Origin of the sequence: Paenibacillus sp. Dod16 (assembly GCF_049893405.1) — a bacterium.
Lineage (GTDB): Bacteria > Bacillota > Bacilli > Paenibacillales > Paenibacillaceae > Paenibacillus_AQ.
On sequence record NZ_JBNDYG010000014.1, the window covers coordinates 1 to 92,532 of the forward strand.

General features: G+C 51.5%; 81 protein-coding genes, 1 pseudogene and 1 riboswitch. Of the genes and pseudogenes, 49 read left to right on the forward strand and 33 right to left on the reverse strand.

Annotation, left to right across the window (positions count from 1 at the left end; genetic code table 11):
- A partial coding sequence (locus tag ACPV3A_RS12490; RefSeq protein ID WP_426199821.1) for an AraC family ligand binding domain-containing protein occupies positions 1-542 on the reverse strand: 542 nt, incomplete at its 3' end.
- Positions 543-695: 153 nt separating this feature from the next.
- Between ACPV3A_RS12490 and ACPV3A_RS12495 the strand changes: the two genes are divergently transcribed.
- Complete coding sequence (locus ACPV3A_RS12495) at positions 696-2,015, forward strand: sulfatase-like hydrolase/transferase (protein ID WP_426199822.1); 1,320 nt, start codon at positions 696-698, stop codon at positions 2,013-2,015.
- Between the two features lie 113 nt (positions 2,016-2,128).
- On the opposite strand, the gene ACPV3A_RS12500 is transcribed toward ACPV3A_RS12495, so the two are convergent.
- Complete coding sequence (locus tag ACPV3A_RS12500; protein WP_426199823.1) at positions 2,129-4,045, reverse strand: beta-N-acetylhexosaminidase; 1,917 nt, start codon at positions 4,043-4,045, stop codon at positions 2,129-2,131.
- 389 nt (positions 4,046-4,434) lie between these two features.
- Here ACPV3A_RS12500 and ACPV3A_RS12505 point away from each other — a divergent pair, with 389 nt between their 5' ends.
- The 4 genes from ACPV3A_RS12505 (at position 4,435) to ACPV3A_RS12520 (ending at position 13,661) form a co-directional block, all read left to right on the forward strand.
- Positions 4,435-9,384: a pullulanase gene (locus tag ACPV3A_RS12505; RefSeq protein WP_426199824.1), complete on the forward strand. Its 4,950-nt coding sequence runs from the start codon at positions 4,435-4,437 to the stop codon at positions 9,382-9,384.
- A gap of 637 nt (positions 9,385-10,021) precedes the next feature.
- Positions 10,022-10,765 carry a hypothetical protein gene (locus ACPV3A_RS12510; RefSeq protein ID WP_194540534.1) on the forward strand — a complete coding sequence of 248 codons (744 nt, stop codon included), beginning with the start codon at positions 10,022-10,024 and terminating at the stop codon, positions 10,763-10,765.
- Between the two features lie 15 nt (positions 10,766-10,780).
- Complete coding sequence (locus tag ACPV3A_RS12515; protein ID WP_426199825.1) at positions 10,781-12,469, forward strand: VWA domain-containing protein; 1,689 nt, start codon at positions 10,781-10,783, stop codon at positions 12,467-12,469.
- A 52-nt stretch (positions 12,470-12,521) separates the two neighbouring features.
- Complete coding sequence (locus tag ACPV3A_RS12520; RefSeq protein WP_194540536.1) at positions 12,522-13,661, forward strand: toxic anion resistance protein; 1,140 nt, start codon at positions 12,522-12,524, stop codon at positions 13,659-13,661.
- Positions 13,662-13,792: 131 nt separating this feature from the next.
- On the opposite strand, the gene ACPV3A_RS12525 is transcribed toward ACPV3A_RS12520, so the two are convergent.
- Together ACPV3A_RS12525 and ACPV3A_RS12530 are read right to left on the reverse strand one after the other, a co-directional pair.
- Positions 13,793-14,194, reverse strand: coding sequence for a type II toxin-antitoxin system death-on-curing family toxin (locus ACPV3A_RS12525; protein WP_426199826.1), 402 nt, complete (start codon positions 14,192-14,194; stop codon positions 13,793-13,795).
- The gene (locus ACPV3A_RS12530) at positions 14,191-14,454 is read right to left on the reverse strand and encodes an AbrB/MazE/SpoVT family DNA-binding domain-containing protein (protein ID WP_426199827.1); all 264 of its coding nucleotides are present in this window, start codon (positions 14,452-14,454) and stop codon (positions 14,191-14,193) included. Before ACPV3A_RS12530 ends, ACPV3A_RS12525 begins: the two co-directional genes overlap by 4 nt.
- A 175-nt stretch (positions 14,455-14,629) precedes the next feature.
- Here ACPV3A_RS12530 and ACPV3A_RS12535 point away from each other — a divergent pair, with 175 nt between their 5' ends.
- From ACPV3A_RS12535 to ACPV3A_RS12565, 7 genes are all read left to right on the forward strand, one after another.
- Positions 14,630-15,577 carry a phosphotransferase enzyme family protein gene (locus ACPV3A_RS12535; RefSeq protein ID WP_426199828.1) on the forward strand — a complete coding sequence of 316 codons (948 nt, stop codon included), beginning with the start codon at positions 14,630-14,632 and terminating at the stop codon, positions 15,575-15,577.
- Between the two features lie 313 nt (positions 15,578-15,890).
- A complete protein-coding gene (locus ACPV3A_RS12540) occupies positions 15,891-17,489 on the forward strand; it encodes an ABC transporter substrate-binding protein (protein ID WP_426199829.1) in 1,599 nt (532 codons plus the stop codon).
- Between the two features lie 99 nt (positions 17,490-17,588).
- A complete protein-coding gene (locus tag ACPV3A_RS12545) occupies positions 17,589-18,539 on the forward strand; it encodes an ABC transporter permease (protein ID WP_426199830.1) in 951 nt (316 codons plus the stop codon).
- 15 nt (positions 18,540-18,554) lie between these two features.
- Complete coding sequence (locus ACPV3A_RS12550; RefSeq protein ID WP_426199831.1) at positions 18,555-19,460, forward strand: ABC transporter permease; 906 nt, start codon at positions 18,555-18,557, stop codon at positions 19,458-19,460.
- A 22-nt stretch (positions 19,461-19,482) separates the two neighbouring features.
- A complete protein-coding gene (locus ACPV3A_RS12555; protein ID WP_426199832.1) occupies positions 19,483-20,505 on the forward strand; it encodes an ABC transporter ATP-binding protein in 1,023 nt (340 codons plus the stop codon).
- Positions 20,489-21,490 (forward strand): ABC transporter ATP-binding protein, encoded by a 1,002-nt coding sequence (locus ACPV3A_RS12560; RefSeq protein ID WP_426199833.1) that lies wholly within the window; start codon positions 20,489-20,491, stop codon positions 21,488-21,490. The genes ACPV3A_RS12555 and ACPV3A_RS12560 overlap by 17 nt, the downstream gene beginning before the upstream one ends.
- A gap of 31 nt (positions 21,491-21,521) precedes the next feature.
- Positions 21,522-21,941 carry an OsmC family protein gene (locus tag ACPV3A_RS12565; protein ID WP_426199834.1) on the forward strand — a complete coding sequence of 140 codons (420 nt, stop codon included), beginning with the start codon at positions 21,522-21,524 and terminating at the stop codon, positions 21,939-21,941.
- A 112-nt stretch (positions 21,942-22,053) separates the two neighbouring features.
- Here the strand turns inward: ACPV3A_RS12565 and ACPV3A_RS12570 are convergent, their stop codons facing one another.
- Together ACPV3A_RS12570 and ACPV3A_RS12575 are read right to left on the reverse strand one after the other, a co-directional pair.
- The gene (locus ACPV3A_RS12570; protein ID WP_426199835.1) at positions 22,054-22,632 is read right to left on the reverse strand and encodes an NAD(P)H oxidoreductase; all 579 of its coding nucleotides are present in this window, start codon (positions 22,630-22,632) and stop codon (positions 22,054-22,056) included.
- A complete protein-coding gene (locus ACPV3A_RS12575; protein WP_426199836.1) occupies positions 22,629-23,633 on the reverse strand; it encodes a hypothetical protein in 1,005 nt (334 codons plus the stop codon). Before ACPV3A_RS12575 ends, ACPV3A_RS12570 begins: the two co-directional genes overlap by 4 nt.
- A gap of 179 nt (positions 23,634-23,812) precedes the next feature.
- Between ACPV3A_RS12575 and ACPV3A_RS12580 the strand changes: the two genes are divergently transcribed.
- On the forward strand, positions 23,813-24,151 hold the full coding sequence (locus ACPV3A_RS12580; protein ID WP_216532872.1) for a winged helix-turn-helix transcriptional regulator: 339 nt from the start codon (positions 23,813-23,815) through the stop codon (positions 24,149-24,151).
- 578 nt (positions 24,152-24,729) lie between these two features.
- Positions 24,730-25,230, forward strand: a complete 501-nt coding sequence (locus ACPV3A_RS12585) for an MHYT domain-containing protein (RefSeq protein ID WP_426199873.1) — start codon at positions 24,730-24,732, stop codon at positions 25,228-25,230.
- Here ACPV3A_RS12585 and ACPV3A_RS12590 read toward each other — a convergent pair.
- A pseudogene (locus tag ACPV3A_RS12590) lies at positions 25,211-25,324 on the reverse strand (spore photoproduct lyase family protein); the annotation flags it as partial. The gene ACPV3A_RS12585 and the pseudogene ACPV3A_RS12590 sit on opposite strands and share 20 nt — an antisense overlap.
- 217 nt (positions 25,325-25,541) lie before the next feature.
- Here ACPV3A_RS12590 and ACPV3A_RS12595 point away from each other — a divergent pair.
- The 6 genes from ACPV3A_RS12595 to ACPV3A_RS12620 all read left to right on the forward strand — a co-directional run bounded on the left by ACPV3A_RS12595 (position 25,542) and on the right by ACPV3A_RS12620 (position 33,098).
- On the forward strand, positions 25,542-26,294 hold the full coding sequence (locus tag ACPV3A_RS12595; RefSeq protein WP_194540549.1) for a response regulator transcription factor: 753 nt from the start codon (positions 25,542-25,544) through the stop codon (positions 26,292-26,294).
- Entirely contained in the window at positions 26,263-27,912 is a 1,650-nt protein-coding gene (locus tag ACPV3A_RS12600) for a sensor histidine kinase (RefSeq protein WP_426199837.1), read from the forward strand. The genes ACPV3A_RS12595 and ACPV3A_RS12600 overlap by 32 nt, the downstream gene beginning before the upstream one ends.
- 205 nt (positions 27,913-28,117) lie before the next feature.
- On the forward strand, positions 28,118-29,755 hold the full coding sequence (locus ACPV3A_RS12605) for an extracellular solute-binding protein (RefSeq protein WP_426199838.1): 1,638 nt from the start codon (positions 28,118-28,120) through the stop codon (positions 29,753-29,755).
- Positions 29,756-29,860: 105 nt separating this feature from the next.
- Positions 29,861-30,811: an ABC transporter permease gene (locus tag ACPV3A_RS12610; protein ID WP_426199839.1), complete on the forward strand. Its 951-nt coding sequence runs from the start codon at positions 29,861-29,863 to the stop codon at positions 30,809-30,811.
- 10 nt (positions 30,812-30,821) lie between these two features.
- Entirely contained in the window at positions 30,822-31,709 is an 888-nt protein-coding gene (locus tag ACPV3A_RS12615; protein WP_098741533.1) for a carbohydrate ABC transporter permease, read from the forward strand.
- A 225-nt stretch (positions 31,710-31,934) separates the two neighbouring features.
- The gene (locus ACPV3A_RS12620) at positions 31,935-33,098 is read left to right on the forward strand and encodes a GntR family transcriptional regulator (protein WP_194540552.1); all 1,164 of its coding nucleotides are present in this window, start codon (positions 31,935-31,937) and stop codon (positions 33,096-33,098) included.
- A 205-nt stretch (positions 33,099-33,303) separates the two neighbouring features.
- Here ACPV3A_RS12620 and ACPV3A_RS12625 read toward each other — a convergent pair whose 3' ends face one another.
- Together ACPV3A_RS12625 and ACPV3A_RS12630 are read right to left on the reverse strand one after the other, a co-directional pair.
- A complete protein-coding gene (locus tag ACPV3A_RS12625; protein ID WP_426199840.1) occupies positions 33,304-34,551 on the reverse strand; it encodes a glycosyltransferase family 2 protein in 1,248 nt (415 codons plus the stop codon).
- Positions 34,552-34,704: 153 nt separating this feature from the next.
- On the reverse strand, positions 34,705-36,060 hold the full coding sequence (locus tag ACPV3A_RS12630; RefSeq protein WP_426199841.1) for a sodium-dependent transporter: 1,356 nt from the start codon (positions 36,058-36,060) through the stop codon (positions 34,705-34,707).
- A 330-nt stretch (positions 36,061-36,390) separates the two neighbouring features.
- Between ACPV3A_RS12630 and ACPV3A_RS12635 the strand changes: the two genes are divergently transcribed.
- The 3 genes from ACPV3A_RS12635 (at position 36,391) to ACPV3A_RS12645 (ending at position 38,504) form a co-directional block, all read left to right on the forward strand.
- Positions 36,391-36,618 (forward strand): DUF896 domain-containing protein, encoded by a 228-nt coding sequence (locus ACPV3A_RS12635; protein WP_194540555.1) that lies wholly within the window; start codon positions 36,391-36,393, stop codon positions 36,616-36,618.
- Positions 36,619-36,894: 276 nt separating this feature from the next.
- A complete protein-coding gene (locus ACPV3A_RS12640) occupies positions 36,895-37,428 on the forward strand; it encodes a sigma-70 family RNA polymerase sigma factor (protein ID WP_220687533.1) in 534 nt (177 codons plus the stop codon).
- The gene (locus ACPV3A_RS12645; RefSeq protein WP_426199842.1) at positions 37,425-38,504 is read left to right on the forward strand and encodes a DUF4179 domain-containing protein; all 1,080 of its coding nucleotides are present in this window, start codon (positions 37,425-37,427) and stop codon (positions 38,502-38,504) included. Before ACPV3A_RS12640 ends, ACPV3A_RS12645 begins: the two co-directional genes overlap by 4 nt.
- A 117-nt stretch (positions 38,505-38,621) precedes the next feature.
- Here the strand turns inward: ACPV3A_RS12645 and ACPV3A_RS12650 are convergent, their stop codons facing one another.
- From ACPV3A_RS12650 to ACPV3A_RS12660, 3 genes are read right to left on the reverse strand one after another with little or no spacing between them, the layout of a single operon-like run.
- Positions 38,622-39,917, reverse strand: coding sequence for a glycosyltransferase family 2 protein (locus ACPV3A_RS12650; RefSeq protein WP_426199843.1), 1,296 nt, complete (start codon positions 39,915-39,917; stop codon positions 38,622-38,624).
- Positions 39,910-40,053 carry a hypothetical protein gene (locus tag ACPV3A_RS12655; protein ID WP_339295391.1) on the reverse strand — a complete coding sequence of 48 codons (144 nt, stop codon included), beginning with the start codon at positions 40,051-40,053 and terminating at the stop codon, positions 39,910-39,912. Before ACPV3A_RS12655 ends, ACPV3A_RS12650 begins: the two co-directional genes overlap by 8 nt.
- Positions 40,054-40,097: 44 nt before the next feature.
- Complete coding sequence (locus ACPV3A_RS12660) at positions 40,098-40,973, reverse strand: GGDEF domain-containing protein (protein ID WP_426199844.1); 876 nt, start codon at positions 40,971-40,973, stop codon at positions 40,098-40,100.
- Between the two features lie 303 nt (positions 40,974-41,276).
- Between ACPV3A_RS12660 and ACPV3A_RS12665 the strand changes: the two genes are divergently transcribed.
- Positions 41,277-42,176, forward strand: a complete 900-nt coding sequence (locus tag ACPV3A_RS12665; protein WP_220686825.1) for a sigma-70 family RNA polymerase sigma factor — start codon at positions 41,277-41,279, stop codon at positions 42,174-42,176.
- Here the strand turns inward: ACPV3A_RS12665 and ACPV3A_RS12670 are convergent.
- From ACPV3A_RS12670 to ACPV3A_RS12685, 4 genes are all read right to left on the reverse strand, one after another.
- Positions 42,145-42,591, reverse strand: a complete 447-nt coding sequence (locus tag ACPV3A_RS12670; RefSeq protein WP_426199845.1) for a carboxymuconolactone decarboxylase family protein — start codon at positions 42,589-42,591, stop codon at positions 42,145-42,147. The genes ACPV3A_RS12665 and ACPV3A_RS12670 overlap by 32 nt on opposite strands.
- Before the next feature lie 214 nt (positions 42,592-42,805).
- Positions 42,806-44,455, reverse strand: coding sequence for a DUF4179 domain-containing protein (locus ACPV3A_RS12675; RefSeq protein ID WP_426199846.1), 1,650 nt, complete (start codon positions 44,453-44,455; stop codon positions 42,806-42,808).
- Positions 44,442-44,975, reverse strand: coding sequence for an RNA polymerase sigma factor (locus ACPV3A_RS12680; protein ID WP_426199847.1), 534 nt, complete (start codon positions 44,973-44,975; stop codon positions 44,442-44,444). Before ACPV3A_RS12680 ends, ACPV3A_RS12675 begins: the two co-directional genes overlap by 14 nt.
- A gap of 276 nt (positions 44,976-45,251) precedes the next feature.
- On the reverse strand, positions 45,252-48,056 hold the full coding sequence (locus tag ACPV3A_RS12685; protein ID WP_426199848.1) for a glycoside hydrolase family 3 C-terminal domain-containing protein: 2,805 nt from the start codon (positions 48,054-48,056) through the stop codon (positions 45,252-45,254).
- Between the two features lie 389 nt (positions 48,057-48,445).
- Here ACPV3A_RS12685 and ACPV3A_RS12690 point away from each other — a divergent pair, with 389 nt between their 5' ends.
- The gene (locus ACPV3A_RS12690) at positions 48,446-48,907 is read left to right on the forward strand and encodes a hypothetical protein (RefSeq protein ID WP_426199849.1); all 462 of its coding nucleotides are present in this window, start codon (positions 48,446-48,448) and stop codon (positions 48,905-48,907) included.
- 113 nt (positions 48,908-49,020) lie between these two features.
- Here the strand turns inward: ACPV3A_RS12690 and ACPV3A_RS12695 are convergent, their stop codons facing one another.
- Positions 49,021-49,770, reverse strand: coding sequence for a Crp/Fnr family transcriptional regulator (locus ACPV3A_RS12695; protein WP_426199850.1), 750 nt, complete (start codon positions 49,768-49,770; stop codon positions 49,021-49,023).
- Positions 49,771-49,792: 22 nt separating this feature from the next.
- Positions 49,793-50,857 (reverse strand): FAD:protein FMN transferase, encoded by a 1,065-nt coding sequence (locus ACPV3A_RS12700; protein ID WP_426199851.1) that lies wholly within the window; start codon positions 50,855-50,857, stop codon positions 49,793-49,795.
- 159 nt (positions 50,858-51,016) lie between these two features.
- On the opposite strand from ACPV3A_RS12700, the gene ACPV3A_RS12705 reads away from it, so the two are divergent.
- From ACPV3A_RS12705 to ACPV3A_RS12725, 5 genes are read left to right on the forward strand one after another with little or no spacing between them, the layout of a single operon-like run.
- Positions 51,017-51,397, forward strand: a complete 381-nt coding sequence (locus tag ACPV3A_RS12705) for a NusG domain II-containing protein (RefSeq protein ID WP_260066733.1) — start codon at positions 51,017-51,019, stop codon at positions 51,395-51,397.
- Positions 51,381-51,926, forward strand: a complete 546-nt coding sequence (locus ACPV3A_RS12710) for a Gx transporter family protein (protein WP_100539806.1) — start codon at positions 51,381-51,383, stop codon at positions 51,924-51,926. The genes ACPV3A_RS12705 and ACPV3A_RS12710 overlap by 17 nt, the downstream gene beginning before the upstream one ends.
- A 16-nt stretch (positions 51,927-51,942) precedes the next feature.
- Positions 51,943-52,815, forward strand: coding sequence for an energy-coupling factor transporter ATPase (locus ACPV3A_RS12715; RefSeq protein ID WP_426199852.1), 873 nt, complete (start codon positions 51,943-51,945; stop codon positions 52,813-52,815).
- Complete coding sequence (locus tag ACPV3A_RS12720; protein WP_426199853.1) at positions 52,764-53,621, forward strand: ATP-binding cassette domain-containing protein; 858 nt, start codon at positions 52,764-52,766, stop codon at positions 53,619-53,621. Before ACPV3A_RS12715 ends, ACPV3A_RS12720 begins: the two co-directional genes overlap by 52 nt.
- Positions 53,622-53,657: 36 nt before the next feature.
- Positions 53,658-54,449 (forward strand): energy-coupling factor transporter transmembrane component T family protein, encoded by a 792-nt coding sequence (locus ACPV3A_RS12725; RefSeq protein ID WP_426199854.1) that lies wholly within the window; start codon positions 53,658-53,660, stop codon positions 54,447-54,449.
- Positions 54,450-54,566: 117 nt separating this feature from the next.
- Here the strand turns inward: ACPV3A_RS12725 and ACPV3A_RS12730 are convergent, their stop codons facing one another.
- The 8 genes from ACPV3A_RS12730 to ACPV3A_RS12765 all read right to left on the reverse strand — a co-directional run bounded on the left by ACPV3A_RS12730 (position 54,567) and on the right by ACPV3A_RS12765 (position 63,219).
- Positions 54,567-55,502: a hypothetical protein gene (locus tag ACPV3A_RS12730; RefSeq protein WP_426199855.1), complete on the reverse strand. Its 936-nt coding sequence runs from the start codon at positions 55,500-55,502 to the stop codon at positions 54,567-54,569.
- A 239-nt stretch (positions 55,503-55,741) separates the two neighbouring features.
- Positions 55,742-56,923, reverse strand: a complete 1,182-nt coding sequence (locus ACPV3A_RS12735) for a PCYCGC motif-containing (lipo)protein (RefSeq protein WP_426199856.1) — start codon at positions 56,921-56,923, stop codon at positions 55,742-55,744.
- Positions 56,924-57,013: 90 nt separating this feature from the next.
- A complete protein-coding gene (locus ACPV3A_RS12740; protein WP_426199857.1) occupies positions 57,014-58,018 on the reverse strand; it encodes a polyprenyl synthetase family protein in 1,005 nt (334 codons plus the stop codon).
- Between the two features lie 32 nt (positions 58,019-58,050).
- Complete coding sequence (locus ACPV3A_RS12745) at positions 58,051-58,488, reverse strand: hypothetical protein (RefSeq protein WP_426199858.1); 438 nt, start codon at positions 58,486-58,488, stop codon at positions 58,051-58,053.
- Positions 58,489-58,613: 125 nt separating this feature from the next.
- Positions 58,614-60,488 carry an FAD-dependent oxidoreductase gene (locus ACPV3A_RS12750; RefSeq protein ID WP_426199859.1) on the reverse strand — a complete coding sequence of 625 codons (1,875 nt, stop codon included), beginning with the start codon at positions 60,486-60,488 and terminating at the stop codon, positions 58,614-58,616.
- 49 nt (positions 60,489-60,537) lie between these two features.
- Positions 60,538-61,446 (reverse strand): FMN-binding protein, encoded by a 909-nt coding sequence (locus ACPV3A_RS12755; protein WP_194540578.1) that lies wholly within the window; start codon positions 61,444-61,446, stop codon positions 60,538-60,540.
- 158 nt (positions 61,447-61,604) lie between these two features.
- Positions 61,605-62,537 carry a dihydroorotate dehydrogenase gene (locus tag ACPV3A_RS12760; protein WP_426199860.1) on the reverse strand — a complete coding sequence of 311 codons (933 nt, stop codon included), beginning with the start codon at positions 62,535-62,537 and terminating at the stop codon, positions 61,605-61,607.
- Positions 62,518-63,219 carry a dihydroorotate dehydrogenase electron transfer subunit gene (locus ACPV3A_RS12765; RefSeq protein WP_194540580.1) on the reverse strand — a complete coding sequence of 234 codons (702 nt, stop codon included), beginning with the start codon at positions 63,217-63,219 and terminating at the stop codon, positions 62,518-62,520. The genes ACPV3A_RS12760 and ACPV3A_RS12765 overlap by 20 nt, the downstream gene beginning before the upstream one ends.
- Before the next feature lie 162 nt (positions 63,220-63,381).
- Between ACPV3A_RS12765 and ACPV3A_RS12770 the strand changes: the two genes are divergently transcribed.
- Entirely contained in the window at positions 63,382-63,918 is a 537-nt protein-coding gene (locus ACPV3A_RS12770) for an NAD(P)H-dependent oxidoreductase (protein ID WP_426199861.1), read from the forward strand.
- Positions 63,919-64,353: 435 nt separating this feature from the next.
- On the opposite strand, the gene ACPV3A_RS12775 is transcribed toward ACPV3A_RS12770, so the two are convergent.
- The 4 genes from ACPV3A_RS12775 to nikC form a co-directional block, all read right to left on the reverse strand.
- Complete coding sequence (locus ACPV3A_RS12775) at positions 64,354-65,358, reverse strand: ABC transporter ATP-binding protein (protein WP_426199862.1); 1,005 nt, start codon at positions 65,356-65,358, stop codon at positions 64,354-64,356.
- Positions 65,355-66,368, reverse strand: a complete 1,014-nt coding sequence (locus ACPV3A_RS12780) for an ABC transporter ATP-binding protein (protein WP_426199863.1) — start codon at positions 66,366-66,368, stop codon at positions 65,355-65,357. Before ACPV3A_RS12780 ends, ACPV3A_RS12775 begins: the two co-directional genes overlap by 4 nt.
- A gap of 1,387 nt (positions 66,369-67,755) precedes the next feature.
- On the reverse strand, positions 67,756-68,679 hold the full coding sequence (locus tag ACPV3A_RS12785) for an ABC transporter permease (RefSeq protein ID WP_012818632.1): 924 nt from the start codon (positions 68,677-68,679) through the stop codon (positions 67,756-67,758).
- A 19-nt stretch (positions 68,680-68,698) separates the two neighbouring features.
- Entirely contained in the window at positions 68,699-69,595 is an 897-nt protein-coding gene (nikC, locus tag ACPV3A_RS12790; protein ID WP_426199864.1) for a nickel transporter permease, read from the reverse strand.
- Between the two features lie 160 nt (positions 69,596-69,755).
- Between nikC and ACPV3A_RS12795 the strand changes: the two genes are divergently transcribed.
- The 11 genes from ACPV3A_RS12795 to ACPV3A_RS12845 all read left to right on the forward strand — a co-directional run bounded on the left by ACPV3A_RS12795 (position 69,756) and on the right by ACPV3A_RS12845 (position 80,447).
- Complete coding sequence (locus tag ACPV3A_RS12795; RefSeq protein WP_194540586.1) at positions 69,756-71,405, forward strand: glutathione ABC transporter substrate-binding protein; 1,650 nt, start codon at positions 69,756-69,758, stop codon at positions 71,403-71,405.
- Positions 71,406-71,684: 279 nt separating this feature from the next.
- Complete coding sequence (locus ACPV3A_RS12800; protein ID WP_233354722.1) at positions 71,685-72,017, forward strand: ArsR/SmtB family transcription factor; 333 nt, start codon at positions 71,685-71,687, stop codon at positions 72,015-72,017.
- 74 nt (positions 72,018-72,091) lie between these two features.
- On the forward strand, positions 72,092-72,601 hold the full coding sequence (locus ACPV3A_RS12805; protein WP_194540587.1) for an SRPBCC family protein: 510 nt from the start codon (positions 72,092-72,094) through the stop codon (positions 72,599-72,601).
- Between the two features lie 14 nt (positions 72,602-72,615).
- The gene (locus ACPV3A_RS12810) at positions 72,616-73,440 is read left to right on the forward strand and encodes an alpha/beta fold hydrolase (protein WP_426199865.1); all 825 of its coding nucleotides are present in this window, start codon (positions 72,616-72,618) and stop codon (positions 73,438-73,440) included.
- Positions 73,441-73,525: 85 nt separating this feature from the next.
- Positions 73,526-73,738: a hypothetical protein gene (locus tag ACPV3A_RS12815; RefSeq protein WP_426199866.1), complete on the forward strand. Its 213-nt coding sequence runs from the start codon at positions 73,526-73,528 to the stop codon at positions 73,736-73,738.
- Positions 73,739-73,940: 202 nt separating this feature from the next.
- The gene (locus tag ACPV3A_RS12820) at positions 73,941-74,900 is read left to right on the forward strand and encodes a LacI family DNA-binding transcriptional regulator (protein ID WP_071219137.1); all 960 of its coding nucleotides are present in this window, start codon (positions 73,941-73,943) and stop codon (positions 74,898-74,900) included.
- Positions 74,901-75,064: 164 nt separating this feature from the next.
- Positions 75,065-76,327 carry an ABC transporter substrate-binding protein gene (locus ACPV3A_RS12825; RefSeq protein ID WP_113059164.1) on the forward strand — a complete coding sequence of 421 codons (1,263 nt, stop codon included), beginning with the start codon at positions 75,065-75,067 and terminating at the stop codon, positions 76,325-76,327.
- 163 nt (positions 76,328-76,490) lie between these two features.
- Positions 76,491-77,366 (forward strand): carbohydrate ABC transporter permease, encoded by an 876-nt coding sequence (locus ACPV3A_RS12830; protein WP_071219135.1) that lies wholly within the window; start codon positions 76,491-76,493, stop codon positions 77,364-77,366.
- Complete coding sequence (locus tag ACPV3A_RS12835; protein ID WP_194540592.1) at positions 77,366-78,202, forward strand: carbohydrate ABC transporter permease; 837 nt, start codon at positions 77,366-77,368, stop codon at positions 78,200-78,202. The genes ACPV3A_RS12830 and ACPV3A_RS12835 overlap by 1 nt, the downstream gene beginning before the upstream one ends.
- Positions 78,199-78,960 (forward strand): polysaccharide deacetylase family protein, encoded by a 762-nt coding sequence (locus ACPV3A_RS12840; RefSeq protein ID WP_220686802.1) that lies wholly within the window; start codon positions 78,199-78,201, stop codon positions 78,958-78,960. The genes ACPV3A_RS12835 and ACPV3A_RS12840 overlap by 4 nt, the downstream gene beginning before the upstream one ends.
- Before the next feature lie 59 nt (positions 78,961-79,019).
- Positions 79,020-80,447: a serine hydrolase domain-containing protein gene (locus tag ACPV3A_RS12845; protein ID WP_259445500.1), complete on the forward strand. Its 1,428-nt coding sequence runs from the start codon at positions 79,020-79,022 to the stop codon at positions 80,445-80,447.
- Between the two features lie 43 nt (positions 80,448-80,490).
- Here ACPV3A_RS12845 and pruA read toward each other — a convergent pair whose 3' ends face one another.
- The gene (gene pruA, locus ACPV3A_RS12850; protein ID WP_426199867.1) at positions 80,491-81,993 is read right to left on the reverse strand and encodes an L-glutamate gamma-semialdehyde dehydrogenase; all 1,503 of its coding nucleotides are present in this window, start codon (positions 81,991-81,993) and stop codon (positions 80,491-80,493) included.
- A 201-nt stretch (positions 81,994-82,194) separates the two neighbouring features.
- Here pruA and ACPV3A_RS12855 point away from each other — a divergent pair, with 201 nt between their 5' ends.
- Positions 82,195-83,115 carry a proline dehydrogenase family protein gene (locus tag ACPV3A_RS12855; RefSeq protein ID WP_426199868.1) on the forward strand — a complete coding sequence of 307 codons (921 nt, stop codon included), beginning with the start codon at positions 82,195-82,197 and terminating at the stop codon, positions 83,113-83,115.
- Positions 83,116-83,175: 60 nt separating this feature from the next.
- On the opposite strand, the gene ACPV3A_RS12860 is transcribed toward ACPV3A_RS12855, so the two are convergent.
- Positions 83,176-83,640, reverse strand: a complete 465-nt coding sequence (locus ACPV3A_RS12860) for a hypothetical protein (protein ID WP_339295412.1) — start codon at positions 83,638-83,640, stop codon at positions 83,176-83,178.
- 683 nt (positions 83,641-84,323) lie between these two features.
- A riboswitch (cyclic di-AMP (ydaO/yuaA leader) is annotated at positions 84,324-84,492 on the forward strand.
- Positions 84,493-84,626: 134 nt separating this feature from the next.
- Between ACPV3A_RS12860 and ACPV3A_RS12865 the strand changes: the two genes are divergently transcribed.
- The 6 genes from ACPV3A_RS12865 (at position 84,627) to ACPV3A_RS12890 (ending at position 92,061) form a co-directional block, all read left to right on the forward strand.
- Complete coding sequence (locus ACPV3A_RS12865) at positions 84,627-85,037, forward strand: hypothetical protein (protein ID WP_426199869.1); 411 nt, start codon at positions 84,627-84,629, stop codon at positions 85,035-85,037.
- Between the two features lie 154 nt (positions 85,038-85,191).
- On the forward strand, positions 85,192-85,266 hold the full coding sequence (locus ACPV3A_RS12870) for a potassium-transporting ATPase subunit F (RefSeq protein ID WP_074961812.1): 75 nt from the start codon (positions 85,192-85,194) through the stop codon (positions 85,264-85,266).
- 30 nt (positions 85,267-85,296) lie between these two features.
- Positions 85,297-86,976, forward strand: a complete 1,680-nt coding sequence (gene kdpA, locus ACPV3A_RS12875; RefSeq protein WP_426199870.1) for a potassium-transporting ATPase subunit KdpA — start codon at positions 85,297-85,299, stop codon at positions 86,974-86,976.
- Positions 86,977-86,997: 21 nt separating this feature from the next.
- Positions 86,998-89,031, forward strand: coding sequence for a potassium-transporting ATPase subunit KdpB (kdpB, locus tag ACPV3A_RS12880; protein WP_426199871.1), 2,034 nt, complete (start codon positions 86,998-87,000; stop codon positions 89,029-89,031).
- Positions 89,032-89,110: 79 nt separating this feature from the next.
- Positions 89,111-89,737, forward strand: a complete 627-nt coding sequence (gene kdpC, locus ACPV3A_RS12885) for a potassium-transporting ATPase subunit KdpC (RefSeq protein WP_426199872.1) — start codon at positions 89,111-89,113, stop codon at positions 89,735-89,737.
- A gap of 2 nt (positions 89,738-89,739) precedes the next feature.
- Positions 89,740-92,061 carry a histidine kinase gene (locus ACPV3A_RS12890; RefSeq protein ID WP_426199874.1) on the forward strand — a complete coding sequence of 774 codons (2,322 nt, stop codon included), beginning with the start codon at positions 89,740-89,742 and terminating at the stop codon, positions 92,059-92,061.
- A gap of 360 nt (positions 92,062-92,421) precedes the next feature.
- Here the strand turns inward: ACPV3A_RS12890 and ACPV3A_RS12895 are convergent.
- Positions 92,422-92,532: IS3 family transposase (locus ACPV3A_RS12895; protein WP_426199875.1), on the reverse strand; the 111-nt coding region annotated here is incomplete at its 5' end.

Genomic DNA, 92,532 nt, shown 5'->3' on the forward strand with positions numbered 1-92,532 from the left:
TCCGAAGCAGCCGTAGCAGCGGGAAGGCGCTGGTCCCGGTTGGGATCGATGCTGTGAATCAACTGGAATCCCAGCGACATCAGCTGAAGGCTATGGTCCTGCTGGGGCTGCCGGAGCAATCGCTGAATGTCCGTGATGACAGCCAAGGCATCGTCCCTGAAGGCATTTTGACGATAGGGCCGTTCCGGACATAAATCGACATGCTTCAATATGGACGGCATCAACTCGCCCATAAAGGCCGTCCAGGTGATCATGGTAGACGGCTCGTCGCAGTCCTCGACATATGTATAGACCGAGCCGGGGAAGAGGCAGAAGAGATCGCCTTCCGACAGGGAGATGCTGCTGCCGTCCCATCCGAACCGCACCTTGCCGCTGGCAACGAAATGTATACTATAAAATTCGACCGACCGGGGATCGACTTTTTCCGTGAAAAAGGGGTGGGATCCGGATTTGAATATCCATAATCCCAGTTGAGTCTCAAAGTGAGCCGGGTTGTTAAAGTATTCTTCTCGGGATGGCCGCTGATTCACTGTTAAACTCATGTGTCCTCCTTCCACCTATAGTGATCAATTCTTTTGTTACTGCTATGATGCAACATATTGTATAACGATTGCAAGGATGGAGCATTCCGTATTCGTCCGCCAAAAGGTACGATGATGAGGAACAAGTCGAGCATAGTAGAGGTGAATGGAGATATGAAACAACCGAATTTTATCGTGATTTATTGCGATGACTTAGGCTATGGGGATCTTGGATGCTACGGTTCGGACACCGTGAAAACCCCGCATCTGGACGGGTTGGCTGACGAAGGCATTCGTTTTACGAATTGGTATTCGAATTCCCCGGTCTGCTCTCCGTCACGAGCCTCTTTATTAACGGGCAAGTACCCGGCCCGAGCGGGAGTCGACGAGATTCTGGGGGCGAAGCGCGGTTCGCATGGACTGTCTGCCGACGAGGTGACGTTGGCCAAGGCGCTCAAGCCTGCCGGGTACAGGTCGGCGCTGTATGGAAAATGGCATTTGGGCTTGTCCGAGGAAACCAGCCCGAATGCGCATGGATTTGATGAGTTTTTCGGATTCAAGGCAGGCTGCGTCGATTTTTACTCGCACATTTTTTACTGGGGCCAAGCCCATGGCGTCAACCCCCTGCATGACCTATGGGAGAACGAAACGGAGGTTTGGGAGAACGGCCGATACATGACCGAGCTGATCACGGAACGATCGGTAGATTTCATTCAGCGGTCGCGGGAGCAGGAAGCTCCGTTCTTCTTGTTTGCGTCGTACAATGCGCCGCACTACCCGATGCATGCGCCGCAGGAATATATGGACCGGTTCGCGCATTTGCCTTGGGATCGGCAGGTCATGGCCGCCATGATTGCCGCGGTGGACGACGGCGTCGGGGAGATCGTGAAGGCCCTGAAGGAAGCTGGCTGTTACGAGGATACGGTCATTTTCTTCTCCAGCGATAACGGACCGTCCTCCGAGAGCCGGAACTGGCTGGACGGAACGGAAGACGTATATTACGGGGGAAGCGCGGGGATCTTCCGGGGGCATAAAGCAAGCCTGTTCGAAGGCGGAATCCGCGAACCTGCCATATTGAGCTGGCCGAGCGGTTGGGAAGGCGGGCAAGTGCGCGATGAGGTGGCGGCCATGATGGACATCGCACCGACTTTTTTGGATCTGGCCGGCGTCGATCCGGCGGCAGGACCGCTTCAAGGCGTTGCGCTGGACGGAAGCAGCCTGAAGGAGATGCTGCTGATGCGCGAGCCGTCGCCGCATAAGCAATTGTTCTGGGAGTATCAAGGCCAACTGGCTGTCCGGGAAGGGGATTGGAAGCTGGTGCTGAACGGGAAGCTCGATTTCGACCGCGTGGTTTCCGATCAGGTTCATCTGTCCGATCTGTCCAGGGATCCCGGGGAGCGCACCAACCTGGCGGACCGTTACCCCGAGATCGTGGAACGGCTTAGCCGGGATGTGCGAGACTGGTATGAGGAAGTGCAGCGTCACGAATCCTGAGCGTGAATAGAGCATATCATCTATGCCTCAGCGATAAATGTAAAAAGAGTCCCGGCAACCGGGGCTCTTTTTGTTTGGGATGAATGGTATGAGCTGAAAAGCAGCTTTGATCCTTAAAAAGGATTCAGCACATGGTAGAACACGTTTGGCGAAGCCATGCGGTAATAATGGCTGCACCAGCCGACTCCCTTGTGATTGTCGCGGTTGGTCGTGCTGAACACCAGCCGTTCCTGCTCAAGCTCCTCGATCCGTGCCGTCCGTCCTTCCACGTATTCCAGAATGCGGAACGATGCTGTGTCCAGGCGAGTGATGACGCCGCCATAACGGATGTCGATGACCTCCCAGCCAAAGGGCTTGAACATCCGGTGCCACTGCGTGCGGTGGGCAATGCGCAGCTCTTGAACGGCTTTGGAGATGGCAGGGAGCACGTTCTTGGCCATATGCCTTAAGGTATCGGCGTCCTTGGCATCATAGGCTAGCTTCAGCAGAATGCCGATTTCGCTCTTGCGTTTGAGGACGGCGCTCAGCTTCTCCGGCATCTCAAACAGATAGTCCAGCTCGGCCGTGCTATCGCGCTTCGCGCGCAGGTTTTGCTCCAGCTCGGCATAGTGGTTCGAGAGGTCCAGGCCTTCGATCTGTTTGTCGAACATCCCGAGGAGCACATCCTGATACAGCAAAAATTTGGACGGGTTGCTCTGCTTGGCGTTGTTTGGCTCCTGGCCGGGAATCTCGTCCAGATCCTTCAGCAGGAGGAACGCCTCCATGTCGATGCCCGTACAGAATTTCACCCGTTCCGCCAAGCGAGCCGGGGAAGGCTTCTGTTCCGAATAGGCATGCTCAGCATAAAGCTGCAGACCGAGCAGCGCCGCGAACGGATTTCCTTCGTTGCCGTCGTCGCCCCACATCGTGGCGTATACCTCACGGATTCCTTCCTGCTTGCACACTTGAAGCGCAACATTCGAAGCGTTCAGGGACAACCCGTAGTTGACGCCGAATGTGTTGAAGATCCAGACGGCTCCCGCAAACACGAGGTTGCAGCCCAGCGGGCGGTGATTGGCGATCAGCTTCTCATAGTCCTCCGGCTCCATGTGGGTATAGTCCCAGTAAACCATGTCGACATCCTTCGGGATGCGGCGGGCCATATCCTCCGGAATCGAGGTGTCCTTGTCGTAATACGCCGCATCGCCGCCTCCACCGGCAGCGAGCTTCAGGAACATGTCGCTCCACATCATCGGCTTCAGGCCGCGCTTGCGGACGGCAGCCAGGACTTTGTCCAGATGGGCGATCATGATGTCGAAACGGCTCACATAACCGTTGTGATCCAAATATTTACCCCGTCCGAGCTCCTCCGCTTCGTCCATCCCGATATGAATCTTGTTGCTGCGGAACGGAGCGCTGGCGGCCTCGATCATCCGTTCAATCAGGGAATCGGTCTGCTCGCTGCCGACGAGCAGGGCCCCCTTCGTATCTCGGTAATGCTTGATGGGCTCCCACTTCAGAAACTCCTCCAGGTGCGCCAAGGTTTGGATGCTTGGAAAAGCCTCGATGCCGAATTGATCGGCATAATCGTCCATCTTTTTCAGCTCCGCCTGCGTGTAGCGACCGCGCATATAACCGAAATACGGCTCGTCTTTGATCTCATAAGTATCCTCCATGTACAGCATCACGCTGTTCATCCCCATCAGGGCCATCTTGTTCAGCATGAGCTTGAAGCTGTCCACGGTCAGCACAGCGTTGCGGGACAGGTCGAACATCGGGCCGATCTGGTCAAATTGCTGACGTTCGTGAAGGTGGAACGAATCGCTTTGGCGGCTGTGTTGAACCAGCAGGCCGAGTCCCCGGAAAAATTGATGTTTTCTTCCGAAACGAATATAGGCGTGGTCTCGGTCCCTGCCGACCTCCAGATCGCCATCGGACAAGGCTACCTCAACGGGGATGCCGTTATCCCCAAACTCGACGCCAAGCTCATCCAGCAGCAGCTGAATGCCTGGCATAACATCCGTAACAGCGCCCTCGAAACGAAATTCCATATGAATTCCCCCTGCATCCATGATTTTGCGAACATTAAACATTATATCATTATAATGTTTAATGTTATGGGAATCCTCGCGGGAAATCAATCCTAAGTTTGCGATCCCCGCTTGAGCCGCAAAATTCATGATAAAAAACAGGTCAAAATGTGGTTGACGAGAAGGAACCTCGATACTACAATAAATGATGCAAACGTTTCCATTTTAATCGCTTTCATCTATATTTGTTTCATTCTATATTTCGAACATATTCTCTAACTCTTGTCAGTAATTGTCGTACTTTACTTGATGGGAGCTCAAAGCTGTTTATGCAAGCGTTTGCGCATTTATTGGCATCAACATCGTATCAGCTGTACCTAATCCAAGAACAGAAGGAGGCTATTTGTTTCATGAGAATGACGGTTTCAAGCAAACGGACGTGGTCCATCATGATGATTGTTTCGCTGATTTTCTCCATGCTCGGCATTCCGCCATCAACGGCCGATGCCAATAGCGCGCCAAGCCAGGTTACGCTGGTGGGGACTTTGCAATCTGAATTAGGCCATAGCGCGGATTGGGATCCGGCTGCCGCCGCGACAACCATGCACGATATGGGGAACGGAGAATACAGGTTCACCGGCAGCTTGCCCGCGGGATCGTACGAATACAAGATCGCGATCGACGGCAAGTGGGACGAGAATTACGGCTCCGCCCATTATTCCAATCCCAGCGGAGCGGACAAGGACGGCAACATCCTCATAACGCTCGCTCAAGATTCCCAGGTTACCTTTTATTACAATCATGGGACTCACCGGATCGCGGATTCTACATACTACGCTCCGATCGAGGCGGATCAGCTTCCCCGAGTGATCGGCAGCTTCCAATCGGGCATCGGCGAAGCGGCCGACTGGTCGCCTGCGGATGCGAGATTGATCATGCAGGATTCCGATTATGACCATGTATACACGGTGACGGCCGACGTGTACGAGGGGGATCATGAGTACCAAATCGCTTTGGGCAGCGATGCGGCAAGTCCGGTTCACCCCGCTAATCGGGAGGCGCTTCAGCTGCCGCAGGACGTTAAGGTTACGTTCAGCTACGATGCGGCCAATCACGGCGTTGCCGCTCATTTCACGGTACCCGCCGATCCGGGAACGCCGGTGCCGGCTAACCATCTGCGTGTCCATTACAACCGGGCTGACGCGAATTACGGGAGCGTCGGACTGTGGATATTCGATGACGTCGCATCCCCGTCCGCCAATTGGCCGGCAGGCGCAACGCCATTCCCTGGCGGGCAGCAGGACGCCTACGGGGCCTTCGTCGACATTCCGCTCAAGGACGGCGCCCAAAAAGTCGGCATCGTCGTTGTCGATCGTTTCAGCGGCAATAAAGACGGCGGCGATAAGAAATTCACCCTAGCCTCTCCGGACATGAACGAAGTATGGCTCAAGGAGGGCTCCGATACGGTATACAGCTTTGAGCCAGTTGACCTGCCTGCGGATACCGTGCGCATCCACTATCAACGGCAGGATCAGAACTATGGTCCGTACGGTTTGTGGATATGGGGTGAGGATGTCGCTGCGCCTTCGAAAGACTGGCCGACGGGGGCTACCATGTTCCCTTCAGGCCAAACCGACCGATATGGCGCTTATGTGGACATTCCGATGAAGCCGGGAGCCCAGAAGATTAACTTCCTCGTGCTGGATCCGGCCAAAGGAGACGCCGGCAAAGACGGAGGTGACAAGGGCTTCTCCCTGGTGGATCGATACCAGCATCTGTTCATTCAAGAAGGCGACAACACCGTCTACACATCCCCGTATCGGGAAGTGCCTACCGGGTTGGTCTCGGCCGAAGTATTAGCTCCGGGAAGGCTCCAGCTCGGATTTACCATGACCGATGGTTTGGAAGCAGATACGCTGAAGAATGAGCTGCTGATTAAGAATAAGGACGGCCATACGGTTGCCATTCAAAACGTGAAGGTTACCGGAAACACGACCATCGAAGCATCGGCATCATTTCAGCTGGATCAGATACCGCTAAGCGTAACCTACGCCGGAAAAACCGTATCCGCCTCCACCGGCTGGAGAATGCTGGATGAGATGTACGCTTACGACGGCGATGACCTCGGGGCGACTTATCAGGCTGGAGGAGCCGAGCTTAAGCTGTGGGCACCGACGGCGACCGAAGTCACCGCAAATGTGTACGGCAAGGATGATGCCACGCAGTTTATCGGCAATGTCGCTCTCCAAAAGGGTGATAAAGGGGTATGGTCGGTTCGGTTGAAGCCGGGAGACCTCGGCATCCAAGATTTTAGAGGATACTTTTATCAATACGAAGTGACCAACAACGGCGTGACGAAAACCGTGCTGGATCCATATGCCAAATCCATGGCGCAATTCAGAGTGAACACCAAGGGCGAAGTTGGACCGGACGGCGATACCGTCGGAAAAGCTGCGATTGTCGATTTGAGTCAAACGGATCCCGCCGGCTTCGATTTTGCGGACATTCCTGGCTACGAGCAGCGGGAAGACGCCATCATCTGGGAGATTCACGTCCGGGATTTCACGTCCGATCCGACGATTGAGAACGACCTGCATAACGCGACTTGGGGATCCTACGATGCGTTCAAAGAGAAGCTCGAATACATCAAGTCCCTGGGCGTCACCCATGTTCAGCTGCTGCCCGTGATGGCTTGGTATTACGGTGACGAAGCGGCCATGAAGAACAGGGAGCTGGATTATTCGGCCAAAGACAATGAGTACAACTGGGGGTATGACCCGCACAGCTATTTCTCCCCTGACGGTGCTTACTCTGAAGATCCAACGGATCCCGAGCTTCGCATCAAAGAACTGAAGGCGATGATTAATGCCATTCACGAGGCGGACATGGGCGTCGTATTGGACGTGGTCTACACCCATATGGCCAAGGCCGATTTCTTGAATGATATCGTGCCGAACTATTATGCGTTCCAGGACGCCAACGGCAATTTCATCGGCGGCTTCGGCAACAATCTGGCGACCAACCACAAGATGGCCGAGAAGCTGATGGTGGACTCCGTAAAATACTGGTTCAACGAATACAAAATCGACGGCATGCGCTGGGACATGATGGGTGACGCCACCTACGAAGCCGTGCAGAACGCTTATGATGCGGCTGCAGCCATCAACCCGAAAGCGCTGTTTATCGGCGAGGGCTGGGTCACTTTCGGCGGTCATCTGTCGGATCCTTCCTTGGCAGGCAAGGGCGCAGACCAGAATTGGATGGATAAAACGGATAACGTCGGCGTTTTCTCCGATGAGTTCCGCAACGAGCTGAAATCCGGCTTCGGCAACGAAGGCGAGCCACGATTCATTACGGGCGGCGCACGCGATATCCAGACTATCTTCAACAATATCAAGGCGCAGCCGAGCAACACGAAGGAAGATGATCCGGGTGACATCGTTCAATATATTGAAGCCCATGACAATTTGCCGCTGTACGACATTATTGCGCAGTCCATCAAAAAGGACCCGTCGATTGCAGCGAATGACCTGGAGATCCATAAGCGCATTCGCCTGGGCAACCTGCTCACCTTGACTTCGCAAGGAACGGCGTTTCTCCATGCAGGACAGGAGTACGGGCGGACCAAGCAATGGCTGGGCTCGGGGGTACCCGAGCAGAAATATCACGAATTAGAGGATGAGGCAGGAAACCGTTTCGGTTATTTCATCCATGATTCCTACGACTCCTCCGATGCCATCAACATGTTCGATTGGGAGAAAGCGACGGATGAAGCCAAATATCCGGAGAACAACAAAACGCGGGAATATACGACCGGACTGATACAGTTGAGAAAGTCGTCCGATGCATTCCGCCTTGGCGATCAGTCGAGGGTGAACTCGAACGTGACGCTGCTGCAGATTCCCGAAGTAAAAGCGCAGGATCTGGTCATCGCCTATAAGAATAAAGCGACGGACGGAACCGGCGATTATTATGTGTTCGTTAATGCCGACAACCAGTCGAGAACGTTGACACTTAATGAAGATCTGACTTCCGGCACGGTGGTGGTCGATAACGATGAAGCCGGCACGACCGGCGTCAAAGCGAAGTCCGGCTTCACGTTAACCGCCGGCTCGATGACGCTTGAGCCTCTGACGGCCATTGTGATTAAAATGAATGCGAAGATCGATGACGGCGGCAGCGGCAGCAACCCTGGCAGTGGAAACGGAGGCGGGGGAGCGGGCGGCAATCCGCCAACCGATCCGGGAACGAAGCCAAATCAGGGTCAGCGGATCGTTAACGAAGAGTCGCTGCGCGGCGGGCAAGAGAAGGTGACGATTCAACTCGGTGCCGAGGATATCGAAGTTCTCCTGCCGCTGACGGCAGGGGACATCCTGGGGACGAAGCCGCTGGAACTGAAGCAGGACGGCGTGATGGTACAGCTTCCGTCCGCACTGCTCAAAGCGCTGCGACAGCTCGTACCGGCCGAGCAGGCGAAGGATGCGGTTATCTCGTTTAAGCTGGAGCAGGTTGGATCGCAGACAGCTGCCTCACTCATAGCCAAAGCAGCAATTGCCGAGAAGGCTAAATTGAAGCAAGGCAGCAAGATGTATGACTTGAGTCTTTCCGTCCGTACGAAAGACGGCAAGGCATATAAGCTGGAGCATTTCATAACACCTGTAACGATTGGCTTTGCTGTCGACAGCGCCATTCACGGCAAGCTGGCCGGCATCTACCACATCTCGGATATGGGTCAATTGAAGTATGCCGGCGGAAAGCCGGTAAACGGGCAGCTGACGGCTGAAGTCAGTCAATTCAGCTACTACGCCGTGCTGGAATACGACAAATCGTTTGCCGACCTTGCCGTTCATTGGGCGGAGCAAGCGGTAAATGAGCTGGCAGCCAAGCATATTGTGAATGGCACCGGCGATACAATATTCAGTCCGCATCAGCAGCTGACTCGTGCACAATTTGCCGCGATGCTCGTTCGTGCCCTGGGCCTTGAAAGCACGCAAGACACGGCCTTCACGGATGTGGACGGCGATGCATGGTATGCTTCGGCGGTTGCGGCGGCTTACCAGCACGGGCTGGTGAACGGCAGAGGCAAGGGCACGTTCGCACCGAACGCGGCGATCACACGCGAGGAGCTGGCTGTCATGCTCTACCGTGCATATGGAACCAAGGGGAACGCCTCTCCTTCGCCAGAAGCACCGGATCTGAAGGATAGGAAGCAAATTTCTTCATGGGCACTTCAAGAGGTGAATGAAGCCCTTGCCCTTGGCTTAATGAAGGGGCATGCCAATGGCACGTTTACGCCTCAAGCCAAGACCACCCGTGCGGAAAGCGCTCAGGCTGTGCTCAATTTGTTGGAACAACTCTGAATCAACACAGATTTTTTTAAGCAAGAAGATTTAATAAGGAACAGAGCCCTGGATGATTCCAGCGGCTCTTTTACCGTCATACGAGAAGCATTTTCTTTTTTTCCTTACTCAATCCGCCTTACAGATAGCAAGTATGCATTCCTTGCCCACCGCGGATTCCCGTACGCAGGATTACATCAGGGGGCGATTTGGATGATCAATAGTTCGGCTGGGTCCTGAACTCAGCCGGCGAGCCCTTCTCTTAATAAATAGAAGTCTTTCAGGCAATCCCTGAAGGACTTTTTTTGCGTCTTTTGTAGCAGAACCATTGGATTATTTATGTGATTTTGTTATAGTTACCCTGATCTAGCTTGCCTCAGCTCGGCCTCCTGTTCTTCCAGCAACTCTCTGCGTCTGCACCTGGCGTTCAAGGCACACGACGAAAGTGTGAACGTCTTGACCAGGTGAGGTTCTGGATACAAAAGTTGGAGTGGATTGTAAAATCGGCAGGCCTATCGCGCGAGGAAAATGCATCTAACTTCGATTTGAGACGTAGTATGTGTTATATCCTTATGTATCTATGTTTTACGGATGTTTCAAAGGGCGGTTATAGGTCGAATCAGTCATCGCTCTATAGGAGTAGGGGAGGTGTTAATTCTTGAATGGCTCGAAATCCGTGAAGCTGCTCCTGCTTATGGCGGTTATCGCGATCGTGAATATTGTCCTGGTCTCGCCCGGGCTGCTTGGATTCCAAATCGGCGGCGACAGCGCCTTCCAGTCGGCATTGGTCATCACCGTATGGGTTGTCAGTGTTCTTGCACTCTTTTATGGCAGTTATGTCTTGTTATTCAAGCCTCCGGCTGCGAAGGCGATCCAAACGATTCAGACCCGTGAGGATTACATAGACGCGCTTCACCATTATCGTAACGTGAAAGTGCTGAAGAATGATATCGCCCTTGCCCTGGACCAATTGGAACGAATCGAGAAAAAGAGAAATGCGCTGCTGAATGTCCTGGGTCAGCGTTTTGAACAAACGGAGCTCAGTTACAAGAAATTCATGGCGGTCATCGATGAGGTGGAGAAGCTATTCTATCTCAATATCCGGGGGATTCTGAACAAGCTGGGCGTCTTCGCCGCATCTGATTTCACCCGCATGGCCGATCAGCCCAAAGCCTCCCAGCTATCCGGCAAGGTGGCGCAGAAAAAAACAGCTCTGTACCAAGAGTATCTGGCTTACGTAACCGGTTATTTGGAGGCGAATGAGGAGATCATGCTCAAGCTCGATAAACTGCTGCTGGAGATTTCCTTGCTTGGCAGCACCGATTACCGGGATGTGGAGGAGATGCCCTGCATGAAGGAAATCGATATGTTAATCAAACAAACCAAACTATATAAGCAATAAGAGAGGGAGATGATTATGCGAAGCAAGGGTAGTGCCTTTGTTGTATTAGTGGCCATTGCAGTGGTCGTGTTTGTTCTGGTGTACGCGGGGATCGCGTTAACCTCGAACCTGGGCAAGAGCGAAGCCGAGGTCGATTCGGAAGGCGCGGCTAAGAAAATCAACAAAATCTACAAGGACATTATGGTTACGACGGCGGACCCGATAAAAGGTCAAGTCGATCTGGACCCGGTGGCCGTAGCAGACTCCCTGCCCGATATATCCAAATTCCCGATCTCGGTTGAGAATACAACGGACTTATACGTCGAAATATTTTCTTCTCCCGAGAAAGCAGGGCCGGGCATTGACGGATGGCTGAATGAAGTGGCAACGGAGTTCAACAACTCCAAGCCGGTGGTGAACGGACAGCCGGTATCCGTGAAGATCCGCAATATTGCTTCGGGAACCGCAACCGATTACATAACATCCGGGAAGTACGTGCCGGACGCTTTTACCCCTTCCAATGAGCTGTGGGGGGAGATGGTTAAGGAATATGGCGTTAAAGCCGAGCTAGTATCCAAGCGTCTCACGGGGAACGTGACCGGCGTTGTAACCCGAAAGGCCAAATACGACGAGCTGGTGGAGAAGTACGGCTCCTTGAACGTCAAGACGCTGACGGATGCGATATCGAATAATGAGTTGGCGATGGGGTATACGGATCCTTTTGCCAGCTCGACGGGTCTTAACTTTCTGACCACGGCCCTTAAAACGTTTGACAGCTCGGATCTGCTTAGTGAAAAAGCGGTACAGGGTTTCGAAAAATTCCAGGCGAACGTCCCTTTCACGGCTTCGACCACGATCCAGATGCGCGATGCGGCGAAGTCCGGTATGCTGGATGCCTTTGTTCTGGAGTATCAGACCTATGTCAACGCGGCGGATATGAAGAGCGGTTATGTCTTTACCCCGTTTGGCGTAAGGCATGACAGTCCTTTGTATGCGCTCGGGAAATTGCCGCAGGAGAAGCTGGAGATCATTAAGAAATTCGCGGCGTTTGTCGAGCAGGACAAATACCAGAAGATGGCCGACAAAAAAGGGTTCAATGGTCTGAATGATTACCAATCCGAGCTTGAAGTTGTTGACAGCAGCCTGCTGCCGTCCGCCCAGAAGCTGTGGAAGGAGAAGAAGGACGGCAACAAGCCGGTTGCGGCCGTGTTTGTGGCGGATGTGTCGGGGAGCATGGACGGTGAGCCGTTAAACCGCCTCAAGGAATCGCTGTTGACGGGACAGAAATATTTGGGCCGGGACAACAGCATCGGCTTTGTATCGTACTCCACGGATGTCACGATTAATCTGCCGATCGGCAAATATGACTTGAATCAGCAATCGATGTTTGTCGGGGCAATCAACAGTCTTGAAGCCAGCGGGAATACCGCCACCTTTGACGGCATTGCGGTGGCGATGAAGATGCTTCAGGACGAGATGGCGGCGAATCCGGACGTGAAACCTCTGATTTTTGTGCTGAGTGACGGAGAGACGAACGTTGGCCACTCCCTTGACGATATTCGGGAACTGATCCAAGCCTACAAAATCCCGGTGTACACGATTGGCTATAATGCGAACATCCAGGCGCTTCAAAGTATTTCCAGCATCAATGAAGCCGCCAGCATCAACGCCGATACCGATGATGTCGTATACAAAATCAGCCAGCTGCTGAATGTGCAGATGTAGCATCAATACAAGCGATATAAGAGTTAACAAGAAACTTGGAGGAGGGGTTATATTGTCATTTACGATGGAAGTCATAAGTCCCGAGGAGATCAAGACGGCGATTGAGGAGCAGGTGAAGCCTGAGCCGGAAGAAGTCACGCAGTTGAAGGAGCTGGCGGCTAACAATGTGCAGGCCATCATGGAACTGGATATTGAATCGCTCGAGAAGCGAAGACAGGTGCTGCAATCCATTGAAAGCTTTGGCATCAGCACGATGAGATCCTCCTCGGAGAAGAATGCGCTCCTGCAGGTTCAGGTGGGGAGATTATCGAAAACCGGGGATGAAGGCGGTCAAGTGGCTAAAGGGTTAACGGAGCTGCAGCTGCAGCTGAAGGATCTGGATCCGAGCGTTGTGGATTTTGCGAAAAGCGGGCTCCTGGGCATGGTATTTAACCCGCTGCGCCGATATTTTGCCAAGTTTCAAAAGGCGGATGCCGTCATTTCGGACATCATCATTTCTCTTGATAAAGGAAAAACCGTATTAAAGAATGACAACACCACGCTGGAGATTGAACAGCAAACCCTCCGCGAGCTCACCAAAAAGCTGCAAAAGGAAATTCAGCTGGGCATGCTCATGGACGCAGAGATCGAATCCCAGGTCGAGGCGGCTAAAATACGGCAGGAGTCGGAGGATAAAATCCGGTTTATTACTGAAGAGGTGCTGTTTCCGCTGCGCCAGCGCGTGATGGACCTGCAGCAGATGCTGGTCGTGAACCAGCAGGGGATCATGGCTATTGAAGTAGTCATCCGGAACAACAAAGAATTAATTCGCGGCGTGGATCGGGCGAGAAACGTAACGGTAACGGCGCTGAAAATCTCGGTCACGGTGGCTAGTGCCCTGTACAACCAGAAGATTGTCCTGAAGAAAATCGAGCTGCTGAACGAAACCACGAACAACCTGATCAGCGCCACTTCCAAAATGCTGAAGGATCAGGGCGCGGCGATTCACAAGCAATCGCTGGAAACGAGCATTTCCGTCGATACCTTGAAGCAAGCGTTCACGGATGTGCTGTCAGCGCTTGATTCCATCAGCACATATAAGCAGGAGGCTCTCCCGCGGATGCGTGAGACGATCCACCAGTTCAGTGAGCTGGCGGTAACGGGCGAGCAGCAGATCCAGCGCTTGGAGCGGGGGCAGAAGCTGGGACTGTAACGTAGGCGGGGACATCATCAAATAAAGAGTGTGCGGTTACGAGACTGCACACTCTTTTTATATGGACAAAGCCTTAGGCTCGCAAATAATTAAGCAGGATCCGCTTGAGAATCGCCAGGGGTCGCTTTTTATTACGTTATTTCAATGGAATATTCTTTAATAAGGGACGTAAGTTCTTGAAAGGTGAATTTGTGATTAACCATATCGACCGTGAAATTCTCTGCTTGTTTTTGATCCATGATAAATCGATATCCGTTATAGCGTAAAAATAGGAGAAGGGCCGTGAAGGCGGTTCTTTTATTGGCGTTTTGAAATGGGTGATTTTGTCCCAGTGATTCAAATAATGCAGCTGACTTTTCCCAGATAGATAAATAGGCGTCCTCTCCAAAAGCTGACGATTGAGGCCGATGGAGGGCCGACTCAAGCAAATGCGGATTCTTTACACCGATATGCTCGCCGACACTATATTTCTGTATCATAGCGACGTTAATGGCGATAACCTCTTGGGAGGTTAGATAACGTATAGGGGTCATCGATCTTTTAACCCTTTTAGGGTCTGGTCGTATTCGCTCATGATCTCAGACAAAGTATCTAAGAAATCAGGGCTGATGCCGTCAGGTAGGGAGACTTTGTTAGCTTTTTTAATGATGATCTCACCTTCGGTTTGATTAACATCTATTTGTACTGTATCGCCTAGTTCTAAACCAATCTGTTTGAGGGCATCCGTCATTGTAATTCCCAGGCTGTTGCCAAACTTAGTGACTTTCCGTTCCATTTCGTTCACCCTGCTCATATAAAGTTTTCCCCCTTAATTATATTATTCAACTGTTATAACAATTATACATTGCCTGAGGAATAGGATAAATATTCTTGTAGTAGCAGTTAAATGCAGGAGCCGGCTATCCATATGCAGAAATCAATGGTCAATGAATGCTTGATCACCCGGATGGTGAAGGGAGGCGATGCAAATGGAACGAAGAAGGGAACTTATGGCCGCCGCTGTAAGCAGGTTCGGACTCTTGGAGCGGGATCGACTTCAGACTCATTTTTCCGAACACAGCCTTGTCTGTTCTTATCGTAAGGGTGCGGAGACCGTGTATGTACGCTTGACCGACGAGTCCCATAAACCGTATGCAAAGATTGCAGGCGAGGTGCAGTGGGTGGAGTTTCTCGGGAGAAACGGCGTTTGCGTTGCGAGGCCGCACTACTCGGCGGCAGGAAATCTTGCGGAGCGGATTCGGACGGAGGATCATGACTATACGGCGGTCTGTTATGAGGAAGCCAAGGGGCGTCCGGTCGGGGAGAACGATGCCGATGAGAGCTTACACAGGCGAATGGGCCAATTCATGGGGCGCATGCACGGCATCACCAAGGGGTACATCCATCTGGATCCCGTCACAAGACGGCCTGATTGGTCGGATGAGGCGGAAAAAGTCCGGCGTATTGATTTACCGCCATCCGAGAAGGAGATCACCCTTGGTTATCAGGCATTGTTCCATTATATATCGGACCTTCCGGTTGCTGAGGACGCTTATGGACTGATCCATGCGGATTTCCATTACGGCAATTTTTTCGTGCATGAGGATTCATTGTGTCTGATTGATTTTGATGCGAGCCGATATTCATGGTTCGTGGATGACATTGCGGTGACCGCGTTTTTCTCAGGTTTAACCGAAGGAGCCGATTCGGACCCGGACAGGTTTCTGATCCCGTTCCTGGAAGGATACCGTCTGGAGCATCATCTGGAGGAGAAATGGCTTCGAGAAATCCCGTATTTCATGAAGCTGAGAGAAATGGGTCGGTATATCAAGCTGTTCCATGCCTGCGGCGGAGCATTCGACAAACTCCATCCGTGGGGACAGTGGTATATGAAAGGGCGTAAGGAAAAGATATTACGAAGCTTTCCGGCCATTTAATAAACGCAGCCTTGGTTCGAAAGACGGAACCAGGGCTTTTTTATATTTAGCGGGAGGGCTGGCTGCGGCGGTTGATGCCATGGAGAGGAACGAAGTCCTTGCATGTTGAATCTATTAATTTTCGTGAACAGGAAATTAATTCTAGCACGATCAATTATTGCATTGACAGCAAATTCCGAATCCATTAGTATGTGCATAACTTATTAAACCTACCAGATAACTTAGAATTTAGGGGTGCGTTCGTTTCACGAGTTTTGACAGAGCATGATGCATACATTCCATATGCAAATGTCTACTACATGGGGGGATTACAATGAAAGCCAGAAAGTTAGGTTTACTCTTATCGTCGATCGTGCTGATGCTGTTGATCGCGGCATGCGGCAGCGGTTCCGATCAGGCTGCAGAGGGAGCAGCTGAAGACAATGGAAGTGAAAAGCAAGCCGAGCAGAAAGAGTACAAAGACGAGCTGAACATCGCGCTTACGGCTCAGCCGCCTACGTTGGATACGGCCTTGACGGTATCGGCGGTTGCGCTGGATACGGCAGGCAACATCTTCGAGCAGCTGTACACACTGAACGCAAACTATGAGCCTGTACCTGCTCTGGCAGAGTCCGTCGAACGAAGCGAGGATGGCTTAACGTATACGTTCGCCCTTCGCCAAGGCGTGAAGTTTCACAACGGGAAAGAGATGACGTCCGAGGATGTAGTAGCCTCGATGAACCGCTGGCTGGTGACTTCGTCTCGTGCGAAGGTGCTGCTGACGAATGCTAAATTCGAAGCCGTTGATACGTATACCGTGAAGCTGACCGTAGAATCGCCTACGTCGGATGTGTTGATTCTTATTGCATCGCAAGCGCAGTTCCCTTCCATCATGCCGAAAGAGATTGTAGAATCAGCGCCGGCTGACGGGATCAAGGAGTACATCGGTACGGGGCCTTATAAATTCCAGGAATGGAAGCAGGATCAGTACATACATTTGGTGCGAAACGACGATTATTATCAGGTGGCGAATACGGAGCCGAGCGGATTTGACGGGCGAAAAGAAGCTCCAACCCAGAATCTTTACTTCCATTTCGTCACGGACCACTCCACGCGGATTGCAGGCGTGAAGACCGGACAGTACGATGTGGCGGACAGCATTCCGATCGAAAGCTATGATGAGCTTGCTGCCGACAACAATATCGATTTGCTCTCGTTCCCTGGCGGTGCACTGACCGCATTTTTCAATACCAGCGAGGGATTGTTACAGGACGTGAAGATTCGCCAGGCCATTCTCGCCGCGTTCAATAATGATGAGATCATGTTGGCGAGCTTTGCCAAGCCGGATTTATACTCCTTGGCACCGGGTTACCTGAATACGAACCAAGTCCAATGGTCAACCGAAGCTGGAGCGGAATATTACAACCAGTCGAACCCGGAGAAGGCCAAGCAGCTGCTGCAAGAGGCCGGTTATAACGGCGAAGAAATCACGCTGCTGACGACCAAGGACTATAACGAGATGTACACGGCCACATTGGTCATTCAGGAGCAGCTTCGTCAGATCGGCATGAACGTAAAAGTGGAGAACTTTGATTTCCCGACGTTCCTGGAAACGAAGAACGACCGCTCCAAGTGGGACATTTTCGTTGCGAGCACGGGCTATCAGATTACGCCGCCGCAGCTGCTGGCCGTCAATCCGGATTGGGCCGGACTCGACAATGAAACGGTCAAGCAGGCACTGATCGATATTCGCGGTGCAGCCACGCCGGAAGCTGCCAAGCAGGAATGGGAGAAGCTGCAGGGCTTCCTGTACGAATTTGCTTCCTCCACCGTGATCGGCCATTATAATGGCGTCGTCGCCACAACGAAGAAGCTTGAAGGCTTCGAGCTGTTTGAAGCGCCGGTGGTCTGGAATGCCAAAGTAGCGAAGTAAGCATATATGGAGGGTGTTACAAGTTACCGAAGTAACTTCGATAACACCTTCCTTTTTTGAAATTGGATTCATAGACCATGTACAAATGAGGGATTTGTAGTGCTGGCTTATATTACGAAAAGACTTTTGTCGCTGATTCCCGTGCTGGCCGTTGTCACCATCGCTATTTTTCTGATCATCCACATTACGCCAGGAGATCCGGCGGCGGCGATATTGGGCATGGAGGCGTCGCAGGAGGAAATACAGAAGCTGAATCAAGACCTGGGCTTGGATCGCCCGATACTTGAACAGTATACGAGCTGGGTAGCCAACGTATTCAAGGGGGATCTGGGAGATTCGATCTTCATGAATCAGCCGGTTAGCGAAGCCATCGCGGAGCATATCACCCCAACGCTATCGTTAGCCATTCTGGCGCAGGTTATCGCAATTATACTGGCGATTCCCTTCGGGATTATCGCTGCTTACAAGCGAGGGTCCATCGCAGATTATACGCTGATGGGGATGTCCTTGCTGGGCATGGCCTTACCCAGTTTTTTGCTGGGATTGTTCCTCATGCTGTTTGTTGGCGTCAAGCTGCAGTGGCTGCCGGTCGCTGGATATGAACCGCTGAGCAGCGGGCTCTGGGAACATATGAAGTATCTGATTCTTCCCGGCATCTCGCTTGGGACCATACAGGCGGCCCTGATCACGCGAATGACCCGTTCGTCCATGCTGGAAGTGCTGAATTTGAATTTCATCAAGACAGCCAGATCCAAAGGCCTGCATGAAATGAAGGTGCTGTTCAAACATGCGTTTCGGAGCGCGTTTCTGCCCATTCTGACCGTTATTGGACAAACATTCGGCACTTTGGTGACAGGGGCTGTGGTCGTGGAGGCGATATTCAATATTCCCGGATTGGGTCAATTGATCTTAAATTCCATTGCCAGAAGAGATTTTGCAGTGATCCAAGGCGTGGTGCTTGTCGTCACACTCATGTACGTCACCATCAACTTGATTATCGACTTGCTGTATGGCGCGGTTGATCCGCGTGTTCGTTTGGAACGCAAATAAAAGAGGTGTGATTGGATGGCAACTGTTCAGGAAAAAGAATACGTCGCTCAAGTAAGTAAAAAGCTGAAAAAAGAGCAGCGTGCACTAGGATATCGCCGATTGAGGTCGAACTACGGGCTGTTGATCGGAGCGACCATCTTTGTTTTATTGGTAATTCTGGCGCTGATCGGACCGCTCTTCACAACCTACGGCCCGTACGACATGAAAGTTGTAGACCGTTTAACGCCGCCAGGGGCCGAGCATTGGCTGGGTACCGACGAATTTGGCCGGGATTTGTTAACCAGGCTTCTCTTCGGTGCCAGGGTATCGATTAGCGTAGGACTCGTGGTTGCGCTGCTATCCTCGGCATTAGGACTCGTGATCGGCGTCTATGCGACGTATTACAAAACATTGGATCATATTCTTATGCGCATCTGTGACGGATTGATCGCGATTCCGGGAATCCTGCTCGCCATTGCCTTAATGGCCGCACTCGGCGCATCCGCCATCAATGTCATCACGGCGCTAACCATCGTGTTCACGCCGAATATTGCCCGGGTCGTTCGCTCGGCCGCGCTGGTGGTACGCGAGCAAACCTACATCGAGGCGATGCATGTCCAGGGAGCAAGCGCAACGCGCATCATATGGCAGCACATCGTGCCGAATACGCTATCTCCTCTACTGGTACAGGCTACCTTCGTATTTGCTGAAGCCATTATATCCGAGGCCGCGCTAAGCTTTCTCGGGGCGGGCATTCCTGCCCCTGAAGCCAGCTGGGGGAACATTCTGCAAGCAAGCAAACTAGTTATTTATAAGGCATGGTGGATGGTCGTATTCCCCGGGGCCACGCTCGTTTTGTCTGTACTCAGTCTGAATTTGCTGGGCGACGGGCTGCGCGACTTGCTGGATCCCCGCGTGAAGCAAAAGTTGAAAAAGTCATGAATATAAAGCTGGAGGTATTTTCATGAATAACGAGCCTCTATTGGAAGTGAAAAATCTAAAAACGCATTTTCATACCGAGCGGGGGAAAGTGACGGCTGTGAACGGAGTCAGTTTTTCCATGAATAAAGGCGACATCATCGGCATTGTCGGAGAATCCGGCAGCGGAAAGAGTGTCATGTCCCAATCGATCATGAGGCTGCTGGACCATACGGATGCGATCGAGTACGAGGGAGAGATCCTGTTTGAGAAGCGGGATCTGCTGTCTCTCTCGCCTTCTAAATTACGGGCGGTCCGCGGCGACAAAATCTCCATGGTTTTTCAGGACCCGCTTACATCCCTAAGTCCCGTGTATACGATAGGTAATCAAATCGGGGAAGCCATTCGTCTCCATCAGAAGAAGTCCAAGAAGGAAGCTCGTCAACAAGCCGTTGAGATTCTGCGGATGACGGGTATTCCATCTCCGGAGGTGAGGGTGGATGAATATCCCCATCAGCTGTCGGGAGGAATGCAGCAGCGGGCGATGATTGCCATGGCGCTCTCCTGTGAGCCGAACCTGTTGATTGCGGATGAACCGACAACCGCGCTCGACGTAACGATTCAGGCGCAGATTCTGGAGCTGATCGCCGATTTGAACCGCAAAATGGGCATGGGCGTGCTGTTTATCACGCATGATCTGGGTGTCGTATCGGAAATTTGTACGGGCGTGAAGGTGATGTACTTGGGGCAAATCGTGGAAGAAGCCCCCACGGAACAGCTGTTTCATAAACCGCTCCATCCTTATACGCAGGGACTGATCCAATCGATCCCCAAGCTGGAAGGAGACAGAAACGATGAACTTCATGTCATTGAGGGAACGGTGCCCTCTCTGACGGATATTCCGCAGGGCTGCGGCTTTTCTACGCGATGTCCTTATGCCGATGAATTATGCCGTACCTCAGAGCCGCCGATGCAAACGGCACATATGGACCATCGAGTGAAGTGCTGGCATTACGAGGCCATAAACGAGCCGAAAGGGAGGGAGACAACCGTTGGAACAAACAGCTGATCATTCGATTTTAAAGGTAAGCTCCCTTCACAAGCAGTTCCCGGTGTACGGATCTTTCGGTAAGTTATGGGGCGCCAAGGGATATGTAAAAGCCGTAACGGATGTTTCTTTTCAATTAAGAGAGGGAGAGACGTACGGACTTGTCGGAGAATCCGGTTCCGGTAAAACTACCACGGGGCGTACGATCCTAGGATTAACCCCGGCAAGCCAAGGTCAGGTTCTATACCGGGACCAGGATTTGGCTGCGATGTCGAGGAAGGAAATCCGGAAATTCCGCAAGGACGTACAGCTTGTTTTTCAAGATCCGTTCTCTTCGCTTAACCCGAGGAAAAGAATCGGCCGAATTCTGGAGGAGCCCCTGATTATTCATAAAATGGGAGACAAGGCAGAGCGTCGGGAAAAAGTATTTCACATCCTGAAAACCGTGGGCCTGCAGCCGGAGCATTATTTCCGTTTTCCTCATGAATTCTCGGGCGGTCAGCGCCAGCGTCTGGGCTTGGCGCGCGCGCTTATCATGAATCCGAAGATTATCGTATGCGACGAGCCGGTCTCGGCACTGGACGTCTCCATTCAGTCGCAAATTTTGAATATGCTCAAGCGTTTGCAGCGGGAATTGAAATTAACGCTATTATTTATTACGCATGATATCAGCGTGGTTCGGTATATTTCCGATCGGATCGGTATTATGTATCTCGGAAAAATCGTGGAAGAAGCTTTAACGGATGATCTATTCCATGAGCCGCTGCATCCCTATACGAAGGCGCTGTTCTCAGCGGTACCCGACTTTACCCGCAGCCGATTACAGGATCGGGTGATCTTGCGAGGGGAAATCCCGTCCCCTTTATCTCCGCCGAGCGGCTGTGTTTTTCATACGCGCTGTCCTTTTGCAACGGATGTCTGCAAGGCAGAAGTTCCGGCTTTAAGAGAAGTTCGGCCCAACCAGAAGGTAGCTTGCCATCTTGTTGATGAGAGCCGTTCATCCTGAAACGAAGACTAAAAGAAAAGAGGCTAAAAACATGACAACGTTAAAAATCGTAGAGGGTCAGGATCGGATATTCAATGAGGCGGGGGTTCAGCTTGTCGGAAACCACGGCCCGAATCTGGAGGGCGGCTTGTCTCCGAGAGAGCTGCTGGAAGCGTCCTTGGCGCTATGCGTGTCCATATCGCTCCAAAAAATAATGGCTTACGACGGCGTGGAGTATGATAAATCCTCCATTCATATCGAAGTGTCGTCGGTAAAGGCAGAGGATAAAAGCAATAAGTTCTCGCATTTTAACGTCCATGTCACGCTGCCGCAAACGCTGGATCCCGCCTACAAGGAGAAGCTGAAATCTGTTGTAGAACGAGCCTGCACGATCGGCAATACGCTGAAAAGTGAGGCCGTTGTTGAACTGATCGAGGTGAATGAATCCGTCGAAACGAGCAGCAATGCGTAATTCGTAAGCTTCTGTGTTAAATCATTTCAAGCTAATTCAACAAATATGCCTTAGTCCAGGATTCATCGCGGACTAAGGCTATTGTGTTCTTCAGGGACCGTGCAATGCACTATTATGAATCCGCATAATGCAATCCTAGCTGATAAGCTCGTTCGAGCAAACTCTCCATATGCTCCGGTCTGGCCTCTAGCGTATCATAGAAGAATTCCACACGGGAATTCTTGATTCCGGAGTAGTCGGCCATTCCAACATTGAGGGAAAGGGATAACATCTGATCATAGCCCCGCTTGGCGAAATGATCCTCCGAAGCCCCTGCTAACGCAAGCCATAACACCTGTTGGTGATGAAGCTTTGAGCCGCCGCCGTAAGCGAAGCCATGATTCCAGACACGATCGATATACCCTTTCAGCATGGCAGGGACTCCGTACCACCATACCGGGAAGATATAGGCCAGCGCGTCGTGCTCCTTCATCCGTGCGATTTCAGCCTCAACCTCAGGAGAATAGATCTTGGAAGGGTCAGACCAATCGGGTTCGTCTGCCTCCCACAGGACCGGATCGAAACCGATGCGGTGGAGGTCCAGAATTTCCGCTTCATGCCCGGCGTCCCTAAGCCCTTGTACAAACTTCTCGGTTACTGCAAATGTAAAGGAATTTTCACGTGGATGTGTAACAACTGTTAATACCTTCATGAGGATTCACCTACTCTTTCTTCTCTTCGAATTTGAATGCCAAATTGTTCAATACGTGCCATTGCGGTTTCAAGAGGAACCAGCGTTTCCGGTAGATAGAAGCCTCCGGGAGCAGGAGATGAGCCGTCCCAGCCCAGAATGCGCTCAATGGACAGGAGAATACCAAGGGCCGTAAAATGCGCCTGTCCCTTCGGATCGGTCAACGTGATTCTCCGTTTCGCGTAACGGCCGTCAAGAAGTACGCCTTCAAGGTCAATGTAGAGGTCTTGGGAGGCCCTGCCTCCAGCCCGTGTTCCTATGGAGTCATGGATGGCGAAGTCGAATCGAATATTAGGCGCTCCCGTAACAGCCGCGAGGCTTGGAATATCCAATAAACTCATGGGATGGCCTTCTACCCGGAGACCATTAGAAAGACTTATGCTCCTCGGATACTTTGCAGCCTCAACCCATTTCCATCTCCCGTTTTCCCGGATAAGGGCACGGTTGATAAACCCTTCGGTATCTTCCAGCGTCATAGGGCCCATCGGATCGCGTTCATCACAGTGACCCGCCAAGCCGATCAATTGGACGCTTTGGAAAGATTTCGCCTCCTGATACGCGACCAAGGTCAGGATTCCCGCTTGCGAATGTCCCAGAGGGACAATCGGTGCTTGAGGGGGATAGGTTAGCATGGCGAATAGCATAGGTGTCAGCTCGTCGGCAAGCTTCGTGATCCCGATATGTGCAATTCCTTTTGCAAGGGCTTCTTGAATGAGGAAGTCGGCCGGATCCTGAATCGTAGAAACGATGAGGTCGGCTTGATCCAGCTCCCCTGGAGCCAGACCCTGGCGGATATCTAAAAAAGCGGTGCGGGCGTTTCCTAGCTCCTGTACCAATAAGCTCCCCTTCTCGGGATTCCTTCCGGCGAGAATAATCTCGGTTTCTTGATTGATCGTTCGGATATGCCGGGCAACGGCACTCCCGATTACGCCATAACCTCCGGCAATGTAAATACGCTGCATGTTATTTCACCCCCATGTTTTTATGATGCAGTACTGGTATAAGGGGATTATGTAACATATAATGACGGAAAGGAAGTACGCACTTAATTGTTCTATAAGCACCTAAAAGTATCATTAGTACCCCAAAGTGCCTGTTGTCAGAGATATGCCACTTACGTTCAAAAAGGAGAGAAGTTCTTATGAATGGGGAGCGACAATACAATATTCCGTCTGAGGCGACCATGGACGTCATCGGCGGCAAGTGGAAGGTCATTGTGCTGTGTCACTTAAGTTATGGCCCCAAGCGAACGAGTGAAATTAAGAAGCAGATGCCGGATATTACGCAGAAAATGTTAACCCAGACGCTCCGGGAGCTGGAGGAGGATGGGATTATCACGCGAACGGTCTTTAATCAAGTGCCGCCTAAGGTCGTGTACGAGCTGAGTGAAATGGGCGTTTCGCTGCAACCGATCCTTGATCAAATCTGTGAATGGGGCGAGATGTACTTGAATGGGAAAGCGAAGGTAGTTACACCTTGAGGACAGACAAAATATAAGCTGCTGACCTAATAAAGGACCCGCAGCTTTTTTTATTACCTAAATAGAGTGTTGTCGCTCATCATTTCTCATAGGACAGAGGATAAGTCGAGATACCCGTAGAATAATTTAGTGCTTTAGACTCATCTCAATCCGGGAGCGTTCGAACATTTCTCTGTTTGTCGAGAAATTGAATAGTTACTAAAGATATAATATGGATATGGTGCAGGGCTGGGAAGCCTCGGAAATAAACATTGCTTTTTTCTGATATGCACCGGGGCGAGTCACCGTGAATTAATAGAAACGTTATCCGCTAGGAAACGTATGATCTTCATAGGACTTAAGAATTACTCACAAAAGGGGTGTGTACAGCTCAGATGGACGGCAATTATAACTATTATATTGTTGGGCTCTCAATTGCAATTGCTATACTTGCTTCATACTCGGCTTTAAATATTACGTCGAAAATTTCGGATGCGAACGGCAAATCCAAGTTTTTTTGGCTATTCGGCGGGGCCATGGTCATGGGAAGCGGCATTTGGTCCATGCATTTTGTCGGCATGCTGGCGATGCACATGAATATGAATGTGAGATACGATGTCTTTCTGACCATCATGTCGATGCTCGTCAGCGTGGTTTCCTCCTTCATCGCGTTTTATATTACGATGCCCAGAAATATTAACTGGTTCAAAATCGCCATTGGCGGCTTCATTATGGGAAGCGGCATCGTTGCCATGCATTACATGGGAATGGAGGCCATGGTCATACATGCCGAAATTAGTTATGATCCCGGCATTTGGGTACTGTCCGCCATCATTGCATTGGTAGCCTCTTATGCGGCTTTATTATTGTTTCTCCGTTTTCGGAATCATCCCAAATCCAGCTTTCTCAAGTGGGGTTCGGCGGTTGTCATGGGCTTCGCCGTATGCGGAATGCATTATACAGGAATGAAAGCTGCACGGTTTGAGGCTCATGCCGGTATGCTTGCAGCAGCCGCAGTCTGTGGATTTTCTGCTTCTGTATGGTGTAACGGTCGCGATTTTTGCCATCCTGCTGATCTCCTGGGGGGCGATGTTCTTTGATCGGCATGTGCTGGAATTTGGGGTAACGTTTTAAAATCATGTTTTTGGCCGTTTTGGTAAAGCGGTGCTGAATGAGCTCGAACGTCAGATCCCTGACCTCCACATGGCTCAATCGCGGATGAAGCTTCTCTAATCGGCAATCATGCATTGTCGAAGTAAGCAAAAGGCTTGACGGCTGCACCGTCTTACACATGAATTTGAAAGCCCTTTCTTGAAACTGTGATATACTACGACAAAACAGGTATACCATTATAACAACCTATATTTCCCTATATCAGCCCCATACTTTCACAAGCAAAGGAGATTGTCTGATGTTTAATGTTCTTATTGTTGACGATGAGTCCATTCAAAGAGAAGGCATTAAGGATTTGATCTTTCAGTACCGCTTCCCCTTTCAGGTATTGGAAGCCGAGAACGGAATGAGTGCAAAGCGTATTCTGCTGCAAAACGCGATTGACATCCTGATCACCGACGTCAGAATGCCTCTTATGGACGGACTGGAACTGAGCAAGCAAGCCCGAAAGACCCAGCAGGATTTAAAAATTGTCATCTGCAGCGGGTATGACGAATTTGAGTATGCCCGCAGCGCTATCCGATTGGGCGTGGTAAATTACTTGCTTAAACCGCTTGTCAGGGAAGAGTTTCTGCAGGTGATGGAGGATATTACACAGATCAGTCCTTATGGCGGGGAGCTTGAACAGGTTACGATCGAATCGAAGGTCATCCGTCAGGTTAAAGACTATGTGAAGGATCATCACCAGCGGGATATTTCGTTGTCGGATGCCGCCGAGGATGTGTACCTGTCCCCGGGGTATTTGAGCATTTTATTTAAAAAAGAAACCGGTGAGAACTTCTCGAAGTATTTGACCGACTACCGCCTGCGGAGGGCGAGCTATCTACTGAAACACTCAAATATGAAGGTCAATGATATTGCAGGAGCGGTGGGTATCGACAACCACTCTTATTTTGCCAAGCTGTTCAAGAGCAAGTTCGGCGTAAGTCCCTTACAATACAGAGAGTGCGGGGTGCTCCATGATCGGATGGATAAAGAGCAAGTTCAATGATATCCGGTTCCGCAACAAGCTGCTGTTGTCCCATCTCATCATTGCACTCATTCCGATTCTATTGCTAGGACTGCTCTCCTTCATCCAGTCCTACCGCATTCAGATGAAGGAATTACGGAGCGAAGCGGAAGCCAGCCTGGAACAGGTGGCCAACATAATGGACTATAAGATCAACCGGTACAATACGCTGAGCGAGTTCATGGTACTCAACCGGGAGCTATCGCAAATTTTCATTAAGGACTATGAAGAGAACTATTTTAACATGTACCTGGATTTCCGGGACATTCTGGAGCCATTGATCTCGAACATTCGGCTAATGGATGATGATATTGAGGCCATTACCTTTTATACATCCGGAGAACTGCTCGGGATTCGCGATAATATTTTGCCCATCGGGGAACTCAAGAGCAAGTCTTGGTACGATGGATTTCGCGGAAGGCGCTGGATTGTGGACGGAGAGAAGTTGTATCTCGTCCAGGAATTGATCAGCAATCCCAAGGACAGCAATTTCATGGTGATTTCCATTCAGCATGACAGCATCTTTGCTGATATGGACAAACTGTCGGAGCATGTAGCGGTTCATATCGAGGATGCTGAGCAGCGTGTGATTTTCAAGGAAAGGAAGGAGTCCGATGCTTCAGCCGATTTGGAGAGTGGGGAGAAGGGCGGTCTGAACCTAAGCCGGTCGCTCGCCAATAATGGATGGACGATTCACTATAATCTGCTGAATACGAATGCATATGCAAATGCGCTGGGTATTTTTCAAATTACGTTGTTTGTCATGATCCTCAGCTTGATCATTACATTTCTGCTCATTTATGTGATCTCCAACAACTTTACGCGCCGAATTATCCATATCAAGAACAAGGTAGACAAGGTGGAGCAGAACAACCTCGAGGTGATCATTCAGAGCGCATCTCGGGACGAATTCGGCGAGTTGACCAATGGCATCGGCAAAATGCTGAAACGGATTAACAGTCTAATCTCCCAGGTGTATCAAGCGGAAATCGCCAAGAGGGAAAGCGAATATAACAAGCTGATTAATCAGATTAATCCGCACTTCCTATACAACACCCTCTCCTTTATTCGGTGGAGGGCCGAGAAGAAAGTGGATATCGAAACGAGTTATATGGTATCGGCATTGGCCCGGTTCTATAGAACGACGCTGAATCAGGGGAGGCATATGGCTACGATCAAGGATGAGGTGCAGCACATCAAGGCTTATCTGGATTTGCAGCTTATCATGAACGATGGCCGATTTGACGTGGATTACCATATCGATGAGGATGTATTAGATACCGAGATCATTCATTTTATTCTGCAGCCGATCGTGGAGAATGCCATCAAGCACGGTTTTGTGGAGGCTGGAGGGGCAGATTACCACATTCATATTGGGGTTAGCCGGGTCGAAGGGGGCATGAAACTTATCGTCAGCGATAACGGGGTGGGCATGACTCCCGCGCAGGCGTCGAGGCTGCTGGCCGGAGAGAGCGGCGGCTGCGGCGTTCGGAACGTGAACGACCGGATCAAGCTGTATTACGGACTGGATTACGGACTCGATATTCATAGCGAACCAGGCAGCGGAACGGAAGTATCCATGGTTATTCCAGCCTCCTGAACAGCGAGCGTTATTCCCATCCATTATCCATAGTGTTGTTAATGAAAGCGGTGTGCTGAAGCAGCCGCTTTTTTGGGGTTTGCAGTTGAGAACGAAGAAGGTCATGAAAAAAGTGATACATATCCAAAAAATGTTGCATATACGCCAATTATGAAACCGCATACAATTTGGTTATCAACCAAAACGAGAAAAAGGGGATGACAGGATGAACAAGCGTAAAAAGATGGCCTCGCTGCTGCTCGGGTGCATGATGCTGACAGTATTCAGCGGCTGCGGCGGGAGCGCTGGGGACAGCGCACAGCCGCAAATTTYAGAACAGGACTATGAGCCTTACGGGAAATACGAAACGCCGGTGGAATTTACGATCGGCCGGAATACCAATCATGTGAACAACCTGCCTCCCGGCGATACGATTGAGGACAATTTGGCTACCCGCTATGTGGAAGACCGGGTGAACGTAAAAGCTAAGGTGGCTTGGGAGACGGACGATATGGATCAGAAGCTGTCGCTGTCGATGACAACGGGCGATCTGCCGGATGTTATGCTGGTCAGCCGCGATATTTTCAACCAGCTGGTGGATAACGACCTGATTGCCGATATGACGGAGGTGTACGAGAAGACCGCATCCGACGGCGTCAAGAATATCTACGCTTCTTATGGCGACTTGCTGCTGGACCAAGTCAAGGTGGACGGTAAGATCATGGGCCTCCCGATGACGAATATCGGAAACCAGCACCAGCTGCTGTGGGTACGGAAGGACTGGGTGGATAAAGTCGGCGCACAGATGCCGGAATCCGTTGAGGATGTATGGAATCTCGCCAGAACGTTCGTAGAGAAAGACGCCTCGGGAACAGGCAAAACGGTTGGGATGGTGATGGATTCCAATGCCATGAACTTTACACCAGTTTTTGCTGCACGCGGTGCTTTTCCAATGAACTGGATCGAGAAGGATGGCCAGGTTGTGTATGGATCGGTTCAGCCCGAGATGAAGCAAGCGTTGGCGGAGCTGAGCGCCATGTACAAAGAAGGTCTGATTGATAAACAGTTCGCCGTCCGAACGAATGAAGAGAAGGAAGCGCTTGTGATCAACGGGCAGGTAGGGATACTGTTTAACCCATGGTGGATCGGCTACACCAACTACAAGGATTCCATCAAGCAGGATCCCGATGCTGTCTGGGTTGCTGTATCGGCACCCGTGGATGAGAACGGCAAGTTCAAGACCATCCGTCAGGATCCGGTGGGCGGCGGTATCGTCGTAGTCAAGAAGGATTTCGCCCATCCCGAAGCGATCATGAAATCGGTCAATCTAACAACCGATTTCCTGTACTCCTTAACCGATGATGCGGTCAATTACAAGAAAGAGCACCCCGATGAGATGCTGACAGACGCAAGCCGCTGGAATAATGATCCGACACAAATTCCGATGCAAGTGGATTATGACGATGTGTTGAAACGTTATTACGAGGATCTGATGAAGGCGGATGAATCCGGTGATGCTTCCTCCGTTCAGGAAGATCGGGTGGTGTCCTTCAAGGCGTATCAGGAATTCAAGGAAAAAGGAAATGCCATCGACGTGAACACATACGGCGAATACCTCTCCCGCATTGAAGGCCAGCGCGAAGCGAACAATCCGAATCTGGAAGTGATTCCTGCCGGCTTCTATGGAACCACCGAGACGATGAAGCTGAAGTGGGCCAACCTCCAAAAGCTCGAAGAGGAGACCATATTGAAAATTATTATGGGACAAGCTCCCGTTGATGAATTCGATAAGTTCGTGAACACCTGGAAGCGTACCGGAGGCGATGAGATTACGGAAGAGGTCAACGAGATGAGCAGTAGATAAAGATAGCATGGGCCTTGGCGCGGAGGGCTATGGTGGTCAGCCGCGCGGGCTTTTTTATTCGATAAGGCTTGTCCTGACAGGGACATGATGGAGGTGAAGCGGACGATGGCGCAAGTGGAAACAACCGTCAATCAAGAGCTGGAAGTACGATACCGGAAGAAAAAGAAACGTAAAACCTTTGACGAAATGACCTATCATGCGATACTGCTGCCTGGCATGGCCATGCTGTTCATTTTCTCGATTGTGCCGATGTTCGGAGTGGTCATGGCTTTTCAGAAGTTCATCCCCGCAAAAGGAATACTCGGTTCCGCATGGGCAGGTCTCGACAATTTTACGTATATGTTTCAATTGCCGGATGCCAAGCAGATCTTCATCAATACGCTGGTCATCGCGGTCGGGAAGATTGTTCTCGGATTGATTGTGCCGATCGTATTCGCCCTGCTGCTGAATGAGGTGCGTCTGAAGCTCTTCAAAAGCACGATTCAAACCATTGTGTATTTGCCGCATTTTATGTCATGGGTGGTCCTGGGCACGATGCTGACCATGATCTTTTCCTTTGACGGCATGATTAACAATTTCCTTGAGTTTCTGGGGCTGGAGCGGATCATGTTTCTGGCAAGCAACGACTGGTTCAGGCCGCTGCTCATCGTGACGGATACCTGGAAGGAATTCGGTTACGGGACGATTGTGTACTTGGCTGCATTGACGGCGATTAATCCGGCTTTGTATGAATCCGCCGCAATGGACGGCGCGAGCCGCTGGAAGCAGACCCTGAATATCACGCTGCCGGGCATGTTTCCGACGATCATTCTGCTGGGCACGCTGAGTCTCGGCAATGTGCTCAATGCGGGATTTGACCAGGTGTTCAACCTGTATAATCCGCTGGTCTACGAGACGGGTGATATTATCGATACGTTTGTGTACCGCATGGGTCTGATCAATATGCAGTATTCGTTCGCAACGGCAATTGGACTGATGAAGTCGGTCATCAGCTTTGTTCTGATCGTTATATCCTACAGGCTGGCCTCAAGGTATGCGGGGTACAAGATTTTCTAGGAGGGTTAGCATGATTCAATCCAAAACGCTGGGCTCAAGGCTGTCCCGCCTGATGATTATGCTCGCGCTCGTTCTAATTACATTTGTGTCGCTGGCCCCCATCGTCAATACGATTATGGTGTCCGTCAGCAGCAGCACGGCTGTGAATGCCGGCCGGGTCTACTTTTTTCCGGTGGAGCTGAACTTCTCATCCTACGGGCAGATACTGAATGACACGAAGTTTTGGAAGGCGTTCCTCATATCCGTGGAACGGGTGCTGCTTGGGGGAGCGATCAACATGATCTTAACCATCCTTATGGCTTACCCATTGTCACGGAGCGTCACGCAGTTCCGATCGAGAAACAAATACATGTGGATTATCGTGTTTACGATGCTCTTCAGTGGAGGAATCGTCCCCTGGTATATGGTGATCAGCAAGCTGGGGTTGATCAACAGCATCTGGGCGTTGGTTCTTCCGGGTGCGGTTCCTGTCTTCAACGTGATTCTCCTGATGAACTTCTTCAAGGGAATTCCGAAGGAGCTGGAGGAGGCCGCATTCATTGACGGTGCCGGTCCGCTGAAAATCCTGCTCAAGATCTTCATCCCGATCTCCATGCCCAGTCTGGCGACCATTACGCTGTTTGTCATCGTCGGTCACTGGAACAATTTCTTTGACGGGATCATCCTGATCAATGACAGCGAGAAAATACCGCTTCAGACCTATCTGCAGCAGCTCAGCCTGACGCGCGACCAGATGCAAAATCTCTCGGTCGAACAGCTTCAGCAGTTTAATAAAATCTCCAACACGACCCTAAATTCTGCCAAAATTCTGGTCTCCATGATTCCAATTCTGCTCATCTATCCATTTTTGCAGCGTTATTTAATCCACGGAATCGTCCTGGGGGCCGTGAAGGAATAGTTCAATACACGGAGTAGGTAGTCGACAGGGAACAGCGCTATTGCATGAATCTTTCGGAGCGAAAGATCATGCGGCGCTGTTTTGTCATGTATGGGATTGTCTAGGGAAGGATGATCTGATTATTTATGTAAGCGGTTATCCGCGCAACATGGACAAATTAAATATATCATGTTATATTGTTATACGAATTAGCATGTTTTGGAGTACCGTTGGAGGGATATCAATTTGAAAGACGCAGCTTCCGCAAAGCCGATGTATGAACAGATTTTTAACGAGATGAAGCGAAAGATCTCCACACATATTTTCCGCATTGGCGATAAAGTCCCTTCGGAGAAGGAACTCGCGGACGAATACGGAGTTAGTCGAATTACGAGCAAGAAGGCATTAGATATGCTGGCGGCTGAAGGCGTGATTGTGCGTAAGCCGGGCAAGGGATCCTTCGTAGCTGACCCGGATGAGCCCGTGGCACAGAGGGAAACATTTTCCTCAGAGGGCGGAGTTGTCAGAGCAGCTAGCCAAGAGAAGATGATCGGTCTTGTCATTACAGACTTTTCTTCAAGCTACGGAACACGCCTTGTCTACAGCATGGAGCAGTATTCGAGAGAGAATGATTGTTTTCTGGTACTGCGCAGAACGTTTGGAGACCAGGATAATGAGGAATTATCCATTCAGAAGCTGCGCAATCTCGGCGTGAACGGTCTCATCGTTTTTCCCGCTCAGGGGGAATATTTCAATGCCGAAATATTAAAGCTGGTCATTGCCCGTTTTCCGCTTGTCCTGATTGATCGCAAGCTGAAGGGAGTCGCAGCCGCTTCCATCAGTACAGATAATCTGGGAGCAGCCGTTCAGGTAGTGGAGCATTTATTTGATTTGGGACATCGTTATATATCCCTGCTGTCTCCTCCACCTAGGGACACGACAGCGGTGGAAGAGCGGATTGAAGGGTTCGTGCAGGCTCATGCCGCTCGGGGCATCGCGTTTGATAAGGAGATCTGGATTAGTGACGTGACGGCTACTTTGCCTAATGCCTTCTACGAGAGCAATATTGAACGGGAAATCCAGCGGATCGTTCAGCACTTGCAGGATCACCCGGCAATTACTGCCTTTTTTGCGATCGAATATAACATTGCTTTGCTGGCCAAGGTCGCTGCAGAGCGCCTCGGTTTGCGGGTGCCGGAGGATTTATCCATCGTATGCTTTGACAGTCCGCAGCTAAATATCGGTGAGGGCTATTTGTTTACCCATATGCGGCAGAACGAGGAAGAAATGGGGAGGCTGGCGATTGAAACGGTACTCGGCATCATGAATCACGATGATGTAGCAGTTGAGAAGCGATTGCCTGCGGAATTGGTGGTTGGAGCATCTACCGGTCCTGTAAAGAGTCGGTGAAGGCGATATATTTGTATTATTGTCCGCTATAGATGTACATGAACAAACCATGCGCTCGCGTAAATGTGAGCACATGGTTTGTTGTTTTTTTTCTGAGTGGATGACGGATTTGATATTCAAGTAGAGATCGCAGTTAATATGATATAACATTTCGTTGTTTTATATATTTACTCAAAGTGGTGTTTGTTTGCCATTTGCTTCACATTTATTTTTCTACTTCAATATCGCTCAAATGAATAGCTCTTGTATGCTTTGTAGGATTCCAATTCACGTTCTTCATCGTAATGAGTGACCAAAGGAACAGCGGGACGTAAGTTAGATTGAAGAAGTACAGGTATGCATAGCTCCGAAAGAGGCTTACTTTATTTTTCGAGTCAAGAAACTGTGCGTATCCTACATAAATGAATTGGAATAACAAGCACATCACCCAAATTTGCCAAGGAATCAAATGATGAGCATCTAATAAGTCGGTAGCCATAGACATGAGAACAAGGAGACCAGTGGTTGCACTCAAAACAATTTTGCCAGGATTAATAAGGTACATAAAACCATCAAAAGCTTTGAAGTCCAGCTTGCTAATGAATCTCCAAATTAATTTGTGAGCGTATTTGAAGCAGACATCCCAATGCCCTCTTGCCCATCGGAGACGTTGAATACAGGAAGATTTGAAGCTTTCCGGCTTTTCATCGTACACGCGCGCAAAGTGACACCATTTAGCTGGTACCCCTTCAAGCAAACACTGCATAGTAAACTCAAGGTCTTCCGTTAAGGATCGAGCGGTCCAACCGATGGTTTTGAATAGAGTCGTGTCTACGCAGAACCCGGTTCCACCGATCGCGTTTCCTAAGCCTAATCTGGACTTGGCAAGCTGCCAAGAGCGGTTCATGAAAATGTAGCTTACGGAGTAACCTATGGTCACCCAGTTGTCATCTGGATTCTTGGAATCCAGGTAACATTGTATTAATTGATCCCCGTTCAACAAGTGGTTATTCATTTCCCTTAAATAATTCAACGAGACGAGGTTGTCGGCATCGAAGAAGGCGATACCGTCAAAATCATCGATTAACTTGTCGCCATACTGCTCAATTGCGTATTTGATTCCATAAGGTTTCCCCTTTTGCTCTCCTGGCAGGTATGTATGTTCAATAACGGTAGCACCAAGTTTTTCAGCGATCTCACTTGTTTTATCCTTACATCCATCAGCAATAACGCACACTTCATAGAGCTCCTTCGGGTAGTCCATGTTATGAAGATTCTCTACAAGGTGTCCGATAACCGCTTCTTTGTTGTGTGCAGGAATCATCAGAAGAAATCTTTTCAAAGGCTTATGTTCTTTCAGTCTCTTGGGTTTTCCAAAGCCGAAGAGACTGATCAGCATCCAATATGCCCAGAAGAACAGTAGGAGGTATTGAATAAAGGTTAATCCAACACCAAATGCATACTCAAAATTCATTACTAGCCCGCCCTTTTTTACAATTTCCTTGCTGGATTGATATCGATAGAATAATCGAATGTAGTACAGAAGATGAATATGAATGGGCAAGGATATAGAAAAAGGCAACCCCATTCGCCCCCATTTTGGCGATGAGATTGCCTTGGCTGCCAATTAATCGAACTTGATCACGCCCGTGGTATGGAGCAGCACCAGTAATACGAGAACCGGCGCGATATAACGGAGCATGAACAGCCATACCCGGAACCAGCCGGCTTTTAGGCCGGCGGCATCTGCCGCTCTCTTCCAGAAGTACCCTGCAAAGATAGTGGTGATCAGCCCCCCGAGCGGAAGCAGAATGTTCGATGTGACGAAATCCAGCCAGTCAAAGAAGTTTTTGCCGCCGATATCGGTAAGCCCGGGTACGATGCCGAATGACAACGCGGAGGGTAGACCGACCAGCATAACCAGCGCGCAGATGACCAATACAGCTTTGGTACGTCCCCAATTCCAGCGGTCCATGACATAAGAGGTTGGGACCTCCATCAATGAGACGGAAGAGGTTAAGGCGGCGATGGCTAGAAGTATGAAGAACAATCCCCCGAAAAAAGCACCCAGCGGCATGGCCGAGAAGGCAGCCGGCAAGGCAATGAAGACAAGAGAAGGGCCGGCATTGGGCTCGATCCCGAAGGAAGCGGTTGTCGGGAATATAATAAGCCCGGCAATATACGCATAAATCAGGTCGCCCGCGCCGATGGCGAGGGTTGCCGGACCTAGCGATTGCCGCTTATCCACATAAGCGCCGTAGGTCAACAGAATCCCCATCCCCAGCGAGAGGGAGAAGAAGGCATGTCCCAACGCGACCAGCGCCGCTTCCGGGCTCAGCTTCGAGAAATCAGGATTTAAGAAGAAGGATATGCCTTCGCCGGCTCCAGGCAAGGTTACCGCGCGGATCATTAATACGATCAACAGAATGATCAGGCCCGGGATCAGAACCTTGTTGAATTTTTCGATTCCTCCGGAGATGCCTTTAGCTACCACCCATCCTGAGATCGCAATAGCGACGATTTGCCATATAATCGGCATGTAACCTTCCGTAAACGCAGTAAATTGGCCACCGAAATCGGTGTTGTTGTACAGATTGCCGCTAAATGACATGACCGCATAATGAAGCGTCCAGCCTGCCACAATGACATAGAAGGTCAGAATGAGAAATGGTGCAATAACCTGGAGCAATCCCAGGTGCCCGAAGGCTTTCGGTCCGCCCGCTTTGACAAAGGAAGTTGCGGCACTCCCGCGGCCAGCTCGTCCAATGGCGAGTTCTGCCAGCAGGACAGGCAAACCGATCACGATGAGGCAGACGATAAAGAGCAGGAAGAATGCTGCACCGCCATGTTCTCCCGTAATGTAAGGGAACTTCCACATGTTTCCGAGGCCGACAGAGCTCCCGATCGCGGCCAGAATAAATCCAGCAGAGGAAAACCGATCATTTTTTCCTGTTGAAGCTGGGTTGTTGAGCTGAGATTTCATAGATGTTCCCCCAGTTGATTAAAGTTAAGTTCCTCTATTATATTTCATGTTCTGTCAGAAAGGGATAAGTAATTTTTCCTAAGGAATCAGAACCCGTATTTTTATTATGCTGCGAACGCAAAGTTTTCAATACTAACATTAACCACGATTTGTAAATAAATAAACCTTAAACACCAAGTTTAAGGAAGTGAAGAGACTTTGGGTAGGGAAAAAATCACAAATGCGCCTGTTGATCATGAAAGCTGGCAGGGGTTGACAAATATCTTTGTTTATTATATCTTTATATTAAGATAATTGATAAATCAAAATCATATGGAAAAGAGGGATATCATGATTCAAAGCTTAACCCGGATTAATGAATTGGCTAAAAAACAGCGGGAGGGCACACTCACTGCTGCGGAAAAAGCCGAACAGCAAGTTTTGCGCACGGACTATCTGCATGAAATTCGCGGACAGGTGCTAAGCACCTTCTCGGGATTAAGCATCGTGGATCCCGCCGGAAATGACGTGACACCTGAGAAACTTCGTAATGAGCAGAAGAAGCTGAGAGAAAACTAAGTAAGACATCGAAGTTTTGAAGAATGTAGACACAGAGATTGATTTTAGTATTAACTATGGGGTGCGCACTCCAGCATGCCACGAGAATTTCACGTATCAAATATAACTAACCAATTGTCTCCCGTGAGTTCACTGAACTTGCGGGAGTTTTTTATTCGTTATAATACATACATCATTTGTAACCTTTTGGAAGTCCTGACTATCTAATTATTGAATCCAACAATCATAAAATGCGTTAAGATGATGCCTTGAAGGGAGGTAGGTTATTCCTTGGAAGTGCAGCATGAGCAAGAATTAGAGGTCAAACTCGCCAAGAAGGGAAACCATGAAGCGTTTATCAAGCTTATAAAGCCATTAGAACTGCAAATGTACAACATAGCGAAAGCCATACTCCGACACGACGAGGATTGTGCAGATGCCATGCAGGAAGCCATATTAAAAGCATACAAGTCACTCCCGAGTCTAAGACAAGCGCCCCTATTTAAAACTTGGTTGCTTCGCATCCTGATCAATGAATGCAACATGATCCTGCGTAAAAAAAGCCATGTGATCCCTTTGCTCAACCTGGATCAAGCCGAACATATTACACCAAGCCTTGATGTCAATATCGATTTGCGAGAGGCGGTTTACCGGTTGGAGGAAGTATCCCGTACCATCATTATCCTGCACTATTTTCGTGACCTGCCTTTACGGCAGATTGCGGAAATGCTTGATTTGAACGAAGGCGCCGTTAAGACGCGTCTCCACAGGGCAAGAATCACGCTATCGGAATGGCTGGCTAATCACAGGGAAAGGGAGGTTAACGTATGAAATATGACCTTAATCATGAGCTTGAACAGGCTAAGGATGAAATAGAGGAGGCACAGGAGTTGCCGGAGGCAATCCGCATGCGTCTTAATAATACCTATCAAATTTTAGAAAATAATCCTCCCATTCAGAAGAAGCGGCGTTTGAAGGGTTTATTGATAGGTGGTGTAGCGTCGGTACTTTTGATTATCGGATCGGGCTTTATCTCCCCGGTAATGGCCGAGGCATTGAGAAATATACCGATTATAGGAAGCATTTTCATAAATGGTGGGGACGAGGGGTTAAAAACAGCTAGCCGGCAGGGAATGACGAGTGATATTGATCAGAGCATCACCCATGATGGGATTACGATGAGCATATCGGAAATCATGTATGACGGAAGTCGAATTTCAATGGTACTAACCCGGACGACAAGGGATGGCAAGAATGAATCTTTTGGTCAATTGGGGAGTAAAGCTAGTCAGCAAGGGGAAGTGAACGGGATTCAATTTTATGCGGATGGAGAGGAGCTGGGTGATTTCGGTTACAGCATTTCTAGAGTAGGGGATGGTGCTCCGAATTCGGACATCGTGACCTTGTCGCCGGAGGGATTGCCTGACGAATTTACATTGGAGGTCGTTATTCGAGACATAAGCGTCTCGGAGCCATTTACATTCAAAATTCCCGTCAAAAACAGTGCGGCAGATAGCGTGGTTCTTAAGTCAGAAGAACCCAAAATCCATGACAATATTCATATGGGCATCAGCAGTTTGAAATTCACCCCAGCTACAATGCAAATGATAGTAAGCATCACTGGAAAACCGGGTCAGGATCTTAAGGAGTTCATTAAGTACGTTCCCAGCCAATATAAAGTGAATGAATTTATAAATATTGATTACGAGGTGATAAATGAGAAGGGGGAAATAGCCAAATCCCTTGGTGGGAGGGGCAGCGGCTCCGGCAGCACTCTTAAATACACGTACATGTATGAGCCGTTCCCAACTAAACCGAAATCCATCACGATTAGACCCTTTGTGTATAGTGCAGAGCATAAAATATATATACCGGAACTTGAATTCCATTTGCCTGTAGAAGAATAAGCATGCCACATCGGTAAGCTTGCATGAAAAAAAGAGCGAGTTGAGGACGTTGGCAGCATGGCCATCCAGTCCTATCTCGCTCTTTCTCCATTATCATAAATTAAATGCACAACTCTCCTATCCAAACCGCTCCGTCTTGTACCACTTGGACTCCCTGCCCGTGATCTTATCAACAATCATGGAGTAGAAGGCTTTGACAGATATGATGAGGAACAGCTGGGCGTAGGTGAAGTACGACACGCAGGATAGAATGAAATTGCGTGTGTTGCTCTGGCCGATGTCCGTTGCGAGCGCCAGGTTAATCTGCAGGACGTAGATGTAATACATTAAGGCCCAGGCAATAATGAGATACATATAGACATCGCCCTCGAACCTGAAGGGAGAGACGACGGCCGGATTAAACAGCGCGATGATCTGATACACAATATTGGTCACAAATATAATATCCGAGATGATGATGGCAATCATAAACCAGAAGTAACTGGCCGCGTAATACAGCACATGCAGCTTAATCCGCCAGCTTGTCCGATTGAACAGATGATGAATGTTATCCGTGACGACGCTGTAGTTGCCTTTGGCCCAGCGTTCGCGCTGCTTCATGTACACCTTCAGGTCCTCGGGCTCTTGCTGATAAGCTTCAGCTTGGGGTGCCAGTGCAATCAGCTGGCCTCTTGTCAGGATCTCGAACGAAATTGCGGTATCTTCGGTGATCGCATGCTCATCCCATCCGCAGATGTCCTGAATGAGCGCGGTTTTCACGATAAAGTTCGTGCCGGGGATGGTACCCAGCTTAAACAGCTGCCATAACCCGGTATGATGCACGCGCTGAATGGTCACCAACTCCAGATTGATACAGCGGGACAGAAAATTCTGCCCGCGGTTCCGGGCCTTGTTGCGGCCGAAGACGGCCCCATAGCGTTCGGGCTGCTCCATCGCTTTCTGCGTCAGGAATAACAGCGCATTTTTCTCGGGTGCGGCATCCGCGTCGTAGACACAGATCCATTCGCCTGTTGCCTGCTTGAGCGCATCGTTCAGGGCGCCTGATTTACCGCCGGTTCCGGTTCTCTCCAGAATAAGAAAGTCGCGGTCCCGGTAACGTTCATTGGCTTGCAGCGCTCTTAAGCGCTCGGCCGTATGATCCTTGCAATTGTCGGCGATGACAATCACCTGCATTTTGTGATGCGGGTAATTCATCTGCAGAATGTGTTCTACCGTTGCCTGGATGACCAATTCCTCGTTATGCGCGGGCACCATGACCGTCACGGTGGGGAAATCCTCCAGATTGCCCGGATTCACCAGCTTCTGCCGGTTTTGTTTATGAATGAACACGATGGCCCCGGCCATAATAATGATCGATTCCAGCACGGCAATCCATATACTGATAATGGAGACGACCAGGAAAAAGTCAGTCACTGAACTTCCCCCGATCGTATTTTCGTTTGACTTTTGAACGGAAGCTTAAGGTGGCCATCGTCAGAATAACGATGGCTATGGAGAACATGATGCTGACCCCGATGCACAGAGGGATAAACCAGGTGGTATACGACATCGGCTGCAAGCCTCCTTTTGATTGATGGTGGCAACTTAACTTGATTAAATGTATTCCCCGATGAGATCGGTTTCGGTATTCCGTTCTAATGCAGAGATGACGTCATCGATATTTTCGTATCGGCTGAATTGCTCCTTCTGGAACACAAGGCCGCCAGCACGGACCACAAGCTTGAGGGACATGCCTTTCTTGTCACGGAAGGGTACGTTCATCATGGCGACTTTGATGCGGTCCATGAGGCTTTTGAGGTACTCCGGCTTGGTGAGCGGGCACAGAATGATAAAGCGTCCTTCGCCAATAGAGAATTTATAGTCTTCGTAACGAATCTGCTTCTGAATTGTGCTCGACAGTTCCATAATCAGCTTGGCAAAACGGTGGGATCCGACAGACTCCCTGGTCAGGGGGAGAAAATCGAGCTTAAACATCATGATGCAGAAGCTGTACTGATCCGCATACCGATTGGCCAGATTGGCTTGTTTCACCAGCGTGCTTTCAAAAGCATCCTTGCTGCCAAGCGAGGTGTCGATGTCGATATCCGGGTTGGTTTTCCTCAATTGCTCGAGACGCCGGATGAACCTCCGGCTTCTCACCAGAGCCAGCTTGATGAAGATGGCAATGGCGGTATTGGCGGGCAGCAGCAGAATCCAGGCCAGCGTGAGTGCATTGACCGGGGCCAGCGTGGACAACCATACGAAATAAGTGACCAGATACACAAAAACCGCCACCGTCGACACGCCTACCGGAAGAAAGAAACCGATCAATAAGGCGGCCAGTGTACCAACGCTGAACAGGAATTCCGTGAAAGTAAAACTTTGGTTTACATAGATGTTCCAAAATATGAACAACTGCTGGACCACGGCGAGAGCAATCAGCAGAAAATAACCGAATTCGACGCGACGTAAAGGAGTGGATTTTTTCATGTTTTACCTACTTTCTAAACTCTTCAACCTTTTATCGCTGTAGTTAGGCCATTCCATATGTTATTTAAAAATTACCCAAATGTCGATAGATTTATCGAATGTTATCATAATCTACATATTGGATGACGAACGCTGTGTTGGTTGACCTTCAAACTCTCTGATAAACTGACCCTTCCGGGAATCTGGGGATATGAGGTAGAGTAGAGGAAAACTTCTTCTGATGTCACAGGCGGTATCGCTCATTTGTCTTAGAAGTGGTGTAGCTTTCATGCCGAAAATATACTGACTAAGAAGGTGTGTCTGATGCTATTGGATCAAATCTATACCGAATACAAGCCGATGATGTTCGGCCTGGCTTACCGGATGCTGGGGAGTGCAGCGGATGCGGAGGACATCGTACAGGATGTTTTTTCCCAATTCGTGCAGATGGATCGGGGAGAAGTGCTGAACGAGAAAGCGTATTTGGCCAAAATGACAACGAACCGCTGCATCAACCTGTTGAAATCGTCCAGACGCCAGCGCGAAACGTATACCGGTCCCTGGCTCCCGGAGCCGATGCCGGATTATGACATGCTGACGCGGTCCGATCCTGCGGAACGCCGCGAAACGATTGGTTATGCCTACCTGGTGCTGCTTCAGCGGTTAACGCCGCTGGAGCGTGCCATTTATATCGCCAAGGATACGCTGGGTCTTGAATACCCGATCATAGCGGAGATGCTTGGAAAGACGGAGATCAGCTGCCGCAAAACCTTCAGCCGTGCCAAGCAGAAAATGGGCCAGGCCACGGAAAGGGCTAATGGAGAAACCGCCCGGACGGAAACGCAGGAACGCTTCGTTGAAGCATTCCTGCGGGCGTCCGATATGGGCAATTTTAAGCCGCTGCTGTCTTTTTTGAAGGAAGAGGTTACGCTGCTATCGGATGGCGGCGGCAAAGCGAAGGCTGCCATTAATCCGATACTGGGCGTGGAACGGGTACGTGCGTTTTTCGAGGGGTTGTCTGCCAAAGGCTCGTTTCGAGAAGGCTTTGAGCCTGTTTCCGTAAACGGAGAGCCCGGCTTATTGCTGAAGCGGGACGGCAGGGTCTCCATGGTGCTAACGGTAGAGTGGGAACCCGACTTATCCCGCATCCGCCAGATTTTCCTTGTGGTGAATCCGGATAAATTGCAGCTATTTAATCAAAACAGCCCGGGAACAGCCCTGTAGCGACACCGATCCGATTCCAGGCATTGATCGTTGTGATCGCCATGACCAAATCGACGAATTGTTTCTCGTCAAAATGCTTGCGGACGCGTTCGTATACCTCTACAGGAACGCCGGCCTCGGACAGCTTGGTGACGCACTCCGTCAGTTCGATGACGGCCCGTTCCTCGTCGGAATATATCGGAACTTCGCGCCACATGGGCAGCAGGAGGAGGCGGTCCACGCTTTCGCCCATGGAGAGCAGATCCTTGGAATGCATATCCACGCAGAAGGAGCAGCCGTTGATCTGGGATGCCCTGAGCTTAATGATCTCGTACAGCTTGTGATCGAGTCCGCTTTTTTGGGCCGCTTGCTCCAGGGCAAGCAGGGTTTTGAAGGCTTCGGGATTGGCTAATCGGTAATTCATTCGCAGTTCCATGTTCAGTTCCCCTTTACGTATGATTTTGGATGTTCACCCATATGACAGTTAGCCGTGCAGAATTGTGACATGTTCAAACGGAAAAAAGAAAGAAACCCTAAAAAGGTGGAGAACGGAAGACAGAAAAAGGAACGGCGCTTCTTGGCAGAAGCGCCGTTCCGGGTACTGTTTATGTCCATCCAGAGGGTTTCTTTTATCGTTTATTCCGTATATGTTATTTTCCGGCCTTAAGCGGAACGCGCAGGACATCGTCCCGTTTATGGGTGGTATAGTTCCAAGCGTAAATGTTGAGCTCGGTCTTGTCGAAATTCTCATACACGTCCATATGTTTATTGTTGTCATCGCCGAGCAGGCCGATCATGGCCGGCATGCCATAATTTCGGTCTTCACCGTCAAGATAATAGGTTTGGTTGACGCCGCCGAACGTCGGGTCGGAGCTGAAGGATTCCACATAGAGATTATTGTCCTTCATGTAATAGGTCCATGTGATCGGATAACCTGCAATGTTGGACGTTAAGCTTTGATGCTCAGCTGAGATGCCGGTCAAGCGGATTGGATTCTTGTCTCCGGCATGTTCATCAACGCGGTGCTTGGCGATCAGGGACACCGGCTGGTTCGCCAGGGAGGCCGCATTCAGTCCGGCCATTTCAAAGCGCAGCTCCGTTGTTCTGGGTTGCCCCTGAACAAACCACATACCTCCGTCCAACAGCGTCCCGCCTACATCCAGTTGATAATTCATGTAAGGAACACGGGTATACTTTTCTTCATGGGTCAGGATCAGCCTTACTTGGGTCGGCGTAACAATCATTTCATGGACTTTTGTTCCTCCAGGAACTTGATCAACAGGGATATTCAGCGCTTCTTTAAATGTGCCGTTGTCCATTTGCTTCTTGGACAAGGCCATATTTAAGCTCCAAGTACCCTCTGCGGTTTCAAGCGTGCGATCGTAAGCAAGCTGGAAAGCAGTTCCTTCTGCAAGCAAATGGTCGGACTTGAATATTTGCTGATTTACAAATTCTCCAGCTGTACCCGGGGTTCCATTAATGGAAGGCTTGGATTCCCTGATAGTCTCTTTCTTGTCATTGACGGCCTCTACCCGCACCCAGCTTCTGTTCCTCATCTCGGGATCCGTATACGTAATGGCCGATCGGAGCAGGACATTTCCTTCGGCTTGTTCGAAAGATTGCAGGGTCACGCTGTCGATGCCATCCTTCTGAATAGGGAATACCTGTGTATTTTGATCGTTAGGGTCGTAGTTGATGGACTGTATTCCATCTCCGGTAAAGCGGATATTCTCCATGGCAAACTCAATATCCGCCGTTTGGCCGTCAGCCACCCAATCGGTCTCAAAATACCCCTGGAATACGCCTGCATCCGCGTTCCACTGATGGGAATAATGGCCCTCGATAGAGTTCCCTTCTTTATCTTTAAGTCCAATATGATCAAAGGTTACTTGCTCGCCAGCTCGTGATGAACCTGGATCCAGACTGTAGAGCAGGAACGTTCGGTTCTCATCGATAAACGCCGTGTGCACTGTTAAGGTTATGCCATCCTTTGTAACGGATTGCTCAATCGTCTGGCCAAGCCCCTGCTCCAATGCAGTCTGGATACCGGCCCTGTAAGACAGAAGATTGGACCAATCATAGTTTAGGGCTGCATAGACCGGCGTTGCCATCAAGGCGACGGATATCCCGGTGATGATTGCAATCCGTTTTCGTTTTTGCCGACGAAGCGGAACCGATTCACCTCCGGCCACCTTCAGTTCATTCTGCTGGATACTGCTCCACATCCGGTCAAAATCAGGATAAGACACGTTATTCGCCGTTTTCATCTGGTTTTTCAAATTGTCCTCAAAACGTTCCAAATTGGTTCTCTCCCTTCAGCCAGAAGCCGTTATTCTGTTCGAGCTTTTTGCGCATGACTTTCAATGCTTTGTGAAGCCTTGATTTAACCGTCCCGACGGGAATCTTCAGCGTTTCGGCGATTTCCGCCAACGACAGCTCACCGATATAGCGGAGCGTGACAACGGCCATCAGCTTGTCCGGAAGCTGCCGCAGCAGTTTCTCCCATTCCCCCGCAGCTGCTTTTTCCAATACGATGGTATCTACGGATTTAACCGATGCCGTTGTCTGCTCGTGGAGCCACTCGACCTGGCTTTGCTTGTCTCGCTGGGTCTGATTCCTTCTAAGCAGGTTCAAACAATGATTCATCGCGATGCGCATGATCCAGGCGCGTGTATGTTCAACGCTTCTCCAATCTTGACGAAATACGGTGACAAATACGTCGTGGCAGAGATCTTCCGCATCTTGGGCGTTCCGCAGCATGTAGTAGCAGGTGCGGTACACATCCTTGTTATAAGAATCGAATAACTCGCGTTCCGTCAATCCAAGGCACTCCTTTCTTCGCGTTATGTCTAATAAACAAATGACCCTAGGAAAGGGTTCATCTTTTTTTGTTCTCGTAAGCAACGAAGGCCTGAGTCCTTCTCTGTAACAGTTCATGGTTTAATTGATTTCATTCTAACAAAAAAAGAACATCTGCCCCGGTATAAAAGGAAGGGCAGATGTCCTATGGAACATCGGTAAGTTTAGAAGACGCTGACAAGCTCAAATGACCCATCGATGAGGCACATGATTATAGGGTTATGGTTATTGCTTGGCTTAATTTATGTGGAACCAGCTAATCTGTACTTCGCCTTTCATGGTAAGAAAGACGTCAGTACGTCCTGTCAGGCCCGTTAACGAAGCTTGGACTGTCGTCCAGGCTTGGCGCCCTCCGGTCGGCAGAACCTTGCAGCTTCCAGCCGCAGGACCATCCGGGCTGCCGGTCGTAATGACGATTTCGCCGCCCTTGATATGTCCGCTCACCCTAGCTTGGAACGTTACCGAGGATTCGCCGAGATCCACGTCATGGAAAGCGATCCAGCCCGTTTCGCCGGTTAAACGGATGCTTTCGCCGCCTTCACGGCATTCATCCAGGAAGACACCTTGGTAGTCGTCATAATTCACCGCTCGAACAGGCTCGCGCAGCGTGCGTGGAGGGATCGTCTCCCCTTCGACTTGAAGGGCTGCGGTTTCCGGCAATTGGCTGGAGGACGGTCCAGCCATGATCGTATAACTACCTTTTTCAACACAGTAGCGATCCCGGGTGACATCCCAGAAGGCCAGATCCTCCGCTTTGAGCTCAAAGCTAACCGTTTCCGAAGCGCCTGGGGCCAGATGGATGCGGCGGAAGCCTTTCAACGATTTGAGAGGACGGATGACGCGGGAGGAACCAGCCTTCACATACAGCTGGACCACCTCATCCCCAGCCAACTGGCCCTCATTCTTGACGGCAACGGTGACGGTTACGCTGCCTTCAGCCGTGATTTTCGGCTGGCTTAGCGACAGACCGCTGTAATGGAAGCGGGAATAGCTGAGACCATGACCGAACGGGTACAGCACATCCCCGTCGAAATATTGATAGGTCCGCTTCCCTTTGATGATGTCGTAATCCATCAGGTCCGGAAGCTGTTCGGTCGACTTGTACCACGTCATGTTTAAGCGGCCGCCCGGATTGTAATCTCCGTACAGAACGTCGGCAACCGCATGGCCCAGCTCCTGCCCGGCGTGAGATGTGAAGAGGATGGATGGCACATGCTCCTGTTCCCAGTTCACGGCGAACGGATACCCGCCTACGATGACAACCACCGTATTGGGATTAGCTTCGTACACCGCCTGAATTAAGGCTTGCTGGGCGGGCGGGAGCGTAATGTCGGGACGGTCGATCGTTTCCTTGCCGTTAATGAACGGACTGTTCCCCACGAATACCAGGGCGGTTTCAGCCGATGCTGCCGCTGCGACGGCTTCAGTGATGCCGTCCTGAACCGTCTCGATGACAAATGGCGTTCCCGTATCCTCGGTACCGCCAACGACAAGCCGTCCATGCTCATCCAGCAGGATCGGTTTGCCTTCCCAATTCTTCATCATAAAGCTTCCATCCGGTAACGCCTCAAAGCTGAATGCCTCTTTTACGAACCAGCCACGAGCTTCGTCGGCCGTTGCGTGCAGTCCCGTTTCGGTTTCGGTTACGAATTTGCCGCTGCTGGCGAGCCGGAGCGTGACGGAACCCCAGCCCCAGTCGTTCCGCTCGAACACCGCTGCATTGGTAGATTCAGCCGTGTTTGCAAACAGCCGGCCATTCTCTTCCGAAGATAGGGCGACATATTGGCCGCTAACAGCAGAACGAAGACGTACCTGATCTAATCCCGTATGAAAATGGACGCTGCGGTCCTGCATTTTCTCCTGCACGCCCTGAAGCGGCGTAATCCGGTATGGAGGCGTGCCGCTGTACCAATCCGTAAATGCTTCGTTAGCCAGGGGCCCGATGACAGCAGCGGATTTCAACTGATCGCGCTGAAGGGGCAGCAATCCGTCGTTTTTCAGCAGCACGATCGATTCCCGGGCGGCCCGCAGAGATAGTTCGGCATGCTCGGACGCGCAGAGCTTTGACTCCGGAACATGGCTGTAAGGATTCCGTTCTTCCGGATCGAACTCGCCGAGGCGGAACCGGACACGGAAGGAATTGCGGATGGCATGATCGAGATCCTGCTCTTCCAATAACCCTTGCTCCAATGCGTCACGGAGCGCGCGGAAGGAGATGTCCTGGTCGTCGGTGATGCTGTCGATTCCGGCTTTAACGGAGCCGGCAACGGCCTCTGCATAGGAAGAGACATAATGATGGTCCATAACGGTGCCCAGAACGTCACCCGCGTCTCCAACCACGAATCCGTCCATGCCCCATTCCTGTTTGACGATGTCGTTTACTTCATGGTTCAGGTTGCACGGCGTGCCGTTGATGCCGTTATAGGCGGTCATCATGGAACCGGCTTTCCCTTCCCGGAACGGTGCCTCGAAAGCCTTCAGATAATACTCGCGCTTGTTTCTCGGATCGATGCTTACCGAGGCGCTGCCGCGGTCAACTTCGTTGTTATTGCCGTAGAAGTGTTTCAGCGTAGCTACGGTTTTATAATAGAAGGGATGGTCTCCCTGCATGCCCTTCACAAGCTCGGTGGCGAGTTCCCCGGTCAGATGCGGGTCTTCCCCGTAGGCTTCTTCCGTGCGTCCCCAGCGAGGGTCGCGTTCCAGATCCACCGTGGGCGCCCAGATGGTCAATCCGTTGATGGCCCGGTCGCGCTGGTAATAGACGCGGGCTTCCTCCGCGATGACGGATCCGATCTCCCGCATTAGCTCGGGATTCCAGGTGCACGCAAGCCCGGTATTTTGCGGGAACACGGTTGCTTCGCCAAGCCATGCCACGCCGTGAGCGCCTTCGGTGCCATGTTTATATTTTTGCACGCCGAGACGGGGGATTTCCGCCTGGTATTGGCACATTAATTCGATTTTCTCGTCCAAGGTAAATCGGGATACAAGATCGTTAACCCGTTCTTCCAGCGGAAGATCCGGATTCTGGAATGGATATTTCATGGAGCAAAACCTCATTTCTATGCATACTTGGAATGGAAACGCTCTCAGTTATACATGCGATAAATTCATGCTTTTCTTATTTCGGTTAGTCCAATATCATCATAGCGCGCACAGCGGAGTTGTAATACACCGAGAATTAGCGCAGTTTTCATGTGGAAATCTCGATTCCTTCGGGACAGCCAATTTGGCGCCCTCGTTGCCTCTGAGCCTCAGTTGATAACCTGGTAGTGATTGGGAACGGGTTCGGGAGGCTGGAGAATGACGGGGTGTCAGGGATTCCCGGTACCTTTTGTAACCCACTCATTAGATCAAGCGTTTAGATTAATGAATGAAACGAATGGGAAACGAAAGAGAGGAGTGATTTTATTCCAAGAGTAAGGAAAATCATAATGGCAATGGCAGTGGTGCTCTTAACAGTTACTATAGTGATTATCTATTATTCTGTTCGATTGCCTTCTAAAAGCGTCATTGCCCATTCTACTAAAATAGAAAAGATCTCTTTTCTTTACCTGAAAGGAACTAACATGACACCTTACCTTATCGAATTCGAAGACAAAAATGAAGAGCTCGACCAATTAATGAGCATTTTAGATTCCGTTTCGTATACGAGATCGCCGAGATCGTTTTTCAGCAGAAACATAAGAAATGATGGGGGTCCTACGTTTGCATTCATTATTTTTTACCGTGATCGTGACGGAGAAATGAATGATTATTTTTTGGATATGAATCAAGGGGGCTATGTTTTAAGGGGAGGAAAGAAAATGTATAAGATGGTTGATAGGGAAAAGGAGGTTTTTGATCAGCTATCTACATGGCTTTTTGAAAAAGCGGTTAGAATGCCTGTAACCTAGAAGCTGAAAAAATGAACCGCGGAATGAACGCATGAAATATGAAACCTCTCCGATGAAAAGGGATGCTTATGCGCCTTTCGTTTCTTCGTGAGAGGTTTCTTCTCATTTGTCAGTTACATTCGGCAAATCGCTCGGGGACAGTCCTCACAGTGGCAAATATTCCTTAAATAGTCGGGATCATTGAGAACGATGCGTCCCCGTTCGGTAGAAATGACGCCAAGATCCTTGAGCTCGTTCAATATCCGGTTAACGCTTTCACGGGTAGAACCAATCATCTCCGCCATTTCCAGATTCGTAATCCGCTTGCCGATGATGGCTCGTGTTTCCTTGTTTGTCCCGCTCGCCCCGTACATATTGTACAGCCGCAGGAGCAGAGAGCACAGGGCGCCGGATTTACCATGCAGCAGCAGGTCGCGTAATTTGCTTTGCGCGGTGCGCTGCATGAGTGCCATCCAGCCCATATACTCCACGGCAAAGTCACCGTTGGTCCGGATGACTTTATCCAGTTCGGCCTGCGGCACAATTCCGACTTCACTATCCTCCAAGGCTTTGGATTCGAATTGATGAACGGCTCGTCCGAACGGATCGGGTTCACCAAACAGATCGCCGGGAATGTGAAGCGATAAGGTGGCCGACGATCCGTCTTCCAGCAGCTTGGATACCTTCAGGCTTCCACGATTTACAAAGTACAGCCGGTCTGCAGGATCATTCTCCTGGTATAGATAATCACCTGCAAACAAACGGACAGGCTCGGCCAATTCCCGGATCAGAGCGAGATGCGGTTGTGAATAGACGGAGGAAGTGCCTGCTGGAAACAGCCCTCCATCCCATGCATCGGATCTTACAGCACGATTCTGTTTCATACCATCTTCTCCTTCCATAAGTTTATTCGGCAAGCTGGTAATCGCCATTGGTCAGTTCAAATGTTTGGGTCAGACCTGAGGTGAGATAGATTTGATGATCGGTGGTGACGAAAATAGCCTCGGCATCACCGCGGCTCTCCACCAGTTTCCGCCCTTCCGATAGTCCAAGCGAGAAGACGGAGGTCGACATGGCGTCAGCGTCCATGGATGTGTCGGTCACAATGGTAACGCTGAGCAGGTCATTATCGACCGGATAACCGGTGAAAGGGCTCAGGATATGATGATACACTTTTCCCTCTGCTTCAAAGAAACGCTCGTACACGCCGGAGGTCACGATGGTCTTATTGATGACTTCAAGCGTACCCAGGGATTGCCCGCGATCTTTACCAGGATCCTGGATGCCGATATTCCACGGCGAACCGTTCGGTTTCGATCCCATGGCAAGGATGTTACCCCCAAGGTCGATGATGGCTGAATGGAAATCCTGCTGCTGCAAATAATCTGCGATGACGTCCGCCGCATACCCTTTGGCGATGGCCCCCAGATCCAGCGACATTCCTTCTTTCTTCAGCAGGATGGCATGGGATGCCGGATTTAAAATGACATCCTTATAGTTCATTCGCTGCATGGCAGCATCCAGTTCATCCTCTTCCGGCACAGCGGGGTGTTCACCGCCAATGCCCCAGAGGTCTACAAGCGGACCTATGGTCGGTTCGAAATGTCCACCTGAAGCCGCTGCGTAATCGATGGCGGTTTGGACAACCTTGAAGGTTTCCTCGGATACGCTCACTTCGGATTTCCCCGCCGCTTGATTGACCCGATCGATCTCGCTGCCCGCCAGCTGCCGGTTCATGCGTTGGTCGATACGCTCCAGCAGTGCGCCTACCTCATCGAAATACTGGGACGTCATCCGTTCATCGTAAACGCGGAGACTTACAATGGTATCGAATATAAAGTAACGTTCGGTTGCCGGCTCGTTACTGGCGGCTACCTTCTGATCTGCTGTGGTTGTGCAGCCAATCGATCCCGTCATCAACAGGGTGAGCATGATCAACAGGCTGCTGTAGGAAAGAAGCTTCCTATACATGACAGTGCCTCCTCTTTTCAGTTCTGGTGCTGTTCTAAATCGACTTCCGATGATCCCAGCGTATCAGACCCGTACCTTGCTGAATGTGAGAAAAATCATTTCTGGCACTTGGTGCAGCCCTGATAATGAAGATAAGCAAAGCGAAGTGGAGAGATGCTGATGAAACGCGGAGATATTGGAATAGCGCTCGTGCTGATTGCGGTTGTCGCCTGGTTTGGAATATCCAAGTTTATGGGAGAAGACGGAGCGGCGGAGGGAACCTATGCCATGATCGAGGTGAATGGAAAGCATTATGATACGGTGGCGCTTACGGAAGAGCCTCGAGATATAGAGATCCGGACAGAGCGAGGATATAACCTCTTGCGGGTCTCCCGCGAGGGTATCGAGATGGTGGAGTCGGATTGTCCGGATCAGCTCTGCGTGGGGTTCGGCCACGTTCACGACATTCATGACACCATCGTATGTTTGCCTAATCGCGTGTTCGTCGAAGTGACCGGAGATCAAGATGAAGGAAGTGAGCCGGATGCCGTTGTCTCCTGATCCCTATGCTCTCCGCAAGCTGGTCGTGATTGCCATCTGCGCCTCCTTATCGGTGGTGCTTGGCATTGTGGAAGCTCTGATTCCATTCGCGGTCACGATACCCGGTGCCAAGCTGGGACTTGGCAATATTTTGGTGCTGACCTGTTTAGTTTGCCTGGGGGGCAGGGATGCCCTATGGCTTATTGTTTTAAAAACACTGCTGACGGCTTTTATACTCGGAAGCTTCTCGACCTTCCTGTTCAGTATGTTTGGCGCGCTGGCAAGTTATCTGGTGATGTATGTCATGCTTAGGCTCGGGGGCCATAATTTCAGCTTAACGGGCGTGAGTATCGCAGGCGGCATTGCTCATAATATTGGGCAATTAACGGCAGCCTCGCTGGTATTGGGAACAACCAAAATTTATTATTACCTGCCATTTCTGCTCGGGGCGGGGGTCGTGACAGGGATCTTTGTGGGATGGGCTGCAAAACATCTGATCGAATCCCTGCGACGTATCGATCCGTTTGGCATGTTTCATACGGAGACCTAAGGAGGAGGCGTTAGGCATGGGCACAATGGATAAGTCAGAGCATGCAGTAAAGCTCAAGCATGTATATTACGGACAGGGCTGCACGAACGTGCTCAAGGACGTTTCGCTGACGATTCCCCATGGGCAGTGGGTATGCATCGCCGGAAAGAACGGGGCAGGCAAGTCTACGCTGATTCGGCTGTTAAACGGTTTGCTCCTCATGAGCCGGGGGCGCATCCTTATCGATGGCATAGAACAGAACGGCTGTACGCTGGGGGAGATTCGCCGGCATATAGGCATGGTGTTTGCCAATCCCGATGATCAGTTTGTCGGCCTGACCGTAGAGGATGACATTGCGTTCGGTTTGGAGAATCTGTGCTTGAGCCGGGAAGAGATGCTGCGGCGGATTCGGATGTACGCGGAGCGGCTGGACATTGTCCATCTGTTAGACCGGCATCCGGCAACCCTGTCCGGCGGACAGAAGCAGCGCGCTGCTATTGCTGCCGTGCTGGCCATGGAGCCTTCTATCATTGTCTTGGACGAGGCAGCTTCCATGCTGGATGAGAAGGCTAAGCATGAGCTGCTGGATTTCATGCGAACCATGCATGCCGAAGGCCGATACACCATCATCTCCATCACCCATGACGTAGAGGAGATGGCCGAAGCAGATCGAATGATCGTGCTGGATGGCGGAATGGTGACGGCGGATGGAAGTCCAAGGGAGCTGCTGCTGCAGGAAGAGCTGCTCCAGCGTTGCAGGCTAAAAGTGCCTTTTGCCCTCCAGCTGTGCAGGGAGCTCAAAGCGCGGGGGATTGATATCGGCGAGCTGGTTAGGGAGAAGGAGGTGCTGGAGGCGTTATGGTCATATCATTCGAAGAGGTTTCTTACCGCTACCGGGACCGGGGGATGAGCCCGATTCTTGGACTCGACGGCCTTCATCTGGAGCTGGAGGAAGGCAGAATGATTGCCGTTCTCGGTGCGCCGGGTTCGGGAAAATCAACGCTTCTCCAGCATATGAACGGATTGATACGGGCTGATGAGGGCTTGATTCGCATATTGGATTTCCGCCTTGAACCGGGTGACAGCAAGAAGGTCCCTGCCGGTCTGCGGCAGCGCGTTGGCCTTGTTTTTCAATACCCGGAACAGCAGCTGTTTGAAGAAACGGTGGAGAAGGATTTGCTGTTCGGGCCGCTTAATTTCGGTCGGAGCCCAGCCGAAGCTGCCGAGGCGGTCCACAGAGCGGCATCCTTCGTCGGATTGGACGAGGAGCTGCTGGCACAGAGTCCCTTCAAGTTAAGCTCGGGTCAGATGCGAAAAGCGGCCGTAGCTGCCATACTGGCGGCTGACCCCGACATTTTGGCTTTGGATGAGCCTACCGCCTCCCTTGATCCTGCCAGCCGCGAGGATTTGCTGGAACGGCTGCATGGATTAACGAGGACCCAGGGCAAGACGGTTCTCATCGTCTCCCACCGGTTAGAGGAAGTCGCGGCCTATGCGGACGAATTTGTTGTCATTAAAGATGGCCGAGTCGTATTTCAAGGAACGGCCAAGGAACTGGTACACCGGCAGGAGGTGCTGGAGCAGGCGGGATTGATGGCTCCGTCGTCTGTGCGGATGGCGGGCAAGCTGGCATCGCAGCTTGGAGTACAGCCTCCGGAGATGCAACCGGATGCGGCTGCGCTGGCGGACTRGTACGCAGGGCAGCTTGAAATGTAGGGCAGAGCGAAGCAGAGGCGAAAGGAGGAAGCATGGATGAAACGAAAAATCATCCTGGGCCGATATATGGAAGGCGATTCATGGGTTCACCGCCTGGATCCGCGTGCCAAAACGGCTGCCATGCCGCTCTTTATGGTGGCCGTGTTCCTGGTAGACGGATATATGGGGGTGCTCGCGCTGCTGCTGTTCACTGCGGCGGTGATCCGAGCTACGGGTATCCCGTACCGCTATTTCATCAGAGCGATGAAGCCGCTGATGTTCCTGCTGTTGTTTATCCTGGTATTTCACATTGTATATGATGCGGGAGGCGGGAAGCTTCTGGATATGGGCGCGTTCAAGGTGTATGCAGGCGGATTGGAAAAAGGTATCGTGTCCGCCTCCCGGATGGCGCTCTTCATCATGTTGGCGGCGGTGCTGACCTTCACGACCCAGCCGGAGCAGCTGGCCCAGGGTCTTGGCAGCCTCCTGCGGCCCCTGACCTATATCGGCGTGCCGACCGATCGGCTGGTGCTAATGCTCGGCATTGCCCTCCGGTTCATTCCGACCATCTTCGAGGAAGCGGAGCGGCTGTGGAAGGCACAGCAGTCCAGGGGACTTGACCTGTCGTCGCGGCCGCTGAGGGAGAAGGCACGGCTGATCATTGCCCTGATGGTGCCTGTAACGACAGGCGCGTTCCGGCGCGCCATCGGGCTTGCCGATTCCATGGAAGCCAGAGGCTACCGGCTGGGTGCTCGGCGAAGCAGGTTCAGGGCATTTGTATGGAAGCGGGCCGACACGCTGTTTGTCGCATTGTTCCTGCTGCCCGTGGCCGCGGCCGCGCTGCTGTAGTTTGGGCTTGAGGGAAATGAAAACCGCAGTCCTTCAGGAATGCGGTGTAACAACCTTTGCACGTTACAAAAAGCAGCCGATCATGGTGATCAGCTGTGTCTCTTCCCAATTAAGCTGTTACTCGAATTTTATAGGGAAGGCTTCACAAACACTCGTGGGTGAATTGCTGCAGCTTATCGGCTCTGGGTCGTTTCCAATGGCTTTTAATAGTTTTGAGAATTCACCCAGATAGGGCTGCAAGACATGTTTATTGTTATTGATTTTCCCTTGAACGATCCCGGCAAACCGCCCATTCTCCCGCATGTCTCTTGCGGAAACGAGTCTCCCGTTCTTATAATTCTCTATTCTATAGTGCTCTTCATCCTCGAAACGCTGGCTCACTCCGGTATGGAGCTCCATCACCTCATAGTCGCCCGTTCGATATACGCCTTCGCTGAGGGAACTCCCGTAATCCTCCATGCCTCTTGCATATTCGAACCCTTTGTAGTCAGGCTTGGACTTTTCCCTTTTGTAATAATTCAGGACTTGAATGCGGCCGCGAGCCAACTTGGAATGGATCAGTTTATCTGCTTGTTCGCGATCCGATACGGAAAATTGCAAAAAGGTGCTTCCATTCAGATATTCAAACCAAATGCTATCGATCGATTGCGTGATGGCATGTCCTGAAATCAAGTCATGGTCCTTGAAGAGGCCCTTCGAGATCCTTTGGAATGCAAGCTCGGGATTGCTCTCCCTGCGAATTCCGGTTCCATGGGGACGATCGTTTCGCCATTCACCTTCATATACGACTTTCATATCCTTAGGAAGCATGTCCGATATGTATTTGCCTGTGCCGGATCTTTGTCCATTGTGCCAATCGCCGCTGTATACTTTGGAGGGTCCCCAATTCATGGTGCCTTTTCCGTGGGGTTTATTGTTCTTCACTTCTCCGTAGTAGGTGGCCCCGTTAGGGAGGGTCAAGCTGACTTTCTGGTTCGAAGCTTCGGTCTCCTTATGGGTGAACATAAGAAACAGCAATGCTAGTGTAAGAAAGCTTAGGTATTTTCTGATCACGTTGTAATACGTCTCCTCTAATCTGCCGATTTTTAATTTCTGATGTATACCGTCGATGGATGATATACCCAGTCAAATCATAGATTACACTCATACATGCCGTAAAGGTATAATATGGCAAATACATCAGTGAACTGGGTAATTGATCCTTCTTTTTTGTGATTTTTATAACACAGCTTGTAGAGAACGCAACTCTATAATAAACACCGATCCTTTACGGAACGGTGTTTTTGTCATACCTAATCATTCATTGGCATCGGCGTATCCGTCGGCTCGATCCCCTCGTAGGCCCGGTCCACGGACTGCCGGATTTCCTTCAGGCTCAGCCCCTGCTGCCTGCCGTCCAGGTACATGTTCGTGATGTCCAGGCAGGTTTGGCAGAATTTCGCGTGCGTGGTTGGCGTGAGTCTGCCGTCTTCCTCTTGAGCATAGTAGCAATTGAGGTTGCTCCTATGGCCAGCATCGCCGCATCCGCAGAAGCAGGGCATGAAGGCCAAGTGGCTGGCATGGAGGATGGCTGCATTGTATTCCTTCACGCTGGACATATGCGGAAGAGGCGTATCGGGATGCAGCAGGTAGTCGGTTTTTCCGTCGGAACGGCCAGCAAGAGCTTCCGCATAGAGGATGTCGCTGCGATACGCCCCGCTTACTACTTGAACGCCGCTCACGCCTTCAAAGGTTTGCAGCGTAAGCGCGATGGCTTCTTCCGCCCGTTCTCCCTCCTTAGAGCCGGTAAAGGAACGAAACGATGGGGACAGCTCTACCACGGTCACCCCGTGCTCGGTTCGGATTTCCACGAAGGTTACGCCATCAGGGATGGCGCTTTCAAGTTCAGGTGGCAACAGATCTCCCAGCTGGGTCAGCATCGTCATGGCACTGACCTTGGGATAGCGGACGGAGGTATCTGTCTGCACGTATTGGGATACGGGCGTGAATAAACCGGAAAACGGGTCAAAGGCATGGAGGGTTACGCTGGGCATCGTGCTGGGGATGGCGGAAAGAATCGTCCCCTTGGGCGGACGTGCACCGTTCTCAGCGAGATCTTCCAGTTCGAGCAAGATCCTGTCGCTTGATATGTCCTCGGTCAGTCTCCCGAGTTCTTCATCCTGAGCGTTCAGGAACAGGATGGTCGGGTGCTCCGTAATGCCGTACCGGTTAACGGCTTCCGTATCCTCCGAAATGCTGAAATACTGGTAACGGTAGGCTGGCGAGGTTGCTTCCATCTGCTCCATGACACCCAGTGCTTTGGAACAGCCGCCGCAGCCCTTGAGCGCAAAGATGGCGATGGAGCTCACTTGCGTGTCACCGGTCCTCTGTTCTTCGAGTGGAGATGTCTTGAACAGCAAGAAGCCCCCCGCACCAAGCAGGAGCAGGAAGGCCGCCAGCGCAATTCGCCACCGCCAGATTCGTGTGCGATTCATGTTTCTAAAACATCCTTTCATATCGAACAGGGATGCATCCGTGACGGATGTATCCCTGTTCGTTTGGAGTATATGGCTTCATGTCTGTCTTTAGGGCAGGAAATAATGGAGTAATGCCTGCAAATCACGCTGAGCGGGGTGATCCGCGAAGTCGCCGATCATCCGCTGAGCCTGTTCCGCATACGATCGGGCAAGCTCCTCGGTTTGCTTAATGGCGCCGCTTGCGGCGATACGCTGGATGACCTCGTCCATGTCAGCCTCCGCAGAGTGGGGGCCAAGCTGCCTGATTCCAGATGCAAGGGCTGGATCGTTGAGGGCGTATAGCACCGGCAGCGTAATGTTGCCGTTTCGCAGGTCTGCGCCAGCCGGCTTGCCGATGGCCTCTTTGGGCTTCGTGAAATCGAGCAGGTCATCGCGGATTTGAAATGCCATGCCGAGCGACTCCCCGAATTGAAAGAGCCGCTCAGTGGTTCCGGCATCCGCATGGGCTGCTTCCGCACCCGCTTTCAGGCATTGGGCCATCAGCAGGGCGGTTTTGCAGCGTGTTTTCTCCAAATACTGCTCCATCGTTAGTCCGAAGTCGAAGCGGTGATGCAGCTGATCGTATTCTCCCATACAGAGCTCGGTCACCAACGCCGCAAGCTCGGCTAATCGGTAGGCCTCGTCTTCGGAGATGTCTTCACTGCTCTTGTCGGACTCGTCATTCGGATGACCCGCGGCCCATTCGATGGCGCGGGCAATCATGTAGTTGCCGATGTGCACGGCCGTCTGGACATCCGTCGTTTCATGCAGGGTCGGCATGCCGCGCCGCATATCGGATTGATCGATAATGTCATCGTGCACCAGCGAGGCCATGTGTAAGTATTCAAGCAGTACGGCGGTTTTCATGACGGCCCGCTCATGGCCGCTTTTTCCGAAACGGCTGCCGAGCACGACCATAAGCGGGCGCAGCCGCTTGCCGCCAGCGTTAATGAGATCCATGACGCTGCTCAGCACAACGGAGGGAGGAGTGAGGTCACGGTCTGAGGTGACCACCTCCCGGAGCAGGCGGTCGAAGGAAGCGAGATCCACTCCAATTTGGTTATGAATGTTCATCTGTGCCAGCGCTCCTTTCCCCAGATAGCTCCTTACGCACTCCGCTGCTCCAGATAGCTGCGGATTTCACGCTTCAGCTCTTTAAGCAGGAGTTCGGGTGAGACGTTCTTCATTAGTTTCAGCTGCATGCGCTTATGGAGGGGGAGAAGCCGGGACAGCAGCTTCCATTCCTTCCGTTTGACGGCAATCCGGTACATGAGTCCGGTCAAATAATCGCCGTCCAGCAGCATGCGCGTCAGTTTCTCGTTATCCTTCGCTTGCAGCTTGCCATGCTTGTTTAGCGCAGTATGAATCAGGATGCAGCAAGCCAGCACCGTCATTTTGCGTGAATAGGCAAGTTCATAAGCGTTGAGCATATCGGCGATGTCCCTCACCGGTCTGTTATCCATCTCCATCCAATCGATATCCGTTCCGGAATCGATATGCGACCGAAGCAGGTCGATCGTATCCTGTAATAGCTTCATATCCATCGTTATTGACTCCTTCCGGAAGGCTCGTGTTGATTAAGAGTGTGAATGCCAGCAGAACGGTTAGGGCTTGAGCTTGATACGGCAAAGCGTGATACGATCAGCCCGTTCTATTGAATAGAGAAGAATTAGTCCGTATACACGTACCATCGCCTTACGATCGGTATTCGTTTCCATACCTTCTTCAGCCAAGGATACACATAGTAGTCAAGTCCGAACGTGCTGCCTGATCCGCCGATTAAGGCGATCCCTGCTGCCAGATACCATAGCATTTCGTTAGGTGCCATCCCCGATACCCAAACCATGGCGCCCATGGCGACGCTGGCTACGGCTGCAGGTGCCGTGAACAATCCGACGATCAGCAGGATGCCGACGATCAGCTCAGCCAGTACCATCGAGGTCTGAAACACATAGGCAAGAGAGGTATAGCCGCCGTCGCCAGTGTAGAACATCAGGTCCATCGACCAATCGACAATGGATTTCATAAAATCCGGAACCGGGAGGGCGGATACCGCTTCGGCAGTATAAGCAGAGGCGGCAGACACTGCGTCTGCGGCTCCAGCCCCGGCAGCATCGGCACCGGCAGCAGATGCTGCGCTTACGCCGTCGGCTGCTTTGGCAGGAATGAGGAACACTTTATCCGGATCATCGATAATCTTGTGGATTTTATCCCATCCCTGTGAGAGCCACATCCATCCGGCAAAAATCCGCAGCGGAACGAGCCAGAAATTCGGCGAGCGCTTGGCAAAATGCCCGCCCACGAAGCTGCGATTGTTCCGGACATGGAAGAATTCATGCAGCAGGTAGTGATACACCTTGTTGAAGCCGCAAACCTGGAACAGATAGAGCATGTTGATCAGATGTTTGACCAGCATGGCCGGGAAGCCGCTGAGCCTGAACATATGGCCCGGAACCCCCACGTTAGCTACTCCGTAGCGGCTGCCGATACAGACCATCGTGCCGTGAAACGTCGGTTTGTAGGATTTCATCGGTTTGTTTGATAATTCAGCCACGATGTTATGCGCAATGACCGGGGCTGCGAGTTCCGCATTTTCTACCATTTGAGGTACGGGTGCAGCCGCGCCCTCAGGAATGTAGAAAATATTGTCCCCGACGACATAAACGTTCGGATGGGCAGGAACTTGAAGCTTGTCGTTGGTCAAAATGCGCTTGCGGCCTTTTTGCTCGACATCCATATTGCTGACTACATCGGAGCCTTCCACCCCTGCGGTCCAGATCACGGTACGGGATTTGATGTCGCTGCCGCCGACGGTAACACCGTCCGGTTTCACTTCCGTAATCTTGGAGCCTGTGATGATGTTGACGTTCATTTTGCGCAGCCGTTTCTCGGCTTTGCGGATCAATGGCTCGGGCAGGATCGGCAGGATCTTGTCGACCATGTCGGCAACGTGCAGCGTAACTTCGTTTGGATCCACGTAGAATTCCTTACATAATTGTTGCGTGAACTCGGCCAACTCGCCGATCATTTCAACCCCGGTGAATCCGCCGCCGACCACGACGAAGGTCAGCATTTCTTTGCGGACCTGCGGGTCGCGCTCCAGCACGGCTTTTCGGAACATATTCAGGGTGTGTTCTTTCAAACGGACCGCATCGTCATACGACCATAAGGTAAAGGCGTGTTGATCTGCGCCCGGTATGCCGAAGAAGGTTGGCTTGCTGCCTGTTCCGATGACCAGATAATCGTAGGAATAGGTTTGTTTCTCTCCACGGAGTGTTTGGCCGTCAAAGTCGATGCCGCCGATTTCATCCAGCACTACGTCTACATTGCGGAACCCGGAAAACACTTTCTTCAGGTCGATTTTGATGGAATCCTCCTCGACCCGGTTTGCGGCTACTTCATGCAGCTCGGTCAGCAGTGTATGATACGGCTTGCGGTCGATGAGTGTTATCCGCAAATCCTTCTGTTTGCGCAGTCGTTTAGCCAGCTTCTTGGCGGTAAGTATACCGCCATATCCGCCGCCCAGCACGATAATCTGTTTCATGCGAATCTCCCCTCAAGGAATAGTTGTCTTCTATCTATCGCTCTTGTGCTTATTTGGCGCCTTCGAGTGCTTTTGTTGCCAGCTCTACAAATCCGTTGACGTGGATCGACACACCGGAGATGGCATCGGTTTTACCGTCTTCCGCCGTTACGATGGCTTGCGGATCTTGTTTTTCAATCAAATACTGCTCGGCTTGGTAAGCCTGTTCATGCCATTCGGATTGAGCTCCGCCGTTCTTCATGCCGTATTCACCGGATTTGGAACGGGTAACTTTATCGGTACCGCCGTCTTTATGAATGCCGTTCCAGCTGACAGCGGCGATCTTGCCGTTAATAACGGTAACGTCGACGGTTTCCTTCCAGCCGGACTTAGCGTCAAAATCAGCCCCTTCTGCGTGATAGCTGCCGTCTTTGTACGGTCCTGCTTCAACAGGTCCCGCCGCCAGCGCTTTTGCTGCCAGTTCGGTAAATCCGTTGACATGGATCGATACCCCGGATACGGCATCCGTGCGGCCTTCGTCGTTTAAGGTCAAGCCTTCAACCGACTGCTGAGCCACGAGGTATTCCTCCATTTTGGCTGCCTGTTCATGCCATTCCGCTTGAGCGCCGCCTTTTTCCTTCATGCCGTAGAAGCCTTTTTCGGAAAATGTCTTTTTGTCCAAGCCGCCGTCCTTATGAAGTCCGTTCCAGTTGGCGCTGACGATCTTGCCGCCTTCGACCTTAATGGCAACAAGTTCCTTCCAGCCGGAGTCTTCGGCAAACTCGCCTTCAGCGTAATATAAGCCGTCCTGCAGGGTTCCATCTTGTGCAGGCTGTTCCGCATTAGTTGTGGTATCCGTGTTTTGGCTTTCCGCCGGTTTGTCCGTAGTGACAGGCTCTTTGTCTCCGTTGCCTCCGCAGCCTACGAGCAGCGCAAACATCAACATGACAGAGAGGGATAGAGAGAGTGTCCTTTTCATTCTGGTTTCCTCCTATAATTTTGTGAATTACTTCACAAATATTGTTCTTGAGTTCATTTTATTCTTAAAAGGAATAGTTATCGGTGAAAAAAATCACAAACAGTGTCGGTGCTTCATGTTCGATTGATTCCCGTCGATTGCACATGAAGCACCATGGGTCAGATAATGCCTCGAATGTCATCCAGCGATTGGATGCCTTCGCTTTCCATCAATTCCATCAATTCTTCGGCCAGGGTATCGCCTGCGCGCAGGTTAATGAAGTTGTAGGTTCCAATCTGTACGGCTGACGCACCTGCCATGATGAATTCGAGGATGTCCTCGGCGCTGCTGATTCCGCCGATTCCAACAACCGGGATGGATACTGACCGTGCTACCTGATGGACCATGCGGAGCGCTATCGGCTTAATTGCCGGTCCCGACAATCCGGCGTAGGCTCTGTCAAAAACGCTTCGCCGTTCCCTAATATCAATCGCCATCGCTTGGATCGTATTGATGAGCGAAAGACCATCAGCGCCTTCGGCTTCACACATGCGTGCCATTTCCTTCAAATCCCTTGCACCGGGAGAGAGCTTGACGAGCAGCGGCAGCGTGGTCGCTTTCCGGACTGCGCGAACCACCTCTTGAGCCTGCTCATTCTCAACGCCGAAGGCCAGCCCGCCTTCCTTGATGTTGGGGCAGGAGATGTTGAGCTCAATCATGTCGACGGCTCGTTTGCCGGATGACCGTAACTTGAGGCTGGCTTCGGTAAGCAGCTCGGCGCCCTCCGTGTATTCCCGTATGGTGCCGCCGCCAAGATTGACGATGACTGCGGTCCCGTGCGAGGTCATCTCGGATAATTCATGCTCCAGAAAAGCGTGGATGCCCGGATTCTCAAGGCCAATGCTGTTCATGATGCCGGATGGCGTTTCATAAAGCCGTGTTCCTGAATTGCCGAATCGTGGCGTCAGGGTCAATCCCTTGGAGATTATACCTCCAAGCTTGCGAAGCGGATATAGATCCGCATACGGTTTGCCGAATCCAAACGTGCCCGATGCCGCCAAAATCGGGTTCACCAGCGGTACGCCCGCCAGTTCACAATCGATGGAGATCATTCCAGTTCACCTCCTTCGCCGGAAATACGGGGCCATCGGTGCATACCTTGCGGCTTGAGCCAGCGGAGGTTAACGTGCAGCTGTTGCATGCCCCGATGCCGCAGCCCATTCGCTTCTCGATGGAGACGTGGAGCTTGGCATTGGTACCTTCCGCTTTTTGGGCCAGACTGCGCATCATGGCAACCGGTCCGCATGCGAATATCGTGTCATAGCGGCTCGGGTCCACGGCATCTACAATGGTGCCGCCGGATTTGACGGTGACATTGCGGCTGATTTCGTGAAATCCGTTGACCGCGAAGGGCACCCCGGTATATCCCAGATAGACGCTGGATTCAGGGATTTCCTTCGCAGCCAGCAGCAGCGGGGCTGCTCCAATGCCGCCTCCTACCAGTGCCGTCCGGCCTTGCGGCTTAGGGAATCCTTGCCCGAAGGGCCCCTCCAGCTGAATCTTGTCACCCGCTTGAAGCGCTGACAGCAGCCATGTGCCAGTTCCGTGCACGCGATATAAGAAGGAAACGGAGTCCTCCGTCAGATTATGGATGCTGATCGGTCGTGATAGCACGGGATAGGCATCCCAGCAGCGAAGCATGAAGAACTGTCCCATTCGTGCCGAATAGCTGCCTTGAACGGTAAGTCGATAGATGCGATGGGCCAGTCTGACATTTTGAATAACAAGGGCCACGTCCTCATTCTCCTCCCTTGGCGTACTTTTTCCGCCCGCTATGTTCCTTGCTACAGTATCACAGACCGATAACGCTACCTGTGACTTTTCTCATATTCGGGTGTTATCCGGGCTTGATACCTTTTGTATACATATACGAGACAAAAAAAGGTGGGACCATACATGAGAACACTGGTAATCGTTGCACATCCGGGTCTGCATGAGGGATCAAGGATCAATCGCGAACTAATCGAAACGGTTATACATCATCATGAGGTGACGGTGCATGACCTCTATCAGCGGTATCCGGATGGACACATCGATATCGAGGCCGAACATCAATTGCTGCTCCAGCATGACCGCCTCGTGTTTCAATTCCCTTTTTGGTGGTACAGTTCTCCGCCCCTTCTGAAGCATTGGTTCGACGAGGTGCTGACCTTTGGATGGGCGTATGGTCCCGGTGGTGGCAAGCTCCAGGGAAAAGAGTGGGGCCTAGCCGTTACGACCGGCGGAGCCGCGGAAGCCTATGGCAGCGAAGGATACAACCGCTACACGGTGGAAGAGCTAACCCGGCCCTATGAAGTGACGGCGAGCCTGGTGGGCGCGTTGTACTTGCCGGTATTTACCGTTCATAATGCCATGCAGCTGACGGATGAAGAGCTGCGGCGTCATGCGAAGGATTTTGCGTTGTATGTTACAGGCGCGGCGAGATCCAGGTAAAGGGCTGCTAATGAAAAGCGTGCAGCTCCTGCAGTGATGGTTCGATTTATGGTTGAGGGTGGACAAAACGACAGAATGTAAGCTCCAAACTCCAAAATAGTGAATGTGGAGGCGGTAGCCCGTTGAAAGTGAATAACTGAATTGCTGATAAATTAGCCTGGCGGCGGAAGCTGCCGGGCTTTTCGGTGTTACTGGCAAATTTCTGTACATTCCGGCATATCCCGAGCGATCAGGGGAGGCTGTCACTTTTGGTTGCAATAAAAGTCTTCTGGAGCTGCGCGATTCTGTTTATAGGCTCGGTTGCTTTTCTCGTAGGAGATCATCCTTTGATTTCCGTTAGCAGGCTAAACTTTTGCAATAGAAAAAAAGCGAGACCTTGGGCTCTCGCTTTTTTCTCTTTTATAGAGAGGTGCCGTTATCCGTTCGGCGTATAAGCTACACCTTCTCCAGCGCACCGGCTGCGATCTCTTGGATATAGTGGCAGGCCGCCTGATGGCCTCCGCGCGCATCGACTTCTCGAAGCAACGGAGCTTCGGATCGGCAGCGATCCGTGGCATACATGCAGCGGGTATGAAACCGGCAGCCGGAAGGCGGGTTGATCGGGGACGGGACATCCCCCTTGAGAATGATGCGTTCCTTCTTGCGCTCGGGATCCAGTGTCGGGATGGCCGACAGCAGAGCGCGGGTGTAAGGATGCTGCGGGCGCCGGAAGAGGGAGTGCTTATCCGCGATTTCCATGATTTTCCCCAGATACATCACAATAATCCGGTCCGAAATATGCCGGACAACCCCGAGATCATGAGAGATAAACAGATAGGTCAGCTTGAATTCGGTTTGCAGCGACTTCATCAGATTGAGAACCTGTGCCTGGATGGACACGTCAAGCGCAGAAACCGCTTCATCGCTGATGATCAGCTTGGGATTCACGGACAAGGCGCGGGCGATCCCAATTCGCTGCCGTTGTCCGCCGCTGAATTCATGCGGGTACCGATTGGCTTGATAGGCGGCCAGGCCGACCGTTTCGAGAAGCTCGATGGCCCGTCCCCGCCGGTCCTTCTTTGGAACAACATTCTGAATGTCCATCGCTTCTTCCAGCACTTGCAGCGCTGTTTTCCTGGGATTCAGCGAAGCATAGGGGTCCTGAAAAATCATTTGCAAGTCTTTACGCCTTCGATTCATCTGGGCTTTGTTTAGGGAGAGCAGATCGCTTCCTTCGAACATCACCTCGCCGGAGGTCGGTTCGTCCAGCCTCAGGATAGCCCGGCCCGTGGTTGATTTGCCGCAGCCGGATTCGCCCACGATACTGACAGTTTCCCCCTCACGTACGGAGAACGAAATATCATCCACGGCTTTTACGACGTTGACGGTACGGCCCAGGACGCCGCCCTTGATCGGAAAATACTGCTTGAGATTTTTTACCGTTAACAGCTCTTTGCTCATGGCAGAACGTTCACCTCGCTTTCCGGCTCCCATTGATCGGTATATTTCCAACACCTGACTTGCTGGTTATCCTCCAGCGCCTGAAGCTCCGGCAGTTTGTCATAGCACAGCTTGATTGCATGGGGGCAGCGGGGGGCGAAGCGGCAGCCTTCCTGTGGGTCATAGGGACTTGGAACCGAGCCTTTAATCGGCTCCAGCGTTTCCTTATCGATATCATGCCGTGGCAGTGAGTTCATCAGGCCAATGGTGTAGGGGTGCTTCGGATGTTTGAATAGGGTCCGTACATCGGTATATTCCACGACTTTTCCGCAGTACATGACGGCTACTTCATCGCAGGTTTCCGCGACGATGCCCAGATCATGCGTGATAAAAATAATCGACATCTGCAGCTTCCGCTGCAGTTCTTTCATCAGCTCCAGAATTTGAGCCTGAATGGTCACGTCCAGCGCCGTGGTCGGCTCGTCTGCAATAAGCAGATCTGGATTGCATGCCAGCGCCATGGCAATCATGACACGTTGGCGCATACCGCCGGATAACTGGAAGGGGTATTGCCGGACTCTTTTTTCCGGAGAGGGAATGCCGACCAGTTTCAACATCTCAACGGCTTTGTCCATCGCTTGTTTTTTGCTCAGATTCTCATGGATTTGGTAGGCCTCCGCGATCTGATCGCCGACGGTGAAGACCGGGTTGAGCGATGTCATCGGCTCCTGGAAGATCATTGAGATCTGATTGCCCCTTATTTTGCGCATTTGCCGGTCCGATTGTTCGAGCAGATCCACACCGTTATATAGAATTTGGCCTCCGACGATTCGTCCCGGATGAAAGATTAGCCGCAGGATGGACAGGGACAATATGCTTTTTCCTGAACCGGATTCGCCCACGATCCCGAGCGTCCTCCCCTTGCGTACGGTTAGGCTGATATCATCCACAGCTTTTACTTCGCCCAGTTCGGTGAAAAAAGAGGTTCGCAGGTTCTTGATCGTAAGCAAGCTTGATGCGTGCTGTTCCATCTTGTCTAAGCTCCCTTCGCTTTCAATTGGCTTTGGAAATCGTGTGTCCGGATGGTCTCCCAAATGGATCGGTTTTCGGAAAATAGCGGATCGTGTGTCCGTGGACTCGCATATGGATCGGTTTTCGGTAAATAGCCGATCGTGTGTCCGTATGATACTCACCAACAGCTCGATTGGTCTGGATTAGCGATATTTGATGCTATTAGAGGACTGTAGTTCCGCTATTTCTTTGTTTTCTGCCTTTTAGTGGAGGTATGAGGACATGAGATCCGCTATTGCAAGATATTACAGGCTAAATTTGTGATTTTGGGTGCATTAACAGATCCTCTGTCCGGATGGTCTTCCAAATGGATCGGTTTTCGGAAAATAGCGGATCGTGTGTCCGTGGACTCGCAAATGGATCGGTTTTCGGTAAATAGCCGATCATGCATCCGTATGATACTCACCAACAGCTCGATTGGTCTGGATTAGCGATATTTGATGCTATTAGAGGACTGTGATTACGCTATTCCTTTGTTTTCTGCCCTTTAGTGGAGGTATGAGGACATGAGATCCGCTATTGCAAGATATTGGGGGCTAAATCCGTGATTTTAGGTGCATTAACGGATCCTCTGTTCGGATGGTCTTCCAAATGGATCGGTTTTCGGTAAATAGCGGATTGTGTGTCCGAAAGGCCCCCTAAACAGCTCGATTACAGTAATTAGTGGGTTAAATGTCCGCATAGCCTCGAAAATGGGTCGGTTATCAGCAAATAGCAGATCGTGTGTCCGAAAAGGCTCCCCCAACGGCTCGATTTCAGGTAACTAGTGGGTTAAAGATCCGCAATGGCCCGTAACTTCTATATATCGAAGGTGTGTATGGACTTAAAACGGTTCAGTATGGCTGCATTAGCGTAGTTGAGGACCGTGGTTCCGTTATTTCTTAATTCTTCGCCTTTTAGCAGCAGGTTGAGGACACCAGATCCGTTATTGTGAGAAATTCCAGGAGTAATCCGTGATTTTGGATGCATTAACGAATCGTGTGTCCGCGTGGATTCGAAAATGGCCCAATTATGGGCAAATAGCGGATCGTGTGTCCGAATGGACTCCCAGGTCGTGTGTCCTGATAGGCCCCAAATGTTCGATTAGCGGATCGTGTGTCCGAATGGGCTCCCAGGTCGTGTGTCCCGATAGGCCCCAAATGTTCGATTAACGGATCGTGTGTCCGAATGGACTCGCAAATGGATGGTTTTCGGTAAATAGCGGATCGTGTGTCCGTATGGGCCCCCAAACGGCTTGACTACAGTAATCAGTGGGTTATAAGTCCGCAAAATAGCTCGGTTTTCGCCAGATAGTGAATCCTGCCGTGTCCGTCTACACTCAAACCGCGATAGATGGAAAATCGCCAATCAATCGAAATCTATGCGTTTGTTGAAGTAGCGGTAGGAGATGTCCACGAGCAGGTTTACGAGCACGAACATGATCGAGAGCACCAGCACGGTTGCCTGTACGACCGGAAAATCCCTTGCCCGGATCGAGTCGATGACGTAGCGCCCCATGCCGTTCACGGCGAATACGGACTCGGTCAGCACCGCCCCGCCCAGCAGGCCGCCAAATTCCAGGCCGATGACGGTAATGACGGGAATCATGGCGTTTTTCAAGGCATGCCGGTAGATGATGACGCGCTCCCGGACGCCCTTGGCTTGGGCGGTTCGGATATAATCCTGGCCGATGACCTCCAGCATGCTGGACCGGGTCATTCGGGCAATAATGGCGGCGCCGCCGGTCCCGAGCGTGATCACGGGAAGGACGGTTTGCGACCACGTGCCCCAGCCGGAGGGACGGAACCAGCCCAAATCGACGGCAAAATATTGGATCAACATCAGCCCCAGCCAGAAATTTGGCATCGACAGTCCGAACAGGGCGATGAACATGACGCCAATATCGGCAGGCGAGCTTTTTTTGACGGCGGAGATGATGCCGGCCAGAATGCCGAGGAATACGGCCAGGATCGTAGAGTACACGGCAAGCTCGACGGTGATCCAGAACCGGCTTTTGAATATTTCATCGGCGATGGGGCGGCTGCTGCGGATCGAATCTCCCAAATCCCCCTGCAGCAAGCCGCTGACATAGTTCCAATACTGAAGCGGCAGCGGATCGTTCAATCCCAGGTTCTCGCGGATCTTCTCGACCTGCTCCTTGGGTGCCCCTTCCCCGATAATGACCTGCGCCGCGTCTCCCGGAATGAGATGCATCAGCAGGAAGACAACGATGGTTACGCCAATGACAACGGGTATCGTCTGAATCAGCCTTCGAATGGAATAGATGAGCATGGCCCGGCAGCTCCTTTCATTATTTTTTCATTTTCGGGTCAAGAACATCTCGCAAGCCGTCGCCCAGCAGATTAAACGCGATGACAACGAACACGATCGATAAACCGGGGAACAGGGCAACATGGGGGTGATCCATAATATAGTTGCGCCCATCATTCAGCATCGCTCCCCACTCCGGCGTCGGCGGCTGTGCGCCAAGACCGAGGAAGGACAGGCCGCTGGCGGTCAGGATAGCGACGGCAATCCGCAGCGTAGCCTGCACGATGATAGGGGATGTGATATTCGGCAATATATGCCCGAAGATGATTCGTCCATCGCTTGCGCCCAGCGAACGCATGGCATCAATATATTCGAGCTTGCGGACGGCCAGCGTCGAGCCGCGCACGACTCTGGCAAAGGTGGGGATCGAGAAGATGCTGACGGCGATGATCACGTTGAACAGATTTTTTCCAAGGACGCTGACAACCGCCAAAGCCAGCAGAATGCCGGGGAACGCCAGCATAACATCGGTAATTCTCATAATGAGCGCATCCCATTTACCTCCGTAATAGCCGGAGACGATTCCGAGCAAGACACCAAAGGCTGCTCCGATGATGACCGAGATAAAACCGACCGAGAGCGTGAGACGCATGCCATGGATAATCCTTGTAAAAATATCTCTTCCGTTGTGGTCCGTACCAAACCAGTGGGCAGAGGACGGCTTTAGCAGTTTCGTAGAATAATCCACTTTGGTCGGATCATACTGGGTGAGCAGGGGGCCGAAAATCGCGATAAGAATCATCAACAGGAGAAAACAGCCCCCGAATAAGGCTGCTTTGTTCTTCTTCAGACGGTGGTAGAAAGATTTCCATTGTGCAAGGCGGGTTCCACTAGGGAGCGATTCTTGTGCTCTGGCATCAGCGGTCATGTTAGGCACGTGAAATCATCCTTTCTCCAAGTATGGATGTCAGAATTGGTGTCGTAGAAACGTGAGGTAAATCTGGCTTCTACTGGTATAAATATCAAATAGTAAAATATATGTTAACTGTGTATAGAATATTTTCCTATTTTGATTGAGAAGGGGGAGTTTGTTTCACATGACAGGTAATAGAAGATTCAAATGGCTTGTCTGCATCCTGTTCATACTTACCGTAATGATGTCGGCGTGCGGCAGTCCAAGCAAGAGCAGTAACCCCGAAACGCCGCCAAGCGGCACCAATACGCCAGCTCCTGAGCCGGGGGCCAAAGATCCTCCCGAAGGAACGGCCAATACCGGTGCGAATGAGCTTGTGATTGCCTGGCTTTCTGATCCGCCATCCATGGACCCTCATATGTCGACGGACCAGCAAACGAGCGTAATGACAACGCATATCTATAACACGCTGGTGATTCATGATAAGGATCTGAATATTCAACCGGGGCTTGCCGAGAGCTGGAAAGCAATCGATGAATTGACCTGGGAGTTCAAGCTGAGAGAAGGCGTGAAGTTTACCGACGGCTCTCCATTCAATGCAGAGGTAGTCAAAGCCAACATTGATCGTATGCAGGATCCGGAGGTTGCTTCTCCCCGCGCATCGCTTGTCGGCATGATTAAAGAGGTTAAAGTTGTTGACGAATACACGGTGCAGCTCGTGACCGAGTATGCCTTCTCGCCGCTGCTTGCCCATCTGGCCCATTCTGCGGTGAGCATGATTAGTGCGGAAGCCATCAAGCTGGATTACGAGAAGCTGAAGGCAGGAGAGAAAGCAGGCGCGTATCTGGCACAGAACCCTGTAGGCACGGGCGTATTCAAATTAGAGAGCTGGAACCCGGGACAGGAAGTGAAGCTGGTTGCGAATGCCGATTATTGGGGAGATAAAGCGAAGGTTGAACGGGTCACGTTCAAGGTCGTAAGCGAAGAGGGAACGCGGATCGCGGAGCTGGAAACCGGCTATGCGCATATTATCGATCCGGTGTCGCCGAGCAGCATCAGCCGCATTGAGAGCACGGACGGCATGTCCCTGAACCGTCAGGCATCGCTGAGTCTGTCTTATATCGGGTTTAACAATAACAAAGAGCCGTTCAACGATGTGCGGGTGCGGCAAGCCCTATCGATGGCCATCAATAAGGATGAGATCATCTCGGGCATCTACGAAGGCACGGGCATCCCTGCCGTCGGTCCGCTGGCACCGGACGTGAACGGGTATGATGCTACCGTCAAGCCGATTGAACATAACATCGACAAAGCGAAAGAGCTAATGAAAGAGGCCGGCTACGAGGGTGGCTTCTCGACGACCATCTGGACCAATGACAATCCGGAACGGATTAAGATCGCCGAGTACGTACAATCCAAGCTGAAGGAATTGAACGTCGAAGTCAAAATCGAAGTGGTGGAGTGGGGAGCATATCTGGCCCAAACCGCGGAAGGCAAGCATGATATGTTTGTTCTCGGATGGTCCACGGTAACGGCTGATGCCGACTATGGCATGTATGAATTGTTCCATTCCAAAAATGTAGGGGAGCCGGGCAACCGTACCTTTACGAAGGATCCGGAACTGGATAAACTGCTCGATGACGGGCGCAAAGAGAATGATCCGGAGAAGCGCAAGCTCATCTATAAACAGGCGCAGGAGAAGCTGGTTGAGTTAGCGCCGATGCTGTATATCCATCATCAGGAGTATTTAAACGGAGTCAGCAGCAAGGTGGAGGGCTTCTGGCGGCATCCGAACGGCATCATGCAGCTGCATCAGGTGTCCATTCAGCCATAAGGATGTCTGAAAGCTTTATAGCTTTGAATGATCGTAATTTATAGAGTAGTTTATAGCAAAGAGGCCGCTATAGTGGGCCTCTTTTTTAATGTTTTTAGAGCCCCTGGACAGGTGAGCAGGGCCTAGCCACTGGATCATTAGCGTGCTCATCTGGGTATCTGGATAAACCCTGCAGCATGCAGAGTGAACGGTTGCCATGTTTTTTGATGTCAAAAAATGATGTGAAAAAATTCTATACATTCATTGACATGTATATACGCTTAAGTGTATATTTAAATCATGAATACATCAGCTATGCAATTAACCCTGTTTACGATCTCAGAGCCGAACCGCTTCAACATCGTTGAGCTCTTAAAGCAAGGCTCGAGATCGGTCAGCGACATCGTAGAGATTCTGGGCATCGGCCAGCCCCAAGTATCCCGCCATCTGCGGATACTGAGCGAGGCCGGGCTGGTAAAAGTCCGTAAGAAGGCACAGCAGCGCATCTATAGTCTTGAAGCCCAGCCGTTTCAGGAGCTGGACGTCTGGTTCGATTCGTTCAGTCGACTATGGGAAGAAAGACTCGACAAGTTCGAGGACTATATGAGCGACTTCAACGGAAAGGAGAGTTAATCAATTTTTTAGTAGATCCACAGGAAATTACGGCTCTGCGCGCAGAGCCGATTTCACAGAGAGGAGGAATTCATATGGGTAGAAAGACCATTGTCACGAAAGACCGGGAGCAGCGGAAGCTGATCGTGGAGCGTGTCGTATCGATACCGCTGAAGATGTCCTGGCTGGGATGGACTAAGCCGGAACACATCGAACGCTGGTGGGGGCCAAAGAATTGGAGTGCCACGGTATACGAGATGGATGTCAGACCGGGCGGCGTATGGCGCTACAAACTGGCTCCCGATGCGGTGGGAGAAGGGGAAGAAGCCTTCTGCAAGGCGACCTACTCCGAAGTGGTGGAGTTATCGAGGCTCGTATTTACAGACACATTCACGGATCAGAACTGGAATTCCGTAGCAGGCAGCGACATGTTGACCTCGGTTGCGTTTGAAGAGGACGGAGACGGAACCAGGCTAAGCATCATAACCCATTTTGCAAGTGCGAAGGAACTGGAAGCTGCGGAAGTCATGGGAATGGTGGAAGGATACACGGATACGCTGGAACGGTTCGAGGACGAAATAAGTTTGTACATAAAAGGACAATAAAAGGGGAGATGATCATGAACTACGTGATATCGAATGACGGTACCCGAATTTTTTATGAAAAGAAAGGGGCTGGTCCGGCTGTTATCCTTGTAGCTGCTGCAGCTTCGGATCACAACGATACAAAGCGCCTTGGTGAGCTTCTATCTGAACATTTTACCGTCTACAATTATGATCGACGGGGACGAGGCAGCAGTACGGATACGGCTCCGTATGCCGTTGAACGTGAGATCGAAGATATCGATTCCCTTATTCGGGAGGCGGGCGGCAGCGCGTATGTATTCGGAAGTTCTTCGGGCGCTGTTCTGGTGCTGGATGCGGCGAGCAGACTCGGAGGCAGTAAAGTTAGAAAACTGTTTTTATATGAGCCGCCGTTTATCATTGACGATAGCCGTGAACCTGTACCGGCGGAATACGTGCAGCATTTGAATGCGCTGATGGCCGAACATCGACGCAGCGATGCCGTAGAATATTTCATGACGGCAGCGCTGGGAATCCCCGCGGAATATATAGAATTCATGAAGGCAGATCCTTCTTGGCAGGTCATGGAGGGCATGGCGCATACATTGGCCTATGACGGCATGATCATGGGGAGCACGCAATCCGGTCAACCGCTGCCAACGGCTCGCTGGGATGTCGACGTTCCGGTCATGGTGATGACGGGCGAGAACAGCGGACCTATGTTCCATGGGGCCGCGAGCGCATTGGTTGACTTGCTCCCTCAGTGCGAGCATCGGATGCTGTCTGGTCAGGACCATTCTGCCGTCGTGATGGCGCCGGAAGTGCTGGCTCCCGAGGTGTCGGGTTTTCTGCAGCCTTCGGCAGATCAAATACCGAGATAAGTGTGATTGGCTCGTCAAGAAACCGTGACCCTTAGGGTCACGGTTTTTCCCGTTCCGGTCGAAGTATTTATTCGGTCTTCTCAAATTGCTCAATAAAATGATTAAAGGCGCTGGTGCGAAACAGGCTGCGCCGGAATACAAAATGGACCTTGGAGCTGCGATACCGCTTGGGATTTGGAAGGCCTGCAATTTCCCGGCATCGACCCAGTCCTTAACGGAAGAACGCGTTAGCAGCGAGATACCCAGCCCGGCGGCAACACCGCCCATGATGGTGATGAGTGGCATCTACCTGATTTAGCAGGTCACGGCGATGGATTCCCGTGGCCTGCTTTTTGCTGTGACGAACAAAGGGCTTCTGGCCTGAGCAGCGTATCATGAAAAACAATGATAAGGATGATAATGCAAGGAAAATCTCATCCAAGCAAAATAAGTAAATTTTATTAAAAATAAATCCATGTTATATTAAATTTACTAACGCCTTTGGAGAGGGGATAGGATTCATGAGTGGTTTGAAGGAAATTGCAAAGCTCGCGGATGTCTCGGTGTCTACAGTGTCCAACGTGCTGAACGGGCGCAAGAACGTGGGGCGGGAGACGAGGGAGCGAGTGCTGAGATTATGCTCGGAGCACGGCTATTTTCCGCATAAGTCAACCAAATCCGATAAAAGCAACACGATTATATTCGTCTTCAGCGACTTTGATCGCGATTATTATTTAAAAATCATTAAGGGGATCAGCCATTGCCTGACGGAGAATGGATACGACCTTATCATCTGTACGAACAAATCCAGCACCAATTTTATGCGCAGCAAATTTGCAAGCGGTACCATAAGTTTGGATCGGAATATGACGGACGAATATTTAGTCTCGGTAGCCACGCCGCAATTCCCTGTCGTTCTCATGGATCGGATTATTGATAATGAGTACGCCAACACCAAAAGCGTGATCGTGGACAATTACCCCGTCATGTGTGAAATGGTCCAGGCCTTGGTGGATAAACAGTTTACGAATTTCGGATACATCGGCGGTTTGGAGTTTACCCTGGATCACAAGGAGCGGTTCGCCGGATTTATGGATACGCTTGCGAAGAATGGCATCGTGTTTGACCGCCGCAATTACTTCCATGGCGATTACAGCGAGGAAAGCGGATATCAGGCCGCCAAAATTCTGATCCTGAGCAATGCCTTGCCTGAAGTGCTGGTCTGTGCGAATGATAATATGGCTCTCGGCGCGATTAAAGCTTTGGAAGAGAACGGAATACGGGTCCCGGAGGATATCTCGATCACCGGATTCGATAACTCGGATGCGGCGGCGATGGCCGGTTTGACCACGATTGCGATCCCGCGTTATGAAAGCGGTTATTTGGCGGCGAAGGAGCTGCTCGAGATGATCAAGGGCACAACGGGCAGGGAGCCCTTTAAGCTGAATGCCACCATCCAGTGGAGAAAAACGGTGAGATAAACTTTATGATTGCAACTAGTAAAATATCAATAATTTTACTAGTTTTTTTACTTAGTATTTTTATGAAAACGCGTACAATTTTTATTGACAATCTAGGTAAACCGCCCTATGATGGGTTTGTAAACGTTTTACTTTATAGAGTCCTTAAGGGGGAGGCGTGTCACTTGAAAAAAGTAAAAAAGGTATTTAGCATACTTACAGCAACGGCTTTGGTTGCAACACTTGCAGCCTGCGGTGGTACATCTGACAAAGATTCTGGAGCAGCATCCGGTGGTGATGGGGGAGATAAGCTGAAGAAAATTACGCTCTTCCAATCGAAAGTTGAAATTACAGAACCTCTTGAAGCTTTGGTTAAAACCTATAAAGAAGAAACCGGCAATGAGGTTGAAGTATGGGGTGCCGCAGGAGACGCTTATTCGCAGCAGCTGGTAGCGAAGCTCAGCAGCAACCAGGGACCGACGATATTCAGCGTGGCTCCAGGGCCCGAGTCCGAGAAGCTGAAATCTTATTTCTCCGATTTGAGCGGCGAAGAGTATGTGAAGAACATCGCGCCTGACATGGAATTGAAGGTCGATGATAAAACGGTCGGCGTTCCATACGGCGTAGAGGGCTTCGGCCTCGTGTATAACAAGGATCTGGTGGATCCGGCTAACATGAAGGACCTGGATTCCTTCACCAAGACGCTGGAGCAGCTGAAGGCTGACGGGAAGAACGGTTTGAGCCTGTCCCAAGAGGCATACTTCCTGATCGGACATATCATCAACACGCCGTTTGCGCTTCAATCCGATCCGCTGGCCTTTATCGACCAGTTGAACAAAGGCGAAGTGAAGATGGCCGATACGAAGGAGTTCCAAGAGTGGGCGAAATTCATGGACGTGATCAAGGCCAACACCAAGAATCCGCTGGAAGTGAAATACGATAGCCAAATGGGCGACTTCGCTACGGAAAAAACGGCTATGGTGCACCAAGGCAACTGGAGTTATTCCATGCTTGCGGACTTCGGCGATTTCGGCTCCAAGGTGGGCATGATGCCGTTCCCGCTTGCCGGCAACGATAAAATCGCCGTCGGCGTGGCCAGCTACTGGGTCGTGAACAATCAGGCGGACGCTGAGGAAGTTAAAGCCGCGAACGCATTCCTGAACTGGCTCTTTACTAGCGACAGCGGCAAGAAAGCCATCGTGGACGATTTCAAATTCATCCCGGCTCTAACGAATATTGAAGCAGGCGATCTGGATCCATTGTCTCAAGCGGTGCACGAAGCAACCACGAAGGGTGAGACGATCACTTGGGCGTTGAACTACTTCCCATCGGGAATCATCACCAATGACCTGGCTCCAGCTACGCAGGAGTACTTCATGAATCCGGGCATGACAGGAGAGCAGTTCCTGCAGAAGCTGGATGAAGTGTGGGCGAAAGCATCGAAATAATCGAGGCAAAACGATAACCACCTGAAATAACAATTCCATGAAAATGAAAGCCTAGCCTCAGACGTTCCGATGATGAGCGTTAGGCTTTTGTTTTTTCTATCACGAATTCAAGGTTTGATGCCGCCTTGCGGGAATCATCCGGAACGGAAAGAAGGTATGGATTATGAGCAAAAGAAAGGATAAAGCCTGGTTTGCCCTATTTACGGTGCCGCTTCTGTTTATTTTCACGACCGTGGTTCTCATCCCGTTTATTATCGGGATTGTGTACTCTTTCGTAAATTGGGATGGCATTCCGGCAAATCCCAAAGTATTCGTAGGATTTGATAATTACGTTCAGCTGTTCCAGGACGAACGATTCCTGTCATCGGCTTGGCATACGGTTCAATTCACGCTGCTCGCGCTGGTATGCGTCAACATTCTGGGACTGGCCTTTGCCCTGCTGGTAACGACGAAGCTCCGCTCGAGAAATGCGGCGCGAACGATGTTCTTTATGCCAAACCTCATCGGCGGCCTGATTTTGGGATACATCTGGCAGTTTATTTTTACGGATGCCTTCAGCTTCCTGGGCGAGAAGACCGGATTTGACAGCGTGTTCTTTAACTGGCTGCTGCATCCGCAGTTTGCGCTGTACGCCATCGTCGCCGTATTCACCTGGCAGCTGGCGGGTTATACGATGATCATCTACATCGCGGGCATCCAGGGGATTCCGGATGAGCTGATGGAGGCAGCGAAGGTCGACGGCGCCAACCTGTGGCAGCGACTCAAGAGCATTGTGTTCCCGCTGTTAATGCCTTCGTTCACGATCTGTCTGTTCCTGACGCTGTCCGGGGCGTTCAAAATCTATGACGTGAACCTGTCGTTGACCAAGGGCGGACCGAGCAATGCGACGGAGATGTTTGCGATGAATATTTTCAACGAGATTTTTGCTTATGGTAATTATGGTTTAGGTCAGGCAAAAGCGATCATCTTCTTCCTGATTGTGGCCGGACTTACGCTGACGCAAGTTATCATCACGAAGAGAAGAGAGGTGCAGATGTAATGAAGAAATCAGGGAAATGGCTGCTCGACATCCTGCTGTTCCTCGCCTCGCTGGTCTTCTTGTCTCCGGTCTTCATCATGCTGATTAACTCTTTTAAGGATCGTGCGGAGCTGTATGAGAATGCGCTCGCGCTGCCTTCCTCCTTCAGCTTTGAGTACTATAAATCCGCGATGGAGAAGATGAATTTCTTCACCGCTCTGGGCAACTCGCTGTATGTCACCGTCATCTCGGTGATTATCGTCATCGTGCTTGCCTCCATGACGGCATGGATGCTGGTGCGGACGGATAATAAGCTGAGCAAAATTATTTTCTTCACCTTCGTGGCGACCATGCTGATTCCCTTCCAGACGCTGATGATGCCGCTGATGCAGGTGATGGACTGGATTCGCACCAATCTGCACATTCCGATGCTCAACACTCATGAGGGCTTGATCTATATGAACGTCGGCTTTACGTCCAGTATGGCGGTCTTCCTGTACCACGGGTTCATCAAATCGGTACCGATTGCGCTGGAGGAGGCAGCTACGCTGGACGGCTGCTCCAAGCTGGGCGTGTTCTGGCGAATCGTGTTCCCGCTGCTGAAGAACATCAGCGTGACCATCGCGATCCTGAACGTCATTGCGCTGTGGAACGACTACCTGCTTCCATCGCTGACGCTGTCGGATAAAGGGCTGCGCACAATCCCGCTGTCGACCTTCTATTTCTTCGGGGAGTTCACGATTGTGTGGAACCAGGCGATGGCCGGTTTGACGCTGACGATCATCCCGGTTGTCATTTTCTATATTTTCGCCCAGAAATACATCATCAAAGGGATTGCGGCAGGTGCGGTAAAATGAGGCGGATCATTACGAGGGCCGACGATTATGCTTCCAGCCGTTCCGCCAATGCTGCGATTGCCAAGGCCGTTGAGGCCGGATTCATTAAAAACGTGTCCATCATGGCGCCCGGTCCTTATCTTGGTGAGGCCGCGCAGCTGTTGGCGCATCGCAAGGACATCTGCTTCGGTTTCCATATGACGCTGAACGCGGAGTGGGATAACGTACGCTGGGGACCTGTTGCCGCGAAGGAACAGGTTCCTTCGCTTGTCGATGAGTCCGGTTATTTCTATCAGGATCCGTTCCTGTTTCAGGATCATCCGCCTTTGCTGCAGGAGATCCTCCTGGAATGCGAAGCCCAGCTTGATAAACTGACTGCAGCAGGCTTCAGCATTTCTTATGCCGATTCTCATATGCTGCCGGAGCGCTTCATACCCGGGCTGCAGGAAGAGCTGGACCGCTGGATTGAAGCGAAGGGGCTAATCAACCATCGCCATTACTACAATTTTTTCCCGGGCGGCGTGCCGGACGGGGTTGAGTCGTTTGAAAGGGTGCTTGGCAGCTTAACGGATGACCAGTATTTCTTCCTGTCCCATCCGGCATTGTATTCGGAGGAAATGGTGCAGTGCGGCAATGCTCGAGTGGATGGGGAGGAGCTGGCGCGCGGACGCGATCAGGAGGCTTCTTTTCTTGCACGGGAGGACTTGAATGAGATTAGTGAGCGGCTTGGTTTTCGTGCCATACGTTATGATGAAGCGGTGCCATTACCTGGTGTATAATGGAAGGGTCATAATGAAATTATTTTATTGATACAGGGAGAGGCGAAAGGAAGATGAACATGAAAACGGTTCAATTATTGCCAAGAAGCACCCCCGAAAATCAAGGAATCCCATCTCAGTCAATCGAACGCTTTATCCGATCGATTCAGGAAAAGGAGCTTGAACTCCACAGCTTCATGCTGGTACGGCATGGACATGTCGTGGCGGAAGGCTGGTGGAAGCCGTATCAGGCGGACAAACCGCATATGCTGTTCTCGTTAAGCAAGAGCTTTACTTCTACGGCGATCGGACTGCTCGCCCAAGAGGGACAGATTGCACTGGAGGACCGGGTGATCGGCTTCTTTCCGGAATACGCTCCTGAAGATCCCTCCCCGAATCTGTCCGCGATGACGATACGCGACTTGCTTATCATGGGAACCGGACACGCGCAGGAGCCTGCCATGCCATCCGATATTTGGGCGGCCGACTTTCTTAAACAAGCGGTAGAGCATGAGCCCGGTACCCACTTTGTATATAACAGCGCAGCGACGTACATGCTTTCGGCCATTCTGCAGAAGGTTACCGGCATCACGCTGCTGGATTATTTGCAGCCTCGCCTGTTCGACCCGCTTGGCATTCATGGAGCCACATGGGAAAGCTGTCCGCAGGGAATCAACACCGGCGGATGGGGACTTAAGCTGAAGACCGAGGACATTGCCAAGTTCGGCCAGCTTTATCTTCAGAAGGGCGTATGGGAAGGCCAGCGGCTGATCCCGGAGGCGTGGATCGAGGAGGCGACCTCCAAACAGATATCCAACGGACCTGCGGATTCCTCTTCGGATTGGACCGAAGGGTACGGCTATCAATTCTGGATGTGCCGACACGGGGCTTACCGCGGCGACGGCGCATTCGGACAATTCTGCGTCGTGCTGCCGGAGCAGGATGCGGTCATAGCGATTACCTCCGGCCTTGGGGACATGCAGGCCGTGCTAGATGAAGCATGGGAGCATCTGCAACCTTCGATGAGGCCTGATGCGCTGCCGACCGACACCGGAGCGGAGGCTTCTCTTACTGGAATGCTGCAAGCGCTGAAGCTGGATCCGCCAAGCGAAGAGGCGGCATCCCCGGTCGAGAAGGACGTCACCGGGATCGTCTATGATCTCGAAGAGAATGAGGCGAAGCTGCGTTCGTTCTCCGTCCGGTTTGAAGAAGACGGCGCGGTAATGGAGCTTGAGGGGGAACACGGCGTCAATTCGGTTGTCTGTGGTCGCAACGCGTGGAAGACGGGAACCACGAAGCTGATGATGATGGGGGATAATGAATATGCTGCCTCCATGACCTGGAAGGATGAGCGGACGTTGAAGCTGACCATCCGACTGACAGAGACGCCATTCTACTTAACCACGGAATGCACCTTTGGTGAGGAAGGCATTCATCTTGCGTACTGGATGAATCAATCGTTCGAGGGCAAGGTGGTCCGGGAGATTAAGGGCAAGGTTAAGGCGTAAAGCCGGTAAAAGAATCGCTGTACATAAAGAAACCTCTCCATTGTTAGTCACGCCCGCCGGCTTTGGAGTCGGTCCCGGACATATTGAAGCCGCCGAACGGGTGGATGCCCACCAAGGCGCCGGTGCATTTCCGGTTCAAATACAGGTTGCCGACATGGAAGTCGCGCCGGGCTTGCTCCAGGTGCGCGCGGTTGTTCGAGATCACCGCGCCGGTCAGCCCATAATCGGTATTGTTGGCGAATCGGATCGCTTCGTCGAAGGAGGCTGCCTTCGTGAAGGCCACGACCGGACCAAAGATTTCCTCCTGGGAAATACGGGCGGTGCTGGCGACGTCCGCGAAGATCGTCGGCTGTATGAAATACCCCTCCGGATCGCCGGGAAAACCGCCAAGCACCAGCCTACCTTCGCTTTTCCCGATTTCGATATAGTCGAGAATTTTACGGTACGCCTTATCGTCGATGACGGGTCCTACCTGAGCCTCGGCATTGGAGGGGCTTCCGATCACCAGCTTCTTGGAGCGGTCGATCACCTTCTGCAGCACGATATCATAGACGTCCTCGTGCACGATGGCTCTGGAGCAGGCAGAGCATTTCTGACCGGAGAAGCCGAATGCGGAAGCGGCAATCGCGTCCGCCGCGAGCTCCAAATCGGCTTCGTTGTCCACGATGATTGCGTCTTTCCCGCCCATTTCGGCGATGACGCGCTTAATCCATCGTTGCCCCGGCTGCGTCTTGGCCGCGCGTTCCTGAATCCGCAGTCCGACGTCGCGTGACCCCGTAAAGCTGATAAATCTGGTCAATGGGTGATCCACCAAATAGTCGCCCACTGCCTGACCCGGGCCAGGCAGGAAATTAACGACGCCCGGAGGCAGGCTGACCTCTTCCAGTAGCTCTACGAATTTAGCGGCTATGACCGGGGTGGTGCTGGCTGGCTTCAGCACAACGGTGTTGCCGGAGACGATGGCAGCCGTTGTCATGCCGGCCATAATCGCGAGCGGGAAGTTCCACGGCGGAATGACGATGCCGACGCCAAGCGGGATGTAATAGAGATGATTCTCTTCCTCCTCGTGGACCGTCAGCGGCTGGGGCGCGCTCAGGCGCTGCATTTCGCGTGCATAGAATTCCATGAAATCGATCGCCTCGGCCGTATCGGCGTCGGCTTCGGCACGCGTCTTGCCGGCTTCGAGAGTCATGAGCGCGGAGAACTCGAGCTTTCGCCGCCGCATGATCGCCGCGGCTTTGAACAGATAGCGTGCCCGTTCGCTCGGCTCGGTGTGCTTCCACGTCTCAAAGGTACGCGCTGCCGTCTGAATGGCTTGTTCGGCAAGCTCGGTATCCGCCTGGGACACGACGCCGATGACTTGGCGTTTGCGCGCCGGATTGACCGAATTTGCGGTGCGCTCCGTATGGATTTTGGCACCGCCGATGACCAGCGGGTACGATTGGCCAAGCTCGGCTTCGACCCCGGATAACGCCGCGTCGTATAACTTGTTGTTCCATTCGTTGTTGAAGTCCATAAATGGTTCGTTCCGAAAAGATGCTCGCATGGGGAGGCCCCTCCTTAACATGATATGAATCGAAGCTTCTGGCCAATGGTCCAGCTGCGAATGAGTCATGGTGGCATGGTTAGGAACTCCTGGTGAAAACCTCTATGTAAGATATGTATGTCTTCCTGCATGCCGTCATGATTTTTGCATATGAGTTAGATAGAGTGCATTTTTGGTTTACCTTGCAGAGGGGGCGCGCGCATGGACGGAACCGAGCTTTACCGCAAAGTGATCCTGACGGTGTCCAGCAATAAACTCGTGAAATGGTTGTCGATCAAGTACGGCCGGAAATTGGCGGGCCGATTCATTGCCGGCGATACCTTGGATGAGGCGCTGGATGAAATCGAGAGGCTGAACGCGAAGGGCATTCTTGTCACGCTGGACCATCTGGGGGAGGGCATCCGGACGCTGGACGAAGCAGCCGGGTATCGGGAGGAATATTTGAAGCTGGTGGAAGGGATCGCGAGGCGTGGAGTGCAGTCGAACGTATCGCTGAAACCGACGCAGATGGGCATGGCGCTGGATCTGGAGAAGGCGTACGAGAACATCAAAATGGTGGTGAAAAAGGCGAAAGAGCACCGCAATTTCGTTCGTCTGGATATGGAGGATTCGCCGTACACCCAGGCGACGATTGATATGACGCTGCGGCTCCATAAGGAGGGGCTGACCAACGTGGGGACCGTAATGCAAGCCTACTTGTTCCGTACGGAGGAGGACGTCAAGAATTTGATGCATGCCGGCGTAAATCTGCGGTTGGTCAAGGGGGCGTACAAAGAGCCGGGAACCATCGTCTTTCAGCAGAAGCGGGAGGTCATTGACAACTATAAGAAGTTGATCAAAATGCATTTTGATCAGGGAGCCTACGTCGCGATTGCTTCGCACGACGACAACATCATCGACTGGGTGAAGGTGTTTGCCGAGCAGAGCCGCATAGACAAACAGGACTATGAATTTCAGATGCTGTACGGACTGAGGATGAACGATCAGGCTGCCCTGGCACAGGACGGCTACCGTATCCGGTGTTATATGCCCTACGGAACGATGTGGTACCCGTATTTCACCCGGCGGCTGGCAGTGAAGCCGGCCAACCTGATGATGGTGCTCAAGAATATGTTCAAGTGAGCGGGGGGAAAACAACCAATTGCAATGGAGAGAGAACGGTAGCTCTTTCTAGCAGCTGTCCTAGAAGGAATAATATGCCTCCGAGCAGTCCATCAGGAAGGAACGCTCCAGCGGCAGGCTGCCTAACCGCATACGGGTGATGTGCTGTTGCAGATTGGCCTCCAGATCGGCGAGGGCCGATACGGCGAGCTGCATTCGTGCGGATCCCCACTGCTGCTGCTTCTGGGCATAGCGAATGGCCTCGGTCACGGGCATACCTCTCAGCCTCGTAAAGACGGATGCCCAGCGGATCAGATCCGCGAATTCTCTTGTGCTTGGCAGGGCATATTCGGCATACCCGGCCGCGTCTTTGCAGCTGATTTTGAACAACCCGCAGTTCCAATCTCGGTCGCTCCAGGGGATAAAGCGTTCAGCCGAGCACCGGTCGAAACGAAATATCTCCATGCAGCGGATGAGCTCTGCATTTAATGCAGGCGATGCGGTTTCGATGACGGGAGCCAGTGCGGCCTCGATGAGTTTCGTCATGATCTGCGCTCCTTTATAGGAATGTTATATGCACGGCAAAAAGGCCTGGTGAGCAGAGTAACCCCGCTCTCCAGGCCTATTTATCGTTAGTGGCCCTGCTACAGTGGCCGCTTCGCTTAAGGCTCGGGAGCTCAGCGTAAACGAGTGTTTCGAATGATGGATGAATCATACGCCGGAGGAATCTAAAAGTAAATGGCCATATTGGACGGATACATTCCGAAAATCGATGAAAACCGTAAAAGAAAACGCGTACATTCGGTTGTGTCATCTATTATCATGGCAAAATCTCGGTATCTCGATAGATTGCGATAAATACAAGAAAACAAGAGAAATACATAGTATAGAGCAGGATTCAAGAGATAATGGAGCGAAACCGGACAGATCCTGTTCGACATAACGCCCCACGTGTTTCTGCTCACATTTACTTCCTGTAAGGCCGGACGTATGATACGAACTATGAATTGACGGACATCGGCAGCAGGCATACGGGCAGCCGTTCCATGAAGACCTAAAGGCTGTGTGGGAGCTGCCGGGTTCTTTATGGATCGAATCTCGGGCGAGGGCACCATGGGCCTTCGCTGGAAATGCAGGATGATGCGACTCTCACCGCTCGAACCTGATGCTGTGCTGTTTTGCCGGGCCTGAATGTTAGTCAATCGCTAATAGAATAACATGCTACTCGTTTTTAATTTTCGCTGAGTCCTTGAATGGAAAAGGAACGGGGGAACCAGTCGGGAGATAAACTTGATCTCTCAGGGGTGAATCCCATGGACAAGATAACGGTCTATGGGTAGGGCGACTCTCACGCCCGAATCCGTCAGCTAACCTCGTAAGCGTATCGAGAGAGGCAACGATTGTCGTGGACTTGGGCCACGGTGTATTTCACCGTGTTCTGATGAAGAAGCCTGCGGGAAGAGTTCTTCTCTTTCCCCAGGCTTCTTTGTTGTTGTCTTCTCTTTCTGAACTTTTTAGGAGGAGAACAAAAGATGGAGAAACCGCAGGAGTTTATCCTGGTATCCGCGCCGAACAAGGCCGGGGAAGAATTTATCCGCCAGTTGATCTATATGCGCATTTCGTTTGCGGCCATAGCCAACAACCGGGTTGAGCAGGAGAGGCTGCGGGAACTAGGCTGCACCAACATGATTGTTATCGATACAAGGGATGAACAAACCTGGATCATTCCCGAGTTTCCCGTCAGCAAGGTGTATTTGTTCGAGAGCAGCTTGAACCTGTGCTGCCGCTATTTACGGATCTGCCGGACATGGACGACGGAGTCGATTTATGTGATTACCCATTCCAGCAATCCGCGATTGATATATAAGGGACTGGGGGCCGATGTGGTGCTTCATACGAACCATCATCAGGTATCCTTCCTGATTTCATCCATTGTCAGCTAAGCGTCTTGGCTGATGTGACCATGAGGTTTTAGGAGGTTATATTCATGCAGGATTTATATATGGTGCTTATCTTGGGAGGAACCTACGGACTGCTCATGCTGTTTATGTCCTGGTGCGGACGCGTGGTTTCGGAACCGGAGGTGGATTAGTTGTGATGATCATTTTAATATGCACGCTCTTTATTTTTCTATATTTGATTTACGCGCTGATTCATCCTGAAAAATTCTAGGGAAACAGCTGAAGGAGGAAGACATTCGTCATGGGCATTTTACAAATTGCCATCGTTATACTCGTTCTGGTGCTGCTGGTAAAGCCGCTCGGAACTTATCTATATCAGGTGTTTCGCAATGAGGGGAATGGAACGGATAAATGGTTCTCCTGGTTGGAGAAACCGATCTTCGCACTGATTGGGTTGAAAGAACGCAAGGGAATGACATGGAAAGGGTATGCCGTCAGCTTTGTGATAACGAATATCGTGCTCGTGTCGGCGGGGTATTTGATTCTGCGGATACAGAGAGTATTGCCCTTCAACCCGAACGGTATCGACAATATGGAATCGACCTTGTCGTTCAATACGATCATCAGCTTTATGACGAATACGAATCTCCAGCATTACAGCGGGGAGTCGGGATTATCCTATATGGCCCAGATGGCCGTCATTACGATGATGATGTTCGCGTCCGCGGCGACCGGGCTATGCGTGGCGATTGCGTTTATCCGGGCGGTGACCAGCAAGGGTACAACCGTCGGCAACTTTTTTGAAGATTTCGTCAAAGCCCACACCCGGGTGTTTATCCCGGCCGCATTTATCATTGCGATGGTACTGGTTGCGCTGCAGGTGCCGCAGACTTTGCAGCCTACGCTCAGCGTCACGACGCTTCAAGGAAGCGAGCAGCAAATAGCGGTGGGACCGGTGGCTGCGCTGGAATCGATCAAGCATCTGGGCACCAATGGGGGCGGGTTTATGGGGGTCAACTCGGCGCATCCGTTCGAGAACCCGTCCCCGCTGACCAATGTGATCGAGATCCTGTGCATGTGGAGCCTCGGGGCGGCGCTTCCTTACACATTTGGTTTGTTCGCGAAGAGCCGTAAGCAGGGCTGGATTATTTTCTCGGTAATGATGACCTTGTTTATCGGATTCCTGTCCTTGAACTATGCGGCTGAAACGAACGGCAATCCGGCGCTGAACCGGCTGGGTATGGATACCTCCCAAGGCAGCATGGAGGGCAAGGAGGTCCGGTTCGGGATCGCCCAGTCCTCCCTGTTCACCACGGTGACGACCGCGGCCACGACCGGGTCGGTCAACAACATGCATGATACGCTCACACCGCTTGGCGGGATTACGCCGCTATCCCTGATGATGCTGAACTCCGTTTTTGGCGGAAAAGGCGTCGGGCTGATGAACATGCTCATGTATGCGATATTGGCAGTATTCCTGGCTGGTCTTATGGTTGGCCGAACACCCGAATTTCTAGGGAGAAAAATAGAGGCGCGGGAGATGAAGCTAATTGCGGTTGTTATCCTGGTGCATCCATTGATCATTCTGGCTCCGACCGCACTTGCGCTGATGACGGATGCGGGGCAGGCGGGCATTGCCCATGCGGGCTTTCATGGCATTTCGCAGGTATTGTACGAATACACGTCTTCCGCAGCCAATAACGGTTCCGGATTTGAGGGACTGTCGGATAACACGCCGTTCTGGAACGTGACAACCGGACTGGTCATGCTATTCGGGCGTTACATTTCGATGATCGCCTTGCTGGCAGTGGGCGGCTCGTTGATGCGGAAGCAATGGGTTCCCGAGACGCTCGGAACGTTCCGGACAGATAATAAGCTGTTTGCCGGCATTCTGATCGCGGTGGTTCTGATTATCGGTGCATTGACCTTCCTGCCAGTACTTGTGCTCGGTCCGATTGCTGAGCATCTGACGATCCGTTAATAGAAAAGGTGGCCTATTTCCATGAATAATACGAGAAAAAAAGCGATGTCCCAAGAGATGGTCCGTCAGTCGCTGAAGGACAGCTTCACGAAGCTGAATCCCGTCCTGATGATGAGAAATCCGGTCATGTTTGTTGTGGAGGCCGGGACGCTGGTTGTTCTGTTGATGACGTTATTTCCATCCTATTTCGGAACAGAGGGCAGTATCGGATTTAATGTGGCGGTATTTGTCATTCTGCTGTTGACGCTGCTGTTTGCAAACTTCGCAGAGGCGCTTGCCGAAGGACGCGGAAAGGCGCAGGCCGATTCCCTTAAGCAGTCGAAGCAGGAAATGACGGCACGTAAAGTGATGGAGAACGGAGGGGTACAATCCGTGCCGTCCACGGATCTTCGCAAAGGAGATATCGTGATCGTCACGCAGGGCGAGATGATTCCCGGGGACGGGGAAGTCATTGCGGGCCTTGCGTCCGTGGACGAATCGGCGATTACCGGCGAGTCCGCTCCCGTCATTAAAGAAGCCGGCGGCGATTTCAGCTCGGTCACCGGGGGGACGCGGGTTGTCAGCGATACGATCCGCGTCCGGATTACGAGCGATCCCGGGGAATCGTTTATCGACCGGATGATCTCGCTTGTGGAAGGAGCCTCTCGCCAGAAGACGCCGAATGAAATTGCGCTGAATACGCTGTTGATCGTCTTAACGCTGATATTCCTGATCGTTGTCGTTACGCTCGCTCCGATTGCGAAGTATCTTGGCATCGAGCTGTCCGTTCCGGTGCTGATCTCGCTGCTGGTATGTCTCATTCCGACCACGATCGGGGGGTTGCTGTCGGCGATCGGGATTGCCGGCATGGACCGGGTGACGCAGTTCAATGTGCTGGCGATGTCGGGCAAGGCGGTGGAGGCTGCCGGTGACATCAATACGATGATTCTGGATAAGACGGGTACCATTACGTTCGGGAACCGGATGGCCAGCCGGTTGATTCCCGTCGGCGGCGAATCGCATGCATCGCTTTCGCAATGGGCGGGCGTGAGCTCACTGCTGGATGAAACGCCGGAAGGACGTTCCGTGCTGGAGCTGCTGAAGCAGGAAAGTCTCGAAGCAGATGAAAGCATGACGGCTGAGGCGGATTTCATCGAATTTAAGGCAGAGACCCGGATGAGTGGGATGGACCTCAAGGATGGGCGAAAAGTCCGCAAAGGTGCGGTAGATGCCGTCAAAGCTTGGGTGCTGTCGCAAGGAGGCTCCATCCCTTCGGATTTGACGCCAAGCGCTGATGCCATCGCGACAGAGGGCGGAACCCCGCTCGCTGTTGCCGTGGATAACCGCATCTATGGTCTAATCTACTTGAAGGATACCGTGAAGCCGGGCATGAAGGAAAGGTTTGATCAGCTGCGCCGGATGGGCATCAAGACGATTATGTGCACGGGCGACAATCCGCTTACCGCAGCGACGATTGCCAAAGAAGCAGGTGTCGATGATTATATCGCCGAGAGCAAGCCCGAGGATAAGATTGCCGTCATCCGCCGAGAACAAGCCGAAGGCAAGCTGGTTGCGATGACTGGTGACGGTACGAACGACGCCCCGGCGCTGGCCCAGGCCGATGTGGGGCTGGCGATGAACAGCGGTACCACCGCAGCCAAGGAAGCGGCCAATATGGTGGATCTGGATTCGGATCCCTCGAAGATTATCGAGGTGGTTGCCATCGGCAAGCAGCTGCTAATGACGCGTGGCGCGCTGACCACGTTCAGCGTCGCGAACGATGTCGCCAAATATTTTGCCATCATTCCCGCGATGTTTGCAGCTGTCATACCGAGCATGAATGTTCTGAACGTCATGGGATTGGGTTCTCCCATGTCGGCGATTCTGTCGGCGCTGATCTTTAATGCGATCATTATTCCGCTGCTCATTCCGCTTGCGATGAGGGGCGTAGCCTACAAACCGATGAGCTCGTCGAAGCTGCTCCAGCGCAATGTACTGGTCTATGGCTTAGGCGGCGTGATCGTACCGTTCCTCGGGATTAAGCTGATCGACATGATTGTCCATCTATGGATCTAGATATGATAATCGTGCCGGGGAATAGAGATAACTCGAAAATGGTTTATATGGAAGATATGAAGGAAGGGATCGAGGAACCATGAATAATTCGTTGCAAAAATCATCCGCTGCGCCTCGCGCCGGGGCGGGGGCAGTCCGCATCTCTCTGGGCATGGCCCTAAGAACGAGCCTTGTATTTATCGTGTTATGCGGTTTTCTCTATCCGCTGATTACGACGGGAGCCGCGCAGCTGCTCATGCCGAAGCAAGCCGGCGGCAGCTTGGTCACGGATTCCGGCGGAAAGGTGGTCGGATCGGAATTGATCGGCCAGAACTTTACGGAGCCTCAGTATTTTCACGGCAGGGTGTCCAGCATTGAATATAACGGAGCCGGCTCAGGCAGCAATAACTATGCACCTTCCAACCCGGACCTGATCGATCGGACGAAGGCCTCGATTGAAGCGTGGAAGGAGAACAACCCGGACGTTCCGGTGAGCAAGGTTCCGATGGATCTGGTTACGAATTCCGCCTCCGGATTGGATCCACACATCTCGCCGCAGGCCGCGAATATTCAAATTCCGCGAATCAGCAAGCTGACTGGAATTACCGAGACAGAGCTTAATCAGTTGGTAGAGGAGCACACAGAAGGACGGGACTTGGGCGTGTTCGGTGAACCGCGCGTCAATGTGTTGAAGCTGAACCTGGCGCTGACCGAGCTTCTTGATTGATCATGGACCTCTTTCGGAGAAAATCACCGGAGGAAATCTTAAGGTCGATTGCGAAGCTCCACCATGGAAGGCTTAAGGTATATATCGGGGCCGTAAGCGGTTCGGGGAAAACTTATCATATGCTTCGCGAAGGACATACCTTGAAACTGCAGGGCATCGATGTTGTCATATGCGCGGTATCCACGATGCAGCGTCCGGAAACGGTCGAGCAGGTCCGGAATCTGGAGCGGGTGCCCAGCATCCATTGGGTGGAGGACGGCGTAGAGAAGAAGGATCTTGATCTGGAACTGCTGGTGCAGCGCAACCCGGAGGTGGTGCTTGTCGATGGGCTTGCCCACCGGAATCGGAAGGGGGCGAAGCATGCCACGCGGCTGGATGACATCCGATTTTTGTTAAGCCGGGGGATTAGCGTCATCACGACGGTCAATGTGTATGAGCTGGATGACGTCCAGGATATTGCAGTCAAGCTGACAGGCATTAAGGCTAGTTATACGGTTCCTGCCGATACGCTAGAAAACGCAGACGAGGTGGTGCTCATTGATGTAACGCCTGAAACAATGCTGGAGCGGGCACAAGGCGGCTTGCTCGGGGGTGGAAGCTTATGGAAGGAGGGTAATCTGGCCGTGCTTCGGGAGCTGACGCTTCGCCTCGTAGCCGAAGGGGTAAACCACTCGCTGGAGCGGCACCGCAAGGAACGGGGATTGGTCGGCCCATCGGGAGCCCATGAGCGAATATTGGTATCCACCCAGTATCATTGGAACGGATCCATTTATATGCGGCGCGGACAGCAGATCGCGAAGAGATTGAACGGTGTGCTTATGGCCGTTACGTTTGTGAATCCGAGGTTAGAGCTCACGAAAGAGCAGGCGGCCTTCAAGCGATCTTTGCTGAAACTGTCGGAGCGTATCGGCGTCAAGCTTGAAGAGCTGCCTCTCCATTCGCGTAGGAAGCTGGCTGACGTGCTTGTTCAATATGCGTTGGAACACCATGTGACCCGCATTGTGCTGGGTCATTCGAAGCAGACCCGTCCGCAAGAGATGCGGCAGGGCTCGCTCCTTCAGGATCTGCTGAAGAAAACGCGCGGGATCGATATTTTTATTGTGGCGGATCGGGCGGCGCATGACGGAGAACGGATCATCCCGGCGCAGATCCATCCGCGGCGAGTTTCCTCCGATTCGTTTCACCGATTGAATGAGCAAGAGCTGGACCGGAAGATGGAGCAGGTCAAGCGCGGGCGGTTTAAAGTCTATATCGGGGCTGCCCCGGGCGTGGGCAAGACGTATGCGATGCTGCGCGAAGGAAATGATCTGCTAAAGAAGGAATTGACGGTTCTTACCGGACTGTTGGAGACGCACGGCCGGATGGATACGCGATCACAGATCGGTGATCTTGAGGTTCTTCCGCGCAAAGAGATGGACTACCAGGGATCACGCCTTGAGGAGATGGATACCGATGAGATCATTCGTCGCAGGCCTGACGTGGTTCTTGTGGATGAGCTGGCGCATACGAATGTTCCCGGAAGCAAGCACAAGAAACGGTTTGAAGACGTGCTGGATATTCTGTCGGCCGGCATCTCCGTCATTACGACCATGAACGTGCAGCATTTGGAGAGCTTGAATGATGCCGTCAAGCAAATGACCGGCGTTCGTGTTCGCGAGACGGTGCCGGATCATATTCTGCAATTGGCCGATGAGGTTCAGCTCATCGACGTTACGCCGGAGTCGCTGCGGCAGCGGATGAAGGAGGGGAAAATTTATGCGCCGGAGAAAATCCCGCAAGCCCTTGGTCATTTTTTTAAGACGGGAAACCTCATTGCCTTAAGAGAGCTTGCCTTAAGAGAAATTGCGGATGATGTAGACGAGAGACTGGAGTCATGGCAGCGCAGCAGCTCGCTGCGGGGGCCGTGGCGTCGCGAGGAGGTTATCTATGTCATGCTTGGTGAAGGTCCCCAGGGAGAACGACTCATTCGCCGAGGCTTCCGGATCGCCCATCGGCTGAAAGCGGCCTGGTATGTGGCATTCCCTCTGGAGCGGCATCACAGTCTGTCTCTTGATGACGAACAGCGCCTGACGGCGCTTCAGACGTTAACGGAACGTCTCGGAGGAACGTTCACCGTGCTGCCGGTAAACAAGGTGCCAACCCGCGCCGTTTCTTCCCAATTGGTCGCAGCAGCAGATGCGGTCAAGGCCACCCAGTTGATTATCGGACAGCCGCAGATGGCTGGATGGAAGCTGTACGCCCAGCGGAGAATGATCCGGAGCCTGCTAAGAAGCGCAAGGCATATGGATGTGCTGGTGGTTGCGGATTACGATCCGCACGTTTGACGGCTTAAGCGCAGGGAACTGAACGTTTTTGAGAGGACCGGGGACACAAGAGGCGTTGGAAATGCTGAAAGTGCAGGAAATACAGGAAATACAGGAAATGCAGGAAATGCAGGAAATGCAGTAAACCGCAGTAGATGCGGAGACGCAACAATTCGGAAAGCAAGAACACCGAGAACGAACATGGAACGAACATTCCGGAAAGCAAGAACACAGAAACCCAACAAACATGGAAACGGAAGAACGCAAACATGACGAGCGGGTTATGCAATCCTAACGCAATTGACACGGATAACACCAAAAAGCCCACAGACCTTTAACTTAAATGTGAACTGACCCCATAAAGTTAGACATATTATTTTATTAGGCAATTTGTTGGGCATGAGTTCGGTACTGTACCGGACTCATGCCTTTTAGTTTTGCTTTAATTCGCTTGTGATTGTAATAATCGATATATGTAGAAAGTTCTTGTTT

What these genes read in the sequence shown, in the direction of transcription:
- ACPV3A_RS12505 (WP_426199824.1), top strand. Translation starts at nt 4,435, where the DNA reads ATGAGAATGACGGTTTCAAGCAAACGGACGTGGTCCATCATGATGATT.
- ACPV3A_RS12750 (WP_426199859.1), bottom strand. Translation starts at nt 60,488, where the DNA reads ATGAAACAGATTATCGTGCTGGGCGGCGGATATGGCGGTATACTTACC.
- ACPV3A_RS12645 (WP_426199842.1), top strand. Translation starts at nt 37,425, where the DNA reads ATGAAATATGACCTTAATCATGAGCTTGAACAGGCTAAGGATGAAATA.
- ACPV3A_RS12610 (WP_426199839.1), top strand. Translation starts at nt 29,861, where the DNA reads ATGGCGCAAGTGGAAACAACCGTCAATCAAGAGCTGGAAGTACGATAC.
- ACPV3A_RS12685 (WP_426199848.1), bottom strand. Translation starts at nt 48,056, where the DNA reads ATGAAATATCCATTCCAGAATCCGGATCTTCCGCTGGAAGAACGGGTT.
- ACPV3A_RS12855 (WP_426199868.1), top strand. Translation starts at nt 82,195, where the DNA reads ATGGACGGAACCGAGCTTTACCGCAAAGTGATCCTGACGGTGTCCAGC.
- ACPV3A_RS12700 (WP_426199851.1), bottom strand. Translation starts at nt 50,857, where the DNA reads ATGTATAGGAAGCTTCTTTCCTACAGCAGCCTGTTGATCATGCTCACC.
- ACPV3A_RS12705 (WP_260066733.1), top strand. Translation starts at nt 51,017, where the DNA reads ATGAAACGCGGAGATATTGGAATAGCGCTCGTGCTGATTGCGGTTGTC.
- ACPV3A_RS12840 (WP_220686802.1), top strand. Translation starts at nt 78,199, where the DNA reads ATGAGGCGGATCATTACGAGGGCCGACGATTATGCTTCCAGCCGTTCC.
- ACPV3A_RS12515 (WP_426199825.1), top strand. Translation starts at nt 10,781, where the DNA reads ATGCGAAGCAAGGGTAGTGCCTTTGTTGTATTAGTGGCCATTGCAGTG.
- ACPV3A_RS12580 (WP_216532872.1), top strand. Translation starts at nt 23,813, where the DNA reads ATGAATGGGGAGCGACAATACAATATTCCGTCTGAGGCGACCATGGAC.
- ACPV3A_RS12690 (WP_426199849.1), top strand. Translation starts at nt 48,446, where the DNA reads ATGGCAATGGCAGTGGTGCTCTTAACAGTTACTATAGTGATTATCTAT.
- ACPV3A_RS12615 (WP_098741533.1), top strand. Translation starts at nt 30,822, where the DNA reads ATGATTCAATCCAAAACGCTGGGCTCAAGGCTGTCCCGCCTGATGATT.
- ACPV3A_RS12535 (WP_426199828.1), top strand. Translation starts at nt 14,630, where the DNA reads ATGGAACGAAGAAGGGAACTTATGGCCGCCGCTGTAAGCAGGTTCGGA.
- ACPV3A_RS12770 (WP_426199861.1), top strand. Translation starts at nt 63,382, where the DNA reads ATGAGAACACTGGTAATCGTTGCACATCCGGGTCTGCATGAGGGATCA.
- kdpA (WP_426199870.1), top strand. Translation starts at nt 85,297, where the DNA reads ATGGGCATTTTACAAATTGCCATCGTTATACTCGTTCTGGTGCTGCTG.
- ACPV3A_RS12820 (WP_071219137.1), top strand. Translation starts at nt 73,941, where the DNA reads ATGAGTGGTTTGAAGGAAATTGCAAAGCTCGCGGATGTCTCGGTGTCT.
- ACPV3A_RS12755 (WP_194540578.1), bottom strand. Translation starts at nt 61,446, where the DNA reads ATGAAAAGGACACTCTCTCTATCCCTCTCTGTCATGTTGATGTTTGCG.
- ACPV3A_RS12890 (WP_426199874.1), top strand. Translation starts at nt 89,740, where the DNA reads ATGGACCTCTTTCGGAGAAAATCACCGGAGGAAATCTTAAGGTCGATT.
- ACPV3A_RS12600 (WP_426199837.1), top strand. Translation starts at nt 26,263, where the DNA reads ATGATCGGATGGATAAAGAGCAAGTTCAATGATATCCGGTTCCGCAAC.
- ACPV3A_RS12635 (WP_194540555.1), top strand. Translation starts at nt 36,391, where the DNA reads ATGATTCAAAGCTTAACCCGGATTAATGAATTGGCTAAAAAACAGCGG.
- ACPV3A_RS12830 (WP_071219135.1), top strand. Translation starts at nt 76,491, where the DNA reads ATGAGCAAAAGAAAGGATAAAGCCTGGTTTGCCCTATTTACGGTGCCG.
- kdpB (WP_426199871.1), top strand. Translation starts at nt 86,998, where the DNA reads ATGAATAATACGAGAAAAAAAGCGATGTCCCAAGAGATGGTCCGTCAG.
- ACPV3A_RS12780 (WP_426199863.1), bottom strand. Translation starts at nt 66,368, where the DNA reads ATGGAACAGCACGCATCAAGCTTGCTTACGATCAAGAACCTGCGAACC.
- ACPV3A_RS12865 (WP_426199869.1), top strand. Translation starts at nt 84,627, where the DNA reads ATGGAGAAACCGCAGGAGTTTATCCTGGTATCCGCGCCGAACAAGGCC.
- ACPV3A_RS12540 (WP_426199829.1), top strand. Translation starts at nt 15,891, where the DNA reads ATGAAAGCCAGAAAGTTAGGTTTACTCTTATCGTCGATCGTGCTGATG.
- ACPV3A_RS12495 (WP_426199822.1), top strand. Translation starts at nt 696, where the DNA reads ATGAAACAACCGAATTTTATCGTGATTTATTGCGATGACTTAGGCTAT.
- ACPV3A_RS12775 (WP_426199862.1), bottom strand. Translation starts at nt 65,358, where the DNA reads ATGAGCAAAGAGCTGTTAACGGTAAAAAATCTCAAGCAGTATTTTCCG.
- ACPV3A_RS12710 (WP_100539806.1), top strand. Translation starts at nt 51,381, where the DNA reads ATGCCGTTGTCTCCTGATCCCTATGCTCTCCGCAAGCTGGTCGTGATT.
- ACPV3A_RS12805 (WP_194540587.1), top strand. Translation starts at nt 72,092, where the DNA reads ATGGGTAGAAAGACCATTGTCACGAAAGACCGGGAGCAGCGGAAGCTG.
- ACPV3A_RS12630 (WP_426199841.1), bottom strand. Translation starts at nt 36,060, where the DNA reads ATGAAATCTCAGCTCAACAACCCAGCTTCAACAGGAAAAAATGATCGG.
- ACPV3A_RS12860 (WP_339295412.1), bottom strand. Translation starts at nt 83,640, where the DNA reads ATGACGAAACTCATCGAGGCCGCACTGGCTCCCGTCATCGAAACCGCA.
- ACPV3A_RS12575 (WP_426199836.1), bottom strand. Translation starts at nt 23,633, where the DNA reads ATGCAGCGTATTTACATTGCCGGAGGTTATGGCGTAATCGGGAGTGCC.
- ACPV3A_RS12845 (WP_259445500.1), top strand. Translation starts at nt 79,020, where the DNA reads ATGAAAACGGTTCAATTATTGCCAAGAAGCACCCCCGAAAATCAAGGA.
- ACPV3A_RS12670 (WP_426199845.1), bottom strand. Translation starts at nt 42,591, where the DNA reads ATGGAACTGCGAATGAATTACCGATTAGCCAATCCCGAAGCCTTCAAA.
- ACPV3A_RS12500 (WP_426199823.1), bottom strand. Translation starts at nt 4,045, where the DNA reads ATGGAATTTCGTTTCGAGGGCGCTGTTACGGATGTTATGCCAGGCATT.
- ACPV3A_RS12760 (WP_426199860.1), bottom strand. Translation starts at nt 62,537, where the DNA reads ATGATCTCCATCGATTGTGAACTGGCGGGCGTACCGCTGGTGAACCCG.
- kdpC (WP_426199872.1), top strand. Translation starts at nt 89,111, where the DNA reads ATGAATAATTCGTTGCAAAAATCATCCGCTGCGCCTCGCGCCGGGGCG.
- ACPV3A_RS12550 (WP_426199831.1), top strand. Translation starts at nt 18,555, where the DNA reads ATGGCAACTGTTCAGGAAAAAGAATACGTCGCTCAAGTAAGTAAAAAG.
- ACPV3A_RS12565 (WP_426199834.1), top strand. Translation starts at nt 21,522, where the DNA reads ATGACAACGTTAAAAATCGTAGAGGGTCAGGATCGGATATTCAATGAG.
- ACPV3A_RS12665 (WP_220686825.1), top strand. Translation starts at nt 41,277, where the DNA reads ATGCTATTGGATCAAATCTATACCGAATACAAGCCGATGATGTTCGGC.
- ACPV3A_RS12585 (WP_426199873.1), top strand. Translation starts at nt 24,730, where the DNA reads ATGAATGTGAGATACGATGTCTTTCTGACCATCATGTCGATGCTCGTC.
- ACPV3A_RS12660 (WP_426199844.1), bottom strand. Translation starts at nt 40,973, where the DNA reads ATGAAAAAATCCACTCCTTTACGTCGCGTCGAATTCGGTTATTTTCTG.
- ACPV3A_RS12595 (WP_194540549.1), top strand. Translation starts at nt 25,542, where the DNA reads ATGTTTAATGTTCTTATTGTTGACGATGAGTCCATTCAAAGAGAAGGC.
- ACPV3A_RS12810 (WP_426199865.1), top strand. Translation starts at nt 72,616, where the DNA reads ATGAACTACGTGATATCGAATGACGGTACCCGAATTTTTTATGAAAAG.
- ACPV3A_RS12735 (WP_426199856.1), bottom strand. Translation starts at nt 56,923, where the DNA reads ATGAATCGCACACGAATCTGGCGGTGGCGAATTGCGCTGGCGGCCTTC.
- ACPV3A_RS12835 (WP_194540592.1), top strand. Translation starts at nt 77,366, where the DNA reads ATGAAGAAATCAGGGAAATGGCTGCTCGACATCCTGCTGTTCCTCGCC.
- ACPV3A_RS12715 (WP_426199852.1), top strand. Translation starts at nt 51,943, where the DNA reads ATGGGCACAATGGATAAGTCAGAGCATGCAGTAAAGCTCAAGCATGTA.
- ACPV3A_RS12795 (WP_194540586.1), top strand. Translation starts at nt 69,756, where the DNA reads ATGACAGGTAATAGAAGATTCAAATGGCTTGTCTGCATCCTGTTCATA.
- ACPV3A_RS12530 (WP_426199827.1), bottom strand. Translation starts at nt 14,454, where the DNA reads ATGAGCAGGGTGAACGAAATGGAACGGAAAGTCACTAAGTTTGGCAAC.
- ACPV3A_RS12695 (WP_426199850.1), bottom strand. Translation starts at nt 49,770, where the DNA reads ATGAAACAGAATCGTGCTGTAAGATCCGATGCATGGGATGGAGGGCTG.
- ACPV3A_RS12740 (WP_426199857.1), bottom strand. Translation starts at nt 58,018, where the DNA reads ATGAACATTCATAACCAAATTGGAGTGGATCTCGCTTCCTTCGACCGC.
- ACPV3A_RS12785 (WP_012818632.1), bottom strand. Translation starts at nt 68,679, where the DNA reads ATGCTCATCTATTCCATTCGAAGGCTGATTCAGACGATACCCGTTGTC.
- ACPV3A_RS12555 (WP_426199832.1), top strand. Translation starts at nt 19,483, where the DNA reads ATGAATAACGAGCCTCTATTGGAAGTGAAAAATCTAAAAACGCATTTT.
- ACPV3A_RS12745 (WP_426199858.1), bottom strand. Translation starts at nt 58,488, where the DNA reads ATGGATATGAAGCTATTACAGGATACGATCGACCTGCTTCGGTCGCAT.
- ACPV3A_RS12725 (WP_426199854.1), top strand. Translation starts at nt 53,658, where the DNA reads ATGAAACGAAAAATCATCCTGGGCCGATATATGGAAGGCGATTCATGG.
- ACPV3A_RS12800 (WP_233354722.1), top strand. Translation starts at nt 71,685, where the DNA reads ATGAATACATCAGCTATGCAATTAACCCTGTTTACGATCTCAGAGCCG.
- pruA (WP_426199867.1), bottom strand. Translation starts at nt 81,993, where the DNA reads ATGCGAGCATCTTTTCGGAACGAACCATTTATGGACTTCAACAACGAA.
- ACPV3A_RS12625 (WP_426199840.1), bottom strand. Translation starts at nt 34,551, where the DNA reads ATGAATTTTGAGTATGCATTTGGTGTTGGATTAACCTTTATTCAATAC.
- ACPV3A_RS12525 (WP_426199826.1), bottom strand. Translation starts at nt 14,194, where the DNA reads ATGACCCCTATACGTTATCTAACCTCCCAAGAGGTTATCGCCATTAAC.
- ACPV3A_RS12570 (WP_426199835.1), bottom strand. Translation starts at nt 22,632, where the DNA reads ATGAAGGTATTAACAGTTGTTACACATCCACGTGAAAATTCCTTTACA.
- ACPV3A_RS12655 (WP_339295391.1), bottom strand. Translation starts at nt 40,053, where the DNA reads ATGTCGTATACCACCTGGTTTATCCCTCTGTGCATCGGGGTCAGCATC.